The 115,343-nt window shown below is 72.1% G+C and carries 93 protein-coding genes, 2 tRNA genes and 1 riboswitch (2 of these 96 running past the window's edge); of the genes, 40 read left to right on the forward strand and 55 right to left on the reverse strand.

From position 1 onward, the window contains the following. A protein-coding gene (locus tag OHB09_RS12805; RefSeq protein WP_040896971.1) for a 5-(carboxyamino)imidazole ribonucleotide synthase crosses the window boundary here: on the reverse strand, positions 1-692 show its 5' portion. Its footprint begins 469 nt before the window's first position; the window shows 692 of its 1,161 coding nt (coding positions 1-692); its start codon is at positions 690-692; its stop codon lies beyond the left edge, outside the window. Between the two features lie 182 nt (positions 693-874). On the opposite strand from OHB09_RS12805, the gene OHB09_RS12810 reads away from it, so the two are divergent. After that, positions 875-1,405 (forward strand): GtrA family protein, encoded by a 531-nt coding sequence (locus OHB09_RS12810; protein ID WP_040897087.1) that lies wholly within the window; start codon positions 875-877, stop codon positions 1,403-1,405. 15 nt (positions 1,406-1,420) lie between these two features. Here the strand turns inward: OHB09_RS12810 and OHB09_RS12815 are convergent, their stop codons facing one another. Both OHB09_RS12815 and OHB09_RS12820 read right to left on the reverse strand, forming a co-directional pair. Beyond that, complete coding sequence (locus OHB09_RS12815) at positions 1,421-2,710, reverse strand: ATP-binding protein (protein WP_006143733.1); 1,290 nt, start codon at positions 2,708-2,710, stop codon at positions 1,421-1,423. 15 nt (positions 2,711-2,725) lie between these two features. Next, on the reverse strand, positions 2,726-3,403 hold the full coding sequence (locus OHB09_RS12820) for a response regulator transcription factor (RefSeq protein WP_006143734.1): 678 nt from the start codon (positions 3,401-3,403) through the stop codon (positions 2,726-2,728). A 608-nt stretch (positions 3,404-4,011) separates the two neighbouring features. Here OHB09_RS12820 and OHB09_RS12825 point away from each other — a divergent pair. Continuing rightward, complete coding sequence (locus OHB09_RS12825; RefSeq protein ID WP_006143736.1) at positions 4,012-5,508, forward strand: oligopeptide:H+ symporter; 1,497 nt, start codon at positions 4,012-4,014, stop codon at positions 5,506-5,508. Between the two features lie 224 nt (positions 5,509-5,732). Here the strand turns inward: OHB09_RS12825 and OHB09_RS12830 are convergent, their stop codons facing one another. Continuing rightward, entirely contained in the window at positions 5,733-6,341 is a 609-nt protein-coding gene (locus OHB09_RS12830) for an ATP-binding protein (protein ID WP_191890624.1), read from the reverse strand. A gap of 390 nt (positions 6,342-6,731) precedes the next feature. Continuing rightward, positions 6,732-7,103, reverse strand: coding sequence for an STAS domain-containing protein (locus OHB09_RS12835; protein ID WP_040896974.1), 372 nt, complete (start codon positions 7,101-7,103; stop codon positions 6,732-6,734). A 238-nt stretch (positions 7,104-7,341) separates the two neighbouring features. Between OHB09_RS12835 and OHB09_RS12840 the strand changes: the two genes are divergently transcribed. Beyond that, positions 7,342-8,301, forward strand: coding sequence for an RNA polymerase sigma factor SigF (locus OHB09_RS12840; protein WP_006143739.1), 960 nt, complete (start codon positions 7,342-7,344; stop codon positions 8,299-8,301). A gap of 109 nt (positions 8,302-8,410) precedes the next feature. On the opposite strand, the gene hutI is transcribed toward OHB09_RS12840, so the two are convergent. The 4 genes from hutI to hutU all read right to left on the reverse strand — a co-directional run bounded on the left by hutI (position 8,411) and on the right by hutU (position 13,999). Beyond that, positions 8,411-9,586, reverse strand: coding sequence for an imidazolonepropionase (gene hutI / locus OHB09_RS12845; RefSeq protein ID WP_328922001.1), 1,176 nt, complete (start codon positions 9,584-9,586; stop codon positions 8,411-8,413). A gap of 98 nt (positions 9,587-9,684) precedes the next feature. Continuing rightward, positions 9,685-11,052 (reverse strand): formimidoylglutamate deiminase, encoded by a 1,368-nt coding sequence (locus OHB09_RS12850; RefSeq protein WP_167794115.1) that lies wholly within the window; start codon positions 11,050-11,052, stop codon positions 9,685-9,687. Next, on the reverse strand, positions 11,049-12,266 hold the full coding sequence (locus OHB09_RS12855; protein ID WP_006143742.1) for an allantoate amidohydrolase: 1,218 nt from the start codon (positions 12,264-12,266) through the stop codon (positions 11,049-11,051). Before OHB09_RS12855 ends, OHB09_RS12850 begins: the two co-directional genes overlap by 4 nt. After that, positions 12,263-13,999 (reverse strand): urocanate hydratase, encoded by a 1,737-nt coding sequence (gene hutU, locus OHB09_RS12860; protein ID WP_319351042.1) that lies wholly within the window; start codon positions 13,997-13,999, stop codon positions 12,263-12,265. The genes OHB09_RS12855 and hutU overlap by 4 nt, the downstream gene beginning before the upstream one ends. 174 nt (positions 14,000-14,173) lie before the next feature. Between hutU and OHB09_RS12865 the strand changes: the two genes are divergently transcribed. The 5 genes from OHB09_RS12865 (at position 14,174) to OHB09_RS12885 (ending at position 18,475) form a co-directional block, all read left to right on the forward strand. Then, a complete protein-coding gene (locus OHB09_RS12865) occupies positions 14,174-15,721 on the forward strand; it encodes a type III PLP-dependent enzyme domain-containing protein (protein ID WP_407077325.1) in 1,548 nt (515 codons plus the stop codon). Between the two features lie 157 nt (positions 15,722-15,878). Next, a complete protein-coding gene (locus OHB09_RS12870; RefSeq protein ID WP_006143746.1) occupies positions 15,879-16,277 on the forward strand; it encodes a hypothetical protein in 399 nt (132 codons plus the stop codon). Next, positions 16,274-17,335, forward strand: coding sequence for a hypothetical protein (locus OHB09_RS12875; RefSeq protein ID WP_328922002.1), 1,062 nt, complete (start codon positions 16,274-16,276; stop codon positions 17,333-17,335). Before OHB09_RS12870 ends, OHB09_RS12875 begins: the two co-directional genes overlap by 4 nt. Before the next feature lie 38 nt (positions 17,336-17,373). After that, a complete protein-coding gene (locus OHB09_RS12880; RefSeq protein WP_006143748.1) occupies positions 17,374-17,913 on the forward strand; it encodes a roadblock/LC7 domain-containing protein in 540 nt (179 codons plus the stop codon). Positions 17,914-18,100: 187 nt separating this feature from the next. Next, positions 18,101-18,475 (forward strand): roadblock/LC7 domain-containing protein, encoded by a 375-nt coding sequence (locus OHB09_RS12885; RefSeq protein ID WP_006143749.1) that lies wholly within the window; start codon positions 18,101-18,103, stop codon positions 18,473-18,475. 46 nt (positions 18,476-18,521) lie between these two features. Here OHB09_RS12885 and OHB09_RS12890 read toward each other — a convergent pair whose 3' ends face one another. The 9 genes from OHB09_RS12890 to OHB09_RS12930 all read right to left on the reverse strand — a co-directional run bounded on the left by OHB09_RS12890 (position 18,522) and on the right by OHB09_RS12930 (position 28,481). Next, positions 18,522-19,043: a hypothetical protein gene (locus tag OHB09_RS12890; RefSeq protein WP_234525695.1), complete on the reverse strand. Its 522-nt coding sequence runs from the start codon at positions 19,041-19,043 to the stop codon at positions 18,522-18,524. Positions 19,044-19,305: 262 nt separating this feature from the next. Next, positions 19,306-20,148, reverse strand: a complete 843-nt coding sequence (locus tag OHB09_RS12895; protein WP_319118681.1) for a MurR/RpiR family transcriptional regulator — start codon at positions 20,146-20,148, stop codon at positions 19,306-19,308. A 173-nt stretch (positions 20,149-20,321) separates the two neighbouring features. Further along, positions 20,322-21,380 (reverse strand): methyltransferase, encoded by a 1,059-nt coding sequence (locus OHB09_RS12900; RefSeq protein ID WP_328922003.1) that lies wholly within the window; start codon positions 21,378-21,380, stop codon positions 20,322-20,324. Between the two features lie 13 nt (positions 21,381-21,393). Then, complete coding sequence (locus OHB09_RS12905) at positions 21,394-22,317, reverse strand: TauD/TfdA dioxygenase family protein (protein WP_328922004.1); 924 nt, start codon at positions 22,315-22,317, stop codon at positions 21,394-21,396. A 50-nt stretch (positions 22,318-22,367) separates the two neighbouring features. After that, a complete protein-coding gene (locus tag OHB09_RS12910) occupies positions 22,368-23,645 on the reverse strand; it encodes an ATP-grasp domain-containing protein (protein ID WP_328922005.1) in 1,278 nt (425 codons plus the stop codon). Between the two features lie 115 nt (positions 23,646-23,760). Beyond that, a complete protein-coding gene (locus tag OHB09_RS12915; protein ID WP_328922006.1) occupies positions 23,761-24,942 on the reverse strand; it encodes a GNAT family N-acetyltransferase in 1,182 nt (393 codons plus the stop codon). Next, positions 24,939-26,057, reverse strand: a complete 1,119-nt coding sequence (locus tag OHB09_RS12920; RefSeq protein WP_328922007.1) for a hypothetical protein — start codon at positions 26,055-26,057, stop codon at positions 24,939-24,941. The genes OHB09_RS12915 and OHB09_RS12920 overlap by 4 nt, the downstream gene beginning before the upstream one ends. Beyond that, a complete protein-coding gene (locus tag OHB09_RS12925) occupies positions 26,058-27,440 on the reverse strand; it encodes a DUF6002 family protein (RefSeq protein WP_328922008.1) in 1,383 nt (460 codons plus the stop codon). Positions 27,441-27,569: 129 nt separating this feature from the next. Next, positions 27,570-28,481, reverse strand: coding sequence for a 2-oxoglutarate and iron-dependent oxygenase domain-containing protein (locus OHB09_RS12930; protein WP_006143760.1), 912 nt, complete (start codon positions 28,479-28,481; stop codon positions 27,570-27,572). A gap of 632 nt (positions 28,482-29,113) precedes the next feature. Between OHB09_RS12930 and OHB09_RS12935 the strand changes: the two genes are divergently transcribed. From OHB09_RS12935 to OHB09_RS12960, 6 genes are all read left to right on the forward strand, one after another. Continuing rightward, a complete protein-coding gene (locus tag OHB09_RS12935; protein ID WP_040896982.1) occupies positions 29,114-30,274 on the forward strand; it encodes a glycine amidinotransferase in 1,161 nt (386 codons plus the stop codon). After that, positions 30,271-31,359, forward strand: coding sequence for a 3,5-dihydroxyphenylacetyl-CoA synthase DpgA (gene dpgA / locus OHB09_RS12940; RefSeq protein ID WP_328922009.1), 1,089 nt, complete (start codon positions 30,271-30,273; stop codon positions 31,357-31,359). Before OHB09_RS12935 ends, dpgA begins: the two co-directional genes overlap by 4 nt. 23 nt (positions 31,360-31,382) lie before the next feature. Further along, positions 31,383-32,096 (forward strand): enoyl-CoA-hydratase DpgB, encoded by a 714-nt coding sequence (dpgB, locus tag OHB09_RS12945; protein WP_006143764.1) that lies wholly within the window; start codon positions 31,383-31,385, stop codon positions 32,094-32,096. Next, positions 32,093-33,433, forward strand: a complete 1,341-nt coding sequence (gene dpgC / locus OHB09_RS12950; protein WP_328922010.1) for a (3,5-dihydroxyphenyl)acetyl-CoA 1,2-dioxygenase DpgC — start codon at positions 32,093-32,095, stop codon at positions 33,431-33,433. Before dpgB ends, dpgC begins: the two co-directional genes overlap by 4 nt. Positions 33,434-33,513: 80 nt before the next feature. Continuing rightward, positions 33,514-34,749 (forward strand): aminotransferase-like domain-containing protein, encoded by a 1,236-nt coding sequence (locus OHB09_RS12955; protein WP_407077360.1) that lies wholly within the window; start codon positions 33,514-33,516, stop codon positions 34,747-34,749. Next, complete coding sequence (locus tag OHB09_RS12960) at positions 34,746-35,945, forward strand: cytochrome P450 (protein WP_093598670.1); 1,200 nt, start codon at positions 34,746-34,748, stop codon at positions 35,943-35,945. The genes OHB09_RS12955 and OHB09_RS12960 overlap by 4 nt, the downstream gene beginning before the upstream one ends. 37 nt (positions 35,946-35,982) lie before the next feature. On the opposite strand, the gene OHB09_RS12965 is transcribed toward OHB09_RS12960, so the two are convergent. From OHB09_RS12965 to OHB09_RS12975, 3 genes are all read right to left on the reverse strand, one after another. After that, entirely contained in the window at positions 35,983-37,293 is a 1,311-nt protein-coding gene (locus OHB09_RS12965) for a preATP grasp domain-containing protein (protein ID WP_328729217.1), read from the reverse strand. Between the two features lie 115 nt (positions 37,294-37,408). After that, positions 37,409-38,704 (reverse strand): MFS transporter, encoded by a 1,296-nt coding sequence (locus OHB09_RS12970; protein WP_328922012.1) that lies wholly within the window; start codon positions 38,702-38,704, stop codon positions 37,409-37,411. After that, on the reverse strand, positions 38,701-41,085 hold the full coding sequence (locus OHB09_RS12975; RefSeq protein ID WP_328922013.1) for a lantibiotic dehydratase: 2,385 nt from the start codon (positions 41,083-41,085) through the stop codon (positions 38,701-38,703). The genes OHB09_RS12970 and OHB09_RS12975 overlap by 4 nt, the downstream gene beginning before the upstream one ends. Before the next feature lie 480 nt (positions 41,086-41,565). Here OHB09_RS12975 and OHB09_RS12980 point away from each other — a divergent pair, with 480 nt between their 5' ends. Continuing rightward, positions 41,566-41,985, forward strand: a complete 420-nt coding sequence (locus OHB09_RS12980; RefSeq protein ID WP_107405915.1) for a hypothetical protein — start codon at positions 41,566-41,568, stop codon at positions 41,983-41,985. A 475-nt stretch (positions 41,986-42,460) separates the two neighbouring features. Here the strand turns inward: OHB09_RS12980 and OHB09_RS12985 are convergent, their stop codons facing one another. Further along, positions 42,461-43,849, reverse strand: a complete 1,389-nt coding sequence (locus OHB09_RS12985; protein WP_006143773.1) for a cystathionine beta-synthase — start codon at positions 43,847-43,849, stop codon at positions 42,461-42,463. A gap of 182 nt (positions 43,850-44,031) precedes the next feature. Here OHB09_RS12985 and OHB09_RS12990 point away from each other — a divergent pair, with 182 nt between their 5' ends. From OHB09_RS12990 to OHB09_RS13000, 3 genes are all read left to right on the forward strand, one after another. After that, a complete protein-coding gene (locus OHB09_RS12990) occupies positions 44,032-45,060 on the forward strand; it encodes an SGNH/GDSL hydrolase family protein (RefSeq protein WP_191855010.1) in 1,029 nt (342 codons plus the stop codon). A gap of 367 nt (positions 45,061-45,427) precedes the next feature. Beyond that, positions 45,428-46,648, forward strand: coding sequence for an acetyl-CoA C-acetyltransferase (locus tag OHB09_RS12995; protein WP_006143776.1), 1,221 nt, complete (start codon positions 45,428-45,430; stop codon positions 46,646-46,648). A gap of 339 nt (positions 46,649-46,987) precedes the next feature. Beyond that, positions 46,988-47,776: a hypothetical protein gene (locus OHB09_RS13000; RefSeq protein ID WP_040896996.1), complete on the forward strand. Its 789-nt coding sequence runs from the start codon at positions 46,988-46,990 to the stop codon at positions 47,774-47,776. Between the two features lie 190 nt (positions 47,777-47,966). Here the strand turns inward: OHB09_RS13000 and OHB09_RS13005 are convergent, their stop codons facing one another. Continuing rightward, positions 47,967-48,278 carry a hypothetical protein gene (locus OHB09_RS13005; protein ID WP_078631263.1) on the reverse strand — a complete coding sequence of 104 codons (312 nt, stop codon included), beginning with the start codon at positions 48,276-48,278 and terminating at the stop codon, positions 47,967-47,969. A gap of 101 nt (positions 48,279-48,379) precedes the next feature. Between OHB09_RS13005 and OHB09_RS13010 the strand changes: the two genes are divergently transcribed. Continuing rightward, the gene (locus tag OHB09_RS13010; protein WP_006143779.1) at positions 48,380-48,610 is read left to right on the forward strand and encodes a DUF4287 domain-containing protein; all 231 of its coding nucleotides are present in this window, start codon (positions 48,380-48,382) and stop codon (positions 48,608-48,610) included. A 129-nt stretch (positions 48,611-48,739) separates the two neighbouring features. On the opposite strand, the gene OHB09_RS13015 is transcribed toward OHB09_RS13010, so the two are convergent. Together OHB09_RS13015 and OHB09_RS13020 are read right to left on the reverse strand one after the other, a co-directional pair. Next, complete coding sequence (locus OHB09_RS13015) at positions 48,740-49,636, reverse strand: Bax inhibitor-1/YccA family protein (protein ID WP_191855008.1); 897 nt, start codon at positions 49,634-49,636, stop codon at positions 48,740-48,742. Between the two features lie 190 nt (positions 49,637-49,826). Then, positions 49,827-51,002: a 4-hydroxybenzoate 3-monooxygenase gene (locus OHB09_RS13020; RefSeq protein WP_167795540.1), complete on the reverse strand. Its 1,176-nt coding sequence runs from the start codon at positions 51,000-51,002 to the stop codon at positions 49,827-49,829. 266 nt (positions 51,003-51,268) lie between these two features. Here OHB09_RS13020 and OHB09_RS13025 point away from each other — a divergent pair, with 266 nt between their 5' ends. Continuing rightward, the gene (locus OHB09_RS13025) at positions 51,269-52,561 is read left to right on the forward strand and encodes a class I SAM-dependent methyltransferase (protein ID WP_006143783.1); all 1,293 of its coding nucleotides are present in this window, start codon (positions 51,269-51,271) and stop codon (positions 52,559-52,561) included. Positions 52,562-52,649: 88 nt separating this feature from the next. Here OHB09_RS13025 and OHB09_RS13030 read toward each other — a convergent pair whose 3' ends face one another. Together OHB09_RS13030 and OHB09_RS13035 are read right to left on the reverse strand one after the other, a co-directional pair. Continuing rightward, positions 52,650-55,178 (reverse strand): ABC transporter permease, encoded by a 2,529-nt coding sequence (locus tag OHB09_RS13030; protein WP_328922014.1) that lies wholly within the window; start codon positions 55,176-55,178, stop codon positions 52,650-52,652. 152 nt (positions 55,179-55,330) lie between these two features. Next, positions 55,331-56,101, reverse strand: coding sequence for an ABC transporter ATP-binding protein (locus OHB09_RS13035; RefSeq protein WP_006143785.1), 771 nt, complete (start codon positions 56,099-56,101; stop codon positions 55,331-55,333). Positions 56,102-56,508: 407 nt separating this feature from the next. On the opposite strand from OHB09_RS13035, the gene OHB09_RS13040 reads away from it, so the two are divergent. Further along, positions 56,509-56,595 (forward strand) — tRNA-Leu (locus tag OHB09_RS13040). An 89-nt stretch (positions 56,596-56,684) separates the two neighbouring features. On the opposite strand, the gene OHB09_RS13045 is transcribed toward OHB09_RS13040, so the two are convergent. Beyond that, positions 56,685-57,554 carry a helix-turn-helix transcriptional regulator gene (locus tag OHB09_RS13045; protein ID WP_328922015.1) on the reverse strand — a complete coding sequence of 290 codons (870 nt, stop codon included), beginning with the start codon at positions 57,552-57,554 and terminating at the stop codon, positions 56,685-56,687. 101 nt (positions 57,555-57,655) lie between these two features. On the opposite strand from OHB09_RS13045, the gene OHB09_RS13050 reads away from it, so the two are divergent. Further along, positions 57,656-58,447 carry an SDR family NAD(P)-dependent oxidoreductase gene (locus OHB09_RS13050; protein ID WP_191890607.1) on the forward strand — a complete coding sequence of 264 codons (792 nt, stop codon included), beginning with the start codon at positions 57,656-57,658 and terminating at the stop codon, positions 58,445-58,447. A gap of 142 nt (positions 58,448-58,589) precedes the next feature. On the opposite strand, the gene OHB09_RS13055 is transcribed toward OHB09_RS13050, so the two are convergent. The 14 genes from OHB09_RS13055 to OHB09_RS13120 form a co-directional block, all read right to left on the reverse strand. Then, positions 58,590-59,975 (reverse strand): NAD(P)/FAD-dependent oxidoreductase, encoded by a 1,386-nt coding sequence (locus tag OHB09_RS13055; RefSeq protein ID WP_093598640.1) that lies wholly within the window; start codon positions 59,973-59,975, stop codon positions 58,590-58,592. Between the two features lie 507 nt (positions 59,976-60,482). Next, positions 60,483-61,535 (reverse strand): PRC and DUF2382 domain-containing protein, encoded by a 1,053-nt coding sequence (locus OHB09_RS13060; RefSeq protein ID WP_328922016.1) that lies wholly within the window; start codon positions 61,533-61,535, stop codon positions 60,483-60,485. A 162-nt stretch (positions 61,536-61,697) separates the two neighbouring features. After that, on the reverse strand, positions 61,698-62,651 hold the full coding sequence (locus tag OHB09_RS13065; protein WP_191892321.1) for a Ppx/GppA phosphatase family protein: 954 nt from the start codon (positions 62,649-62,651) through the stop codon (positions 61,698-61,700). Next, a complete protein-coding gene (locus OHB09_RS13070) occupies positions 62,648-63,232 on the reverse strand; it encodes a DUF501 domain-containing protein (protein WP_319351015.1) in 585 nt (194 codons plus the stop codon). Before OHB09_RS13070 ends, OHB09_RS13065 begins: the two co-directional genes overlap by 4 nt. 85 nt (positions 63,233-63,317) lie before the next feature. After that, positions 63,318-63,797 (reverse strand): FtsB family cell division protein, encoded by a 480-nt coding sequence (locus tag OHB09_RS13075; RefSeq protein ID WP_006143794.1) that lies wholly within the window; start codon positions 63,795-63,797, stop codon positions 63,318-63,320. A 137-nt stretch (positions 63,798-63,934) separates the two neighbouring features. Next, positions 63,935-65,224, reverse strand: coding sequence for a phosphopyruvate hydratase (gene eno / locus OHB09_RS13080; protein ID WP_006143795.1), 1,290 nt, complete (start codon positions 65,222-65,224; stop codon positions 63,935-63,937). A 340-nt stretch (positions 65,225-65,564) separates the two neighbouring features. After that, entirely contained in the window at positions 65,565-66,278 is a 714-nt protein-coding gene (locus tag OHB09_RS13085) for a LysM peptidoglycan-binding domain-containing protein (protein WP_191855001.1), read from the reverse strand. 4 nt (positions 66,279-66,282) lie between these two features. Next, positions 66,283-66,472: riboswitch (cyclic di-AMP (ydaO/yuaA leader) on the reverse strand. Positions 66,473-66,740: 268 nt separating this feature from the next. After that, a complete protein-coding gene (locus tag OHB09_RS13090) occupies positions 66,741-67,745 on the reverse strand; it encodes a LysM peptidoglycan-binding domain-containing protein (RefSeq protein WP_093598625.1) in 1,005 nt (334 codons plus the stop codon). A 188-nt stretch (positions 67,746-67,933) separates the two neighbouring features. Beyond that, positions 67,934-69,208: a cytochrome P450 family protein gene (locus OHB09_RS13095; protein WP_191855000.1), complete on the reverse strand. Its 1,275-nt coding sequence runs from the start codon at positions 69,206-69,208 to the stop codon at positions 67,934-67,936. 120 nt (positions 69,209-69,328) lie between these two features. Beyond that, on the reverse strand, positions 69,329-70,348 hold the full coding sequence (locus tag OHB09_RS13100; RefSeq protein ID WP_167794095.1) for a nucleoside triphosphate pyrophosphohydrolase: 1,020 nt from the start codon (positions 70,346-70,348) through the stop codon (positions 69,329-69,331). Between the two features lie 17 nt (positions 70,349-70,365). Then, entirely contained in the window at positions 70,366-71,007 is a 642-nt protein-coding gene (locus OHB09_RS13105; RefSeq protein ID WP_093598616.1) for a SurA N-terminal domain-containing protein, read from the reverse strand. Positions 71,008-71,252: 245 nt separating this feature from the next. After that, entirely contained in the window at positions 71,253-72,743 is a 1,491-nt protein-coding gene (locus OHB09_RS13110; RefSeq protein ID WP_206315652.1) for a serine/threonine-protein kinase, read from the reverse strand. 47 nt (positions 72,744-72,790) lie between these two features. After that, positions 72,791-73,438, reverse strand: a complete 648-nt coding sequence (locus OHB09_RS13115; protein WP_093598613.1) for a hypothetical protein — start codon at positions 73,436-73,438, stop codon at positions 72,791-72,793. A gap of 204 nt (positions 73,439-73,642) precedes the next feature. Then, positions 73,643-75,685: an N-6 DNA methylase gene (locus OHB09_RS13120; RefSeq protein ID WP_191854998.1), complete on the reverse strand. Its 2,043-nt coding sequence runs from the start codon at positions 75,683-75,685 to the stop codon at positions 73,643-73,645. A gap of 563 nt (positions 75,686-76,248) precedes the next feature. Here OHB09_RS13120 and OHB09_RS13125 point away from each other — a divergent pair. Continuing rightward, positions 76,249-76,371 carry a hypothetical protein gene (locus OHB09_RS13125; protein ID WP_006143805.1) on the forward strand — a complete coding sequence of 41 codons (123 nt, stop codon included), beginning with the start codon at positions 76,249-76,251 and terminating at the stop codon, positions 76,369-76,371. Between the two features lie 406 nt (positions 76,372-76,777). Here the strand turns inward: OHB09_RS13125 and OHB09_RS13130 are convergent, their stop codons facing one another. Then, positions 76,778-77,506 carry an HNH endonuclease family protein gene (locus OHB09_RS13130; protein WP_328729205.1) on the reverse strand — a complete coding sequence of 243 codons (729 nt, stop codon included), beginning with the start codon at positions 77,504-77,506 and terminating at the stop codon, positions 76,778-76,780. Between the two features lie 164 nt (positions 77,507-77,670). On the opposite strand from OHB09_RS13130, the gene OHB09_RS13135 reads away from it, so the two are divergent. After that, a complete protein-coding gene (locus OHB09_RS13135) occupies positions 77,671-77,856 on the forward strand; it encodes an Rv0909 family putative TA system antitoxin (protein ID WP_006143807.1) in 186 nt (61 codons plus the stop codon). Positions 77,857-78,059: 203 nt separating this feature from the next. Here OHB09_RS13135 and mfd read toward each other — a convergent pair whose 3' ends face one another. Beyond that, on the reverse strand, positions 78,060-81,590 hold the full coding sequence (mfd, locus tag OHB09_RS13140; protein WP_093599290.1) for a transcription-repair coupling factor: 3,531 nt from the start codon (positions 81,588-81,590) through the stop codon (positions 78,060-78,062). A gap of 249 nt (positions 81,591-81,839) precedes the next feature. Here mfd and OHB09_RS13145 point away from each other — a divergent pair, with 249 nt between their 5' ends. After that, a complete protein-coding gene (locus OHB09_RS13145) occupies positions 81,840-84,911 on the forward strand; it encodes an NACHT domain-containing protein (RefSeq protein WP_328922017.1) in 3,072 nt (1,023 codons plus the stop codon). Between the two features lie 70 nt (positions 84,912-84,981). Here OHB09_RS13145 and OHB09_RS13150 read toward each other — a convergent pair whose 3' ends face one another. The 5 genes from OHB09_RS13150 to OHB09_RS13170 all read right to left on the reverse strand — a co-directional run bounded on the left by OHB09_RS13150 (position 84,982) and on the right by OHB09_RS13170 (position 94,068). Beyond that, positions 84,982-87,561, reverse strand: a complete 2,580-nt coding sequence (locus OHB09_RS13150; protein ID WP_006143809.1) for an ABC transporter permease — start codon at positions 87,559-87,561, stop codon at positions 84,982-84,984. Further along, a complete protein-coding gene (locus OHB09_RS13155; RefSeq protein WP_006143810.1) occupies positions 87,558-88,346 on the reverse strand; it encodes an ABC transporter ATP-binding protein in 789 nt (262 codons plus the stop codon). The genes OHB09_RS13150 and OHB09_RS13155 overlap by 4 nt, the downstream gene beginning before the upstream one ends. Positions 88,347-88,827: 481 nt before the next feature. Beyond that, positions 88,828-89,709, reverse strand: a complete 882-nt coding sequence (locus tag OHB09_RS13160) for a cellulose-binding protein (RefSeq protein ID WP_234552235.1) — start codon at positions 89,707-89,709, stop codon at positions 88,828-88,830. A gap of 456 nt (positions 89,710-90,165) precedes the next feature. Then, positions 90,166-93,042 carry an SUKH-4 family immunity protein gene (locus tag OHB09_RS13165; RefSeq protein ID WP_328922018.1) on the reverse strand — a complete coding sequence of 959 codons (2,877 nt, stop codon included), beginning with the start codon at positions 93,040-93,042 and terminating at the stop codon, positions 90,166-90,168. A gap of 9 nt (positions 93,043-93,051) precedes the next feature. Beyond that, positions 93,052-94,068, reverse strand: coding sequence for an SMI1/KNR4 family protein (locus OHB09_RS13170; protein ID WP_078631305.1), 1,017 nt, complete (start codon positions 94,066-94,068; stop codon positions 93,052-93,054). A 362-nt stretch (positions 94,069-94,430) separates the two neighbouring features. On the opposite strand from OHB09_RS13170, the gene OHB09_RS13175 reads away from it, so the two are divergent. Next, positions 94,431-94,943 carry a YwqJ-related putative deaminase gene (locus OHB09_RS13175; RefSeq protein ID WP_191892314.1) on the forward strand — a complete coding sequence of 171 codons (513 nt, stop codon included), beginning with the start codon at positions 94,431-94,433 and terminating at the stop codon, positions 94,941-94,943. A gap of 49 nt (positions 94,944-94,992) precedes the next feature. After that, positions 94,993-95,490: an SUKH-3 domain-containing protein gene (locus tag OHB09_RS13180; RefSeq protein ID WP_006143815.1), complete on the forward strand. Its 498-nt coding sequence runs from the start codon at positions 94,993-94,995 to the stop codon at positions 95,488-95,490. A 151-nt stretch (positions 95,491-95,641) separates the two neighbouring features. On the opposite strand, the gene OHB09_RS13185 is transcribed toward OHB09_RS13180, so the two are convergent. Beyond that, positions 95,642-97,021 carry a sensor histidine kinase gene (locus tag OHB09_RS13185; RefSeq protein ID WP_040897011.1) on the reverse strand — a complete coding sequence of 460 codons (1,380 nt, stop codon included), beginning with the start codon at positions 97,019-97,021 and terminating at the stop codon, positions 95,642-95,644. Positions 97,022-97,187: 166 nt separating this feature from the next. Between OHB09_RS13185 and OHB09_RS13190 the strand changes: the two genes are divergently transcribed. From OHB09_RS13190 to OHB09_RS13220, 7 genes are all read left to right on the forward strand, one after another. Next, on the forward strand, positions 97,188-98,060 hold the full coding sequence (locus tag OHB09_RS13190; protein ID WP_319117849.1) for a hypothetical protein: 873 nt from the start codon (positions 97,188-97,190) through the stop codon (positions 98,058-98,060). 14 nt (positions 98,061-98,074) lie between these two features. After that, a tRNA-Gln gene (locus OHB09_RS13195) sits at positions 98,075-98,151 on the forward strand. Positions 98,152-98,261: 110 nt separating this feature from the next. Then, positions 98,262-99,749: a bifunctional UDP-N-acetylglucosamine diphosphorylase/glucosamine-1-phosphate N-acetyltransferase GlmU gene (glmU, locus tag OHB09_RS13200; RefSeq protein ID WP_319117850.1), complete on the forward strand. Its 1,488-nt coding sequence runs from the start codon at positions 98,262-98,264 to the stop codon at positions 99,747-99,749. A 111-nt stretch (positions 99,750-99,860) separates the two neighbouring features. Then, on the forward strand, positions 99,861-100,841 hold the full coding sequence (locus tag OHB09_RS13205; protein ID WP_191854990.1) for a ribose-phosphate diphosphokinase: 981 nt from the start codon (positions 99,861-99,863) through the stop codon (positions 100,839-100,841). 303 nt (positions 100,842-101,144) lie between these two features. Beyond that, on the forward strand, positions 101,145-101,738 hold the full coding sequence (locus OHB09_RS13210; RefSeq protein ID WP_006143820.1) for a 50S ribosomal protein L25/general stress protein Ctc: 594 nt from the start codon (positions 101,145-101,147) through the stop codon (positions 101,736-101,738). A 111-nt stretch (positions 101,739-101,849) separates the two neighbouring features. Then, entirely contained in the window at positions 101,850-102,455 is a 606-nt protein-coding gene (gene pth, locus OHB09_RS13215; RefSeq protein ID WP_093599275.1) for an aminoacyl-tRNA hydrolase, read from the forward strand. Positions 102,456-102,509: 54 nt separating this feature from the next. After that, the gene (locus OHB09_RS13220) at positions 102,510-102,995 is read left to right on the forward strand and encodes a hypothetical protein (protein ID WP_006143822.1); all 486 of its coding nucleotides are present in this window, start codon (positions 102,510-102,512) and stop codon (positions 102,993-102,995) included. A 131-nt stretch (positions 102,996-103,126) separates the two neighbouring features. On the opposite strand, the gene ppc is transcribed toward OHB09_RS13220, so the two are convergent. Then, complete coding sequence (gene ppc / locus OHB09_RS13225; RefSeq protein WP_234527489.1) at positions 103,127-105,862, reverse strand: phosphoenolpyruvate carboxylase; 2,736 nt, start codon at positions 105,860-105,862, stop codon at positions 103,127-103,129. Between the two features lie 285 nt (positions 105,863-106,147). On the opposite strand from ppc, the gene OHB09_RS13230 reads away from it, so the two are divergent. Then, a complete protein-coding gene (locus OHB09_RS13230; protein ID WP_006143824.1) occupies positions 106,148-107,158 on the forward strand; it encodes an acyl-CoA desaturase in 1,011 nt (336 codons plus the stop codon). Beyond that, positions 107,155-107,832: a TetR/AcrR family transcriptional regulator gene (locus OHB09_RS13235; RefSeq protein ID WP_040897015.1), complete on the forward strand. Its 678-nt coding sequence runs from the start codon at positions 107,155-107,157 to the stop codon at positions 107,830-107,832. Before OHB09_RS13230 ends, OHB09_RS13235 begins: the two co-directional genes overlap by 4 nt. A 93-nt stretch (positions 107,833-107,925) precedes the next feature. Here OHB09_RS13235 and OHB09_RS13240 read toward each other — a convergent pair whose 3' ends face one another. From OHB09_RS13240 to OHB09_RS13250, 3 genes are all read right to left on the reverse strand, one after another. Continuing rightward, entirely contained in the window at positions 107,926-109,308 is a 1,383-nt protein-coding gene (locus OHB09_RS13240) for an MFS transporter (RefSeq protein ID WP_328922019.1), read from the reverse strand. Then, positions 109,305-109,949, reverse strand: a complete 645-nt coding sequence (locus OHB09_RS13245) for a winged helix-turn-helix domain-containing protein (RefSeq protein WP_328922020.1) — start codon at positions 109,947-109,949, stop codon at positions 109,305-109,307. The genes OHB09_RS13240 and OHB09_RS13245 overlap by 4 nt, the downstream gene beginning before the upstream one ends. A 210-nt stretch (positions 109,950-110,159) precedes the next feature. Next, a complete protein-coding gene (locus OHB09_RS13250) occupies positions 110,160-110,648 on the reverse strand; it encodes a GNAT family N-acetyltransferase (protein ID WP_252307111.1) in 489 nt (162 codons plus the stop codon). 265 nt (positions 110,649-110,913) lie between these two features. Between OHB09_RS13250 and OHB09_RS13255 the strand changes: the two genes are divergently transcribed. Then, positions 110,914-111,690 carry a response regulator transcription factor gene (locus tag OHB09_RS13255; RefSeq protein ID WP_006143829.1) on the forward strand — a complete coding sequence of 259 codons (777 nt, stop codon included), beginning with the start codon at positions 110,914-110,916 and terminating at the stop codon, positions 111,688-111,690. Here the strand turns inward: OHB09_RS13255 and OHB09_RS13260 are convergent. Then, positions 111,649-112,146: a MarR family winged helix-turn-helix transcriptional regulator gene (locus tag OHB09_RS13260; protein WP_006143830.1), complete on the reverse strand. Its 498-nt coding sequence runs from the start codon at positions 112,144-112,146 to the stop codon at positions 111,649-111,651. The genes OHB09_RS13255 and OHB09_RS13260 overlap by 42 nt on opposite strands. 228 nt (positions 112,147-112,374) lie before the next feature. Here OHB09_RS13260 and OHB09_RS13265 point away from each other — a divergent pair, with 228 nt between their 5' ends. The 3 genes from OHB09_RS13265 to OHB09_RS13275 all read left to right on the forward strand — a co-directional run. Next, positions 112,375-113,199, forward strand: coding sequence for a trans-aconitate 2-methyltransferase (locus OHB09_RS13265; protein WP_328922021.1), 825 nt, complete (start codon positions 112,375-112,377; stop codon positions 113,197-113,199). 43 nt (positions 113,200-113,242) lie between these two features. After that, positions 113,243-113,674, forward strand: a complete 432-nt coding sequence (locus OHB09_RS13270) for a VOC family protein (RefSeq protein WP_328922022.1) — start codon at positions 113,243-113,245, stop codon at positions 113,672-113,674. 181 nt (positions 113,675-113,855) lie between these two features. Continuing rightward, a protein-coding gene (locus OHB09_RS13275; protein ID WP_328922023.1) for a glycosyltransferase family 4 protein crosses the window boundary here: on the forward strand, positions 113,856-115,343 show its 5' portion. It continues 612 nt past the right edge of the window; only the first 1,488 of its 2,100 coding nucleotides appear in the window; it begins with the start codon at positions 113,856-113,858; its stop codon lies beyond the right edge, outside the window.

Raw genomic sequence — 115,343 nt, forward strand, 5'->3', positions numbered from 1 at the left:
TCCAGGTCGGGGGCCGGGGCGATCACCGTGTCGCAGACGCCGCCCACCTGGCGGGACTCGACGACGGGGTAGGCCACCGCCTGGCCGTGCGGGGAGCGCACCACGTTGGCGGCCAGCTCCCGCACGAAGTCGACCTTCTCCTCGGCGAGGACGGGGACCCCGGCGCGGAAGGGCTCGGCGGCCTCGGCGGCGGAGTGCACGACCCACACGCCCTTGCCGTCGTAGCCGCCGCGGACGGTCTTGAGGACGACGGGGAAGCCGTCGCCCTCGCCGCCCTCGGGGACGCCCTCCGCCGCGAAGGCGGCCACGTCCTCGGGACCGGAGACGATGCGGTGCCGGGGGCAGGGCACGCCGAGCGCGTCGAGCTTCTCGCGCATCACCCCCTTGTCCTGGGCGTGCACGAGCGCGTCGGGGCCGGGGCGGACGGGGATGCCGTCGGCCTCCAGGGCCCGCAGGTGCTCGGTGGGCACGTGCTCGTGGTCGAAGGTGATCACGTCGCAGCCGCGCGCGAAGGCGCGCAGCGTGTCCAGGTCGCGGTAGTCGCCGAGGACCACCTCGTTCACGACCTGCGCCGCGGAATCCTGGGGAGTGTCACTGAGGAGCTTGAACCTGATGCCCAACGGGATGCCCGCCTCGTGTGTCATACGAGCGAGCTGGCCTCCGCCGACCATGCCGACTACCGGAAACGTCACGTCCCCCAGGTTAAGCGGCGCGCGGCGCCCGCCGTGCCCCGGGTGCGGCGGGATCCGGTGAGGGCGCGGCGCGGGCGGCCGTCGCTCGCGCCCTCGCGGGGGCGTGCTGGTTAGCATGGGGGAAGCGCGGTCGCTCTCCGGTGGCGGCCGTCGGACGCGACCCGACGGGGGCTGGCGACACGATGGGCAATGGTTCCACGGGGGTGCGGAGCACCTCTCGCAGTGCCCTGCGCCGGCGGCTTCAGCACCTCGGCCGCGAGGTCGCGAAGTTCGGCGCCGTCGGCGGGGCCGGCCTCCTCGTCAACCTGCTCGTCTTCAACCTCGTGCGGCACACCACCGATCTGCAGGTGGTGCGCGCCAGTGTCATCGCCACGATCGTCGCGATCGCGTTCAACTACGTGGGCTTCCGCTACTTCGCCTACCGGGACCGCGACAAGAGCGGCCGCACCAAGGAACTGAGCCTGTTCCTGCTCTTCAGCGCGGCCGGCCTGGTGATCGAGAACGGCGTGCTGTACGTGGCCACGTACGGCTTCGGCTGGGACAGTTCGCTGCAGAGCAACATCTTCAAGTTCCTCGGCATCGGCATCGCGACGCTGTTCCGCTTCTGGTCGTACCGCACCTGGGTGTTCCGCGCGCTGCCCGCAAAGGAGGCGGTGGCGAGCGCGGAATCGTTCCTGGAGGAGACCACACCGCCCGGGCGCCTGCGCCGCTGACCCGCCGGAGACGGCTCAGCGCACCGTCGGCCCCGAGTCCCCGCCCGCCGGGGTCTTCCGCAGCGGCGTCCGCGACAGGAACAGTCCGAAGACCGGCGGCTTCGCCTGGAGCATCTCCAGCCGGCCGCCGTCCGCCTCGGCCAGGTCCCGGGCGACGGCGAGGCCGATGCCCGTGGAGTTCCGGCCGCTGATCGTGCGCTCGAAGATGCGGGCGCCGAGGTCGGAGGGGACGCCGGGGCCCTCGTCGGTGACCTCGATGACCGCCTGGTTGCCGGTGACGCGGGTGCGCAGCGCGACCGTGCCGCCGCCGTGCATCAGCGAGTTCTCGATCAGCGCGGCCAGCACCTGCGCCACCGCCCCCGGGGTGCCGACGGCCTGCAGATGCCGCTTGCCGGAGCTGACGATGGCGCGGCCCTCGCTGCGGTAGGCGGGGCGCCACTCGGCGACCTGCTGCTGGATGACCTCGTCGAGGTCGAAGGAGACGGCGGAGCCGGTGCGCGGGTCCCGGGCGTTGGTGAGCAGCCGCTCCACGACGTCCGTGAGCCGCTCGACCTGGGTCAGCGCGATGGTCGCCTCCTCCTTCACCGTGTCGGGGTCGTCGGTGAGGGTGATCTCCTCCAGCCTCATCGACAGCGCGGTGAGCGGGGTGCGGAGCTGGTGGGAGGCGTCGGCGGCCAGCCGCCGCTCGGCGGTCAGCATCCGGGCGATGCGTTCGGCGGAGGAGTCGAGGACGTCGGCGACCCGGTCCAGCTCGGGCACCCCGTAACGCTTGTGCCGTGGGCGCGGGTCCCCCGAGCCGAGCCGCTCGGCGGTGGAGGCGAGGTCGGTGAGCGGGGAGGCGAGCCGGCTGGCCTGGCGCACGGCGAGCAGGACGGCGGCGACGATCGCGAGGAGCGCGACCAGGCCGATGATCAGCAGCGTGCGGCCGACCTCACGGGTCACCGCGGACCGGGGCTCCTCGACGCGGACCGTCTCGCCCTCCTCGCCCCTGGTGGTGGCGTGGATGACGTCGCCGGTGGGCCGGGAGCCGACCTCGACGGGGTCCTTGCCCGGCATGCTCACGAGGGCGTACCTGTCCTCGGTGACCTGGCCCTTGAGCTGCTCCTTCAGCACCTCGGCGGTGACCTTCTCGTCGTCCATGAGACGGCCGTCGACGATGCTGGCCAGACGCAGTGCCTCGGAGTCGACGCGCTCCTGGGCGCTGTTGCTGATGGTGCGGGTCTCGACGATGACGAGGGAGACGCCGAAGACGGCGATCACCACGAGGACGACGGCGAGGGTGGACTGGATGAGACGGCGGCGCACGTCGGAAGGGCCTCGTCAGCTCTTCTCGAAGCGGAAGCCGACGCCGCGGACCGTCGCGATGTAACGGGGGTTCGCCGCGTCGTCGCCCAGCTTCTTGCGCAGCCAGGAGATGTGCATGTCCAGCGTCTTGGTGGACGACCACCAGGTGGTGTCCCAGACCTCGCGCATGAGCTGGTCGCGGGTGACGACCCGGCCCGCGTCCCGCACCAGCACCCGCAGCAGGTCGAACTCCTTCGCCGTGAGCTGCAGCTCCTCCTCGCCCATCCACGCCCGGTGCGATTCGACGTCGATGCGCACACCGTGCGTGGCGGGCGGCTGCTGCGGCTCGGTGGCCCCGCGGCGCAGCAGGGCACGGACGCGGGCGAGCAGTTCGGCGAGGCGGAACGGCTTGGTGACGTAGTCGTCGGCGCCCGCGTCGAGTCCGACGACGGTGTCCACCTCGTCGGCGCGCGCGGTCAGGATGAGGATCGGGACGGTGTGCCCCTCGGAGCGCAGCCGCCGGGCCACTTCGAGGCCGTCCATACCGGGCAGCCCGAGGTCGAGTACCACCAGGTCGACGCCGCCCTGCATCCCCGCGTCGAGCGCGGTCGGTCCGTCCTCGCGCACCTCGACCTCGTAGCCCTCCCGGCGCAGGGCGCGGGCCAGCGGCTCCGAGATGGACGCGTCGTCCTCTGCGAGCAGTACACGGGTCATGGACTGATGGTAGTCCGCGCAGTGCAAGAGACGAGGGGGTGATCGGCATGGACGGCCTCTTACCTTGACCTGGGAGGGTGGCCGGTCGGCTCTCCCGGGTGTCCGCTCCGCGGCGCCGCCTGCGACCTCGGGGTGGGAGCCGGGGCAGAGCTTCGAAACAGATGTTCGGTTCCGTTCGTACCTGTGATTCGCGTCTCAAGTCCTTCCATATGGGGTGGGACCGTGCCGTATCGTGAGCTTGAACGCCTGTAGTGACAACCCGGACAGCCGGGAGCGGGGCGGCGGCGGGCCCACCCGCCGGGGCCCCTTTTGCGTGCGGGCGACGGACCGGACACCGACCGGTCCGGACGGACCGGTTCCCCGCCGACCGTCTCTCGGCCGGTTCCCCGCCGGCCGGCAGTGACATGACCTGTGGCCGGGCCCCCGAGCCGGTGCGCGAGGACGCGCACGGGACGCGAGGGGCGTGGATCCCGGTGGTCGCCGTCCCCGTTCCGTGATCCGGAGCGGATACCCCGTGAGCGTGGGGTGAACGGCGTCAACCGCCGGTGCCGGCCTCCCCCCACCGGGCGCAACGCTACGCACTGCGTCCCGACCAGCAAGGAACGACCATGGCGTCCAGCCTGACGAAGGACTCGGTCCAGCCGGGCATCCCCGGCTCCGAGAAGTCCTTCTTCGGCCACCCCCGCGGACTGGCCACTCTCTTCATGACCGAGATGTGGGAACGATTCTCCTACTACGGCATGAGGGCTCTGCTCCCGCTGTACCTGGTGGCCCCGGGCGGCCTGCACATGAACGCCACCACGGCCACCGCGATCTACTCGGTCTACCTCTCGCTCGTCTACCTGCTCGCCATGCCGGGCGGCTGGGTCGCCGACCGGATCCTCGGCCCCCGCAAGACCGTCGCCGTCGCCGGCGCGGTCATCATGCTGGGCCACCTGACGCTGGCGCTCCCCTCGGCCGGCACCTTCTTCGCCGGCCTCGGACTGGTCGCGATCGGCTCGGGCCTGCTGAAGGCCAACATCTCGACGATGGTCGGCCACCTGTACAACGGCCCGGACGACCCGCGCCGGGACGGCGGCTTCACCCTCTTCTACGTGGGCATCAACGTGGGCGCCTTCGCCGCGCCGCTCGCCATCGGCACCGTCGGCGAGAACGTCAACTGGCACCTCGGCTTCGCGCTCGCGGCGGTCGGCATGGGCCTGGGCCTCGCCCAGTTCCTGCTCGGCACCCGCCACCTGAGCCCGCGCTCCGACGTCGTCCCCATGCCGCTGTCGGCCCCCGAGAAGTCCTCCACGCTGCGCAAGACCGGCGCCTGGGCGGCCGCGGCCGTGATCTTCTACGCGATCATCGGTCTGACCGGTGTCTACACGCTGAACTGGTTGATGGTGCCGATCACCGTGGCCGGCCTGGTCATTCCGGTCTTCGTGATCGCGCGCATCAAGCGGGACCGCTCCCTGAACCGCGCCGAGCAGTCCCGGATGACCGCGTACATCTGGTTCTTCGTGGCCGCGGCCGTGTTCTGGATGATCTACGACCAGGGCGGCTCGACGCTGTCGCTGTTCGCGGACAGCTCGGCGAAGAACACCGTGGGCGGCTGGGGCTTCCCGGTCTCCTGGTACCAGTCGGTCAACCCCGTGCTGATCATGGCGTTCGCCCCGGTGTTCGCCGCGATCTGGCTGGCGCTGAACCGGCGCGGCAAGGAGCCGAGCACGGTCGTGAAGTTCGCCTCCGGCCTGATGCTGGTCGGCGTCTCCTTCTTCGTCTTCCTGGCGCCGCTGGGGATCGCCGACGGCGGGCACAAGGCGGCCGCGCTGTGGCTGGTGGCGATCTACTTCGTCCAGACGATGGGCGAGCTGCTGCTCTCGCCGGTGGGCCTGTCGGTGACGACGAAGATGGCTCCGGCGAAGTACGCCTCGCAGCTCATGGGTGTCTGGTTCCTGGCGGTCACCGCGGGCGACGCGACCACGGGCCTGCTCTCCATCGCGGGCGTCGACCTCAACACGACGGGCATCGTCGCCCTGGAGGCCACGCTGGCCGTCGTCGCGGGCGCGGCGGTCTGGCTCTACCGCGGCAAGGTCAAGCAGTTGATGGGCGACGTGCGCTGACGCACGGCGACTGACCCGCCCAGGGGCGGCGGCATCCGGCGGACGGATGCCGCCGCCCTTCGCGTGCCCGCCTCGCGGGGGGGGGCTGTGGCAGGAGCGGCCCGGACGGCACGGAGACGCACGAACGCCCGGGGCGCGAGGCTCCGGGCGTGAGAGTGCGGGGCGGGAAGGCGCGGCCGCCCGAGGCGACCGAAGGGAAGGCGGGTGAGGGGTGGAGCCCGGCGCTAGGGTGCGCCCAGCTCCGCCCAGACCGTCTTGCCCGCGGGACCGCCGGCGTCCTTGGACCGTACGACTCCCCAGTCCAGGCACAGCCGCTCGACGATGAACATGCCGTGGCCGCCCGGACGTCCCGCCCGGTGCGGAGTGCGCGGCGCCGGCTGGCCCTCGCCCCGGTCCGAGACCTCGATCCGCAGCACCTTGTTGTCGCAGGTGATCCACAGTTCCTCGGGGCCCTCGGCGTGCAGGCACGCGTTGGTGACGAGTTCCGAGACGACCAGCAGCACGTCCTCCGCCGCCGCCCGCTGGTCCGCGGAATCGGCCGGCAGCCACCCCCAGGCGTAGAGCGCCTGCCGGGTGAAGTCGCGGGCGAGCGGCACGACACCGCTCGCTCCGTCGAAGTTCAGCCGCCGCACCTGCCGCCCGCCGGACGGCGGGGAGCCCGAGGGGGCCGCGGCGGGTGACGCACCGCCCCCTGGTGGATCGGCGGACGCGGAAGACGCAGACGGCACGGACGACGGACCCTCCGAGGAGGCCGTCGCGTCCGCGGCCGCCCCGGAAGCGCCGCTGGGCTCGGGGCCGCGGTCGCCCGGCGAATAAGGCCGGGTGGTGCTCATCAGCGCTTCACCTCACCGATTCACCAGTTCACGATTCATTCACGATGGAAGACTCTGTACCCGTACGAAAGGGTGTACCCGCCACCGTTCCGGACGATGTGCGGGTCCCCGTTCCGGGCGGCGAGCAGGTCACCGTCCCGTACGGGAAGGACGCGGCTCGCACCGTCGGGGATGCCGGCCCTTCCGTGCCACCGGCACGTTCAGCATGTCTCCTGCCCGGGCCGACCGGCGGAACACCCACGGATTCGGACGGAACCCGTGACGATCGCGACGCGCTCGTCACATACGTCATGGAAGACACCGGACAGGCACCCGCCCGCCCCGCGGACCGCGTGTGCGGTCCGCGCGTGTGTGCCCCCCTCGTCCGCGCGCGCTCCACTCCGCTCCCGCCTACTCGGAGGCGAGAGCCTGGTCGAGCGTGTCGTGGAGGACGAACACCGAATCGGCGCCGGTGATCTCGAAGACCCGGGCCACCACCGGCTGCATCCCCACGAGATGCACGCCGCCGCCCGCGGCCTCGGCCTTCAGCCGGGCACCGAGCAGCACGTTCAGCCCGGTGGAGTCGCAGAACTCCAACCGGGAGCAGTCCACCACCAGGCGCGAGAAACCCTTCTCGAGGCAATCCTCGAGCGGCTCGCGCAACAGATCGGCGGTGTGGTGATCCAGCTCACCCGCCGGTGTCACGACAGCGCTCGTACCTTCTTCGCGCACCTCGACCAGAAGCCGGCCCGACTGTGCGCTGCCGACCGTCCCGCGGTCCATGCCGTCCCTCTCCCGACCGTCGTGGCTCTTGCTTGATGTCCTCGAACACTACGCCCTCCCCACTGCCCCCGACACCCGAACAAACACACAAACCCGGACAAGCCGCAGGTAAGCGCACTTGCAACCGGCTTGTGGAACCGGGTAGGGCTAGTAGGGACACCCGATCGACCACGGCCGGCTTTGGAGGCGCCGCACACCGCAGTGCACGTATGGCTTCGGCTGCCACATGCCGAGAACGATGGAGGACATCATGTCACCCCGGCTCGACGAATCGCATACCCAGAGGGCGACGTCGACACGCTCCCCGGAACGACCCGAGTTCGAACCCGCTGTCGAGTCCCTCGAAGGACTCGAGGCGCTGGAGGACTTCGAGAGCCTCACCGAGCCCGACGGACTGGTCGGACTCCCCGAGATCCCCCCGTACGCCGAGGTGGGACCGGTGGACGCGCGGGCGCTGTCCAAGACCCTGTTCCAGCGCCTGGAGTCCCTCGAAGAGGGCACCTACGAGCACGCCTACGTGCGCCACACGCTCGTCGAGCTGAACCTCGCCCTGGTGAAGTTCGCCGCCGCCCGGTTCCGCACCCGCAGCGAACCGATGGAGGACATCATCCAGGTCGGCACGATCGGCCTGATCAAGGCGATCGACCGCTTCGAGCTGAGCCGCGGTGTGGAGTTCCCCACGTTCGCGATGCCGACCATCATCGGCGAGATCAAGCGCTTCTTCCGCGACACCTCGTGGTCCGTGCGCGTACCGCGCCGGCTGCAGGAACTCCGCCTGGACCTGGCCAAGGCCGGCGACGAACTGGCCCAGCAGCTCGACCGGGCGCCCACCGTGACCGAACTGGCGGACCGCCTCGGGCTGTCCAACGAAGAGGTCGTCGAGGGCATGGTCGCCTCCAACGCGTACACCGCGTCCTCGCTGGACGCGCAGCCGGAGGAGGACGACTCCGAGGGCGCGCTCGCGGACCGCATCGGTTACGAGGACCACGAGCTCGAGGGCGTCGAGTACGTCGAGTCCCTGAAGCCGCTGATCGCCGGTCTGCCGCAGCGCGACCGGAAGATCCTCTCCCTGCGGTTCGTGGCCAACATGACCCAGTCCGAGATCGGCGAGGAGCTCGGCATTTCCCAGATGCACGTCTCCCGGCTGCTGTCCCGCACGCTGGTCCGGCTGCGCAAGGGCCTGACGCTCGAGGAGTAGCGGCCCACCGCTGCCTGTCCTCGCCCTTCCTCTTCTTCTCCTTCTCCTTCTCTCTTCTGTTGTCCGCCCTGTCGTCCCGTCTCCCCCTGTCCTGTCTCCCCCGTTCCGGTCAGTTCACGCGTACGCCGCGGTGCCAGACCTCGGTGACCAGGGGGACGCCGGGGCGGTAGGCCAGGTGGACATGGCTGGGCGCGTCCAGGACGGCGAGGTCGGCGTACGCCCCCGGGGCGAGCCGGCCGACGTCGTCCCGGCGCAGGGCGCGGGCGCCTCCGGCGGTGGCCGACCAGAGCGCCTCGCCGGGGGTCATGCCCATGTCCCGTACGGCGAGGGCCAGGCAGAACGGCATGGAGCTGGTGAAGGAGGAGCCGGGGTTGCAGTCCGTGGACAGCGCGACCGTGGCACCGGCGTCCAGCAGCCTGCGGGCGTCGGGCCACCGGGCGCGGGTGGAGAACTCGGCGCCGGGCAGCAGGGTGGCGACGGTGCCGCCCTGGGCGAGGGCGTCGACGTCCGCGTCCGTGAGGTGGGTGCAGTGGTCGGCGCTGGCCGCGTCCAGCTCCACCGCGAGCTGCACGCCGGGACCGTACGTGAGCTGGTTGGCGTGCACGCGCGGACGCAGCCCCCTGGCCCGTCCCGCGGTGAGGATCGCGCGGGCCTGGTCGCCGTCGAAGGCCCCCTTCTCGCAGAACACGTCGATCCAGCGGGCGTGCGGGGCGCAGGCGTCGAGCATCTCGCCGGTGACCAGGGCGACGTAGGCGGCGGGGTCCTCGGCGAACTCCGGCGGCACGACGTGCGCGCCGAGGAACGTGACCTCGTCGGTGTGCGCGGCGGCGATCCGCAGGGCGCGGGCCTCGTCCTCGACGGTCAGTCCGTAGCCCGACTTGGTCTCGAACGTCGTCGTGCCCTGGCGCAGCGCCTCGCGCAGATAACGGGTGAGGTTCGCCTCCAGTTCCGCGTCGGTGGCGGCGCGGGTGGCCGCGACGGTGGTGCGGATGCCGCCCGCGCCGTAGGGGCGGCCGGACATGCGGGCGTGGAACTCCTCGGTGCGGTCGCCCGCGAAGACCAGGTGGGAATGGGAGTCCACGAAGCCGGGGATCACCGCCCGGCCGCCGGCGTCGACCCGATTGTCAGTGGCGGGTGCTTTGCTTGCCTCACCCGTCCACGCGACGCGGTCGCCCTCGAGGACGACGGCCGCGTTCCGGACGGTGCCGAGGGGGTCCGTGTCGCTGAGGGAGGGGTCGTTGGTGATCAGCGTGGCGATGTTCGTGATGACCGTGCTGCTGCTCATGGTGTCCTCGGTCGGGGCGATGGCGTGGCTCGTGACGGGGGCACGGGCGGGGCGGGTGCCGGTGTCGCCGCCGGTGGCGGGGCGGGCGGCGGGTGGTCTCAGTCGCGCAGGGCGGCGAGGGCGGCCGACAGCGCCGCGGGCACGTCGGGGACCAGGGCGTGGGCCCCGTCCCGTACGACGTGCCGACCGCCGACGACGGTGTGACGGACGTCCGCTGCCGTCGCGGCGAATACCGCGGTCTCCGCGCCCAGCCGGGGCAGTGCTCCCGCCGTTCTGACGGAGTCGAGGGCGAGGGTCGTGAGGTCGGCGAGCGCGCCGGGCTCGATGCGGCCGGCCTCGTCCCAGCCGAGGGCGGCGTGGCCGTCGGCGGAGGCGGCGCGCAGCAGGGCGGCCGCCGTCCAGTGACCGCGGGTGCGGGTGCGCAGGCGCTCGTCGAGCTCCATCGCGCGGGCCTCCTCCAGCAGGTCGATGACGGCGTGGCTGTCGGAGCCGAGGCTGAGCGGGGAGCCGGCCCGCTGGAGGGCGGCGGCGGGCCCGATGCCGTCGGCGAGGTCCCGTTCCGTGGTCGGGCACATGCAGGTGCCGGTGCCCGAGCCGCCGAGGAGCGCGATGTCCTCCTGGGTGAGGTGGGTGTTGTGCACCCCGGTGGTGCGCGGGCCCAGCACGCCGTGGTCGGCGAGGAGCCGGGCGGGGGTGCGGCCGTGGGCCTGGCGGCAGTCCTCGTTCTCCGCGGTCTGCTCCGACAGGTGCACGTGCAGCGGGGCCCGCCGTTCCTCGGCCCAGCGGGCCACGGTGGCCAACTGCTCGGCGGGCACGGCCCGTACGGAGTGCACGGCGGCGCCGATCCGCGCGTGATCCCGTTCCTTGAGAAGTGAAGAGCGTGCGGCCCAGGCGTCCGCGGTGCCGTCGGAGAAGCGGAGCTGGTGGCTGGTGGGCGGCCGGCCGAAGCCGGCGGAGAGGTAGCAGGTGTCGAGGAGGGTGATGCGGATGCCGGCCTCGGCGGCCGCCGCGAGGAGCGCCTCCCCCATCGCGTTGGGCTCGGCGTAGGGGGTGCCGCCGGGGGCGTGGTGCAGATAGTGGAATTCGCCGACCGCCGTGATGCCGGCCAGTGCCATCTCGGCGTACACCGCGCGGGCGAGCGCGTGGTAGGTGTCCGGGGTGAGCCGGTCGGCGGTGGCGTACATGACCTCGCGCCAGGTCCAGAAGGTGCCGGAGCCGACCTGCACGGTGCCGCGCAGGGCGCGGTGGAAGGCGTGCGAGTGCGCGTTGGCCAGTCCCGGGACGGTGAGCCCGCGCAGCACCTCGGCGCCGGGCGGCGGGGCGGGGGTGTCCGTGCGGACGGCGGTGATCCGCCCGTCCGCGGTCTCGACGGCGACGCCCGGCTCGGTGCGGTCGCCGAGCCAGGCGTGCTCCAGCCAGTACGTCCGCCCGGCCGGGGCGGGCGGCGTGCGGTGCGGCTGCGTCACGTGCGGATCAGCCCTTCCAGTACGTCGGCGAGCGCGGTCACGCCGGCCGTGCAGTCGTCCTCGGTGGCGTACTCGGCCGGGGAGTGCGAGACACCGGTGGGATTGCGCACGAACAGCATGGCGGTCGGGACGGCGGCGGAGAGGATGCCGGCGTCGTGTCCCGCTCCGGTGCCGAGGACGGGCACGGTGAGGTCGGTCCCGCTGCCGAGGATGCGGGCGAGCGCGTCGCGCAGGCCGTGGTCGAACTCGACGACGGGGGTGAACGACTCGCGGACGACGTCCAGTTCGACGCCGTGGGCGTCGGCGTACTCCCGGGCGGCCTTCTCCAGGGCGCCGGTGACGGTGTCCAGGGTGGGCTGGTCGGCGGCGCGGGAGTCGAGCCAGCCGCGGACCAGGGAGGGGATGGCGTTGACCCCGTTGGGTTCGACGGCGACCTTCCCGAAGGTGGCGACGGCGCCGGCCCGCTGGGCCTCGCGGCGGGCGGCGAGGACTGTCTCGGCGTAGGCCGGCATGGGGTCGCGGCGGTCGGCGAGGCGGGTGGTGCCGGCGTGGTTGGCCTCGCCGCGGAAGTCGTAGCGCCAGCGGCCGTGCGGCCAGATGGCGCTCGCCACGCCGACGGCGTCCCCGGTGAGGTCGAGGGCGCGGCCCTGCTCCACGTGGAGTTCGACGAAGGCGCCGATGCGGCCGAGCCGTTCGGGGTCGGGGCCGAGGGCGTCCGGGTCGTGCCCGGCGGCCTCCATGGCCCGGGGCAGCGTGATGCCCTCGGCGTCGGTGAGGCGGTGGGCGGCCTCGACGGTGAGGGCGCCGGTCGCGAGCCGGGAGCCGACGCAGGCGAGACCGAAGCGGGCGCCCTCCTCGTCGCCGAAGTTGACGATGCCGAAGGGCCGGGTGAACGGCACCCCGCGGGACCGGAGTTCGTCGAGGGCTGCGAAGGCGGAGACGACGCCGAGGGGGCCGTCGAAGGCGCCGCCGTCGGGCACGGAGTCGAGGTGGGAGCCGGTGACGAGGGCGTTCCCGGCGGCGGGGTCGCCGAGCCAGGCCCACTGGTTGCCGTTGCGGTCGGTCTCGTGGGTGAGGCCGCGGGCGAGGGCCTGTGCGCGGAACCAGGCGCGGCAGTCGGTGTCGGCGGGGGTCCAGGCGTAGCGGCGGTAGCCGCCGGAGGCGGAGTCGCGGCCGAGGGGCAGCAACTCCGTCCACATGCTGTGGAAGCTCACGCGGCGCCACCCTCGCAGGCCCCGTCGCTCTCGGAGGCCACGTCGCCCTCGCCCGCCCCGGCGCCCCCGGGCGTCTCCTCGCCCTCGCGCATCGGGACCCGTACGCCCCGCTCCTCGGCGACGTCCTCGGCGATGTCGTATCCGGCGTCCACGTGCCGGATGACGCCCATGCCGGGGTCGTTGGTGAGGACGCGGCGGATCTTCTCGCCGGCCAGCGGGGTGCCGTCGGCGACGGTGACCTGCCCGGCGTGGATCGAGCGGCCCATGCCGACGCCGCCGCCGTGGTGGAGGGAGACCCAGGAGGCGCCGGAGGCCACGTTGACCATGGCGTTGAGCAGGGGCCAGTCGGCGATGGCGTCGGAGCCGTCGCGCATCGCCTCGGTCTCGCGGTAGGGGGAGGCGACGGAGCCGCAGTCGAGGTGGTCGCGGCCGATGACGACGGGGGCGCTCAGCTCGCCGCTCGCGACCATGTCGTTGAACCGCTCGCCCGCCTTGTCCCGCTCGCCGTAGCCGAGCCAGCAGATGCGGGCGGGCAGGCCCTGGAAGTGGACGCGCTCGCCGGCCATCTTGATCCAGCGGGCCAGCGACTCGTTCTCCGGGAAGAGGTCGAGGATCGCCCGGTCGGTCCTCGCGATGTCGGCGGGGTCGCCGGACAGGGCGGCCCAGCGGAAGGGGCCCTTGCCCTCGCAGAACAGGGGGCGGATGTAGGCGGGGACGAAACCGGGGAAGGCGAAGGCCCGCTCGTATCCGGCGAGTCGTGCCTCGCCGCGGATCGAGTTGCCGTAGTCGAAGACCTCGGCGCCGGCGTCCTGGAAGCCGACCATGGCCTCGACGTGCCGGGCCATGGACTCGCGGGCCCGGGTGGTGAAGCCGGCCGGGTCCTTGGCGGCGGCGTCCGCCATGTCCTCGAAGGCGATCCCGGTGGGCAGGTAGGCCAGCGGGTCGTGGGCGGAGGTCTGGTCGGTGACGATGTCGATGGGGGCGCCCATCGCGAGGAGCCGGGGGACGACCTCGGCGGCGTTGCCGAGGACGCCGATGGACAGCGGGCGGCGGGCGTCGCGGGCCTCGGTGGCCAGGCGGAGGGCGTGTTCGAGGCTGTCGGCGCGCACGTCGAGGTAGCGGTGCTCGATGCGGCGGTCGATGGCCCGCGGGTCGCAGTCGACGCAGAGCACGACGCCGTCGTTCATGGTCACGGCGAGCGGCTGGGCGCCGCCCATGCCGCCGAGCCCGGCGGTCAGCGTGATCGTCCCGGCGAGGGTGCCGCCGAAGCGCTTGGCGGCGACGGCCGCGAAGGTCTCGTAGGTGCCCTGGAGGATGCCCTGGGTGCCGATGTAGATCCAGGAGCCGGCGGTCATCTGCCCGTACATGGTCAGGCCGAGGGCCTCCAGGCGGCGGAACTCCTCCCAGTTGGCCCAGTCGCCGACGAGGTTGGAGTTGGCGAGGAGGACGCGCGGCGCCCACTCGTGGGTCTGCATGACGCCGACCGGGCGGCCCGACTGCACGAGCATCGTCTCGTCCTGCTTGAGGGTGCGCAGGGTGCGGACCATGGCGTCGAAGGAGCGCCAGTCGCGGGCCGCCTTGCCCGTGCCGCCGTAGACGACGAGCTTGTCGGGGTGCTCCGCCACCTCGGGGTCGAGGTTGTTCTGCAGCATCCGCAGGGCGGCCTCCTGCTGCCACCCGAGGGCACTCAACTCCGTGCCGCGCGGGGCTCGGACTGGACGGGGTCCTGACATGGGTGCCTCCCGGGCCTGGGGTGTGGCTGGGCCTGTGCTGCGGATATTCACATCGTTGCGTGCTGAATAGGGCTAGTCAATACGGTCTTCTCGCTCCGGTCCGCCCGGGACACGCCGGGCCTTCCGGGTACCCGGCCGGGAACCGGGCGGCGACACGGACGCGTGGCCGCCTGTATGGACGACACGGGTACGGACGACGACACAGGTGCGGACACGGCCAGAGGCGCAGACACGGAGGCAGCCACGGACACAGACGCAGGCACGGGCGCAGGAACAGACACGGGCACAGGCACAGGCACGGGTGTGCACACAGGAGCGGGCGTGGACCTCTCGGCGGTGGCGGGGGACGCGTGGGGCGCGGTGGCGGCCGGCCCCCTGGCCCCGGCCGACCGGGAGCGGGTGGCGCGGCGGGACCGGGCGGTGCGGGCCGCCGTCGCGCAGGGGCTGCTCGGGCCCGGCACGCCCGTGGCCGGACTGCTCGACGTGACCGGCATCCGAGACGCGGCGGCCGAGCTGCGGGCGGCGTTCGAGGCGGTCCTCCCGCCCGGCACTCCCGTGCTGCACGCCTTCGCGGTGAAGGCGAGCCCCCTGGTGCCGGTGGTACGGCTGCTGCGGGCGGCCGGGATCGGGGCGGAGGTGGCGAGTGCCGGCGAGCTGGCCCTGGCGCGCGCGGCCGGGGTGCCGCCGGAACGGACGGTGCTGGACTCGCCCGCGAAGACCCCGGCGGAGCTGCGCGAGGCGCTGGCGCTGGGCATCGCCGTCAACGCCGACAATCCACAGGAGCTGGCCAGGATCGACGCGCTGGTCCGCTCCGCGCCCACCCGCTCCCCTCTCGGCGTCCGGGTCAATCCGCAGGTCGGGGGCGGTTCCATCGGTGCGCTGTCGACCGCGACCACGACCTCGAAGTTCGGGGTGGCGCTGCGGGACGCGGGGGCACGGGAGTGGCTGCTGCGCGCGTACGCCGAGCGGCCGTGGCTGACCCGGCTGCACGCGCACGTGGGTTCGCAGGGCATCCCGCCGGCGCTGATGGTGCGGGGCCTGGGCGAGGTGTACGCGCTGGCCGAGGAGATCAACCGGAGGGCGGGCCGGCGGCAGGTCGACACGCTCGACATCGGCGGCGGACTGCCGGTCGACTTCGGCTCGGACGCGTCGGCGCCGACGTACGCGCGGTACGCCCGGCTGCTCGCCGAGGCCGTGCCGGGGCTGATGGACGGGCGGTACGGGCTGGTCACCGAGTTCGGGCGCTCGCTGCTGGCCAAGCACGGGACGCTGGTGGCACGCGTGGAGTACACCAAGGCGGCGGGCGGCCGCGCGGTGGCGGTCACCCACGCGGGTGTGCAGGTCGCGACCCGGACGGTGTACGCGCCGCACGCCTGGCCGCTGCGGATCGCGGCGTACGACGCCGAAGGGCGCCCGAAGGAGGGTCCGCCGGTGGTGCAGGACGTGGCGGGACCGGCCTGCTTCGCGGGCGACCTGCTGGCCGAGGGGCGGCCGCTGCCGGAGCTGGCGCCGGGTGACGTGGTGGCGGCGCCGGACACCGGCGCGTACTCCTTCGCCCACCACTACGCCTACAACTCGCTGCCCAGGGTGGGGGTGTACGGGTATGTCGCCGAGGACGGGGCGGACGGGGTGCGGTTCGCGACGGTCCGGGAGCCGCAGACGGTCCGGGAGATCGTCGCGGAGTCGGGCGGCGCCCACGCCTCGGCGCTGACGCACCTGTAGCTCCCGGCCAGCCCCGGCCACTCCGGGTGCACAGCCGACCCACCTTAGTCACCGCCGCGCATGTTCCACCGGAAAATGCCGGAACACTCACCCCTCGCGCACACGTTGCGTAGCGTCCACGTCACTCATCCGAACCCGAGGCGGGAGGGGAGCCAGGGTGCCCGGAATCGACGAGTGCCTGCTGGAAGCCATGCGGCTGCCCGGCGCGAGAGGTGCCGCGGTGGTCGACTGGACCAGCGGTCTGACATTGGGTGTCGTCGGGGAATCCCCCGGCGGCGACCCCGAGACGACCGCCGCGGAGGCCGCCGAACTCGCCCGGCTCGCCGCCGAGCACCGCTGCTTCGCCCCGGAGGACGGCTCCGACTGGTCGGGCCCCGACATTCCCGTCGAGGACCTGATCCTGAGCAACAGCGACAGCTACCACCTGCTGCGCTTCGTCCCGACGACCTTCGACAGCAGCGTCTTCCTGCATCTGTGGCTGTCCCGCGCCGAGGGCAACCTCGCGCTGGCACGAATTCGCCTCGGTGAGATGGCGGGCCGGCTGGTGCTGGGATGACGATGGTCACCACTCCGCCGACGGCGCCGACACCCCCGCCGCCCGCCCTGCCGGTGCGGGACCGCACCCGCATACCCGCCGGCGCCCTCTCCCCGATGCTGGTCCGGCTCGCCGCCGAGCGGGCCACGGGCGTACTCATCCGGGAGCGCGGCGCGCTCTATCTGGCCGACGGCCAGGTGGTGCACGCCGAGAGCCCCGACACCCCCGGCCTCGACCTCCTGCTCGGCGCGCACGGCGTGCTCGACGCGGAGGGCTGGCACGAGGCGTTCGCCCAGGCCGGGGAGCGCGGACGGGTGGGCCGGTACCTGGTGGACCGGGGACGGCTGACCACGGGCGCGCTGGAACTGTGCCACCTCGGGGCGCTGTACGACGCCGCGTACTTCGTCCTCGAACCGAGCAGCGCCCCGGCCCGCTTCCGCTACGGGGCCGCGCACTGGCTCGGCCCCGTGCACCCGGTGTCCGTGGCGGCCGTGGAGCGCGAGACGCTGCGCCGCCGGGCGCTGCTGCACCGCATCTGGCCCGACCCGGCGGCGGACGAGGCCCCGCTGGCACGGACCTCGCGGCCGGCCGGCCCCTCGGTCCCGCCCCGGCAGGCCGCGGTGCTGCACCTGGTCGACGGCCGGCGCACGGCCTCGGACATCTCCCGCGCGCTGGGCAGGCCCGCCTTCCACACCCTGGTCGACGTGCACCGGCTGGCCGCCGCCGGCCTGCTCACCCCGGACGTCCCACCGCCGCCGGTCCTGCCGCCGGCTCACCCCGCGCCACCCTCGCTCCCCGAGCACCCCGGCGGCCTCGGCGACCCCGATCACCCCGGCGGCCTCGGTGCCCCCGGCGGCCTCGGTGGCCCAGGTGGGCTGGGTGGTCCGGGCGGACCCGGTGACCCCGGTGACCCCGGCGGCACCGTCCCCGCCGCCCCCGACGCCCCTCCCGCCCCGCCCCCTTCCGCTCCCCGCGAGTGGTCCCCGGCGCATGCCGGGGAGCCGCCGCGGGATCCGGCCGAGGCCGACCCGCACATCACCCTGCTGCGCCGGCTGCGCGCCGCCCTGGAGGCACTGTGATCCGCGCGCTCCGCCAGCGTGCCGAGAGGAGACTGCTCATGGCCGCCGAGGCCGAGGTCCTCGACGAACTGCGCCGCTTGAGGGCCCGCGTGCCCCAGGTGACCGGCGCGCTCGCGGCGAGCGTCGACGGGCTGGTGCTCGCCCACGACACCCCGGGCGTCGAACCCGAGGGGGTGGCCGCGCTGACGGCGGCCTCGCTCGGCGTCGCCGTGCGCATGACGGACGCCACCGCGCAGGGCGACTTCCGCGAGCTGCTGGTGCGCGGGGTGTACGGCTACGTCGCCACCTACGCGGCGGGGCGCTCCGCCGTGGTGACGCTGCTCGCCCAGGACCGGGTCAACGTCGGCCGGCTGCACCTGGAGGGCCGTAGGGCGAGTACCCGCATCGGCGAGCTGGTCGACGCCGCCGCGGTCCGCGCCGAGACGGTGCCGCCGCCCCCGGCCGAGCCGCCGGAAGCCCTTCCCGCCAAGCCCCCCGTCCGGACCCCCGGCAAGTCCACCGCCGCCCGCGCCCGCACGCCCCGCACCCCGGCGGACGCGCCACGCCCCGCGGCGAACGCGCGCACCACGGAGAACTGACCCGAGACCCGGACACCACCTCCGCCCGGGCCGCCCGGACCACCCGACCACTCGCATCACACAAGTCACCCAAAACCACACGAGCCACCCGACACCACAAGCGTCCCGACACCACCACCGACTCGACACCACACAAGCCACTCGCATCACACGCAACGACACCATCACCGAAAGGGAACACCCCGTCATGGCGAACACCGAAACCGCGCTGAAGGAAATCCTGGCCTCGATCGAGGGCTCCACCGGGGCGGCACTCGTCGACTACACCAGCGGCATGGCTCTCGGCACGATCGGCGGCAGCAAGTCCTTCGACCTCACCGTGGCCGCCGCCGGCAACACCGACGTCGTGCGGGCCAAGCTGCGCACCATGGAGCACCTCGGCCTCAAGGGCGAGATCGAGGACATCCTGATCACCCTGTCCGACCAGTACCACCTGATCCGGCTGATGAGCGGGCGCGGGGGCAACGGGCTCTTCCTCTACCTGGTCCTCGACTCCAAGCGCTCCAACCTGGCGATGGCCCGGCACCAGCTCAAGCGGATCGAGGAGACCCTGGAGGTCTGAGCCGCCACCGGGCGCCCCGGCCCCCCGGGGCGCCCGGCGCACTGCGTCAGACCAGCGCGGCGGTGCGGCGGCGCGCCCCGCCGGGGGCGGCGTCGCCCGCCGCGATCCCGGTGCGGCGGTAGCCCTTGACGGTCCGTCCGGCCGGTGCGCCCGCGCCCCGCCCGAGCCAGTCGACGCGCACCCACAGCAGCCCCTCGCCCTCGCGTTCCAGACGGCCGAGCCAGGCCGCCCTCAGCCGCAGCCCGGTACCGAGTCCGGCGAGCAGCATGCCGCCGGCGGCGGGCACGGCGAAGGACGCGCCGAGCGCGAGGAGGAAGCCGAGCAGCAGCCACCAGCGGTGCCCGCGACGCCAGTTGCGCACGGTGACCGCACGGTCCTGGAGCACGTCGTACTTGCCGGCCCGGGCGGCGGCGCCGGCCAGGGAGCGGTACCGCTTGCGGCCGCGCACGGCGACCGCGGCGAGGCTCAGGAGATACAGCGCGGCCCCGGCCAGTACGCCGATCCGGCGCCCGGTCAGTCCCGGCACGAGCACGCCGATGCCGGCCGCGCACACCCCGAGCCACCACATCGGCGCGGCTCCGGCCCGCACGAGGACGGCCACCCGGGCCAGCCCGTGCCCTCCGCGCCCGCTTCGGTTCTCCCGGCCCGCGTCGCCCTCCCGGACCTTCCTGCCGTCCCGGTTCTCCCGTCGTGTCCGCCCTGCGCGCGCCACTGTGTCCTCCCGTCCCGTCTGCGAACCGTCCACGAACCCTCCCGCGACGCGGGGAATCGTCGGCCTCGCAGAGTAGTGCGGCAACGTGAGAACGATCTGAAAATGCCGCGCCGCCGCGCTACTCGACGAACAGACCCCGCCGGGCGGCCCGTACGTCGAACTCCTCCAGGCGTGCCTGGGCCTCCGGCAGCCCGTCGCACATCGCCTCCAGCAGCACCCGGCCGAGCAGCATCGGCGCGCACGCCGTGTCGAAGGCGAGCCCGGTGCCGACGGCGGCGGGCAGCAGCAGGTCGGACACCTTGGCGACGGGCGCGAACGCGGAGTCGGCGACGGTGACGACGGCCAGCCCCGCCTCCTTGGCGTACCTGAGGGTGTCCACGACCTCGCGCGGATGCCGGGGCAGCGCGAAGCAGAGCAGGGTGGTGGCGCCGGCGCGCACGGCGGCGTCGACACGGTCCTGGACCATCGTGCCGCCCTCGTCGAGCAGCCGTACGTCCGGATGGACCTTGGCGGCGAAGTAGGCGAAGCCGTACGCCTGCGCCGCCGCCGCGCGCAGTCCGAGCACCGGCAGCGGCCGGCTCGCGGCGAGCAGCCGGCCCGCCTCGCGCACCGGCGCGGGATCGGCGAGGACCTCGGCGAGGTGGCGCAGGTTCTCGATCTCGGCCTCGACGGCCTGCTGGTACTCGTTGTACGGGGCGGTCCCCGCGGGCGCCTCGGCCGGGGCGACCTCGCGCAGGTGGCGGCGGAGCGCCGGGTAGCCGTCGAAGCCGAGGGCGACGGCGAAGCGGGTGACGGAGGGCTGGCTGACCCCGGCCAGCTCGGCCAGTTCGACGCTGGACAGGAAGGGCACGTCGGCGGCGCGGCGGACCATGCTGTGGGCGATGCGCCGCTGGGTCGGCGTCAGCCGGTGCCCTTCGAAGAGCGTCTGCAGCCGCGCGGCGGGGCTGTCGGTCGCGCTCATGCCGTGGTCCCCTCGCCGTGGGCAGCCCTGCGCGGTCATGCCCTATTCAACGCTCTGGAATTCTGCATGAACGTATGCAAGGGCGGCAAGGCGGGACGGGCCGCGCGGTCGTGCCTCCGCCCCGGGCAGGCGGCGGACCTGCCCGGTCCCCTACGTGTTCCGGCTCGGCCGCGTCAGGGCTTCACCCCGATGTGCAGACCGTGTTCGTACGGCAAGCCCTTCAGGGTCCGGACCTGGCCGTAGCCGGCCTGCCGCAGCCACCTCTCGTAGTCGCACGCCGGGTAGGCCATGCCCTGGCCACTGGCCAGCGCGTTGAGGTAGAGCGAGAGGCGGGCGGAGTACCAGCCCTCCGTCTCGTCGTCCGAGACGTTGTACCCGTACACCAGGACCCGGCCTCCGGAGGGCAGGACGTCGTAGGCCTTCGCCAGCAGCGTCACGATCTGCTCGCCGGAGAAGATCTCCAGTACGTGGCTGAACAGGACGGTGTCGTGACCCTCCGGGAAGGAATCGGTGAACAGGTCCCCGGGATGCACCGTGACCCGGTCCCCGAGGTCCGGCGCGGTCGTCCGCCGGGCGAGACGCGACACGGTCGGGATGTCGAAAACGGTGGAGACGAGTGCGGGATGGCGTGCCACGAGCCGGGCACTGGTGGCGCCGTCACCGCCGCCCACGTCGAGCAGTCGACGCGTGGTCAGGAACTGTCCGCTGTTCACCAGGGCGTCGACGCTCCGCAAGGTGAAGGCCGTCATGGCGCGGTGGAACACGGCCTCCAGTTCCGGCCGGTGGGCCAGCCTCCGGTAGAGGGTCGCCTCGTGGCCCGGAAAAGCGGACAGCGCGGTGTTCGTACCGGCCTTGAGCGCCTCGGTGAGGCGGGCGAAGGCAGGGTAGTACACCTCCCGCCAGCCGATCAGGATGTCCCGCCAGCTGTCGGGGCCGTCGCCGGTGAGGAGTTCCTCGGCGACACCGGAGTTCTCGTACCTGCCGTCGCGCCGTACCAGCAGTCCGGTCGAGCACACGGCATGCAGCAGCACCCGCAGTGAGTGGGGCGGCAGGCCGGTGGTGCCGAGGAGCTCGTCGAAGGATGCCGGGCGCCCCGACAGGGCGGTGAACAGGTCCAGCTCCAGGGCCGTGGTCAGGGCGTTGAACAGGGCGGGGGCGTTCACCAGGAGATGGAAGCGCTCCAGCACGGGGTCGACCGGTTCCCCGCTCCCGTTCGTCACAGTGAGGTCCATTGCGGCGCGCTCCTCATCGGTCGGAGGACAGGGCGAGGGAGGGGGACGTCTCACGCGTCGCGCTCCGCACGGGTTGCAGGGCCGTGGAGCCCGCCATCGCCCGGTGGATCAGCCGCGGGGCGGCACCGTGGTCCAGCGCGTAGTTGTGCAGAAGCCGTACGTTGTCCCACACGGCGATGTCGCCCTCGCTCCAGCGCCATCGGACCGTGCGTTCGGGCACGAGGGTGTACTGCAGGAACAGTTCGAGAAGGCTGTGACTCTCCAGACCGGACAGTCCCTCGATCGCCCTGACGCAGTTGGGGTTCAGGACCAGGGACCTGCGTCCCCCGGCCTCCTCGTCGACGGCCACGAGCGGTTGGCTCACCACAGGCATCTCCAGCAGCTTCTCGCGCAGGTGCGGATCCGCGTCCGGGGCCAGCCAGTCGGCGTAGAGGAGTTGTACCTCGTGCGGGCAGCTCAGGCCGTCGGCCAGGGCGCGCAGGGGCGCGGACAACGCCGCGTAGGCGCCCGCCAGGTCGGCGAACAGCGTGTCTCCGCCCACGGGCGGCACCTGTGCCGCCTGGAGCAGGGAGTACGTCGGGACCTCACGGACGAAGGTGCAGTCCACGTGCCAGTTGGTGCCGTGCCGGTTGTGGGCGTCCCGGCAGCGGACGTCCTGCGGCCGTACCCCTCCCGTCTGGTTGGCGAGTACCTCGGGGTGGTCCGGCAGTCCCGGCTTGAGCGGGTGGGCGGGCAGCACGTCGCCGAAGACTCCGGCGAAGTCGACGAGGGCCGCCGGATCGGTCGGCTGACCACGCAGGAACAGCACGCCGTGCTCCCTGACCAGGTCGCGCAGCACGTCCGCGTCGGCCGGCCCCACTCGGCGGACATCGAGCTCCGACACCTGTGCGCCGATGCTTCCGGTGAGTCGGTCCACCTTCCACGGAGTGTTCCTCATCTGGATTCGCCACCTCCTGTGTGCGCCGTCACGGTTCTCCGCACGGATGCTCAGCCGCTCTCCGGGAGCACGACGTTCTCCATCGCCCCGCCCTGGGCCACCCCGATCACCCCGCTGCGGCCGTCCGGGTAGTAGCGCGCGTAGATGCCGCCCGCCCGGCCCCCGAAGAGGAGCGGACTGAGCACGGGGGCGACCGGGGCGCGGTACGGCTCCGTGCCCGGGTCCGCGGCCATCTCCAACGCGTAGCGGGTCGGTTCCACGTACTGCTGCACGATGGCGTCGCGGGCGTCCAGCGCCCGGGCGACCTCCGCCTCCCACCGGTCCGGGGCGCACGAACGGCCGATGACCACACCGCGGCCCATCATGCCCACCGCCGGCTTGAGCACGAACGACTCCCGCCGCGCGAGCAGCAACCGGCGCAGGTCCTCCGGCTCTCCCTGCCAGTCGGCCTTGCCGTCCTGGGCGAGTCGTGTCCACGGCAGGTACCTGTGGACGAGTCGCCGGTCGCCCTCGGACATCCAGCTCCGGCCCTCCGACAGCCAGGCCAGCAGGCGTTTGTTGGCCACCAGGTAGCTGCTCTCCGGCGGGTAGAGGACGCAGCCCGCGGCGATCAGGGCATGCACCGTGTCGAGGGACTCGCCGCGCGAGACCCAGTCGGCGGGCGCGAAGTACCGCAGCGCCAGGGCGAATCGCAGACGGCCCGGACGGCCGATCGCCCCGGGGAGGTCGCCGGGCTCGACCACCTCCGCACGGAAGCCACGCTCGCGCAGGTGGGCGGCCTCGCCGTCGAAGTAACGTGTGGTCTCGCCCCTGCGGTCCACCCGATTGCCCACCAGCGCCACTGTCCTGGGCAGTCCCAGCTCGGCGCAGACCTCCTCGAGCAGATCGGCCCGTGCGGCGAACGGGTCGTCCACGGTGAAGGGCGGCGTGGAGACCGATCCGCCGTACAGACGGGTCCACGCCTGCCCAAAACCGTGCGCCTCGGTGGGACCGCCGAAGGCCCCACTGACGTTGAACTCCAGGAACCGGGGACCATCGGGCCCGATCACCACGTCGGGGCGCGCCATGGTGGCGCAGTGCCGGAGCTCGAACTCGTCGTCGTCGACGAAGAACGGGAAGGAGTGCGCGGTGGGCCTGACCTCCAGGGCGTCCAGCCTGCCCTGTCGAGTGGGTGCTGCCTCCAGCAGGGCCCGGCGCAGCAGACCCAGCAGGTCGTGCGAGGCCGCGAACAGCTCGTCGTAGGACCGGCGGGAGACCGCGAACGGCTCCAGGGGCATCGGCTGGACGTGCACCCATGTCCCGCAGTCACGCAGCTCGTGGCGAAGCACCTGGATGATCTCGTCTGCGTGACTCCGGCGGGTCGCCGGGAACGGACGGGCCGCGAACCACGGATGGGCTCCCAATTCCTCTTGCACCGACCTTTCGTGGCGTGAAGGGGTACGGCTACTGCTGTGCGAACCGGGTCGCGGGAGGTGTGACGCCCCCGGGCAGAAGGGGTGAGGGCCCGTCGGGGTGGAGGAACGTGTCGAGGTCGAGGTGCACGGCACTCGCCAGGCCCGCGGTCCGCCACGGCAGGTCCGTGCGGGCCGGCCGCCTGCCGTCGTGGAAGTAGACCGGCCTCAACCGGTTCCGTGCGTCCAGTGCGATCACCGGGTTCTCGACGAGGAAGCGGCGTACCGGCTCACTGTCACGGACGACCGTGAGGCGCAGACGTTTGTGGTGGAAGTGGTTGCCGGGCAGCACGACCTCGGGGTGGAACTTGCGTTTGAACTGGAAGGTCCCCTTGCTGAGGAATGGTTCGCAGCCGCCGAGGTCGACTCGTGACATGCCGTGCCGCGCGGCCCATCGCAGGACGTGGAGGAACATGGCGGTGTAGGTGCCTCCCCGGTAGCGGGCGGGGTCGCCGTCCGCCACACCGACCAGGCGCAGCACCAGTGTCCTGTCGGCCGGCTCGATCCGGCACAGGGCGCCCACGATCCGCTCGCCCGACTGACGCAGGAAGAGCAGCACCCCCTTGCGGAAGATCTCGGCGTGGGCCACCGCGCGGTCCTCCGAGCGGGCGCCGTCCCCGTGCCGAGTCCGCATCGTCGGCAGGTGCATCCGGTCGTAGAAGTACGCGAAGTCCGCCTCCGCGGTCGCCTCTTGGAGGCTCCAGCGGCCGTCGCGCTGCTGCCGGGCGAATTGCTGACGGTCCTTGCGGGAGACGTGCTGCAGAAAGTCCGTCCCCTCCCGCAGCGTCACCACGAGCGACACCCGGAAGGGCAGGGTGAGGGAGCGGGACCGCGGAAGGTGACGGGTGCGTCGGGTGTCGTAACCGGCGACCACCAGATCGGCGTCGGTCCCTGCCGCCTCCGCGGAGAGGCGGTTCCAGGGACGGCTGGACGACGTCCGTGTCACGTCCGGAGGCGATCCACGCCGCTGCTCGAGGAACGGGAGGGTCAGGTGGACGCCTTCGCGCAGACCCGCGTAGACGAGACCGGGCGTGCCGTCGCCTCCGTGCGACTCCACCCACACCGCACGGCGCGAGGCCACGGCGTCGACGTACCGGTGGGCGCCGCGGATCAGGGCACCCTCTCCGTTGCGCCACAGATAACCACCGGTGGTCCGGAGCCGCTCCGCCCTCATGAGTGCCCCCCGTGGCCCGCGCCGCGCCCGCGGCCGGCCGTCACCGGTTCGCCGGCGGGCAGCGCGCGCAGCCGGGTGCGCAGCGCGTCCAGCCGGGTGCGGGCGGTGTCCAGTTCCCGGACGGGGAAACCGTCCACCAACGCGTGGGCACCCGCCCGGCGCAGTGACTCCCGGACCCGCTCGGTGAAGCGCACGGCACCGTCGACGACATCGACGCCGTCCCGCGCTCCCACCTTCCGGTTCCACGAGGTCGCGGCCGCTCGGTCCAGGTCCGCGGGCAGGGCGAGTTCCAGCTTCCCGTCCCGCACCCGTGCCGGGTAGCCGCCCGGCAGGCCTCTCGGGCCCGGCACGCTGGTGTCCAGGTCGACGCCGTGCAGCAGGGCCGTGACCAGGCGGGCAGCGGTCTGCCCGGTCACCAGGTTCAGCCGCTCGCGCGGAGTCGCGCGCATCGGGGCCAGGTGCCGGGCCGGATCCGGCACCCGTGCCCCGTCCAGCCAGACACGTGCCTCCTCCTCGGCGCCACGGGGACGAGCGAGATGGACGTGGTGCGCCAGCACCCGCAGCCGCCCGGTGTCGCGCACGTCCAGGGCGTGCGCGAGGGAGGCTGCCACGAGCCCCGCGTTGCCGACCCCGCACAGCACCGGCAGGCCCAACGCGTGCAGCACCGGGTTGACGGCGTCGGGGAAGCAGGCATTGACCAGGCGGGCGCCGGACCCGGTGGCGGCCACCGCGCCCGCGGCGCGCACGGCGAGGTCCGCCTGAAAGGGGAGGGTGAGGCCGAAGCCCGCCGCCGTCACCAGATCCGTCCACGCGCTGGGCGTACGCTCGCGCTCCCAGGGAGAGTGCGCGGAAGCACACACCAGCACCAGGTCCGGTCGCTCCTCGGTGACCAGTTGCCGCAGCTCCCGGGGCCGCAGGCCGGTCCGCGCGGCAGCGAAGGCGGCGGTGCCCCCCGCGCTGTGCGCCCGCACACAGGCGACATGGGCCAGCTCGGCGGCGGCCCGTCCCCCGCGACCCGCGACGGTGACGTGGAGATCCCCGGTGCGCACATGCGCCAGGGCACAGCACACCGCGGTGGCCAGGGAACCCGTACCCAGCAGGAGAAGACGCGGCATTCAGGCGACTCCGACGGCAGCGGCCACGTCGGCCTCGTCATGCACCCACTGGTAGTCGCCCTCCCGCAGGGGCTCGTACTCTCCGTGGGCGTACGTACCCGAGGCATGGACCACGATCGTCCGGTCGGGGCCGATGAGTCCGCGCCGGACGCCCTCCCGGACTCCCGTCATCGCCATCAGCAGCGACCACTCCGCGAGCCGTCGCGGATCGTCGGGGAGCGGGATCCCCGCCTCGGACAGGTCACGGGCAATGGCCTCGTAGTGCTCCAGGCACTCGCGCCGGGACACCACGATGCCGCCGCCGCCGAACTTGCCGATGATCTCGTTCATGCGCTCGGAGGTACCGGGCCGGTGCGTGTAGAAGGTGGGGTCGAGTATCTCGTTGGGGGTGTCCGTCACGTAGGGGAAGCAGGGTTCCCGGTCCTGGCGGTACAGCTCCGCCCGCTCGTCCCATTCGTAGGCGGGCGCGTTGCGGCGGTCGAAACTGCCGAACCGCTGGCTGAGCACCATGTCGGGGATGTGCAGGTGCTGCACGAGGAAGGACTCCGGGCGCGGCCCGCCGGCCGCCTCGCCGGTGGCCTCCAGGATCTCCCGGCCCGTGTGGTAGCCGAGCAGACCGAAGGCGCTGGAGACGGCATGCGCGTGCACGCGCACCTCGCCGGGGGGTATCGGGTCGACGTCGTGCTCGAAAAGGGCCCGGGTGGTGTCGGCCACCATGTAGTTGGCCAGGTCCAGCGAGAACCACAGCCGGCCGCCGGTGCGCCGTGCCCACTCCGCCGCGTGCGCGTGCACGAACGCACGGGTCAGCGGCTTGACGTCCTCGGCCTGCTGGCCCGTGTGGACGAGGACGGGATTCAGCGCGCGCAGTTCGGGGTCGGTGGCCAGCCTGCTGCGCCGCAGCTTGTCCCGGCACACCGCCGGGCAGACCGTCACCACCCGCAGTTGGTGCGGCTCGGCGAGCCCGAGGTCCAGGGCACGCAGCACGGCGTCGCGCAGTGCGGTGCCCTTGTTGGCGGAGGTGGGGGTGACCAGGACGACCGGGACTCCGGTGCGGCGTACGTGCGCGACGGCCCGGGCCACGATCAGCAGCGAGGCCAGGGTCTTCGTGGTTCTCGTGCCGGGGTTGCCGGTGAGGTCCAGCAGCCGCGTACGCCGCCCGTCCAGGTCCGGGAGCGGACGCCAGGAAAGGGCCGCGGGGGCCAGGAACTCCCGCATCCGCGCGTCCAGCGGGGGGAAGTCGAAGTCCGGCCGGAACGCCTCCGGGTCCGGACGTCCCGCGCGTTCCTGAGCACATGCGCTCACGATGTCGGGAAGCCGGTGGTAGTGGTCGAGAACCGGATTTCGCGATATCGCCCCGGTGCCGGGACCGGTCGCTATTGTCATGCCCCAGACACCCTTCCGTCGTGCGGTTCGAGAGCGCTCATTGCGGCCCCGTACTCTCTCTCGTCGAGACGCCCCCGGCGCGGTCCGCGGGCAGAAGTCGCGATCTGCGCGCGTGCCGGAGAGCCCGCGTCACCTGCCGAGAATCGACCTCAGCACCGCCACGTAGTCGGAACCGGTGTCGAGCGGCGCGTATTTGGCGGGTTCGTCCGGGCCCGTGAGCGCCTCCAGCGGAGCGATGACGACGCCGTAGTCGGGCCGGTGCTTGTACTGGACGGACATCCGGTCGCGGCGTACGGCACTCACCCGGTGCGGCGCCGCCCTGTGCCGACCGTTCGACCAGCGCTGCACGTAGTCGGCCAGGAAGACGAACAGCGCGGAGTCCACGCTCGGCACCTCCAGCCACGTCCCGTCGGTGTCCCGTACGTCCAGGCCCGGTTCGTCCTGGTCGAGGATGGTCAGCAGGGACAGGTCGACGTGGGGGGACATCGCGTAGTCGACCTTCGAGCCGACACGGGACAGGTGGCTCGCCCCGTAGTAGTTCAGGCCGAGGCGGTGCAGGGGGGCGCCCAGATGCGCGCTGAAGAAGTCCTCCTCCAGCCCGAGGTCCAGCGCGCACGCGGCGAGCAGTCCGTCACCCAGCCGTGTGAGGTGGCCGAAGAGTTCCAGGGACTTCGGGAAATGCTCGTGATAGAAGTCCACCGATTCCGGCAGTGCCAGGTCGGGCGTGGTGTTCCCGATCCGGTACTGCTCACAGGCCTCCGTCCCGGCATGCGTCCGGCTTTTCTCCCTGCCGAGCCCGCGATAACCCAGGAACTGGGACTTCTCCGTGGCGTCGTACTTGCTCTTCTCCTCCGGCGGCAGCCGATAGAAGCGCTGCATCTCCGCGTAGACCTCTTTGAGGAGTTCGGCGGGAACACCGTGATTGTGGACGAAGAAGTAACCCTCCTTCCGGCAGATTCCGCCGATCCTCTCGGCAACGGACTGCCGGTCCTTCGAAGTCCATTCGCCCGCCGGCCCCGGCAGTTGTACGTGCGGTATCACTGCGGTCCTCCCGAGTCGTACCGATCGAGGGTGTTGAGTCGCGCACGCCGAGCGTCCGGCCCGGGAACCGGGTGTCCGCAACGGCCGCCATGGCACCACGGACCCCTTGCGAGCCCGCGTCTCCGTACAAGGAACCGATACCGACCACGGCGCACCGACCTGGTGCGCGCACCTCGTGGCCACGGAGCAGTCGACTGTCGAACGCGTCCGCCACGAACCGTCCGCCAGACGGACGGAGGGCAGTCATTTCTCACAGCGCCCGGTCATCCTGCGAGGCTCCGGGGACACCGCACAACCCCTGGGGGACGGGTTTCGGACAGCCTCGGAAGAGACCCGGGCGCGGGGTAATACGAGTGCGACAGGACCAGTTGGCCCACTCATCTTTCGGTCGCCTCTTCCCGTGATGCGCGTGAGGCCCGTGAGCAGGAAGACCGCCGAAGCAACGAAATGAGATGGCCGAAACCGCCGGGGGCGGCTCCGCCGTGGTCTTCCCCTTGTCGGGCGCATGTCCAACACTGGCAGCGCTCAGCACGTGTGATGCCCAAAGGTGTGCGGCTGTCTCACGCGATTGTCCGGCGCTTTTCCCGGCCGGCGTCCCCGCGAGACTCGTGAGGAAATCGATGGAGCTTCCTATGACGACGCTCAACAGCTTCGACGAATGGTCGCCCCTCAGGGAGGTGGTGGTCGGTTCCGCCACCAACTACACGTCGCACCAGCGTGAACTCTCGTTCGACCTCTTCTTCCACGACAACATCGCGGGCGACAACTCCACCCGCTCCGAGTGGTACTACCCCCGGCTCACGGCCCGAGGCCGGTCCGCCTCGCCCCCCACGGGCACGGTCGCCATCAAGCAGCGGTACGTCGAGGAACTGGCGGAGGACCTGAACGGCATCGAGGAAGCCCTCACCGCCCTCGGTGTGACCGTGCTCCGCCCGATGGACGTGGACGCGAGCACCGCCGAGGTCCGCACCCCCGCCTGGAGCGCTTCGGTCGTTCCCCCGCTGAACGTCCGGGACAACACTCTCATCGCCGGCGACGAGATCATCGAGACGCCGCCCATGATCCGTTCCCGCTACTTCGAGACGCAGTTCCTCAAGCCGGTCTTCCAGCGCTACTTCGAGCGGGGCGCACGGTGGACGGTCATGCCGCGCCCCCTGATGACCGACTCCTCCTTCGACCTGTCGTACGCACGTGTCAGCACGGTCGGCGGCCCGACGGAACCCATCGCCGATCCCCAGCCCTCGTGCTACGACGTCGGCACCGAGATGATGATCGACGCCGCGCAGATCCTCAGGCTCGGCCGGGACATGGTGGTCAACGTGTCCACCGCCCACCACTCCCTCGGCTGCGACTGGCTGGAGCGGCACCTGGCGGGACGTTTCCGCATCCACCGGGTGCACCGGCTCAGCGACAGCCACATCGACAGCATGGTCCTCGCGCTGCGTCCCGGCACGCTGCTCGTCCGCTCGCCCGCCGTACGCGACAAACTGCCCGAGGCACTGCGCTCGTGGGACCTGATCACTCCGCCGGCCCCGGAGGGTGATCACTTCCCGTCGTACGACGACAGCGACCTCGTCCTGGCGAGCCCCTTCATCGACCTGAACGTCCTGTCCGTCTCCCCGGACACCGTGCTGGTCAACGACGCCTGCCCGGAACTGATGCGCACCCTGGAGAAACACGCCTTCACCGTGGTACCCGTACGGCACCGGCACCGCCGTCTCTTCGGCGGCGGCTTCCACTGCTTCACCCTCGACACGGTGCGCGAAGGCGGGGCCGAGGACTACCTCTCGTGACGGCGGAGCACCCGGAGCAGGAGGACACGCCCACGTCCGCGCGACTCGTCGGCGTCGGAACCGCTGTGCCCCCCGTCTCGTACAGCCAGCCGGAGCTGCTGGAGCTGTTCGGGGTCTCCGATCCGGTCATCCGCTCCGTCTTCCTCAACAGCGCCATCGAACGGCGTGGCCTGACCCTTCCGACGCCCTTGCCCGGAGGTCCCGGCGATGCCGAGACGCAGGGCGAACTGCTGGCCAAGCACACGAGGGAGGGGCTGCGGATGGGCCGGGAGGCGGTACTCGCCTGCCTGGCCGACGCCGGCCGCGAGGTGACGGACGTGCGCCATCTGTGCTGCGTCACCTCCACCGGCTTCCTGACACCGGGGTTCTCCGCCCTGCTGCTCAAGGACATGGGCGTGAGCACCACGTGTTCCCGCCTCGACGTCGTCGGCATGGGCTGCAACGCCGGACTCAACGCGCTGTCCGCCGTGGCGGCATGGTCCCGGTGTCATCCCGGTGAGCTGGCGGTCATGGTGTGCATCGAGGTGTGCTCGGCCGCCTACGTCTTCGACGGCACCCTGCGCACCTCCGTCGTCAACAGCCTCTTCGGCGACGGCGCCGCCGCGGTCGCGGTGATCTCCGGCGCCCCGGATCCGGTGTCTTCCGGACCGCGGCTGCTGCGCTTCGCCAGCCGGACCATCCCCGAGGCGGTGGACGCCATGCGCTACGACTGGGACGACGACCGGCACAGATTCAGCTTCGGCCTCGACCCCCAGGTGCCCTATGTGGTCGGAGCCCACGCGGAGGAGAGCCTCGGACGGCTCCTGGACGGCACCGGTGTGACCCGGTCGGAGGTGTCCCACTGGGTGGTGCACGCCGGGGGGAAGAAGGTCGTGGACTCCGTACGCGTCAATCTCGGCCTCAGCCGCCACGACGTCCGGCACACCATCGGGGTGCTGCGCGACCACGGCAACCTGTCCAGCGGCTCCTTCCTCTTCTCCTACCAACGGCTCGCGCGCGAAGGAGGGGTGACGGAAGGGGACGTCGGAGTCCTCATGACCATGGGCCCGGGATCGACCGTCGAGATGGCCCTCGCACGATGGTGACACGTCGTAAGGAGGCTGCAGCGGTGCGACCGGGCAGCGATCAGGAACACACCTCGGACGAGCTGGGGCTCCACGTCGGCATCGACGCCACACTGCCCCTGCCGGAACTCACGGCACGGCTGAACGCGGCGTGCGACCAGGTGGAGGAACCCGGACGGCACACCGTGTTGCGGCTGCTGCTGCACCCGGTACCGGCTCATCGCCGGCCCTGGCCGGCCCGGGTCGACGTGCGGGACGTCAACCGCTGGGAGCGCGCCGTCCGCCGCCTGGAGAAGCTGCCGGCCATGATCGTGAGCACCGCCGAGGGCATCTGCGGGGGCCCGGCGCTGGACCTTCTGCTCGCCAGCGACTTCCGCATCGGCGATCCCGGTCTGCTGCTGATGCTGCCGGTGAACGACGGGCACTTCTGGCCCGGCATGGCGGTGTACCGGCTCGCCCAGCAACTCGGTACCGCCCGGGCCCGGCAGATCGTGCTGTGGGGAGACGATCTGGACGCCCGCCGGGCCCACGAGGTGGGCCTCATCGATCAGCTCAGCGAGGACCTGACCGAGGCCGCTCACACCGCCGTCGTGCTGATGGGGCGCATCTCGGACCGGGAGCTGGCCGTACGCCGCCAACTCCTCCTCGAGGCGCCGGCCACGGAGTTCCAGGACGCGCTGGGCGCCCATCTGGCCGCCTGCGACCGCGAACTGCGCCGGCTCGCGGAGAGCGGGCACGACGGGCGGGAGCGGTCATGACCTTCGTCCCCGCCGTCTCGCCGACCGGCTCCGTACCCGCCCTGCCGGCGCCCACCGGTCGGTTCGACGCGGACCACACCGCCCTGCGCCTGTACATCGCGCACACCGACCGGCTCCTGGGCCTGCTGCCGCCCCGTCCGGCCCGCGACCGCGCACAGGCCGAGCGGGCGGCGGCGCTCCACGAGGCGCGCCGTACCGGCCGCCACGACTTCCTGGCGCGGCACGCACCCCAGGCCTACGAGGTGCTCACCGACGGCCGCACCGTCCGACGCCGGCTGCCGGACCTGGTGCGGCAGGCCCAGACCCGGCTCCCGGGCCTGGTGCCGACCGCCGCACAGCTCGCCGACGACCACAGCCGCATCCAGGCGCACAAGGAGGGGCACGAGGTCGATCTCGGCGTCTTCTTCGGCGCCCTGCTGCGCTCCTCACCGGCCGGCAACCATCTGATCGACACCATGCTGCATCCGGCACCGGGCTCCAGGGACCGTCTCGGCGACTTCCGCCGCCACGACGTGGTGGAACTGGACACGGTCACGGTGCGCCGACACGGCCCCGCCGCGCACGTCACCTTCCGCAACGGCCACTGTCTCAACGCCGAGGACAACAGGCTCATCGCCGACATGGAGACCGCTGTGGACCTGGCCCTGCTCGACGAGCGGGTCCGGGTGGGGGTGCTGCGGGGCGGCCCCGTGGACCACCCGCGCTACTCCGGGCGCCGTGTCTTCAGCGCCGGAATCAATCTGAAGGACCTGCGCAACGGTGCGATCTCCTACACGGACTTCCTGCTCGGCCGGGAACTCGGATACGTCAACAAACTGGCACACGGGCTGCTGACCCCGGACACCGGATGGTCCGCACCGGCTGCCGTGCACAAGCCGTGGGTCGCGGCCGTCGACTCCTTCGCCATCGGCGGCGGCATGCAGTTGCTGCTCGTCGTGGACCGGGTACTGGCGGCGGAAGGCGCCTTCTTCAGCCTGCCCGCGGCGGACGAGGGCATCGTGCCCGGTCTCGGCAACCTCCGTCTCACCAGGCTCACCGGCGCCCGCCTCGCACGGCAGGTGCTGCTGTCCGGGCGCCGTCTGAGGGCGGGCGAGGCGGGCGCCGAGCTGGTGTGCGACGAGGTGGTGCCCGCCGACCGTCTGTCGGACGCCGTCGACCGGGCCGTGGCCGAACTGGCCGCCCCCGCGGTGGTGGCCAACCGCGCCATGCTCACCCTGGCCGAGGAGCCCCGGGAGACGCTCCGTTCCTATCTCGCCGAGTTCGCCGTGGTGCAGGCGGAGCGCATCTACAGCCCGGACGTGCTGGACCGGATCGAACGCCGCTGGGCCCGACCGTGAACGGACGGGCCCCGCACGCGCCGCCCGCGCTCGAGGTGTCACGGCTCCACTCCTGCCTCGCCGACCCGGTGCTGCGTTCCGTGGAGTTCCTCAACGAGGTGATGCGCCGCTACCCGGACGCGATCTCCTTCGCGCCCGGCGCCCCTCACCCGGACACCTATGCCGACCTGGACGTCGAGCGGTGTCTGAGCCGCTTCCTCGACCACGCGGTCACGGAGTGGGGGCATTCCCCGTCGACCGCGCGCCGCCTGCTCTACGAGTACGGCCCCAGCCGGGGATTGATCAACGCCCTGGTCGCCGACCTGCTCCGGCGCGACCACGGAGTGGAGGCCGCGGAACAGTCGGTCGTCGTCACGGTGGGGGCGCAGGAGGCGATGCTCCTGGTGCTACGGGTCCTGATCCGGTCCACGGACGATCTGCTGGCCGTGGCGGACCCCTGCTACGTGGGCATCACGGGTGCGGCCCGGATGCTCGGCGTCGAGACCGTGCCCGTGCCCGAGGGGGACGGCGGCCTGCGGGTGGAGGCGCTGCGCGCGGCCTGCCACGCGGCCCGGCGCGAGGGCCGCCGGCTCCGGATCTGTTACGTGGCACCGGACTTCTCCAATCCCGGCGGCAACCGCATGGGCAGAAGGGACCGCGAGCGGCTGCTGGAGCTGGCCGAGGCGGAGGACTTCCTCGTCCTGGAGGACAACGTCTACGGTTTCACCGCCGCCCCGGGGGACGAACTGCCGTCGCTGAAGGCCCTGGACCGCAATCGCCGGGTCGTCCACCTCGGCACTTTCTCCAAGGTGTGCTTCCCCGGTGTCCGCGTCGGCTACGTCGTGGCCGACCAGGAGGTGGTCACCCCCGAGGGTGACCACGCACTGCTGGCCGATCACCTGGCCCGGCTCAAGACCATGGTGACCGTCAACACTCCCCCGCTGTCACAGGCCGTGGTCGCCGGAATGCTGCTGGAGCACGGCGGCTCCCTCGCCCGTCGCTGCCGTGCGCGTTCCGCGCTCTACCGCCGCAATCTCGCACTCCTGCTGGGCGGCCTGGACCGGTTGACGGAGCAGGGGCTTCCCCCCGGCATCCGCTGGAACCGGCCGGCGGGCGGCTTCTTCGTGCGCATGCGGTTGCCCGTACCTGCCGACGACGCGCTGCTCGCCCGCTCGGCCGACGCCTACGGGGTGCTGTGGACACCCATGGCCCACTTCCACCAGGGCCCGGGGGGCACCGACGTACTGCGGCTGTCGTGCAGTTACCTCACCCCTGAACAGATCACCACGGGCGTGCGACGACTCGGAGCCTTCCTGAAGGGGGAGATGGGCGCATGACCACGCACGATGCCGTTTCGCTGCCCACCCTGAGAGCCACCCCGTTCGACCCGCCACCCGCCCTGGCCGAACTGCGGGCGCGCTCCCCGCTCAGCAGGCTGCGCTATCCCGACGGCCACCTCGGCTGGTTGGTCACCGGTCACGACCTGGCGAGGAAGGTCCTGGCGGACCCGCGGTTCAGCGCGCGCTCCGAGTGGAAACGGAACCCCGTGGCACGCCGGAGCCTGGAACCGTTCTACGGGGCGAAGGCGCTTCCCGGCTGGCTCGTCGACATGGACCCGCCCCAGCACACCCGCATCCGTCGGAGGCTGGCGCGCGCGTTCACCGCGCACCGCATGAGAACGCTGCGGCCGCGGATCGAGCAGATCGTGTCCCGGCAGCTGACCGCCATGGCCGAGGCCGGGGACCCCCTCGACCTCGTGGCCGCCTTCGCGCTGCCCGTTCCGTCCCTGGTGATCTGCGAACTGCTGGGCGTGCCCTACTCCCGGCGCGCCGACTTCCAGCGCGACAGCGCCACCCTGTTCAGCCTCGACGCGACGGCGGAACAGGCCGCGCGTGCCATGGACGACCTGCAGACGTTCCTGACCGAACTGGCGGCGCACAAGTCACGCCGCCCCGGCGAGGACCTGCTCGGCACACTGGCCTCGGACGGCGAACTCTCCGTCGCGGAGATCGCCGGCGCGGGAGCGCTGCTGCTGTCGGCGGGCCACGAGACGACGGCGGGTTCGCTGGGCCTCGGGGTACTCGCACTGCTCAGCCACCCGGATCAGCTCGCCCGGCTGGTGGAGGACCCGGGCCTGGCGGACACGGCGGTCGAGGAACTGCTCCGCTACCTCACGATCTTCCAGTTCGGCGTGCCACGATCCGCGCTGGAGGACGTGCCGCTGGCGGGGGAGACCGTGCGGGCGGGCGAGTCCGTCACCGTCTCGCTGCCCGCGGCCAACCGGGACCCGCTGCGGTTCCCCGACCCCGACCGTCTCGATGTCGGCCGCAACGCGTCGGGCCATCTCGCCTTCGGACACGGGATGCACCAGTGCATCGGCCAGAACCTCGCCCGGACGGAGATGCGTATCGCCTTCCCGGCCCTCTTCGGCCGCTTTCCCCGGCTGCGCCTCGCGGTGCCGGCGCAGCGGCTCTCCTTCGGCGGGGACACCGGGTTCTACTGCGTGCACCGGCTCCCCGTCTCCTGGTCGTGAGCAGGGGACGGGGAGCCGGGTGCCCCGGTGACTCGCGTCAGCGGGCCGCGAAGAGTCCTGCCAGGCGCTCCTCCACCGTCCGGGCTTCCGACAGGCTCTCCGCGACGACGCAGTGCAGCAGCGTGTCGTCGCGCCGGTCGAAGGCGCTGCTGATGATGACGCCGGTACGGCTGCCGCGGTCGTAGACGAGCCCCGCCTCGGTCAGCCGCCGTACCGCCTCGTCGAACGAGGGGACCGACCAGCCCTTGGGCCAGAAGCCCTCGAACAGCACCCGGTCCTTCATGAAGTCACCGCCCACGATCTTCTCCCCGAAGACGCTGTAGACGTGGGTGGACCCCGTGATGCGTCCGTTGTACTCGGTGAAGAGCAGTTCGCCGTCCGGGGTGACGATCGCGTCCGCGCTGAGCCGGCCCCGGTATCCCATCGCCCGCAGCGGTTCGCACAGTCGGCGTCCCTGGTCCGTCAGGTCGTCCAGGACCTGGCCGGAGAACGCGGGAGGCGGGATGATCTGCTTCGTCGTCACCGGCTCGGACAGCATCTCACCGTGAGCCCCGAACTCGATGCCGTCGTCCGTGATCAGGAATTCGGCGAAGCAGGCCACGCTGCCGGGGTGGTAGCGCTCCACGACGAACTGGTGCCGTCCGCCGTCGGTGAGCCAGTCCCAGCGGTCTTCGACGTACCGGACGACGGCGGCCTCGTCGGCGGCCACGACGACGTTCTTCGCGCCCACCGGGGACACGCCCGGCACGGGGCTGACGATCTCGTTGCCGGCACCGCCGGACATGTAGTCCTTCTTCAACATGGCGATGTGCCCGGCCCCCACCAGTTCCAGGACCGCGTCGACGGTGCCGTCCCGGTCCGCGCACACCCGCCCGCAGGGCAGTCCGACACCCACGCCGGCCGCGATCGCCCGGAACGCCGTCTTGCTGTTCAGCAGCGCCCCGCCGCCCTGCTCGGCGAACTCCCGGCCGGCCAGCGCCTCGGGTACCCCCAGGGCCCGGGCCAGCCGGGCGATCGAGGCGCTGGGCCACAGGGGGACGATGCCGGTGACGGGCCGGCCGGCCAGCGCCGACCGTATCTGGCCGAGGAATTCCTCGTCCACCAGGCACGAACCCGAGAGGGTGTCGGGCCGCCCCTCCTCGGCGGGCGGCACCAGGACGCGCAGCGAGGAACGCCGCGTGCCGGTCATCCCGGTGACATAGCGGAGGAAGGACTCCTCGGGCCGCGCCGGCAGGATGACGAGGTCGCCGTCCTCCGCGAACCACGTCACGCGCTGGTTCCACCAACCCGACGCCGGGCGGGTGCGCAGCACTTCGTCGAAGTCGTTGCCGACGAGTATCTTCACCATGCCGCTCGCCCTGTCATGCCGGGGCGCGGGGCGTACGTGCGTGCATCCATCATGGACGAGAACCTCCATTGACTGGTCCGGCTCGTTCACGGTTGGTGCGGCAGGCGGCCGGCGGTCATGTCTGATCGCCGACCGGCACACTCTCCTCGCCACTGTGCCGACCGGGCGTCGTTGCCTCGGCCGGCGGTCCGAAACGGCGCAGGGCGGGAAAACAGAGTGCGACGAGTGCGATGGCCACGACGCACGACAGACCGCCGGTGAGCGCGCTGACCGACGGTGTGGCGGCGGAGGCCACGACACCGCCGCGGAAGTTGCCCAGGTGCGGGCCGCCCGCGCCGACGACGAAGTCGATCGACGTGGTGCGTCCGCGGAATTCGTCGGGGATGCTCGACTGCACGATGGCCCCCCGCAGCACCACCGCCGTCGCGTCGGCCGCCCCCGCCACCGCCAGTACGGCCAGAGCGACCCACAGACGGCCCGTCAGCCCGAGACACGTCAGCGCCGCGCCCCACAGAGCCCCGGCGACCAGCAGCCAGACGCCCTTGCGGACACTGCGGCCCACCGGGCCCGACAGGGACATGGCAAGCACGCCACCGACTGCCGGAGCGGCGTTCAGCAGGCCCAGCGTGCTCGGGGAACCGCCGAAACGCAGGCTGTTGAGGGCCGGAAGGATCGCGAACGGCATGGCCAGCACCGTGGCGCTCAGGTCGGAGAGCATGGCGCCGGCCACGATGCGGTTGCGGCCGACATACGTGAGCCCGTCCCAGATCGACCTGATGCCGGGCTTGCTCCGTACGCCCTCCACCCGCATCGGGGGGAGGCGGAAGGCGGCGTAGAGGGCCACCAGGAAGGTCAGTGAGTCGATGAGGTAGCAGAGCTTCACGCCGCCCGCCGCCGCGAGCACACCGCCCAGACTCGGCCCCACCATGACGCTGACGTGGAAGGCCAGCATCTGCAGGGTCAGCCCGGCGGGCAGGAGTTCCTTCGACAGCAGCCGGGGGACGAACGTGCGGCGAGCCGGGGAGTCCACGGCGAACAGCAGCGACTGCAGACCGGTCAGCACGTAGAGGGGCCACACCCGCTCGGTGCCCGCGAAGGCCTGCGCCGCGAAGAGGAGGGAGACCACGGCCATGCTGCTGCCGGTCACCAGCACCAGTTTGCGGCGGTCCAGCGCATCCGCCAGCGAACCGCCGATCAGCCCGACGACGAGGGTCGGTATCAACGTGGCGAGACCGACCACGCCCACCGCCGCCGAGGAACCGGTGGTCTGGTAGACCTGCAGGACCACCGCGAAGGTCGTCATCCTGCTGCCCACCGAGGACAGGGCACCGCCGATCCACAGTCTGCGGAACGAGGCGTCGGCCCTCAGCGGTTCGACGTCGATCACCAGCCGGCGCACGGACGGCTTCACCGTTCCCCCCACCCGGTGTCACCCGCACGCGCGCGCGTCCCCGCGGCGCCCTCGCCGCCGAACACGGCGTAGCGCAGCTCCGAGGTGACCCTCCCCCGGGAGCCGGTGAGCCAGAGGCTGCCCGGCTCGGGCAGCATCTCCGAGAACACCACCCTCCCGTCGTCGGCCGCCCGGGCCATGTGGGAGACCTGGCGCACCAGGAGCGGGCTGTCGAGATCGCAGTACAACGGCTTCACTTCCTGTGGAAACTTCACGAACACATGCCGGGGCATACCGTGCGCCGCCCGCAGACGCTGCACCGCGCGGAACCCCTCGTACCAGTCCTTGCCCTTGTGGCACGAAGCCGCCGGCACCCCCCACATCGCCCGCTGGAGGACCACCCTGCCGTACACCAGGCGCGGCAGGGACCGCCGTCCGCCCAGGGGGACGGGCAGGCCGTCGACGCGTTGCGGGAACGAGAAGACGGCGAACGGATTGCGGGTCCGCACCCCCTGCCAGTACAGGGGCGGGGAGGTCAGCCGCAGGCCGCGGTCGCTGCCGGGGCGGTGCAGCCGAAGCCCCCGCGGGGTGTCGCCGACCATCAGCTCGTGCAGCCGTACCCGTCGGTGTGCGGGCAGGGGCGAGCGGTCGCCCGCCTCGATGTCCAGGCAGGGCAGGTCGACACGCGCGTAGTGCTTGCTGCGGTGCCGGTGTGTCACGTCGGCGAGGTCCTCGTCGGGCGCGAGGAGAGAGCGGTACGCCTCCGCGACGCACTCCCCCAGCCTGCCGTCCCCGCCCATCGCCGCGTCCGCCCAGGGCGCGAACAGGCTGTGCGACAGCCCTTCCTCGGCCGCGTGCAGGTCACCCACCACCGCCAGAAACTCCCCGCGCGCCAACGCCTCCGGCCCTTCCGCCGCGAGCATCAGATCGGGGTTGCACACGGCGGGCACGGAACTGTCGGACAATGCGCGGGCCGCGGCAATTTGTTCATCGGTGCAGCGATGGACCGAGCAGCCGCAATCGACCGGCACCAGGATTTCCCGCAGCTTCCCCGTCATTTCAGCGATGCTCGAATCGATCGCGTCATAACCGGCGGACAACTCCGGATCGTCCCGCAGACAGGCGGCGACAAATTCCGCGACGGTGACGCTCGCCCCCGCACCGAACACACGGCGGAACCACTCCCGCATCATTCCCCGCACCGCCTGCAACCGGGCGCGCGGCAACACCAGGAAGAGGTCGTAGACGAATGCGAGTTCGCGCTCGACCAGTTCACCCACCGGTCGTCCCAGGACCATGGCGCCGTACTCGCTGTCGCAGTCCTCGTTGAAGACGGTACGGTCTCCGTAGGTCACCCCCGCCGCACGGTACGGTGCCGCTCCCGTCGCCGCGGTGAACGCCGTCTCGACCGCGGCCGCGGCCGCCGCCCGGCCCTCCTCGTCGGTGGCCACGGCCAGAGCGGCGAGCGAGGACTCCACCGCCTCCACATGGCGCTCCGCCTCCCTGTCCCCCACCGCGGCGGCACGCTCCCGCAGCAGGGGAAGCGAGTCGTGCACCCCGTAGGGCAGCTCGGGCCCGGTGACGACCGCCCCGAGGCTCTCGAGCGCGCGCAGCACACCCACGGCATCGGCCTCGCTCAACGGCGTGCCGTACGCGGACTCGTGCTCCCGGCAGATGTCCGCCACGGACCGGGTGCCGTCGCAGGACCTCAGCACCCGCGCCTCGACCTCGGACAAGCGGTGCCGGGCCACGGCGGTGACCGCGTCGGCGAAACGTGCGTGACGCGCGCCGAAGTCGTACCGCACCACGTGGAGTTCGGTGCCGGAGAGGTGGCAGCCCGCCGCCGTGCGCGGCCGCCACCACCGGTGCGCGGCGGTGTCGCCACCGGAGACGAACGCGGCCTGCAAGCGCTCGGCCGCCCAGTGCGACAGACGCACGTGCCTCCGGGGCCGGGCGGAGCCGATGGTGAGCCCCACCCGGTCGGAGCGCAGCAGGGCGGTCGTGATCGGCCCGACGTGGCTGGTCGTCTCGTTCTTCGCGCAGTAGCGCTGGAGCATGCGCGTGAGCGTGTCGGTGCGTTGCCGGTCCGTGGTGTTCCAGCGTTCCGTCGTCGAGGCACGACGGTCCACCCAGGGCGCGAGGATCCGCCACAGGCCCGGATTGGCGAATTGCACCGCGTCCCTCAGTCCCGGTTCCGCGCGGAACCGGCGTATGACCGCGCCCGAGCCCAGCGCCACCTCGTCCTCGTACGCGGCGCGGACGACGGTGTCGTCCCCCGAGTCCCGCAGAGCGGCCGTGGTCAGCCCGCGGGACAGTTCACCGAGCCAGGAGGCCGGAAAACCGGCCGTGCGTACGACAACGACCGGAAGGGACCGCCACGGCGGTGACATGGAATCGGTCACGCAATCCTCCACACCTGGCGCGATGATTCGCCATGCGACTGGCGGCTGGGAGATCTCCGCCGTTTTCGTGACCGGCGGATCGGACACCGAGAATGCTGCCCCTTGGCACGGGGAGAGCGGGGGGAGCGTACTGAGTGGCGGGACCAATTGACCTTGCCGCCGGAAAGATCGAGTGTCAACGGGACGTCAGCCGTGGGGGACGGGCGGGGAATGATTCAGGTCATCAGCCTTCGCGGCGGGGCCGGAGCCCGCGGGGACTCCACCTGCATAATTCACTTCTCCGCAGGAGGGTTCCGGCCAGAAGATCGGTCTCAATCACACCTGGTTCCCGCCGGCCTTCCTCGTCGCGCGTATTTCCCCCGGGATTACCGGCACCGTTCGGTAATTGCGGCGCCGGCGTCGGCCCTGCGGTCCCCCACCCCCCGCACTGGGGGGTTCTCCCCAGTGCCACGGCGGTCCGCGCTCCCTACCGTTGTCCCCATGAGCGGTATGGACGCGGGCGAGACGGAACTGAAGAAGGAACTCGACGCCACCCTGCGCGCGCGCAGGGAGCTGGGCGAGGAGTACGACTCCGCGCTGGTCGAATCGTTCCTGGAGAAGGTCGACCAGCGCATCGACAGCACGGTCGACCGCCGGGTGCGGCGCCATCTGGGCGAGCAGCAGCTCGTGGTGGCGCGCGGATCGCAGCGGCCGCGCCCCACGGACTCCTGGGGGGAGCGGTTCGGCTTCGGGGTGGTCTCGCTGGTGCTGGCGATCCCGCTGTCGGCGATCGGCGGCGGTGTCGGCCACCTGCCGGGGCTGATCACGACCTGGCTGGGCATCGTGGGCGTCAACGTGGCGCAGGTGCTGCGCACCCAGCCGGGCCTCTTCGGCCGTCGCGGGTCCTCGCGGGACGACTAGCGCGACGGGCACGACCAGGACGACCGGCACGACCAGGCGACCGGCACGACCGGCACGACCGGCACGACCAGGCGACCGGGCGACCGAGGCGGCCCCCGGGCACCCGGTGGCGGCCCGGGCCGGGGACGGCCGACCCCGGCCCCGGCGCCGGACGACCCGGCGGGGAAGCTTGCGCGGGGACCGCCAACACCCCCGGGTGCACCGGGGGGCGGGACGACGGCGGTCCCCGCGAGGGACGACGGGCCGGTCAGAACGGGCTCCGCGCGTCCGTGGCGTCGTGGAGGTCCGGGAGCCGCTCCGGAAGCTCGGGACGCCGTACGGTGCCGGCCCGGGCGGGGAGCCGCTCCCGCCCCTTGCCGACATCCACCACTGTGCCGCTCGCGTGTTAACCGGGTGCTGCGCGGACGTGTCGCCCTCGTACCACTTCCGCGACTTGTGTGAAGGGAGCGGCGCCCGTCCCCGTCCGCGAGACCGCCTACTTGCCCGACGTGGCCAGGAAGGCCAGCAGGTCCTGCCTGCTGACGACGCCGGTGGGCTTGCCCTCGACCAGCACGATCGCCGCGTCCGCCGAGCCGAGCACGGTCATCAGGTCGGCCACCGGCTCACCGGAGCCGACCTGCGGCAGCGGCGCGGACATGTGCTTCTCCAGCGGGTCCTCCAGCGAGGCACGCTTGGTGAACAGCGCGTCGAGCAGTTCGCGCTCGACCACCGATCCGACGACCTCGGCGGCCATGACGTCGGGGTGCCCCGCGCCCGGCTTCACGATCGGCATCTGCGAGACGCCGTACTCGCGCAGCACGTCGATGGCCTCGCCCACGGTCTCGTCCGGGTGCATGTGGACGAGGGAGGGGATGTGGTCGCCCTCCTTGTAGTTCAGCACGTCGCCGACGCGGGCGCTGGGGCCGGAGTCGTCGAGGAAGCCGTAGTCCGCCATCCACTCGTCGTTGAAGATCTTGCTGAGGTAGCCGCGGCCGCCGTCGGGCAGCAGCACGACCACCACGTCCTCGGGGCCGAGCCGCTCGGCGACCTTCAGGGCCGCCGCGACCGCCATGCCGCAGGAGCCGCCGACCAGCAGACCCTCCTCCTTGGCGAGCCGGCGGGTCATCTGGAAGGAGTCCTTGTCGGAGACGGCGACGATCTCGTCGGCGATGCCGCGGTCGTACGCCTCCGGCCAGAAGTCCTCACCGACGCCCTCGACGAGGTAGGGCCGCCCGGAGCCGCCGGAGTAGACCGAGCCCTCGGGGTCGGCGCCGATCACCTTGACCCCGCCCTCGCTGGCCTCCTTGAGGTAGCGGCCGGTGCCGGAGATGGTGCCGCCGGTGCCGACGCCGGCCACGAAGTGGGTGATCCGGCCCTCCGTCTGCTCCCACAGCTCGGGGCCGGTCGAGTGATAGTGCGAGAGCGGGTTGTGGGGGTTGGAGTACTGGTCCGGCTTCCAGGCGCCCGGGGTCTCACGCACCAGCCGGTCGGAGACGTTGTAGTACGAGTCCGGGTGCTCGGGGTCGACGGCGGTCGGGCAGACCACGACCTCGGCGCCGTACGCGCGCAGCACGTTGATCTTGTCGGTGCTCACCTTGTCGGGGCACACGAAGATGCACTTGTACCCCTTCTGCTGCGCCACGATGGCGAGCCCGACGCCGGTGTTGCCGCTGGTCGGCTCGACGATCGTGCCGCCGGGCCGCAGCTCGCCGCTCTTCTCGGCCGCCTCGATCATGCGCAGCGCGATGCGGTCCTTCACGGATCCGCCCGGGTTGAAGTACTCGACCTTGGCGAGCACGGTCGCCTCGATGCCGGCGGTGACGCTGTTGAGCCTCACCAGGGGGGTGTTGCCGACGAGGCTGATCATCGAGTCGTGGAATCGCACCGTTGTCTCCGGTCGCAGCGATGGGGAAATGGTCGTGGTGGTCCCGCCAGCGTAAGCGCTCCGCTGGTCAGACGGTTGCCCGCGCCCGTCACCGGCCGGACGGCCGCCCTCCGTGGAGATTGGCCGACCCGCTGTACGGGGCAAGCAGTGGGTGTACGGCTATGAGGAGGTGGCGGCGGAGCATGACGAGCATGTCGAGGGCGAGGGTGGCCCGGCGGATCGCGGCCGGCGCGGCGTACGGCGGTGGCGGCGTCGGGCTGGTCGGCGCGGCCGCGGTGGGGCTGGTGGTGGCGGAGATGCAGCTCGCCAAGCGTCATGTCGGCAACGGGCAGAGCCCGCGTCCGCCGAGCGCGGACGGGCTCTACGGGCGGGGCTACGGGGCACCGGGCGAGCCCGCGCTGCGACTGACCATGCTCGGCGACTCCACCGCGGCGGGGCAGGGTGTGCACCGGGCGGGGCAGACCCCGGGCTCGCTGCTCGCCGCGGGGCTCGCGGCGGTGGCGGAGCGCCCGGTGGAGCTGCGCAACGTGGCCCTGACGGGGGCCCGCTCGGACGACCTGGAGCGGCAGGTGGGGCTCGCGCTGGACGATCCGGGGCGGGTTCCCGACGTGTGCGTGATCATGATCGGCGCCAACGACGTCACCCACCGGATGCCCCCGACCCGCTCGGTGCGGTACCTGGCGGCGGCGGTGCGGAGGCTGCGGACGGCGGGCGCCGAGGTCGTCGTCGGCACCTGTCCCGACCTCGGGACGATCGAGCCGGTGCAGCAGCCGCTGCGGTGGCTGGCGCGGCGGACCTCGCGGCAGCTCGCGGCGGCGCAGACGATCGGGGCGGTGGAGCAGGGCGGCCGCACGGTGTCGCTGGGCGATCTGCTGGGCCCCGAGTTCGAGGCGAACCCGCGGGAGCTGTTCGGCCCGGACAACTACCACCCCTCGGTGGAGGGTTACGCGACGGCGGCGATGGCGGTGCTGCCGACGGTGTGCGCGGCGCTGGGCCTGTGGCCGGAGGAGGAGCGCCCGGACGCGTCCCGCCGGGAGGGTTTCCTGCCGGTGGCGCGGGCGGCGGCGGAGGCGGCCGCGGAGGGCGGCACGGAGGTCGCGGCGGCGATGCCGACGGGGCCGCGGGGCCCGTGGGCCCTGCTCAAGCGCCGGCGCCGGCGGCGGGTCACCGAGCCGGAGGCGGGCCCGGCCCCGGCGGAGGCACCCCACTAGCCCGGCGGAGGCACCCCACCAGAGGGTGTTGTCCTCGATTGCCGACTCCCCCACGCCCGGCTTCGCCCGCGGGGGGGGACCCACCGCCCTGGCGCCCTCCGCCGCCTTGCGGCCGCACACACCGGACCCGGCTCGGGCCGGCCGATCCGGGGCGGCCGATGACGCACCGCGCCCCCAGCCGGCCTGATTCGAAGGAACGAAAGGAACGAGGAGAGGAGCCAAGCAAGCGCTTGGAAAGTGCGGTCGGAGTCACACCGCGCCGACCGTGACCTGAGCGCTACGGACGGGTAGCTTCCCAGTCAGCCCCTGCCCGCCCGCCGCCGCCTCACCGAGGCGCCACGCGCCGCCCCCTCCGACTGGAGCCGTGATGCCCGAAGCCGTCATCGTCTCGACCGCCCGCTCCCCCATCGGCCGCGCCTTCAAGGGCTCCCTCAAGGACCTCCGTCCCGACGACCTCACCGCCACGATCATCCAGACCGCCCTCGCCAAGGTCCCGGGGCTCGACCCCAAGGACATCGACGACCTGATGCTCGGCTGCGGACTTCCCGGCGGCGAGCAGGGCAACAACCTCGCCCGGATCGTGGCCGTGCAGATGGGCATGGACCACCTGCCCGGCTGCACCGTGACCCGTTACTGCTCGTCCTCCCTGCAGACCTCCCGCATGGCGCTGCACGCCATCAAGGCCGGCGAGGGCGACGTGTTCATCTCGGCCGGCGTCGAGATGGTCTCCCGCTTCACCAAGGGCAATTCCGACAGCCTCCCGGACACGCACAACCCGCTGTTCGCCGAGGCCGAGGCCCGCACCGCCGCGACCGCCGAGAAGGAGGGCGCCGACTGGCACGACCCGCGCGAGGACGGCGTGCTCCCCGACCCGTACATCGCGATGGGCCAGACCGCCGAGAACCTCGCCCGCCTCAAGGGCGTCACCCGCGCGGAGATGGACGAGTTCGGCGTCCGCTCGCAGAACCTCGCCGAGCAGGCCATCGCCAACGGCTTCTGGGAGCGGGAGATCACCCCGGTGACGCTCCCGGACGGCACGGTCGTCGGCAAGGACGACGGTCCCCGCCCCGGCGTCACGATGGAGGGCGTCTCCGGCCTCAAGCCGGTCTTCCGCCCCGACGGCCTGGTCACCGCGGGCAACTGCTGTCCGCTCAACGACGGCGCCGCCGCGGTCGTCATCATGAGCGACACCAAGGCCCGCGAGCTGGGCCTGACCCCGCTGGCCCGGATCGTGTCGACCGGCGTCTCCGGCCTCTCCCCCGAGATCATGGGCTACGGCCCCGTGGAGGCCAGCAACCAGGCGCTCAAGCGGGCGGGCCTGGGCATCGACGACATCGACCTGGTCGAGATCAACGAGGCCTTCGCCGCCCAGGTGATCCCCTCCTACCGCGACCTCGGCATCGACCTGGACAAGCTGAACGTCAACGGCGGCGCCATCGCCGTCGGCCACCCCTTCGGCATGACGGGCGCCCGCATCACCGGCACGCTGATCAACTCGCTCCAGTTCCACGACAAGCAGTTCGGCCTGGAGACGATGTGCGTCGGCGGCGGCCAGGGCATGGCCATGGTCATCGAACGCCTGAGCTGAGCACCCGGCGCCGCGCGGGCCGCGTCGCCGAGGTCGCGCTCCCGCGGCCTTCGCGACCCCCGCGCACGCCGGGACGCGCCCGCGCACGTACGGCCCGGAAATCCGCTTCCACACGGCTCCGGGCCGTTTTGTGATCCAATCGCCCCCATGATGTGACCTATCTCGCTCCCGGTGGGGATTTCCCCAGGTCACGGCGATCGGCACACCGCCACAGGGCCCTCTCGCGCCCCACGAGTCGTCCGGTTCGTGACGTTACGCACTGACAGCTCGATAGTCCGCCCTTCAAGCTGATGTAGGAAGTCGGGGGTCGACCGAACCGGGAGTACGTCCGTGAGCGCCATGCCGATTGCTCTGCTGCTCACCACGGCCACCACCGCGGCCGTGGGTGTCGCCGCCCTGCGCAGCCTCAAGGCTCTGCGCCGGCAGGTCGCGGCCCTGCACTCCGAACTCGCCGAGAGCCGCGCGGCGCGGACCGGGGCCGCCGTGCCGCCCGCCCGTGCCGCCGGTGACACCGAGGGCATACGCGCGGCCGTGGCCGAGGCCCTCGCCGAGGAGCGGGAGCGGGAGCTGGCCGAGGCCCGCGCCTTCTGGGCCGCCCAGGAGATCCGCGATCTCGACACCCCCTCCGTGCTGGGCGGACTGCCCGGCGGCGAGCTGTTCCTGCCCCGTCAGGCGGACTTCGCCGGCCTGGAGCGCGAGGCGCTGGAGCCGGTGACGGAACCCACGCTCGAGGAGGGCGAACCGGGCGTGGACCCGGCCGAGCTGGCCGCCGCCCGGCGCCGCCACCCCTCGCACCCGGACTTCGTGCCGGGCCCCTCGCCCGTCGTCGGCGACCACGAGCGCACCGTCGCCTGCCTGGAGGAGCTCGCCGCCTCCCGCACCGCGCTGGCCGACGTGCGTCCGGGCCCGCTGGGCACCCTCGACGTCTACGTCTTCGCCGACGGGACGACGCTCTGCATGACCCCGGGCCACCGCGAGACCGCGGAACGCCTGGCCGCCGCCCTGCAGGCGGGCGGGGCCCCGGTGCTGCTCGGCGGTTCGGGCGTCTCCGGCGCCTACAGCCTGACCTTCGAGTGCGGCGAGGAGAACGTGTACATCCTGGCCGACCGGGTCATCGCCTCGCTCTGACCTCTGGCCTCTGATCTCCGGTCTCTGACCTCTGATCTCCGGTCTCTGACCTCTGGCCTCTGGCCTCTGATCCCTGGCCTCTGGCCTCTGATCCCTGGCCTCTGGCCTCCGGCCTCTGGCCTCTGACGTCCGCCCCGGACGTCCGGCCCTCGGCCCGCGCATCCGAACGTGCCGGCCCCCGCCGGGAGGCTCACACCCCCGCGCGCTGCTGGGCCTCCGCCACGAGGGCCACCGCCTCGGCCAGCGCCCCCTCGGTCTCCAGGACCAGGGCGAGATCGCGCGCGGCGACGGTGATCTGGTCGGCCGCCGCGAACATGCCCGCGTCCGGCATCTCCCGGGGCGTCCCGGAGGGCTCCTCCAGGAGCTGGGCACGTCGTGCCAGTTCCCTTGCCAGCCCCAGTGCCTCGGCCGCGCCCCCGCGCTGCAGCCGGCTCTGCGGGGCGGCCCGCAGCCGGTCGGCGAAGTGGTCCACGGCCCGCGTCAAAGGCGTCGTATCAAGCACGGCGCGAGCGTACGCGTCCGGACGGGACTGTTGCCAACGGGCGCACGCTCGGGCACGGTGACCTGAAGGACCGGATTCATCGCTCGCGTCCGGAGGCGCCGATGTCCCAAGTCTTCTCCGCGGAGACCCATCGCAATCTGCTCGCCCGTATCCCCCACTGCACCGGTCGTGAGGTCGCCGACTGGTTGCGCACCGTCGAAGAAGGCCCCGCCCTCGTGCGTTTCGAGGAGAAGGTCAGCTGGCTCCGCAGTGAGCACGATCTCGCCTACGGCCACGCCAAGGCGATCGTCCACGAGTACGACCTGCGCCGGGCCGCGCGCAGACTGCTCTGACCCCGTCGTTCCGCCGTCGGCTCCCCTCCACCGCCGAAGGCCGAAAGGGCCCCGTACGGTCGTTCCTCGTGACCGTACGGGGCCCTTCGGCGCGGGCGCGGCGGTGTGCGCCGCGCCTCGCGGTGTGCCTCAGTCGCTGCTGCTGAAGATCGCCACCAGCCGCAGCATCTCGATGTAGATCCACACCAGGGTCATGGTCAGGCCGAACGCGGCCAGCCAGGACTCCTCGCGCGGGGCGCCGTAGGCGATGCCGTCCTCGATCTGCTTGAAGTCCAGCGTCAGGAAGAACGCGCCGAGCAGGATCGCGAGGATGCCGACGATCGCGCCGAGCGGCCCGAAGCTGCGCAGCCCGCCGTCCTCGGCGACACCGAAGACGACCAGCAGCAGGTTGACCGCGAGCACCGCCATGAAGGCGAGGGCGATGGCCATGCCGATCCGGGCGTAGCGCGCGGTCACCCGGATCCAGCCCGCCCGGTAGACGAGCAGGGTGGCGCCGGAGACCGCCATGGTGCCGAGCACCGCCTGGAACGGGGCACCGCTCCAGCGCGAGTTGAACATCTCGCTGAAGACCCCGAGGAAGACGCCCTCGAAGGCGGCGTACCCGAGGATCAGCGCGGGCGAGGCCTTGCGCTTGAAGGACTGCACCATCGCCAGGACGAAGGCGATGAGCGCGGCGCCGATCGCCAGGCCGTAGCTGGTGGTGGAGACCGGCAGCAGGGCCCAGGCGAGGGCGGCGCCGACGGCGACCGTGCCCAGCGTCAGGGCGGAGCGCGAGACGACGTCGTCCATCGTCATCCGGCCGGGGGCGGCCGGGGCCTGCGGCGGCGCGGCCTGGCCGTACTGCTGCGCGTAGGGGTTCTGGGCGTACGGGTTGCCGCCCTGCGGGGCGTACTGGTTTCCCTGCGCGTAGGGGTTGGCCTGCGTGCCGACTGCGGGGCCCCCGGCCTGCGGCGCGGTGTTGAAGCCGGCGTAGCCGTTGTCGCGGCTGAACCCCCGTCGCGAGAAGACCGGGTTGCTGCTCCTCATTTCACTCCTCCATGGCCACCCTGCGTGGCCTTGGCTCAAGAGTAATGGCTTCGCAAAAGATTGACTCTACTGCTTGGGGAGGATCTTTCCCCCGCGCTGCCACCGTACGCGCCGGACGGGGCCTCCCGCGCGGACCGGTGCACGACCGTGACAGGACCGTGGGGCCGCCCCGGCCGCCACTGCCGTCACCTCAGTCCAGCGGGAAGCCCGTGTACGCCTCCGCGAGGTCGGTCCGGGCGGCGCGGGAGGTGGCGATCCGGTCCAGCCGGGCGACCTGGAGGCGGTCCTCGAAGGGGGTGGCGCCGGGGGCCGGGTGGAGCAGCGTCGTCATGTCGTAGCTGAACCGCTCGGCCTGCCAGACGCGGCGCAGGCAGGTCTCGGAGTAGGAGTCGAGCAGTTCCTCGGAACCGGTGTCCCGCCGGTGGACGAGGGCGCGGGCGAGGGTGACGACGTCGCCGACGGCGAGGTTGAGTCCCTTGGCGCCGGTCGGCGGCACGATGTGGGCGGCGTCACCGGCGAGGAAGAGGCGGCCGTGGCGCATGGGCTCGTGGACGAAGCTGCGCATGGGGGTGACGGACTTCTGCGTGACGGGCCCGCGCTCCAGCCGCCAGTCGTCCTCGGTGGCGAGGCGGCGCTCCAGCTCGTCCCAGATCGCCTCGTCGCTCCAGTCGGCCGCGTCGGTCTCGGTGGGGACCTGGAGGTAGAGCCGGGAGACGGTGGGCGAGCGCATGCTCAGCAGGGCGAAGCCGCGGTCGTGGCGGGCGTAGACCAGCTCGTCGTGGGAGGGGGCGACGTCGGCGAGGATGCCGAGCCAGCCGAAGGGGTACGTCCGCTCGAAGACGCGGGACAGGGCGGCGGGCACCGCCTTGCGGGCCACTCCCCAGAAGCCGTCGCAGCCGGCGACGTAGTCGCACTCCAGGACGTCCTCGCGGCCCTCGTGCCGGAACCGGACGCGGGGCGTGCCGGTCTCGGCGCCCTCGACGGCCAGCGCCTCCGCCTCGAACAGCAGCGGGCCGCCCTCCTCGAGCTGGAGGGCGACGAGGTCCTTGCAGACCTCCGTCTGCGCGTAGACCGTCACCGCCCGGCCGCCGGTCAGGCCGGGGAAGTCCACGCGGTGGCGACGGCCGTCGAAGCGGAGTTCGATGCCGTCGTGGCGCAGGCCCTCGCGGTCCATCCGCTCGCCGGCGCCCGCGGCGCGCAGGACGTCGACGGTGCCCTGTTCGAGGATGCCGGCGCGCTGGCGCTGCTCGACGTAGGCGCGGTCGCGGCTCTCCAGGACGACCGAGGCGATGCCGGCGCGATGCAGCAGGCGGGCGAGGAGCAGGCCGGCGGGGCCGGCTCCGATGATGCCGACGGTGGTGCGCATCGGGCGTTCCCTCCGGGGGGTGCGGGGCGATGTTCGCCGACGTCATTTGTTCGCGTGGTGAAAATCTCTTCACTGGCACCCTGAGTGTCCGGCGCGGCACGCGCCCATGTCAATGCCCCGGACACGCGTGCGCCACCGAGGAACCGGAATCATGGCCGCTACACGTATTTTGCCGAGACGTAACCCCGAAGCGGGAGTGTGCTCGGGCCCCGCCGGTGTTTACGTTGTGTCGTCAATCCGGGACCGGATGCACGGAGGTGCACGCCATGGCAGACGCCGCGTCGCGGCTGAAGGGCCTCATCGAACAACTGCTCGCCGCCCCGCTCCCCATCCGCATCCGCGCCTGGGACGGCTCCGAGGCGGGCCCGCCCGGCGCCCCCGCCCTCGTCGTCCGCAACCGCCGCGCCCTGCGCCGGCTGCTGTGGAAGCCCGGCGAACTGGGCCTCGCCCGCGCCTGGGTCTCCGGCGACCTCGGCATCGACGGCGACCTCTACACCGCGCTCGGCCTGCTCTCCGGCCTCATCTGGGAACGCGGCGAGGACGCCCGTACGCTCGCACAGGCGCTGCGCGACCCCGAGTTCCGCGCCGCCGCCCGGGGCCTGTTCGCGCTCGCCGGGCCGCTGCCGCCGCCCGCGCCGCCCCGCGAGGAGGTCCGCAGAGCCCGCGGGCACCTGCACACCCGGCGCGCCGACCGCCGCGCCATCAGCCACCACTACGACGTCGGGAACGACTTCTACGCACTCGTCCTCGGCCCGTCCATGGTCTACTCCTGTGCCTACTGGGAGTCCCCCGACTCCACCCTCGAACTCGCCCAGCGCGACAAGCTGGAACTGGTCTCCCGCAAGCTCGCCCTGAAGCCCGGTGAACGGCTGCTCGACGTCGGCTGCGGCTGGGGCTCGATGGCCATCCACGCCGCCCGCGAGCACGGCGTGCGCGTCGTCGGCATCACCCTCTCCCAGGAGCAGGCCGCCTACGCCCGCAAGCGCGTCGCCGACGAGGGCCTCACCGACCGCGTCGAGATCCGCGTCCAGGACTACCGGGACGTCGACGACGGCCCCTACGACGCCATTTCCTCCATCGGCATGGCCGAACACGTGGGCACCCAGCAGTACCTGAGGTACGCCCAGGAACTGCACTCCCTGCTCAAGCCGGGCGGACGGCTGCTGAACCACCAGATCGCCCGGCGGCCGCTGCGGGACGAGTCGGCGTACGACATCGACGAGTTCATCGACGCCTACGTCTTCCCCGACGGCGAACTCGCCCCGATCGGCACCACCGTGACCCAGCTCGAACGGGCCGGCTTCGAAGTCCGCGACGTGGAGTCGCTGCGGGAGCACTACGCCCTCACGCTGCGCCGCTGGGTGGCCAACCTGGAGGCCCAGTGGGTGCGGGCCAAGGGGCTCACCAGCCCCGGCCGGGCCCGTGTCTGGCGGCTGTACATGGCCGCCTCCGCGCTGGCCTTCGAGCGCAACCGCATCGGCGTCAACCAGGTCCTCGCCGTGCGCACCCCCGAGTCCGGCGACGCGGGCGTGCCCCTGCGGGCCCGCACCTGGAACTGAGCGGAGCGGCACGACGGCACGACGGCGAAGGCCGCCCCGGGGGTGCCGGGGCGGCCTTCGCCGTGGACGGGGGGGGGCTCCCCCGCTCTCACTCCGACTTGATCGCCGTCAGCATGTTCAGACGGGCCGCCCGGCGGGCCGGCCACAGCGCGGCCAGGACGCCGACCAGTCCCGCCAGCAGCAGGAAGAGCGCCATCCGCGCCCAGGGCAGGGCCAGTTCGTACGTCGGCAGACTGGAGCTGAACAGCTCGCCGGCCGCCCAGCCGAAGAACACGCCGAGCCCGATGCCGAGCACCCCGCCGAAGAGCGCGATGACCAGCGACTCCAGCCGGACCATGCGCTTGATGCCCCGGCGGTCGAGACCGATGGCGCGCAGCATGCCGATCTCCTGCGCCCGTTCGAAGACGGACATGGCCAGGGTGTTGACGACGCCGAGGACGGCGACGATCACGGCCATCGCGAGCAGCCCGTAGAGCATGTTCAGCATCAGCGTGAAGATCTGCGCGATGCTGTCGGAGATGTCCTGCTTGTCCTGCACGGAGATGCCGGGGTTGTTGCCGAGCGCCTTCTCCAGCCGGTCCTTGGTCTTCTCCGAGGCGCCGCCCGAGGTGCTCACCATGACCTGCATGTCGGACACGTCGTCCAGGTGCGGGGTCAGGGTGGCGTTGTCGACCATGATGCCGCGGACCATCTCGTTGCCCTGGTAGACACCGGCCACCGTCAGCGTCTTCCTGGCCCCGTCCTCGAAGGCGGCGGTGAAGCGGGAGCCGACCTTCCAGCCCTGGTCCTTCGCCATGTCGTCGTCGACGACGATCCGGGTGCCCTCCACCCGGAAGCTGCCGCCGTCCATCGTGGGGGCGGTGAGCCTGCCGATGTCGGCGCCGTCGACGCCGGTGACGTTCTCGGTCTCGCCGTTGATGCGGGCGGGGGCGTTGCGCAGCGGGCTGAGGGCGGTGACGCCGTCCGTCGCCGCGAGCTGCTCGGCGACCTTCGGGGAGAGCGGGCCGCCGTTGGCCATGGAGACGACGTAGTCCGCGCGGATCGAGGAGGCGGCCATCCGGTCGATCGCGCCCTGCAGGCTGCCCGCGATCACCGTCAGACCGGTGATGAGGGTCAGTCCGATCATCAGCGCGGAGGCGGTGGCGGCGGTGCGGCGCGGGTTGCGCACCGAGTTCTGGCGGGCCAGCTTCCCGGACATCCCGAAGATCCGCAGCACCGGGGCCGAGGCGGCGATCAGCGGGCGGGACAGCAGCGGGGTGAGCACGAAGACGCCGATCACCAGCAGGACCGCGCCGAAGCCCATGGGGGCCCTGCCCTCGGAGCCGCTCAGGGTGGTCGCGTAGAGCACGGCCGCGACACCCGCCCCGGCGAGCAGCGAGCCGAGGGTGTTGCGGACCACGAGGGACTTGGTGGTGGCCTTGGCGTGCAGGCTGTTCATCGCGGCCACCGGCGGGATCTTCGCGGCGCGGCGGCCCGGCAGCCAGGCGGCGAGCATCGTGACGACGACGCCGACGGCGAGCGCCGCCCCGACCGTGCCGGCGGTGACCACCAGCGGGCCGTCGGGCACGGACGCACCGAACGTGCCGATCAGGGCGCGCAGCCCGGCGCCGATGCCGATCCCGAGGAGCAGCCCGCTGAGGGCGGCGGCCAGTCCGACGACGAACGCCTCGATCAGCACCGAGCGGGTGACCTGCCGGCGGGAGGCGCCGACCGCGCGCAGCAGCGCCAGTTCCTTGGTGCGCTGGGCGACCAGCATGGTGAAGGTGTTGGCGATGATGAACGTGCCGACGAACAACGCGATCCCGGCGAAGACCAGCAGGCCCTGCTTGAGTCCGCTCATGGAGGCGGCGATCGCCTCGGCCTGGTCGTCGGCGAGCTGCCGGCCGGTGGTGGTCTCGACGGCGTCGGCGGGCAGCGCCTTGCCGAGGGCGGCGCGCAGCTCCCGCTGGCTGGTGCCGGCCGCGGCCTCGACGTCGATCTCGTCGTAGGTGCCGGGCTTGCCGAGGAGGTGCTGGGCGGTGGGCGTGTCGAACAGGACGAGGCTGCCGCCCGCGGCGACGTTGCCGTCGTCGGTGGTGAAGATGCCGGTGACGCGGGGGCTGAGGACGGGACCGTCGACCGACATCCGCACGGTGTCGCCGACGTGGTAGCCGGTCCTGCGGGCGGTCTCGGAGTCGAGGAGGACCTCGTTCTCCCCGTGCGGGGCGCGCCCCTCGGTCACCGGGTAGCGGGGGTCGTGGGTGCCCCAGTAGTTGCCGCCCTGGGACTGGAAGCCGTTGCCGACGAGGTCGCCGTCCTTGTCGGCGAGGGCGGTGAACCCGCTGACGACGCCGATCGCGGAACGCGCGCCGCTCACGCCCTCGGCCTTCTTCAGCAGCGCCTGGGTCAGCTCGGGCTGCTCGGCGAGGGTGTCGCCGGTGTCCTCGCGCCCCTCGGCCCGGACGGCGACGTCGACGTGGTCGAAGCCCTTGGCGGAGCTCTTCTGATAGGCGTCCGTGATGGTGTTGGTGAAGACGAGGGTGCCGGAGACGAAGGCGACGCCGAGCATCACGGCGAGCACGGTCATCAGCAACCGGGCCTTGTGCGCGAACACGTTGCGCAGGGCGGTACGGAACATGGGGCTACTCAGTCCAGTAAGAGGGGCGAGGCGAGGGCGGGGCGGTGGGAGACCACCGCGGGGCGGCGGGATGTCACCGCGGGGCGGTGGGGCGTCACCGCGGGCGGCGGGGTGTCACCGCGCGGGATGGGCGCGGGGGCCCGGCTCGGGGCTCAGCTCGTGCGGCCCTTGACGTCGAACCGCTTCATGCGGTCCAGCACCGCGTCGGCGCTCGGCTCCCGCATCTCGTCGACGATGCGGCCGTCCGCCAGGAAGACCACCCGGTCCGCGTAGGCGGCCGCCACCGGGTCGTGCGTGACCATGACGACCGTCTGGCCCATCTCGCGCACGGAGTTGCGCAGGAAGCCCAGCACCTCGGCGCCCGAGCGGGAGTCGAGGTTGCCGGTGGGCTCGTCGCCGAAGATGATCTCCGGCTGGGAGGCCAGCGCCCGGGCCACCGCGACGCGCTGCTGCTGGCCGCCGGAGAGCTGGCTGGGGCGGTGCGAGAGCCGGCCGGACAGGCCGACCATGTCGATGACCCGGTTCAGCCACTCCTTGTCGGGCTTGCGGCCCGCGATGTCCATCGGCAGCGTGATGTTCTCCAGCGCGCTGAGCGTGGGGAGCAGGTTGAACGCCTGGAAGATGAACCCGATCTTGTCCCGGCGCAGCCTGGTGAGCTGCTTGTCCTTGAGGGCGCCCAGTTCGGTGTCGCCGATGCGCACGGAACCGCTGCTGAAGGAGTCCAGTCCGGCGACGCAGTGCATGAGCGTCGACTTGCCGGACCCGGAGGGGCCCATGATGGCGGTGAACCGCGCCTGTTCGAAGTCGACGGTCACCCGGTCCAGGGCGACCACCTGGGTCTCTCCCTGCCCGTAGACCTTCGACAGTTCGGTGGCGCGGGCGGCCACCTCGGTGGCACGGGCGGCGAGGGGGAAGGTGGTCACGGGAGGGTGCTCCTGTCGGAAGGCTGCAGGGGTACGTACTCCATGCTCCGTGCCGCCCGGCTCCCTGTAGTCCCCCGCCCGTCCGGTTCTCGTGGCCCTCTGTGGTTTGACCCGGGGCGCCGGTCTCCTACCTCAGAATGACCCCGCCCCTGAGAAAGCGGTTGGCCACCCTGTCGACGAAGGGTGACGCGGCTCGATGCGCCTGTCCCTCGCGGCGGTGAAATTACGTCATTCCGTATACGTCGCCGGCGCCCGCCGACAAGGCTGGTGGCAAGTGCGGATGGCCTGTACCGGGTGCTGATGCACCCTCAGGCGCCAATAAAATAAGACAACATGGCCTTGCCCGGCCGCTGTTCGAGTGACGCGTCCCGATAGGCTCGGAGTGCTCGATGCGGAGCCCATGGCCTGCCCGGATGGTGGAATGCAGACACGGCGAGCTTAAACCTCGCTGCCCCTACGCGGGCGTGCCGGTTCAAGTCCGGCTCCGGGCACCACTCATGCCGTGCCGCGGACTCCGGAGGACGGTTCCTCGCGGACATCGCGACACATGCCGTCGACGTAACCCCCGCAGTCAGTCCCGCAGTCAGTCCCGTGGTCGGTCCCGCGGTCCCGTCGGGGTGTCCGCCGGGGCGGCCCAGCTGGCCAGGAGCGGGAGCATCCGGGCCGTGGAGGAGCCGGGCTCGGCGGTGTACACGACGAGGTGCTGGTCGGGGGCGTGGGGTGCGGTGACGATCTCGATGTGGAAGTCGAGGAGGCCGGCCTCGGGATGGGCGATGCGCTTGGCCACCGAGGCGTAGTCCCGCACGGTGTGGTCGTCCCACCAGCGGGCGACGTCCGGGTCGGTGCGCCGCAGGTCGTCCACCTCGGCCAGGAGCCGCCGGTCCTCCGGTCGTCTGCCGGCCTCCCTGCGCATCGCGGCGACCGACCGGGCGCCGAACTCGGCCCAGTTGACGATGCGCTCCCGGGCCAGCGGGTCGCGGAACAGGTAGTGCGTGAAGGAGGAGCCAAGCGCCGGAGCGCGCCCGAGAACCGCCCGCAGCAACGCGTTGTGCGCGAGGACCTCGGCACGCCGGCCGAGGAGCAGCACCGGGACGTGGTCCAGGGTCGCGGCCAGGCGCAGCAGTCCCGGGTCGGGGTGCTGCACCTCCGGGGCCGTCCGGCGGGCCCGGGACGCGGGCGCCGCGAGGTCGCGCAGGTGCGCGGCCTCCACCTCGTTCAGCCGCAGGGCCCGCGTCAGCGCGGCGAGCACGGACTCCGAGACCGTCGCCTGCCGGCCCTGTTCCAGCCGGCTGTAGTGGTCGGTGCTCAGGCCCGCCAGCATGGCCAGTTCCTCCCGGCGCAGGCCGGGCACGCGCCGTGGACCGGGGAACGCCTCGATGCCGGCCTGGCCGGGAGTGAGCCGGTCCCGGCGGGCCCGCAGGAACGCGCCGAAGGCGGAGCGGTCAGCACCCATGCCCCCACGGTACGGCCGCCCGTCGCCGTCCTGCCTGGTCATGGCGTGCCCAGGCAGCGCTCGCGCTGGCAGGCGCACCGCGGCGCCTGTGCAATGACGCCATGACTTCCTCAGAGACCGGCACTCCGGCCCCCTCCGCCCCCTTCCACGGCCGCAGCGCGGTCGTGACCGGTTCCACCAGCGGCATCGGCGCCGCCATCGCCGAGCTGCTCGCCGGCCGCGGCGCGCACGTCATCGTCAGCGGACGCGACGCGCGGCGGGGCGAGCGGACGGTGGGCCGCATCCGGGAGGCCGGCGGCAGGGCCGAGTTCGTCCCCGCCGACCTCTCCGGTGACAGCGAGTCGGTGCGCGCCTTCGCCGCCCGGGCGACGGCCGCCGCGGGAGGACGGGTGGACATCCTCGTCAACAACGCCGGCATCTACCCGGCCACCACCACGCCGGACCTCCCCGACGCCGCCCTCGACGCGATGCTCGCCCTCAACATCCGCGCGCCCCATGTGCTGGTCGGGCGGATGGCCCCGGCCATGGCCGAGCGGGGAGGCGGCGTGATCGTGAACATCGGCTCCTGGATGGCCTCCGTGGGGAGCCCCTACGCCGCTGCCTACACCGCGACGAAGGCCGCCGACGAGCAGATGACACGGGCCTGGGCCGCCGAGTTCGGGCCGCGCGGCGTGCGCGTCAACGCCGTCGCGCCCGGGGTGACGCGGACCCCGGGGAACGAGGCCGCGCGCCAGGTGATCGAGCGGATGGCCGCCGGGACTCCGGCCGGGACACCGGTCGCCCCCGAGGACATCGCCCACGCCGTGGCCTTCCTCGCCTCCGGCGAGGCCCGCATGATCCACGGGACCACCCTTCACGTCGACGGCGGCATCACCACCACCCGCCTCTCCTGACCGCCACCCGGCCCCCACCCCCACCGGACTGCCGCACCGCGTCGTGCGGGCGACGGGCTCCGGACACGGCGAAGGGGCCGTCCGCACCACGGATGGCGGACGGCCCCTTCGCGGGAGTGACCCTTCGGGGAGTGACCCGGCGTCAGGACGCCTTGGCCTTCTCCTCCGTCTTCGCGGCGGCGGCCACCGGGGCCGGCTTGGCGGCCTCGTAGAACTCCTCGCGCGGCGTCTCCATGGCGCCCAGGGACACGACCTCGCGCTTGAGGAACATGCCGAGGGTCCAGTCGGAGAAGACGCGGATCTTGCGGTTGAAGGTGGGCATCGCCATGCCGTGGTAGCCGCGGTGCATGTACCAGGCCAGGCGGCCGCGCAGCTTGATCTTCACCTTGCCCACGACGATCATCGCGACGCCCTTGTGGAGGCCCAGGCCCGCGACCGCGCCCTTGTTGGCGTGCTCGTAGTCCTTCTGCGGGAAGCCCCGCATGCCGGAGATCACGTTGTCGCCGAGGACCTTGGCCTGCCGCAGCGCGTGCTGCGCGTTCGGCGGGCACCAGGCGTTCTCGTTGCCCGCCTTGCGGCCGACGAGGTCCGGCACCTGGGCGTTGTCGCCCGCGGCCCAGATGTAGTCCGTGCCCTTGACCTGCAGGGTGGTCTCGCAGTCGACGTGACCGCGCGGGCCGAGGGGCAGACCGAAGCGGGACAGCGCCGGGTTGGGCTTGACGCCCGCGGTCCACACGATGGTGTTCGAGTCGACCTCCAGCCCGTTCTTCAGCACCACGTGGCCGTCGACGCAGGAGTCCATCGACGTGGAGAGGTAGACCTCGACCCCGCGGCCCTCCAGGTGCTCCTTGCCGTACTGGCCGAGCTTGGGGCCCACCTCGGGGAGGATCTTGTCCGCGGCGTCGACGAGGATGAACCGCATGTCCTCGCGGGAGACGTTGCGGTAGTACTTGGCCGCGTCCCGGGCCATGTCCTCGACCTCACCGATGGTCTCGGCGCCGGCGAAGCCACCGCCGACGAAGACGAAGGTGAGCGCCTTGCGGCGGACCTCCTCGTCGGTGGTCGAGTCGGCCTTGTCGAGCTGCTCGAGGACGTGGTTGCGCAGGCCGATGGCCTCCTCGACGCCCTTCATGCCGATGCCCTGCTCGGCGAGGCCGGGGATCGGGAAGGTGCGGGAGACCGCGCCGAGCGCGATGACCAGGTAGTCGAACGGCAGCTCGTACGCCTCGCCCACGAGCGGGGAGATCGAGGCGACCTTGCGGTCCTGGTCGATGTTGGTGACCCGACCGGTGAGCACCTCCGCTTCCTTCGGCAGTTCGCGCCGCAACGGGACGACGACGTGCCGGGGGGAGATGCTGCCGGCGGCGGCTTCGGGGAGGAAGGGCTGGTAGGTCATGTACGACCGGGGGTCGACGACCGTGACGGTCGCCTCGCCGTAGCGCATCTTCTTGAGAATGCGCCGAGCTGCGTACAGGCCTACGTACCCACCGCCTACTACGAGGATCCTGGGACGCTCCGTGGTGCTCATGCCATCGAGTATCCACCCGCCCATGGGGGGTCGCTCGTGCGCCCCTTCACAAGCTTGCCCGGGGTCTCTGCTACACTGCGCCGCCCACGTGACCCATACCATGATCCGGATCGGGAACCACCGAGTACCGGCGGTCGTTGTCAAGGGCCCGTGAGCAGCCACTTGATCCTCCGCACGGGGTGAACCGGGGTGCTGCGACATGCCGGTGGGCCCCCTTCGACGTGCTCGCCCGAGCGGGACCTTCGGCCGGGTGAGCCACCCGAACGGCCCTTGCGCACTCCGGTATCCCCCACCCGGGCCGAATTCCTTGTGAAGAACTTCACGAACTTTGTCGGCGGCACTCCGCCGACACGCCCCGCGAGGGCCCCGCGAAGGCCGCGGGAGGGCCCTGGTAGCCACCTCACCAGCCACGGCACCGCCCCTCGGGGGCGGCGCCCCGGCCCCCGACCGGACCCTCCCCGCGCACCCCTCGCCGGGGTGCGCGGGGACGTCCGTGGACCCGGACGGTCAGCGGATCCCGCCCTCGTCCCCGCGGTCCCGGTCGGACTCGATCCGCTCCGTCTCGCCCTCGATGCGCTCCTTGCGGACGCGCCCGTGGACGGTCTCCTGCTCGGTGTGCTCCTCGGTGGTCAGCCGGACCCGTTCGACGGGCACGGCCTCGGTCTCCACCACCGGGCGTTCCGCGTGGAGTGTCAGCTCGTACTCGGCCTCGCTGATCTCCGGGCCCCTGACCGCGTCACCGCGGTTGGCGTCCGTGATCGGCTCCCGCTCGATCCGCACCTCCTCGTGGCGCAGCGGCACGGTCTGCTCCACGTCCTCGGTGACCACGTACTTGCGCAGCCGTGCCCTGCCTGTCTCGCGGCGCTCGACGCCGACGTGCATGCGCTCCTCGGAGCGCGTCATGGCGTCGTCCCCGTGCCGGAACCGGTCGTCGGCCCCGGCCCGCCGCCCGGCCGTCGGGGTGCGCCCCGGGGACTCGGCGCGCCCGGGTGTCCCCGCGCGTCCCGGCGTCGCGGAACGCCCGGCCGCGGCGCCTCCGGCGGCTCCGCCGGCCGCCGCGCCCGCGGCACCCTGCGTTCCCGCCGTTCCCGCCGTTCCCGCCGTTCCCGCCGTGCCCGCTGTGCCCGCTGTGCCCGCTGTACCGGCCGCGCCCGCCGCACCGGCGGTTCCCGCTCCGCCGGCGGTACCGGTGGTGCCCGCCGCGTCGCCCGGCGCCCGGCCGGTGCGGGACGTGGGCTCGTCCCACGGGACCCCGTAGTAGTCGTACAGCCGGTGTTCCTCGTCCACGGACAGATGACCACCGGCGTCCACATCGACGTGCGGCGCGCCCTTGACCTTGCCCTTGGCGAACGGGACCTCGATGTGGTCGGCGACCATCGAGGCGTCACGGATGGGCACGAAGGACTCGCTGCTGCCGAACCAGCCCGTCTTCACGGTCACCCACTCCGGGCGCCCGGTGGCGTCGTCGAGGAAGACGTGCGCGGCCTCGCCGATTTTGTTACCACCGTCGTCGAAGACCGGGTGGTCCAGGACGGTCGGGATCTGTTCTCTGGTGATCATGTTGGGTCACCCTCCTTTCGGAGCGATTCCCCTGCCGAGTTCACCACCCTGGAGCACGCCAAACGACACAAAAGGGAAAAGCGCCGCATTTTGCCACACCCCGACCGGCCGCCCGACCACTCCACCGACCCGCGCCGGCCCCCGTCCGCACCTGATCGCGTCTCAGCCGGCGATCGACCAGGCGATCCCGTCGAGGATGTCGTGCTCGCTGACGACGACCTCCTGGGCGTCGACGCGTTCCATGATCGCCAGGAGGACGAGGGCGCCGGCGCCGATGACGTCCACGCGGCCGGGGTGCAGGGAGCCGATGGCCGCCCGCTCGGCGTGGGTGGAGCGCAGGAGGCGCTCGGTGACCTCACGCACCCGGTCCCGGGTGACGCGGGAGTGGTGGATGGCCTCCGAGTCGTAGGCGGGCAGGTCCTGGGCGATCGCGGAGACGGTCGTGACGGAGCCCGCGAGGCCCACCAGCGTGCGCGCCTCGCGCAGCGGGACCGCCTGCTCGGCGAGGTCCAGCGCGGCCTCGATGTCGGCCCGCATGGCCCGGATCCGCTCCTCGGTGGGCGGGTCGGTGACGGCGCCGTCGACCACGAGGTGCCGTTCGGTCATCCGCACGCAGCCGATGTCCACCGAGCGCGCGGCGCTCACCCGGTCCCCGCCGACGACGAACTCGGTGGAGCCGCCGCCGATGTCCACCACGAGGTAGGGCTTCGCGAAGCCGGCGCCGCCCGTGCCGCCGGTGAGCTCCTTGGTGGCCCCGGTGAACGAGAACTCGGCCTCCTGGTCGCCGGAGATGACCTCCGGCTCGACGCCGAGGATGTCCACCACCCCGCGCACGAACTCCTCGCGGTTCTCGGCGTCACGCGAGGCGGAGGTGGCCACGAAGCGCACCCGCTCGGCGCCGTGCTTCTCGATCACCGCCGCGTACTCGCGGCAGGCGGCGAAGGTCCGCTCCAGTGCCTCCGGGGCGAGCCGGCCGGTGCGGTCGACGCCCTGGCCGAGCCGCACGATCGTCATGCGCCGTTCCAGGTCGGTGAGTTCACCGGTGGCCGGGTCCACGTCGGCGACGAGGAGGCGGATCGAGTTGGTACCGCAGTCGACGGCGGCGACCCTGGTCATTCGGCGTGCTCCTCGTGCGCTGCGTTCTTCGCGTGCCCTGCGTTCTTCTCGTCCTTCTCGCACGCGTCCGGGACCGTCACGCACGCTCCCTTGCGCCACCACTGCGGCAGCATCGCGAGCGCCTCGTCGCCCAGCGGGTTGACGCCGGGACCGGCGGCCAGCGCGTGCGCCACGAGGACGTGCAGGCACTTCACCCGGTCGGGCATGCCGCCCGCGCTCGGGAAGCCCTTCAGCTCCTCGATCTCGTCCCGGCGCCGCAGGTAGTCCTCGTGGGCGGCGCGGTAGGCCGCGGCCAGCTCCGGATCCTCGGCGAGGCGTTCGGTCATCTCCTTCATGACACCGTTCGCCTCCAGCGTGCCGATCGCGGAGTTCGCCCGCGGGCACGTCAGGTAGTACAGCGTCGGGAACGGCGTGCCGTCGGGCAGCCGCGGTGCCGTCTCGACCACGTCGGGCTGCCCGCACGGGCACCGGTGCGCGATCGCGCGCAGCCCGCGCGGCGGCCGGCCGAGCTGCTGCCGGAAGGCCTCGACGTCGGCATCGGTGGGCCCGGTGCGCGGGGTGGTCGGCGGAGGGGTTTCCATGCGCGTACGAGAGTCTCTCTGTCCGTGGCGGCGCGGGCCCGAGGGGCCCGGCGCCGGTTTCTTGCCGTACGAGAACCGTACTGTCTCACCGGCGTACGGCCGCGTCCGCCCGGTCGACGCCGTCCCACAGGTTGGCGTACCAGGGGCGCGCCGCCGTTCCGCCCTCGGAGCGGGTACGGGTGGCGGCGCCGGGCTCGGCGACGACGTAGCCGGTCTCCCCCGGCATCACGTAGTGCAGCCGCAGCCGGATCTGCTGTTCCGCGTAGGCGTCGTCCTGCCAGCGGGCCTTGAGGTCGCGCAGTTGCTCCACCCGCTCGCGGGCCTGCCGCTGCTCGCGTTCCTCGTCGGCGATCCGGGCCCGCTGGGAGACGTACTGCCGCATCGGGTAGGCGAGCGCCACGATCATCGTGCACAGCACCAGGGCGAGCAGGGCCGCGCGGCCGGTGAGCCGGGAGCGGCGGGCCTGGCGCCGGGTCTGCGAACGGTAGACCCGGGCGGCCGTCTGCTCACCGAGCAGCCGCAGCCTGGTCGCGGTCGAGAACCGGTCCCGGTCCTTCGCGGCCATGTCCTCCGCCTCCCGTCGCGCTCACGCCTGCCGTCTCATGCGTACGTCCCCGCACACGGTACGGGACCGGGTACGGGGACGTACGTACGACGCCGCCCACGGGCGCCGCTCGCTCACGAGGGCGCCCGCGGTGGGGCTCACTGTCCGGCGGAGCGGAACCGGGGGAACGCCGAGCGGCCGGCGTACACCGCGGCGTCGTCGAGGATCTCCTCGATGCGCAGGAGCTGGTTGTACTTGGCGACGCGCTCGGAGCGGGCCGGGGCGCCGGTCTTGATCTGGCCGCAGTTGGTGGCGACGGCCAGGTCGGCGATGGTGACGTCCTCGGTCTCGCCGGAACGGTGGGACATCATGCACTTGAAGCCGTTGCGCTGGGCGAGCTCCACGGCGTCCAGGGTCTCGGTCAGCGAGCCGATCTGGTTGACCTTGACCAGCAGGGCGTTGGCGGTGCCCTCCTCGATGCCGCGGGCCAGGCGCTCGGGGTTGGTGACGAACAGGTCGTCACCGACGAGCTGGACCTTGTCGCCGAGGCGGTCGGTGATGGTCTTCCAGCCGGCCCAGTCGTCCTCGAACAGCGGGTCCTCGATGGAGACGAGCGGGTACGCGTCGACGAGCTCCGCGTAGTAGTCGGTCATCTCGGCCGCCGTGCGGTCCTTGCCCTCGAAGGAGTAGACGCCGTCCTTGTAGAACTCGGAGGCGGCGACGTCGAGGGCGAGGGCGATCTGGTCGCCGGGGGTGTAGCCGGCCTCCTTGATGGCCTCGAGGATGAGGTCGAGGGCCTCGCGGTTGGAGCCGAGGTTCGGGGCGAAGCCGCCCTCGTCGCCGAGGCCGGTGGCCAGGCCCTTGTTCTTCAGGACCTTCTTCAGCGTGTGGTAGACCTCGGCGCCCCAGCGCAGGGCCTCGGAGAAGGACTCCGCGCCGATCGGGGCGATCATGAACTCCTGGATGTCCACGTTGGAGTCGGCGTGCGAGCCGCCGTTCAGGATGTTCATCATCGGCACCGGCAGCAGGTGCGCGTTGGGGCCGCCCAGGTAGCGGAAGAGCGGCAGGTCGCTGGCCTCGGAGGCGGCGTGGGCGACGGCGAGCGAGACGCCGAGGATGGCGTTGGCGCCGAGGGAGCCCTTGTTGTCGGTGGCGTCCAGGTCGAACATGGCCTGGTCGATCAGACGCTGCTCGGTGGCGTCGTAGCCGACCAGCTCCGGGCCGATCTGCTCGATCACGGCGAGGACGGCCTTCTCGACACCCTTGCCCAGGTAGCGGCTCGGGTCGCCGTCACGGAGTTCGATGGCCTCGAAGGCACCGGTGCTGGCACCGGAGGGAACGGCGGCACGACCCGTGCTGCCGTCGTCGAGGCCGACCTCGACCTCGACCGTGGGGTTGCCTCGGGAGTCCAGGATTTCCCGGGCTACGACGACGTCGATGGACGGCACGAGCATCTCCTTCTGGGATGTGACGCGGGTACGCCGGGCCCTCGGGGCCCGACGCGGGGCGCGGAGCCGGGGTGGCTCGCGCTCCCGAGCCTAGCCGTCTCAGGCGGCGGCACCGGTGTGTGGCCCACTTGCCGGGCAGAAGTGTGGGTGAATTGTTTCCTGACGGAACAAAATGAGCGGGGGTGGGTATCAGGAGAGCGCGCGCACCCGGCGGTCCGTCCGGGGCTCCGCGGCCCCCCGGGTCCGGACATGCCCCACCCCCGGCGCGTACGGGGGAGAGGCGCCGGGGGTGGGGGACCCGTGGGGACGGGGGCCGGCCCCGCGAGGGGGCCGGGGAGGGTCAGCTCAGGTGGAGCTGCTGGCCCGGGAAGATGACGTCCGCGTCGTCCACGATGTCCTTGTTCAGCGTGAACAGCTTCTGCCAGCCGCCCTTGACGTGGTGCTCGGCGGCGATGCCGCTCAGCGTGTCGCCCTTGACGACCTTGTACTCGCCGTCGCCCTTCTCGACCTTCTTGCCGGTGGGCGTGGTGACGGTCTTCTTCGCGGCCGGACGCTCCTGGGAACGGGAGGCGTGCTGCTCGGTGGACGAGGAGCTGCTCGACGAGCCCGCGCTGCTGGAGCTGCCGGAGTTGCTCGACCCGTTGGAGGACGAGCCGCTGGAGGCGGCGGCGCCGTCGTAGGCGGCACCGGTCAGACCCTTGCCGCACACCGGCCAGGCGCCCTTGCCCTGGCCCGCGAGGACCTTCTCGGCGACGGCTATCTGCTGCGACTTGGAGGCCAGGTCGGCACGCGCGGCGTACGCGGTGCCGCCGTACGCGGCCCAGGTGGAGCTGGTGAACTGCAGCCCGCCGAAGAAGCCGTTGCCGGTGTTGATGGACCAGTTGCCGCCGGACTCGCACTGGGCGACGGCGTCCCACTGGGAGGCCGTGGCGGCGGAGGCGTTGCCGGCCGCCATCAGCGGGGCGGCGACGGCGGCACCGGTGACGCCGGCGAGCGCGACGACACGGGTGGCCTTGGACGGACGGCGGTGCTTGCCCTTGCTGGAAAACAGCATGGAGAGATCCCCTCACCGACGCCTGCGAGGTGAGCTGTCGGGTTCGGGCCGGTTGAGTTGCCCGGTCGCGCGCCGCTTGTGGCGCACGACTTCACCCCAAGCCGTGTCCGGCCGTCCGGGACCACGTGGTGGTCCGGCCGCCGGGCCCGGCACTTACCTGGGTCCCCCGCTCCTGCCTACGGCGCTTGACGCGACGACTGTTCCCGTACGGCCGCTGGCAGGATTCGGCGTTGCGACCGTCGGGGCCCGCGATGGCGAGCGGTGACGACCGTAGACATGAGATCCGCCGGATTTCAAAGACGATCAAGGCTTATGAGACTCATCCCACACTTTCGCCGAATCGGACATCAGGGCTGATCCAGGGACCAAACTCCCCTGATTTCGGGTGCACTTCAACCCCGTACGTCCGATTCTTCCCCTGGCGTCCCCGGCGTCCCCCGACGCCCCCGGAACGGGGCGCGCCTACTCGACGACGAGGCTCTGACCGGGCCGGATGACGCTCGGGTCGCTGCCGATGGCGTCCTCGTTGGCCTGGTAGAGGGCCTGCCAGCCGCCGTCCACGTCAAGGGAGTCGGCGATGGAGCCGAGGGTGTCGCCGTGGCGGACCGTGTAGGTGGAGCCGTCCTCGGCACTGCTGCCGCGGTGCCGGCCGGTTCCGTCGGCGATGAGGGTGTTGGCCCCCTTCGTCCCGTCGACGGCGCCCGTGTCGACGAGGGCCGAGGAGCCCGGGCTCTGCCGGTAGTGCTCCGAGGCGCTCCCCGAGGACCGTCCGGCCGAGGAATCGCCGGACTTGTCGCTGGTTTCCGGGGATGTGGTGGATTTGCCGCCGGAGCGGGAATCGCCGGACGCGCGGGAGGAGTCCTCGCCCTTCTTGCTCGGACTCGCGCTCGCCTTTCCGGACGCCTCGTCGGACGTGCTGCCGGATTTCCCGGAGGACTTGCCGGAGGATTCGGAGGACCCCGAGGAACCCGAAGAGGCGGACGAATCGGAGTTTCCGGACGAGTTGTCCAGGCCGAGGTCCAGCCCGGAGCCGGACTTCCCGGACTCGCCCGAGCCGCTGCCGAGGCCCGTGTCGACGTCCGCGGAACCGGAGTCCTTGGAGAGCCCGGACAGCGGGCCGCAGGTGGGCCAGGCGGCGACGCCCTCGGCGGCGAGGATCTTCTCGGCGACGGCGATCTGCTGCGAACGGCTGGCCTTGTCGGGGCTCGGCGCGTAGTCGAGGCCGCCGTAGTGGTTCCAGTCGTCCTGCGACAACTGCAGGCCGCCGTACAGGTCGTTGCCCGTGTCCGCGCTCCAGGAGCCGCCGCTCTCGCACTCCGCGACGTGGTCCCAGGTGGAACCGCTGGCCGCGCTCGCGCCCGTGGCGCCGAGCAGGGGGATGGCGATGGCGGAGCCGGTCACGCCGGCCGCGACGAGGAGGGCCGGAGCCTGACGGGGGCGACGGTGACGACCGTTCCCGGAGAGCATGCGGTTGCCTTTCACACGACAGCGGTGACCCAACGCGGCGATCCGGGGGACCGCCTTGTTGATGCGTGAACGTATAGCCAGTACAACACCGGTTACAAGTTAATGCAGCGCAGATCACGTGAAGATCACAGAGTTGAGGAACTGTCACTTTTCGTGTCCGGGCGGGTTTATGCGCAACCGATGCCCACTCAATTCGGGACGGGTGCGAACTCCACGGGCAGCGTGCGCAATCCGCGCATGATGAGGCCTCCACGCCACCGCAATTCGGTGGAATCCACCGCGAGCCGGAGGTCCGGAAGGCGGGTCAGGAGCGTCGCGAGCGCGGTCCGGCCCTCCAGCCGGGCGAGCGGCGCACCGAGACAGTAGTGGATGCCGTGCCCGTAGCCGAGGTGTTGATTGTCACGCCGCGTGAGATCGAGCACGTCGGGTTCGGCGAACCGCTCCGGGTCGCGGTCGGCGGCCGCCAGGACGACGAGGACGGCCTCCCCCGGCGCGATGTCCTGACCGCCGAGGGTCAGCGGCCGGGTGGCGAACCGCCAGGTGGCCAGCTCCACGGGGCCGTCGAAGCGCAGGAGTTCCTCGACCCCGGTCTCCAGCAGGCCCATGTCGCCCGCGGCGAGCGAGTCCTGCAGCCGGGCCCGCTGCTCCGGGTGGGTCAGCAGCGCGTGCGTGCCGTTGCCGATGAGGTTGACGGTGGTCTCGAAGCCGGCGAACAGAAGGATGAACGCCATCGCGGCGACCTCGTTCTCCGTGAGGTGCTCGCCCTCGTCGGAGGCGCGGATGAGACCGGAGACGAGGTCCTCGCCGGGGGCCGCCTCCGCGGGCAGCGCCTCCCGCTTGCGGTGGATGAGTTCGGCGAGGTAGCCACGCATCTTCTTCACGGAGCGGGCGACCCCGCCGCGCGGGCCCTTGCCGTGACGGATCATCATGCCCGCCCAGTCCCGGAAGTCGTCCTGGTCCTCGCGGGGTACGCCGAGGAGGTCGCAGATGGCGTAGATGGGGAGCGGGAAGGCGAACTCGTGGATCAGGTCGGCCTCGCCGCGGGCGGCGAAGCCGTCGATGAGCCGGTCCGTCAGCTCCTGCACGCGCGGGGCGAACTCGGCGACGCGGCGGGGGGTGAACGCGGTGCTGACCAGACGCCGCAGACGGGTGTGGTCCGGCGGGTCGATGTTGAGCAGGTGCGTCATCAGCTCGGCCTTGCGCTCGCCGGGGATGCCGGTCCTGCCGCGGGCGTGGGCGGGCTCGTCGTGGTGCGCGGGGTTCTTGGAGAGCCGGGGGTCGGCCAGGGCGCGGCGGGCGTCGGCGTAGCGGGTCACGAGCCAGGCCTCCACACCGCTGGGGAGGCGGGTGCGGTGGACGGGGCTGTGGGTGCGGAGCCAGGCGTAGGCGGGGTACGGGTTCGCCGCGAACTCCCAGTCGAACAGGGTGGGGGCCGCCGGGGGCGGCGAGGGCTCGCCATGCATACGGCGACCCTAACGGCCGGGGACGGCCCGCCGGTCTCCCGCCCCCGCGCCCCCTGGCGGGGGGGGGCGGGGGCGCGAAGTCGTGCGGTCCGCTCGGCGTCCGCGTTGCGGCGTCCGGGTTCAGCGCGGAGTGTCCGACTCGGGTGTGTCCGACTCCGTTGTGTCCGACTCCCGGGCGCGGATCGCGTCGCGGTAGGCGCGGGCCGCCGCGCGCAGGGCGGCCTCGGGGTCCACCCCCTCCGCCTCCGCCCGCGCCGCCAGCGCGAGCAGTTCGTAGCCGACGCCCTCCCCCGCCGGCAGCGGCACGTCGAGCCCCGCCGTCCGCGCCCGCGAGGCGAGCTTGGCCGCGAGGGCGAGACCGGGCTGGCCCAGCGGGACGCCCTCCGTCACCGAGTCGCGCCGCTTCTCCTCCGCCTTCGTCCGCAGCCAGTGCGCCTTGACCTCCTCCGGCGTGCTCGCGCTCTCCTCGCCGAAGACGTGCGGGTGCCGGTGGATCAGCTTGGCCACGATGCCGCCCGCGACGTCGTCGACGGAGAACGGCTCCTCGGCGTCCTCCTCGGCGATCCGCGCGTGGAAGACGACCTGGAGGAGCACGTCCCCGAGTTCCTCCCGCAGCTCCTCCCGGTCCCCGTCCTCGATCGCCTCGACGAGTTCGTAGGCCTCCTCGATGGCGTACTTGGCGAGCCCCTCGTGGGTCTGTCCGGAGGACCAGGGGCACTCCCGGCGGATGCGGTCCATGACCTGGACGAGGTCGAGGAGGCGGGCGCCGGGGAGGTCGTAGGAGGCGGGCAGGAGTTCGAGGTCCGGCATCCGGAAGCGGCCGGAGCCGGCCATGCGGGCCAGCCCGTCGGTGAGCCGCGGCTCGCCCTCGCCGGTGGCGAGGACGACCACGGTCCGCCCGCCGGCGCACGCGTCGACCAGCTCACCGGCTTCCGGCGCGGCCTCGTCCACCTCCACGCCGGCCTCCCGCAGATACGGGAGCTGCGGATGGGCGCCGTCCGCGCACAGCACCCGGTCGGCCGTGCGCAGGAGCTGCCAGGCGGGCCAGGACAGCAGCCCGGGGGCGACCCGGTGGCTGGTGGTGAGCAGGACTATGCGCCCGGGGGCGTCGGCGGAGGCTTCGGTACCGGTGGCGTTCACCCCACGAACGTAACCCCTCAGGCGCCGGCCCGGCTCACGTCCTTCAGCCAGGGCGCCGTGGTGTCCACCCGGCTGCTCTTCTGCACGTCCCAGCTCCCGTAGCGCGGGTTGACGTCGATGTGCAGCGCCTTGGAGGCGTCGGACAGCGACTTCCAGAAGACGGCCTTGCCGGTGCTGGTGTTCATGTCGGCGCCGAGGGCCGCGGCCAGCTTCTGCGCCCGGACCTCCGTGCGCAGGCTCTCGTCGAGCCGCGCGGGCGCCACTCCGTACTGCCGCAGCCAGGCCGTGCGCAGGCCCCGGGCGCCGCCGGCCTGCTGTTCCAGGGAGGTGCGCATCGCCTGCACGTCCCGCTCGGTGACCGTGACGCCCGCGTCCTTCGCGGCGCGGTCCAGGACCCGGTCCAGGACCAGGGTGTGCAGGGTGTCGCGGGTGAGGCTGCCGGTGCGGGCGATCTCCTGGGCGTACTGGGCCTCGTCGGCGGTGGCGTCCCGCTGGGCGCTGCGCACCTCCTCCACCCTGTTCTCCAGCTGCGCGACCGTGATCCGCTGTCCGCCGACGACGGCCGCGGCCCCGGGGTGGGAGTCGCTGCCGCAGGCGGTGAGGGCGGGAGCCGCGAGGAGGGCGGCGCTGAGGGCGATCACAGTGCGACGGCGGTGCAAGGTGGGCCTCCTGGAGGTTGTGCAGACAGGGTGCGGCCGCGCCGTCGCGTGGGCGGTGGGGGTCGGGTGACGGGCGGGCGCACGGGGTCTTGCGATGATCGATGGTAGGCAGTGGCCGGGCTGCGGCCAAGGCATTGGACCAACGATTCGCCGCGGCTTCGGGCACCGGTGCGGCCCGCACGGTCACCCCCGGCCGGGTACGGGACCCGGATCGGGTTCGGGTTCGGTCCCGGCCCCCGCGGGTCTCAGCCGCGGACCTGCCCCAGCCACTGCAGCGTCCGTCGGACCTCCGCGACCAGCGGGTGACCCGGCCCGTGCAGTGCCTGCACGTCGGCCAGGAGGCGGGCCAGGATGTCGTGCGCGGCGCCGCGGTCGCCGAGCGCGAGGAGCAGGTGGCCTATGCGGCGGCGCAGTTCGAGCGCGGTCGCGGGGTCGCCGCCGACGTACCTGTTCTCGTAGTACGGCAGCAGCGCACGGTACTCGGCGAGCGCGGCGGCCGGTTCGCCGAGCTGTTCGAGGCACTGGGCGGCCTCGTAGCGGAAGCGCAGCGACTGGGTGTCGGCCTGGCCCGCCTCGGCGGCCCGCTCGTCGGCGAGGCGGCGCAGCTCGGGCAGGGCGCGCCGGTACTGCCCGTCGTCCATGAGGGTGGCCGCGTACTGCTTGCGCAGGGTGCGCACGACGGGCGAGTGCTCGCCGTGCTCGGAGGCGGCGGCCGGGAGGATGGAGCCGAGGATGTCGACGGCCTGGGTGATGCGTCCCTCGCCGAGCAGCCGCTTGACCTCGTCGACGGCGCCCGCGACATCGGGCTTCTCGACGTTCTCCGCGGCCGGTGTGGCCTGCGGCTGGGGCGCGGGGGTGCGCGCCCGGTCCGGCCAGGGAGCGTGCGGACGCAGGAAGGGGCGCGTGGGGTCGAGCGGGGCGCCGGTGGGCATGCCGCGCGCCGGAAGCAGGGGCAGCAGCGCCTCGTAGGTCTCCTGCGCGGAGTCCGGCCGGTGCTGCGGATCCTTGGCGAGCAGGCGCAGCACCAGCGCCTCCATCGCCTCGGGCACCTCCGGCCGCACCCGGCGCACCGGCAGCGGCGGCTCGTACAGATGGCGGTGGAGCACACCGAGGGCGGTGGTGCCGGTGAACGGCACGTTGCCGCTGAGGAGTTCGTGCATCAGCACGCCGAGCGCGTACAGGTCGGTGTACGGGCCGACGGCGCCGCCCATCGCCTGCTCGGGCGCCATGTAGGCGGGGCTGCCGATGGGCGAGCCGGTGTGGGTGAGGCGGGTGGTGTCGGTGTCCATGACGTGCGCGACGCCGAGGTCGAGCACGGTGACCGTGCCGTCCTGCTTGACCATCACGTTCCGCGGCTTGAGGTCGCGGTGGACGATCGGCACGGCGTGCACCGCGGACAGCACGGCGCACAACTGGGCGGCCACGGCCGCCACCCACTGCCAGGGGTAGGGCTCGTGCTCGGCGAGATGGTCGGCGAGGTCCGCGCCGTCGACGTACTGCATGACGAGGAACAGCTCCTCGCCCTCGCTGCCCGCGTCGTGCACCGTGACCAGGCCGGGGTGGTCGACCTGCGCGGTGACCCGGCACTCGCGCACGAAGCGGCGGCGCAGTTCGTCCGCCTCCTGGCCCGCGACCTTGTCGGGCCGCAGCAGCTTGACCGCCACACGCCGGTCCAGACGGCGGTCGTAGGCCGTCCAGACCTGGCCCATGCCGCCCTGCCCGATGAGCGTGGACAGCTCGTACCGGCCGGCGACGATCCGTCCGGTGCCGGCGGTCGCCACACTCACCTGTCACCCTCCCGCTTGCGCAGGTAGTCGCTGAGCTCGTCCAGTTCGGCACGGACCTGGTCGATCCGGGCGGGGGCGGGCCGGCTTCCGGTGCTCTCGCCGGAGTCGGGGACCGGCGCCGGGGAGGGGCCCGGCCGGTACGCGTGCGGCGGCACGGGCGCCGGGGTGGGCGTCGGCGCGGGGCCGGCCTGGGCGGCGGCGTAGGGCTGCGGCGGCATCGGGGCCTGCCGGTTCGGGTACGGCTGCTGCGGCGGGGCCGGGTAGCCGTAGCCCTGCTGGGGGCGGGGCGGGTAGCCGCCCATCGGCGGGGCCTGCGCGTACAGCGGGGACCGGCGCTGCATGTCGAAGAGCACGTAGTAGGTGCCCGCGCCCGCGCCGAGGAGCAGGAGGACGACCATCGCGACGTCGGTGCGGTGGTCCGACTCGGGGAGCGAGCCGATGACGGCGAAGGAGATGATGATCAGCGGCAGGCTCACCACCGCGAACACCCAGTCCCGCGCCCGGCGGGTGAGCACGGCGATGCGGAACAGCGGCAGGAAGGAGAGCAGGCCGATGGAGAAGAAACTGCCGAGGACCACCAGCACGCGCATGGCGATGACCGAGCCCCGGGTGCGGGCGGGCGGCTGCGTGCCGTGGCCGTACATGACGTCTCCTGGGACCGGTGCGGATACGGGCGGACGGTACAAGTTCCGGAACCAGAGCGTATAACCCGGGTCGGACAAGCGGTCATGGGTTGGCCGTAACCGTTGTGCTACCGATGACCTTCGCGCCCGCGACGCGCCCGTGACGCGCCCCCGCGCGCTGTCCGACGGGACGTCGCCGGGGCCGCCGTCCCGGGGCCCGGACCGTCACTCCGGGAGGAGGCTGCCCTCGGTCAGTCCGTCGTGGATCCCGCGCACGAGCTGGGCGCCCAGGCGGCCTGCGAGCCGCAACTCCTCCTCGAACCGGGCCAGTTCACGAAACCGCCGGCCGTAGCCGCGCTGCTGCTCCAGCGGCAGCCGGGGCAGTTGCAGACGGCGCACGTCGAGCCGGGCCGAGGTGGAGGCGTAGCTGCTGGCCCGGCGGTGGTTGGCGCTGCCGCGCAGGAACCCGGCGAGGAACCAGGGGTCGAGGGAGGCGGGGTCGGGCCGCAGCAGGGTCAGGTTGCGGCCGAGGGCGGCCCCGGTGGTCGCCTCGTCCACGACGCGCGCCGCCGGGCCGCCGCCGAGCACGGGGACGACGACGTCCCCTGCCTCCAGCAGCACCGGCTCCTCACCGGCCTCCGGCAGGGTGCCCGAGGGGGCCTCGCCGGACAGCACGTCGTGGTCGGTGAGCACGCGCGGGTGGGGGCCTCCGGTGCCTCCGGTGCGCAGCATCAGGGCGCCGCCGCGCGCGAGTTCGCCGATGGTGGTGAGCGGGCGGCGCGCGTGGTCGGCGGCGGGGAGCGGGGCGAGGTCGGCGGCGGGCGGGGCGAGTTCGGCGGTGAGCCGCAGGGTCTCGTCGAGGCGCTCGCGGACCCGGGCGAGGCGTGCGGTGCCGCCGGCCGGGGCGGGCGGCGGGAGGTGGCGGGCGGGCGCCAGGTCGACGTCGTCGTCGAGGAGGTCGACGACGGGCAGCGCGCGGCTGACGCCGGGCCGTTCCTCCACGCCGCCGGTGCGGTCGAACTCGTGCCAGGCGTCCAGGACGGCCTCGCGCACCGCCTGCCAGTCGGGCCCGCCGCGCCCCTCGGCGGCGGCCGCCCCGGTGTCCACGAGCAGCACCCGTGGCTGGGCGGGCGCCCGGTCGGGGCGGCGCAGCACCCACAGGTGCAGCGGGACGCCGTGCGGCGGCGCCGCCCCGGCGGGCAGCGCGACCACGGCGCGCAGGGCGCCGCGGCGCAGCAGATCGGCGCGGATGCGGCGGCCGGAGCGGCGGGAGGCGGCGGCGGGCGGCATCAGCAGCACGGCGCTGCCGCCGTCCTTGAGACGGGCCAACGCGTGCTGCACCCAGGCGAGTTCGGACTCGGTGCGGGCCGGGAGGCCGTACTCCCAGCGGGGGTCGTAGGCGAGTTCCTCGTGTCCCCAGTTGCGCTCGTTGAACGGGGGGTGGCACAGCACGACGTCGGCCCGCAGGCTCTCGTGGGCGTCCGCGCGGAGGCTGTCCCCGGCGGCGGCGCGGACGAGGGCGCGGGTGTGCAGGGCGAGGCGGAGCGCGGCGAGGGCCGCGAGTTCGGGGGCGGCGTCCTGCCCGTACAGGCTCTGCTCGGGGGCGCGGCCGAGAGCGCGCAGCAGGGCGCCGGTGCCGCAGGCGGGGTCGAGGACGGTGCGGGCGGGGCCGGCCAGCTCGGCCATCAGGTCGGCGAGGCCGGCCGGGGTGAGCGTGTACTGGCGCGGGTTGGCGTCCAGGTGCCGGCCGAGCAGGAACTCGAACGTCTGCCGCGCGCCCAGTTCGGCCGCGAGGTCGACGGTGCCGCGCAGCAGCGGGGCGGAGGCGCGCAGGGCGGCGGGTTCGGGGACGCGCACGGCGGGGGCGCGCAGCGCGCCGAAGCGGGCGCCGAGCACCTGTTCGAGGTGGGCGGGCAGGAGGCGGGCGAGCCGCTCGTCGGAGCCGGCGGAGACCTCCAGCCAGACGGTGGGCCGGGCGTGGAGGAGGAGCAGGACGCAGCCGGCGTGCAGCAGGCCGGTGACCGGGCCCTCCGGATGTCCCGCGAGCTGCTGCCGGACCCGCTCGCGCAGCGGAACCTCGGCGAGTTTGCCCTGCTTGCGCAGCCATTCCTCGACCTCGGTGAGCGCGAAGGCGGGGCTGGTCCCGGTGCCGCCGACGGGCTTGGGGAAGTCCGCGTGGCGGCGGCGCCAGTTGCTGACGGCGGCACGGCCCACGCCCGCGAGCCGGGCGATTCCGGCGGCGGTCACCTCTGTGGCGTTGTCCTGCACGAGATCCCACTCTCCTCGGCCTGAGGGCCGTCCGTGGCGGCCGATGATACCGACGCACCGACCCATGAGGCATTCACGGACGTGTACACAGTGCTTGACGTGACTCTGGTTGACTCGGTTCACAAGCTTCTGCTCTGATTACCCCGCCACGGGCGACCGCCGGAGGGGGGTGGTCGCCCGTGTCCGCGCACATCAGAGGGGGAGAGGCCACATGGGGATCAAGGGCAGACTCGCGCTGAACACGGTCGTCACGATCGCCGTCATCGGAGCCGCCTCGGCCCACGCGGGAAGCGGCCGGGGCACGCCGCCCCCGGCGTCCACCGCGCGCCCGGCGATACCCGCGACACCGACACCGGCACCGGCGGCGGGCGGCGCCACCGGGAGCGCGAGGAGTACGCCCCCCACGGCGGCACAACCGCCCTCGCTCTCGGCGACGCCCCCGGCACCGCGACGGTGACCCCCGCCCCGAGCGACACGTTCCACACCCGAGAAGACCCGCAAAGACCTGAGAAGGCCTGAGAAGGTCCGAGAAGGCCTGAGAAGAGCAAGAAGGAAGAACGACCGTGATCGGCCTGACCCTCACCTGTGTACGCCTGATGATCCGGGCGAGCCTCGCCTGCCTCGACCTGATGTTCCTGCTGGCCACGCTGGGCAAGGTCGACCCGCGTACGCGCCACGTCCTCTGACCCGTTCCCTGACGACGAGTCCGGGGTCGACGGCCCGCAGCGCGTCGATCAACCGCCGGGTCCGGGCCGCGTCGGGCGAGGGATACGAAGAGGAGAGCCGGGCCGTCAACAGGGCGCGGAACACCTGCCGGAACATCGAGGACGGCCAGGACGGCGAGGAAGCGACCGAGGTCCGCACCATGGCCGAACCCCGCCTCGAGGGCGGCAGCGTCCCCGGCCTGGGCCCCGGCCAGGCCGCACGGATCGTCGCCGCCGTCGAGGAGACCTTCTGCCACCAGGGACTTTCGTTCGGATCAGGCCGGCTGGAAGGCCCGGTGCCTCCTCGGCCGGCCCGAGCGGCCCCCGCGACACCGGGACGATCCGAACGGGAGACCCCGGGGCGCCGGGGCCCGGCGCCGTGCCTCCGTCAGTCGGCGTGGAAGCGGGACGGGGCCTTGGTGGGGTTGCCGCCGGTGGGGAGCTTCTGGTCGGGGCAGGTCGTCAGGACCTTCCTCATCGCCGACTTCTCCGCCGAGGTCACCCACAGCCCGTACTTCTTCTTCACCGCGACCTGCGCGGCGACGTACGCGCAGCGGTACTTCTTGTTCGGGGGCAGCCAGGTCGCGGTGTCGCCGTCTCCCTTGCTGCGGTTGGGTGTGGCGCCCACCGCGAGCAGGTTCAGCGGGTCGTTGGCCAGCGCTATGCGCTTGGCGGGGTCCCAGTACTTGGCGCCCTTCTGCCAGGCGTCGGACAGGGCCACGAGGTGGTCGATGTCGACCTGGCTGCGACCCCGCGCGAACGTCACCGCCTTCCCGCTGTAGGGATCGGGGTCCAGTTCGCCCGAGGCGACCTTGCAGTGCCCGTCGGTGTACTTCACGTGCTCCAGGTCGCGGCGCAGGATGTCGTCCCGGGTGTCGCAGCTGTTGGAGTCGGTGTCGGCCCAGGCGCTGCCGAAACGTTCCCTGCTGTAGCCGGTCTTGGGCGCCCGGCCCTTGACGGCCAGCGCGTCGGCCGCGGCGAGGGCGCTGCCGCGGGAGGCCGTCGTCTCCTGCGGTCCGCGTCCCGCGGAGCCTTTCCCCACGTCGTCCGTCTTGCAGCCGCTCACGGTGACCAGTGCCACGGCGGCGACCGCGACCCCACCCCTCCATCGCCTCACGCGAGGTCCTCCCTGCCTTGATGTGCGCACGTTCAGTGGTGCGTCTCCACCGTAGCGAGCGGAGTGTCATGCGCATACCACCACTCAACGGGCAACAGGTGCACGCCGGGCGTATCGTCGGTAGTGAGGCACCTGTACGTCCCTCCTCCGGAAGGAGCCTCTGGATGGGTATCTTCGACCGACTCAAGAGCGCGGCGCAGAGCGGCAAGGGCCGGAAGATGTCCGAGAAGATGTCGGACCAGGCCGAGCGTCGTGTCAACGACAAGACCGGCGGCAAGCACGCCGACCAGGTCGATCAGGCCCAGCAGCAGATGGAGGACCGGCTGGGCATGAAGCGGGACGAGCCGTAGCCGGCGGGCCGCGACAGGTTCCGGACGGCAGGGGCCCGTCCACCGAGGGGTGATCCCCGGTGGACGGGCCCCTTCCCGCGTCCAGGGGCCGGCCGCCCCCACCGGCCCCGCCGCCCCCGCGCGCGGAGAGCGCCCTGGGAGCGCCCTGAGAGCGCCCAGCGGATACCCCACGAACGCCCTAGGAGCCCTAGGAGGCGAGTGCCCTAGGAGTCGAGCACCGACGTCAGGAACTCGCCGACCCAGGACAGCAGCTCGCGGCCCACCAGGGGCTTGCCGCCGATCTTCGCCGTCTTCGGGCGGGGGATCAGCACCTGGTGGGTGGCCGGCTTGAGGACGGCACCCGGGTAGAGGCGCTTGACGCGCAGTTCCTGCGATTCGCGCAGGTCCACCGGCGCGAAGCGGATGTTGTTGCCCTGCAGCACGACCTCGCCGACCCCGCACGCGCGGGCGAGCATCCGCAGGCCCGCGACCAGCAGCAGGTTCTCGACCGGCTCCGGCAGCTTGCCGTACCGGTCCACCAGCTCCTCGCGCACGGCCGCGACGTCCTCCTCCGTGGTGGCGGAGGCGATCGCCCGGTACGCCTGGAGGCGCAGCCGCTCGCCGGGCGCGTAGTCGTGCGGGACGTGCGCGTCGACCGGCAGCTCGATCTTGACCTCGAGCGGCGGCTCCTCCTGGGCCCCGCCGTCCAGCGCGGCCCGGTAGTCAGCGACCGCCTCGCCGACCATGCGGACGTACAGGTCGAAGCCGACGCCCGCGATGTGCCCGGACTGCTCACCGCCCAGCAGGTTGCCGGCGCCCCGGATCTCCAGGTCCTTCATCGCCACGTACATGCCCGCGCCCATCTCGGTGTGCTGGGCGATGGTGGCGAGCCGCTCGTGCGCGGTCTCCGTGAGCGGCTTCTCCGGCGGGTACAGGAAGTAGGCGTACCCGCGCTCGCGGCCCCGGCCGACGCGACCGCGGAGCTGGTGGAGCTGGCTGAGGCCGAAGTTGTCGCCGCGCTCCACGATGAGGGTGTTGGCGTTGGAGATGTCGATGCCGGACTCGACGATCGTCGTCGAGACGAGGACGTCGAACCGCTTCTCCCAGAAGTCGACGACCACCTGCTCCAGCGCCTGCTCCGACATCTGCCCGTGCGCGGTGGCGATGCGCGCCTCGGGCACGATCTCCCGCAGCCGGGCCGCCGCGCGGTCGATGGACTCCACCCGGTTGTGGATGTAGAAGACCTGGCCCTCGCGCAGCAGTTCACGGCGTACGGCCGCGCCGATCTGCTTCTCCTCGTACGGCCCGACGAAGGTGAGCACCGGGTGGCGCTCCTCCGGCGGCGTGGTGATCGTGGACATCTCGCGGATGCCGGTGACCGCCATCTCCAGGGTCCTGGGGATCGGCGTCGCCGACATCGTCAGCACGTCGACATTGGCCCGCAGCTTCTTCAGCTGCTCCTTGTGCTCGACGCCGAAGCGCTGCTCCTCGTCGACGATGACCAGGCCGAGGTCCTTGAACTTGGTCTCGGAGGAGAACAGGCGGTGGGTGCCGATGACGACGTCCACCGAGCCCTCCCGCAGCCCCTCCAGGACCGCCTTCGCCTCCGTGTCGGTCTGGAAGCGGGAGAGGGCCCTGACGTTGACCGGGAACTGGGCGTAGCGCTCGGAGAACGTGCCGAAGTGCTGCTGCACCAGCAGCGTCGTGGGCACGAGGACGGCGACCTGCTTGCCGTCCTGGACCGCCTTGAACGCGGCGCGGACGGCGATCTCCGTCTTGCCGTAGCCGACGTCGCCGCAGATCAGCCGGTCCATCGGGACCGACTTCTCCATGTCGTCCTTGACCTCGGCGATCGTGGTGAGCTGGTCGGGGGTCTCCGCGTACGGGAAGGCGTCCTCCAGCTCGCGCTGCCAGGGCGTGTCGCCGCCGAAGGCGTGTCCGGGCGCCGCCATGCGCGCGCTGTACAGCTTGATCAGGTCCGCGGCGATCTCCTTGACCGCCTTCTTCGCCCGCGCCTTGGTCTTCGTCCAGTCGGCGCCGCCGAGCCGGTGGAGGGTGGGCGCCTCGCCGCCGACGTACTTGGTGATCTGTTCGAGCTGGTCGGTGGGGATGTACAGCCGGTCGCCCGGCTGGCCGCGCTTGGCGGGGGCGTACTCGACGACCAGGTACTCGCGGGTCGCGCCCTGCACGGTGCGCTGCACCATCTCGATGTAGCGGCCCACGCCGTGCTGCTCGTGGACGATGTAGTCGCCCGTCTCCAGGGTGAGCGGGTCGATCGTCTTGCGGCGGCGGGCGGGCATCCGGGCGCCCTCGCGGCCGGCCGCCTTCTGCCCGGACAGGTCGGTCTCGGTGAGCACCGCGAGCTTCAGCGCGGGGTCGACGAAGCCGTGGTCGATGCAGCCGCAGGCGACGTGCACCACGGACGGGGAGATCTCGCCGAGGTCGACGTCGAGCCGGGCCGCGACGCCCTCGCCGCCGAGCACCTCAACGGTGCGCGAGGCGGGGCCCTGGCCCTCGGTGACGAACACCGTGCGCCAGCCCTCGGCGAGCCAGCCCTTGGTGTCGGCGAGCGCCTTCGCGGTGTCGCCGCGGTAGCTCTCGGGGGCGTGCATGCCGAGCTTGAGGGTGTCGGCGTCCAGCTCGAGGTCGGCGGCGAACGGGGAGACCGACCACCACATCATGTCCAGCTCGCGCGCCCGGTCCCGCACGTCGGCCAGCGGCCACAGGGAGGCGGCGTCCACGTCGATCGGCGCCTCGCCACCGCCGGCGGTGGCGGCCCAGGAGGCCTGCAGGAACTCCTGCGAGGTCGCCACCAGGTCCGCCGAGCGGGTGCGCACCCGCTCCGGGTCGCAGACGACGGCCATCGCGCCCTTGGGCAGCACGTCGAGCAGCAGTTCCATGTCGTCGACGAGGACGGGCGCGAGGGACTCCATGCCCTCCACGGCGATGCCCTCGGCGATCTTGCCGAGCAGTTCGCCCAGCTCCGGGTGGTCCTCGGCCAGCGCGGCGGCCCGCTCGCGCACCTCCTCGGTCAGCAGCAGCTCACGGCACGGGGGCGCCCACAGGCCGTGCTCGGCCACCTCCAGGGAGCGCTGGTCGGCGACCTTGAAGTACCGGATCTCCTCGACGTCGTCGCCCCAGAACTCCACGCGCAGCGGGTGCTCCTCGGTGGGCGGGAAGACGTCCAGGATGCCGCCGCGCACGGCGAACTCGCCGCGCTTCTCCACCAGCTCCACGCGCGCGTACGCGGCGGCCGACAGGGCGGCGACGACCGCGCCCAGGTCGGCGGTCTCACCGCTCCTCAGCGCCACGGGGACGAGGTCGCCCAGGCCCTTGACCTGCGGTTGCAGCACGGAACGCACGGGGGCGACGACGACGGAGACCGGGCCGGTCTCCGGGTCGTCGGCGCGGGGGTGGGCGAGCCGGCGCAGCACGGCCAGGCGGCGGCCGACGGTGTCGCTGCGGGGGCTCAGACGCTCGTGCGGGAGGGTCTCCCACGAGGGGTACTCCACGACCCCCTGCGGCGGCAGCAGGGTGCGCAGCGCGGCGGCGAGGTCCTCGGCCTCGCGACCGGTGGCGGTGACGGCGAGGACGGGGCGGCCGGTACCACGGGCGAGCGCGGCGACGGCGAAGGGGCGCGCGGCGGGCGGGCCGACGAGGTCGACGTGCATGCGGTTGCCGTCCGCGGCGGCGGTGACCGCCTCCGCGAGGGCGGGGTCCTTGACGACGGCGTCGAGCAGACCGTGCAGGCTCATGAAGGGCTTTCCATCCATCCCGGCCGAGAGGGGCCGCCGTGGGGCGGCGTGCAACGCGAGCACCCGACACGCGAGGCGGGCCGGGGGTTCCTCCCAGGGTACGTCTCCCCCGCCCCGGCCACCGTCCGGTTTCCCCGGCCACCGCCCCCACATCAGCCTTATGCAGAGGGCGGGGCAAGGCCGCCGTTCGATCGATAAGGTGCGGCGCACTGGCAAAAGACATCGGAAGCGGGGGGCACAGTGCAGAACATGCAGGAATGGGCGGCCGAGGAAGCGATTCCGGACACCCCCGCCGGAGTGTTCAGGTTCATGGAGTCCTCGTACACATCCGCGCCGGAGAACAACCCGCGCAGCATCCACGAGGGGTTCTCCGTACTCGACTTCGAGCTGCGGTTCCTGAGTCTGCTGGCTGCGGCGACGGTCCGGGCGGCCGGGCGGGCCGCCGTCCAGGTCGGCCGTTCTCCCGGCCTTGGCGAGTGGACCGGCTACCTGCGGCATGTCCACAAAAAACTGGCCGAGTGCCCGACCGTGTCGGCTGGCAGTGTGGGCCGGGCCGTTGGCGAGGTTCTGGACCTTTACGACCAGGGTGTTCCAGGCGCGCCGAGGGAGCTGCGCGACCTCAAACGGCTACGCGACCACATCAGCCACGGTGGGCCACTGCCAGCCGGGGCAACTGAGCTGGCCACGCTAGACGAGTTGGTCCATTCCATCGCGCGCGCGGTCACCGCGTCACTCGCCCATGCCGAACTGGCGCTCCGAGACGGCGCCTCGGGAGAACTACGGCCGTCGTTCATCTGGGACGGAGACGAAGTATCGCTGTGGCCATTCGTCCACATGAAGCCCGACGGGGTCTGGCACCTTTTTTCCAAATACACCCGCGCGCATCCCACCTTCCTCTGCTTCGGGGGCGGCTCTGTGAACAGCTCACCCCTTGACGAGGCGGTCCAGGCAGCGCTGCACCCTCTTCTCAAACCGAAGAGGACGGGGAACGGCACACTAGAGTACTTCATCAGGGATGTCGAACAGGATCTAGGCGGCTTCGCAGACTACGACTCCGAGCCTGTGTACGCCGACCACGACCAAGGTTTCGAATTCTATTGGGACAAGGCGACCGGCGAGGGCACCGGGACTCAGTCTCGTCGAGACTACTTCCGGCTCGGCCCGAATAACGCGCGTCAGTGGCGCACGGAGTCCAATTGGGTCCCATACACCGAATATCTGCGTTCTTTGGCCAACTGGCCGGTGGTCGCGACTCGTCTGCGGCAGAACCTGGAACAGTTGGAGCGCCAGCTGGCGGCCGAGGAGCAGGACACACTGGGCTGGATCTCCCGGGAGCGTGTCACCCCTCGAATGGCCAAAGTCGTCATCTCCGACATGGACGGCAGCCACGAGGAACTGCCCCAGACCTTCGCCGCACTCATCGACGGTGTCGACCAAGACCTGCAGGCCAACCGTGGTCAGACGCAGGTGGTCTTCATCAACGGCGAGGCGGGCATCGGCAAGACACGGGCGATGCTGACCGCAGCCAAGACTCGCACCATGGAGGTCGAACAGTCACTACAGGCAGGCGAGGCCTCCGACCAGGCCCTGTTCCTTTACGTCCGTTCCACCGGGCAGGTACTCGACAGCCTTCGCACCGTGGTAGATAGCGCCGTCGCGTCAACTCGGAACCTTACTGATAAGGGCGTCAAGGCGCTGTGTCGCAACGGATTGATGACCCTACTCATCGACGGGTTCGACGAGTTGCTGGGCGGCGTGGGCTACAGCGACGCGATCGGCTCGCTACGGCCCTGGTTGGACGAACTCGGTGGCAGGGGCGTAGTGGTCGTATCAGCCCGATCCTCTTATTACATGGGCCAATATCGCTCCAGCGTCGAGCGTGCCAACGAGCAGGGGATGCCGTTCGTACGCCATCGTGTCGCGACGGTGCAACGCTGGTCGCCTCAAGACGTCACATCTTTCCTAGACGAGTATGGAGTCCCGCGCGAAAGTTTGGACCGACTGCCGGAGCACGACCGGAATCTGCTGGGGCTGCCATTCTTTGCACACGCATTCGCGGAGATGACTCTGCAAACCGGCGAAGCGGAGATCGGAAACAACACGCTCGCCGAGCGGCTACTCGACAAGTATGTGGCGCGCGAGGAGCGCAAATTGACCGGGCAGGGGGACGCCGTCCTCCTCACCATTTCCGAACTACGGCGCATGTTCCAATACGTCGCGGAGTTCATGGCCACCAATGAAGAGCGTGAGGCGGACATCGGCGAGCTACAGGAGGCGGCCCAGTACGCCATCGAGGATGAACTGTCATCCCGACGCCATCTCAAACAGCGGCTGCCCGTACTGTGCGGACTTACTGCAGCTACGGATGACACGTCCGTTTCACGGTTCCGATTCCAACACGAGCTGTTTTTCGACCAATTTCTAGCGGGTGCCGCAAGCAGCTACCTTTTGGAGGGGCACCCCACGCTTTTTCAAGGGATGCTCAAGCAGTCCCCCTGGCGTTCCGCTACCGTCATGGGAATCGTCGCTGCAGCCGGAGAGGAGCGGGTCGTCCAGGTACTCACCGACTTCGCACCCCGCCTCCAGCGCGCGGAGCAGGAGATCGCATCCACGGTCGCCGCCACTAACCTCGGTGCCCTATGGGAGGCCGTTATCAAGAAGACGGGGCACATGCCGAGTGCAGACATACATAACGCCGTCTTCGCAGACGAACTCGACCTGTCACAGATCCAACACATGAATACTCGTCTCGTCGGATGCGAGCTCGCCGGGCTGGTTCTTCCCGCAACAGGAGGCTGGAACCTGCGGCTGGACAACACCAGCATTAAGAAGATTAAGGTAAGCGGCTCACCGTCCGACCTCGCCGGACTGCACGGCGTGCGCCACGCTGACATGGCAGAATTGCTACTACCCAACAAATTTCTGTATCGACGAGAGCACATTTTGGATGCCCTTCGGCGCTACGGGGCAAAGGTTGTCGATGCCGAGGACAGAGACGCCAGTCTTCCGTCCATCGAGGTGCTAGCCGCGCGCCACTATCTGACAACGATGATCCGCAAGTTGGAGAATTCCGTTATTCTCCGCAGCGACTACCAGCCGGAGGACAGTCGATTGAAGTGGACCCAGGAATACGGCACGGACCTATGGAAAAGGTTCGTCAACGAGCTCTTGGACTCGAAGTTGGCTCACGACGAGACTTTCTCTGCCAGCGGGGAGCGCAAGGTCCGACTCCGGCTGAAGTGCAGCGCCGCTGCAATTCTGGCCGACGACGGCACGCGCCCCGGAACGAGCGAGTTCTGGAGTCGGCTGAAGGGGAGCTGACCCCCATACGGGCTGGCGCCGAGAAGCCTATGTGGGCTTCTCAGCGCCGGTCGCTTTCCGCGGCTGTTGGTCACTCCGTCGCGATGGCGGTCAGCACGTTCATCCGCCCCGCCCGGAACGCCGGCACCAGCGCCGCGAAGAGGCCCACGAACGCCGAGCCCACGAACACCCCGATGATCGTCGGCCACGGGATGTCGAGCACCTTCAGCCCCTCGAGTGCCAGCAGCTTCTGCGCGCTCGCGCCCCAGCCCATGCCGAGCCCGAGGCCGAGCAGCGCGCCGAAGAGGGCGATGACCACCGACTCCAGGCGGATCATCCGCCGCAGCTGCCGCCGCGAGAGACCGATGGCCCGCATGAGGCCGATCTCCCGCGTGCGCTCGACCACCGACAGCGCGAGCGTGTTCACCACGCCCAGCACCGCCACGATGATCGCCAGCGCCAGCAGCCCGTAGATCAGGTTGAGCAGCTGCCCGATCTGGTCCTTGAGCTCCTGCTTGTAGTCGGTCTGGTCGCGCACCGTGTACTGCGGGTAGTCGTGCAGCTCGGCCTTGAGCGCCTTGTACGCGGCGTCCTGCTGCCCCTCCTCGGACGAGCCGAAGAGCACCACGTCCAGCGGCATCCGGTCGGCGGGGACGTACTTCGCCAGGGTGGCGGTGGACGTGTACATCGCACCCTTGTCGATGACCACGTCGTCGCTGGTGATCGCCCGCACGGTCAGCCGCGCCGCGGAGCCGTCCTTGAAGTCGACCTTGATCTTCGAGCCGAGCCGGACGCCGTGGTCCTCGGCGAACTTCTCGTTGACGGACATGGAGTCCGGCTTGTACGCGTCGGCGATGTCACCGGCGACCGTCTTGGTGCGCACGTCCTCGGCGTACGTGGGGTCGGCCGCCGTGATGTCGGTGTCCTTGAGCGTCTTGCCGTCGGGCGTGGTGTAGTCCGCCTCGGTCACCCGGTACTCGGTGACCCGCTCCATCCCCGGCACCGACTTGACGGCCTTGACGGCCTCGGGCGTGATGAGCTGCCCGCTGTCGGACTGGATGATGAAGTCGGTGCCGACGGTCTTGTCGAGCTGGTCCGTGGCCGAGGCGACCATGGAGGAGCCGACCACGGACAGGCAGGCCACCAGGGCGAGGCCGATCATCAGGGCGGCGCCGGTGGCACCGGTGCGGCGCGGGTTGCGCAGGGCGTTGCGCTCGGCCATCCGGCCGACGGACCCGAGGGGCCGCAGCAGCACCGTGCCCAGTACCCGCACGACGCCGCTCGCCAGCAGCGGTCCGACGACGACGAAGCCGATGAGGGTGAGGACCACGCCGAGCCCGAGCCACGCGGACCCCTCGGTCGCCCCGCCGGCCTGGGATGTGGCGTAGAGCGAGACCGCTCCGGCGCCCGTGAGGAGGATGCCGAGGACGGCGCGGACGCGTCCGGCGCGGGCGTCCGCCGGGGCGCCGGCGTCGCGCAGCGCGGCCATCGGCGAGACCTTGCCGGCCCGCCGGGCGGGCAGGTACGCGGCGAGGACGGTGACGATGACGCCGAGGGCGATGCCGGCCACCGGGGTGGTCCAGGCGACGGTCAGGTCGTCGGTGGACAGCTTCATGCCCACCGAGCCCATGACCTTCATCAGCCCGACCGCGATGCCGACCCCCGCCGCGACACCGAGCACGGAGCCGACCACGCCGAGCAGCAGCGCCTCGACCAGCACCGAGCGGTTGACCTGCCGGCGCGAGGAGCCGATGGCCCGCATCAGGCCGATCTCCCGGGTGCGCTGGGCGACCAGCATGGAGAAGGTGTTGATGATCAGGAAGATCCCGACGAGGAAGGCGACTCCGGCGAAGCCGAGCATCGCGTACTTCATGACGTCGAGGAAGCCGCTGAGCTCCTTCTGGTTGGCGTCGGAGACCTCCTTGGCGGTCTGCACCTTGTAGCCGGTGCCGAGCGCGCCCAGGACGTTCTTCTTCAGCGCCGGGTCCGTGACGCCGGCGGCGGCCGTCACGTTGATGCTGGTGAACACGCCCGTCCTGCCGACCAGGGTCTTCTGCGCGGTCGCGGTGTCGAGGTAGAAGATCGCGGCACCGGGGTTGGTGACGGTGAACGCGGCGAAGCCGGAGATCCTCGCCGAGTGCGTGCCGGTCGCGCTGATCACGGAGATCTCGTCGCCGAGCTTCAGGTGGTGCTTGTCGGCGGTGTCGGCGTCCACCATGATCTGGTCCGCGCCCTTGGGTGCCGCTCCGCCGGTGATCTTCATGGTGCGGGCGTCGTTGCCGTTCCAGCTTCCGACGATGGTCGGCGCGCCGCTGGTGGGCGACAGGCTGTCCTTGTCGGCGTCGACGACGGTCACGGAGGAGGAGAACATCGTGCCCTCCGCCGACTTCACGCCCTCGGCGCCGCGCACCTTGCCGACCACGGAGGCCGGGAGCACCGGCGGCCTGCCGGTGTCGGAGGTGGTCTCGCCGCTGTCGGAGGCGTCCTTCGGGGACACGGTCACGTCGGAGGAGGTCGCGGCGAACAGCTTGTCGAACGTCGTGTTCATCGTGTCGGTGAACACGAGCGTGCCGCACACGAACGCCACCGACAGCAGGACCGCCACGGCCGACAGCGCCATGCGTCCCTTGTGCGCGAAGAAGTTGCGCATCGAGGTCTTCAGGACGGTCATGACGTGCGCCCCCGGGCGTCGAAGTCCTTCATGCGGTCCAGGACCTGCTCGGCGGTGGGGTGCCGCATCTCGTCGACGATCCTGCCGTCGGCCAGGTACAGCACCCGGTCCGCGTACGAGGCCGCGACCGGGTCGTGGGTGACCATCACGATGGTCTGGCCCAGCTCGTCGACGGAGGTGCGCAGGAAGCCGAGGACCTCGGCGCCGGCCCGGGAGTCCAGGTTCCCGGTCGGCTCGTCCCCGAAGATGATCTCGGGCCGGGCGGCCAGGGCCCGGGCCACGGCGACGCGCTGCTGCTGGCCGCCGGAGAGCTGGGTGGGCCGGTGCTTGAGCCGCTCGGCGAGACCGACGGTCGCCACCACCCGGTCCAGCCACTCCTTGTCGGGCTTGCGGCCCGCGATGTCCATGGGCAGCGTGATGTTCTCCAGCGCGTTCAGCGTGGGCAGCAGGTTGAACGCCTGGAAGATGAACCCGATCCGGTCCCGTCGCAGCTGCGTGAGCTTCTTGTCCTTCAGGCCGGTTATCTCGGTCTCGTCCAGGTGGATCTGGCCCTCGGTCACGGTGTCGAGCCCGGCGAGGCAGTGCATCAGGGTGGACTTGCCGGACCCCGAGGGACCCATGATCGCGGTGAACTGACCGCGGGCGATGTCCACGTCGACGTGGTCGAGCGCGACGACACGGGTCTCCCCGGAGCCGTACGCCTTCACGACCTGCCGCGCTCGCGCGGCAACGGCCGTACGCCCTCCAGTACCCCCGTGCCTGGGAGTGGTCACAGCCGATGTCACGGTATGTCTCCTATGTAGGTGTGTACTGCGGAAATGCTGTAGATGTGCTTCAGGCGCTCTGGATGCGCGTACGCGCGCCGTCCGGCGCGCGAGTGAGGAGGGACGGTCCGCTCCGCGAGAAGGTGCGGTGCGGGGCCCGAAGCGGTACGTCGACGAGTCTGGCGCCGGCGCCCCCTCGGGCGCGCTGGTGCCGAGCCCCCTCTTCCGCTGGGGAAAACCCCACCCCTTCACCTGCGGTCCGTACGACCCCCGTGCGTCCCGACCGCTCCCCAGCGGCGTAAAGCCAGCCTAAGGAGTTCCCCTCCCGTTTCTCGTCCTCCGGCGGGACGACTGCACCCCCGGCCCTACTACGGAGAATCCCCTAGGGGCCGTCCACCCGTCGGTGGACAACCCTCTCCACCCACTCTCCACCCCCCTCTCCATCCCCCTCCGCGTCCCCTTCTCGCGCCGCCCCTCACGCACCCTCGCGCCGCGGGCGCGTTCACCCTCCCCTGAGGGCGAGCAGGCTGGCCCGCACCTGGTCGATGCGCGCCCGCACGTCGTCCCAGCGCTCCCCGTGCTCCCGCAGCACCCGTTCCGTGTCACGGGCGATGCTCTCCTCGCGGGCCCTGGCCCCGGCCACCAGTTCCTCCGCCCGCGTCCGCGCCTCCGCCTCCGCGCGCTCGGCCTCCTCCACCGCCCGGGCCAGCGCCCGCTCCGCCTCCGCCAGACCGGCCTCCGCCGCGGCCGTGCGCTCCGCGAACCGCGCGTCCAGCTCCGCCGCCCGCCCGGCCGCCTCCCGGTCCACCTCGGCGTACCGCTCCGCCCGCTCGCGCTCATGCTCCTCCAGCAGCCGCCGGCCCCGCTCCCGGGCGTCCCGCACCGCCGCCAGGCTCTCGCCGCGTGCCGCCTTCACCTCGCGCCGGGCGCCGATCCGCACCTCGTCGGCCTCCTCCCGCGCCGCCCGCAGCCGCTCCCCGGCCCGCTCCTCGGCCTCCGCCAGCACCTCCTCGGCATACGCGCGCGCGGCCTCCGCGAGGCGCCGGGCCTCCGCCTCGGCCCCGGCGGCCAGCCGCTCCGCCTCCTCGCGCCCGCGCTCCCGTACGGCCTCCGCCTCCTCGCGCACCGAGGCGAACAGCCGCCGCGCGCCCTCGCCGAGGCTCTCGTACGCCTGCGGGGCGAGGGCCGCCACCGCCTCCCGCAGCGGTCCCAGCTCCTCGTCCATCTCACGGGCCAGCACGGTCAGCCGCGCCGCCCGCTCCCAGGCGGCGTCACGGTCCCGCGAGAGGGCCTCGACGAAGGCGTCGACCCGGTCGGGACGGTAGCCGCGCCGCGCGAGGTCGAACTCGTACCGCGCCGCCGACGGGCCGCTCAGGCTGCTCACCGGGAACTCCTCTCCGCCCGACCCACTGACAAGATGACGAACGGTAAATCAGAAATGATTCCGCACGTATCTGGCGCATATCTTGGTGGATCGGACGGAGCGGCGGACAACGCGACACTCCGGGGAGAAGGGTCGCAAAGGGGCACACGACGGCACGACGAGGGCCCTTCGTTCGGATCAGACCGGCCCGGGAGGCGCGGTGCGTCCTCGGTCGACCTGAGCGGGGTCTGGTGCGTGCGGCTGCAAGGCGGAGGAGGGCGCCAGGGCGGAGCCCTGGCAACCGACGACAACGCCGCAGACGGGCGTGCCGGACCCCGCGACGCCGGGATGATCCGAACGAAGGGCCCTGAGGGCCGGGTGGGGGCGTACGACCCGTACACCCCCACCCGGCCCCGAACGCGATGTCGACACGAGGTCGACACCACGTCAAACGCGTGGTGACGAACCAGCGTCAGCTCACAGCAGTCCGTCCCACATCTGCTCGAGCAGCACCGACCACCAGCTCTCCGGCGAGTTCAGCGCCGCCGGATCCAGCGCGGCGAGCTGCGCCTGGAAGTCGACGGTCCAACGGCCCGCCTGCTCCTGGTTCAGGCCGTAGCGCAGCCGCCACATCCGCCCCAACAGCGCCAGACAACGCGCGAACTCGGGCAGCCCGGTGTTGACGAACTGCGGCGGCGCGGACGCCCCGTCCGGCCCCGCCTCCACCGGCACCGCGACGATGTTCGCCGTCCCGTACTGCACACACAGCGCCTTGCCGAAGTCGCTGCCCATCACCAGGTACGAGCCCGCGTCCGCGGCCGGCCGCACCCCGCGCTCCTGCGCCAGCTCCGCCAGCGTCGGCACCGGACGCCCCGGCTGGGCCTGCGCCCAGAAGAAGGGGCCCATGTCCACCGGCAGCCCGGCCACGACCAGCGTGTGCGCCACGACCGGCGGCACGCCCTGCCGGGAGACCGCCGCCTGGTCGAAGCGGAAGACGCCGGGACCGAAGGCCGCGGCCAGCTCGTGCGCGATCCCCTCCGGGGGGACCGGCGGCGCGGGCGGCACCGGCGGAATCGGCGTTCGCACCGGAGCGGGACGCGCCGGACCGTCCGCCACCTGATGCAACTCCCCCTGATGCGCGAGGAGTTGCTGCATGCCCTGCTGACGGGAGGCGTGGTCCGTGCCGTACGGGGCGATGGAGGTGATCCGGGCGTTGGGCCACTGCTCACCGATCATCCGCGCGCAGTACGCGCCCGGCAGATGGCAGGACTCCAGCTCCGTGTGCAGCTCCAGCACCTGGTCCGACGGCACGTTCAGGCCCCGCAGCTCATGGAAGATCTGCCACTCCGGGTGCGGCGTACCGGGCGCCGACCGGCGGATGAGCTGCTGCTCGGACCCGTCCTGAGCGCGGTAGCGCAGCACCGCCTGGTAGCCGGGGCCGACGGTGGGCTGCCCGGCCGGCGGATAGCCGTACGCTCCACCGGGCGCGCCGGGACCGCCCGGCATGCCCGGAACGGGCGGCGGAGGCGGCGGAGGCGGAACGGCGCCCGGAGGCATCCCGGGGGCGCCCGGCGGGGGCGGCACACCGGGGCCACCCATCGCCGGACCCGCCAGCACGGTCTCGGCATGGTGCACCCCACCGGAACCGGCCGGCGCACCGGGAGCGCCGGGGGCCTGCGGGGCACCCGGGCCGCCCACCGCGGGACCGGCGAGCATCGTCGCCGCATGGTGCACCCCACCCGGAGGCGTACCACCCGGCGCCTGCGGCGGGTTGGCACCGGGAACGCCGGGAGCACCCGGCGGCGGAACCTGAGCACCACCCGGGGAGCCCGGAGCACCCGGCGGGGGCGGCGGGGGCGGAGCTCCCGGACCGCCCACGGACGGACCCGCGAGCATCGTCGCCGCATGGTGCACCCCACCCGGAGGCGTACCCGGCGCCTGCGGAGCACCACCGGCCGGAGCACCAGGAGCACCCGGCGCCTGCGGAGCCCCCGGACCGGCCGGAGCACCAGGGGCACCCGGCGGCGGAACCTGAGCACCACCCGGGGCGCCCGGGGCGCCGGGCGGGGGAGGAACCCCCGGGCCGCCCACGGACGGACCCGCGAGCATCGTCGCCGCGTGATGCACCCCACCCGGAGGCGTACCCGGCGCCTGCAGAGCACCACCGGCCGGAGCACCAGGAGCACCAGGGGCGCTCGGCGACGGCGGCGCGGCAGGGGCGGCATACGGCGCGCCCGGGGCGCCAGGGGCACCCGGCGGCGGCGGAACACTGCCGGAGCCCGTGCCACCCGGCGGCGGGGCCTTGCGGGTCTCGGCCCCGGCGAGACCCGCCGCACCACCGGCCGCGGGCTGCCCGCCCTGCGGCGGATACCCGTACTGCGGAGCGCCCGGACCACCGGGCGCGTTCCCGGCCGGCGGCGCGCCCGGCGCCGGATACCCGTACGAGGACGGGGCCGCCGGACCACCAGGGGTGTCCACGGCCGGGGCGACCGTCGTCGGCGGAAGAGCGCTGCCGCCCGACATCAGCGCCGTCTTGGCCTCCGTCCCCGCAGCCGGGGCGGACTCCTCGTCCGGCGCGCTCAGCGGCGGCGCGAACACCGTCGCCGGCAACGCCACCGAGCGGTCCTCGTCGTCCGCGTCCACGGTGATGTCCGTACCGGTCCAGGGCGTCGCCCCGGGAGGCGCCCCCGGCAGCCGGTCCTGCGGCCCGGCCCCGGCGTCCCGCGCCTCCCCGGCCGTGGGAGCGGGCCACCGCGCGCCCCCCTCGGGAGCCCCCGGCGCATCCGCACCCGCGGACGCCCCCGAAGCCACCGCACGCCCGGCATCCGCACCGGCGCCCACCGTGCCCGCACCACCCGGCTCACCCGCGTCACCCCGCGCGCTCTCCGCGCCCGGCACACCGGCCCCGGCCGTCTCCGGCGCCCCGGCCGCCACACCCGCGGCCCCGCCCGACGTCCGGTCCCGCCGCTGATCCGGAATACCGAGCCGGTCCGCGGCCTCCTGCAACCACTCCGGCGGAGTCAGCAGGAACGACGTCTGATTCAGATCCATCCGCGCCGGCGCCGGCGGCGGCGCGTCCTGCGGAACCGCGTCCGGACGCCCGTACTCCTCCTCGTACCGGCGAATCACCTCGCCCACCGGCAACGAGGGCCACAGCGTCACCTCCCCGCTGTCCCGCGCCAGCACCAGCCGCTGCGCGCCACCGTCCGACCGCGGACCCTCCGCCCGGTCCTCCGCCCACACCACGAACCCGAGCTCGAACTCCCGCACCCGCACCTCACGGTGCTGGTACGCCGGCACATCGCCGTTGATCCACTCCTCGGCGCGCTCCTGCGCCTGCGCGTAGGTCACCATCGTCCGACCTCACTCCCCCGCGCCAGAAACCGCAACGGCACGCGCGAACCCGCCGTCCACCATCAGATTCGCCACCGTCTCCAGCTCCGGCGGAGAACCCGCCAACCGCCCCAGGAACGCGTCGAAGTCATCCCCGCACGGCAGCAGCAACCGCTCCACCCGCTCCGCCGGCGACCACGACGGATCCACGTCCCGCACATCGTCGTACGCGCAGAACCACACCGAGCCGATCCGCTCGCCCTTCACCTTCACCGCCAGCAGACCCCCCTGCACGAACGCCACCCCCAGGTAGTCCTTCGTCAGATGGTCACGCAAGCACTTGTTGACGTACACGAGATCGTTCACCGCCGCCTCGTCCCGCACCGTGAAGAACGGCTGATCCACCAGCAGCCCCAGCTCCGCGTCCAGCGCGGTCCCCACCGGAGCACACCCGCCCGCGGCCTTCAAGAACGACCGATAGGCGCCCGGCAGCCGGTACCCCAGGTCCTCCTCGACCCCCAGCACCTGCTGCTCCGTCACCGCCACCGCCGACTTCGGCAGCCCGAAATGCGCCGGCCGCGTCTCCTGCAGGGGCCGCGTGCCGCGCTTGTCCTGCTCCACCCGCGCCGTCGCGATCCCCCCGTGATGCCGCAACAACGCCTTCACCTCGACCGGCACCAGCTCGAGCCGACGGCCACCGGCCACGTGATGCCACGTCCAGCCGTGCGGCGTCGCCACATTCGGCACCGTGTCCCACAACTCGTGCCCCGAAGCCGCCAACGCCGCGTTCGCCGACACGTAGTCCGTCAACCGCAACTCGTCGACGCCGAAACCCTCCGGCGGCTCCGCGATCTCCGCCGCCGCCCGCGCGTACGGCGAGAAATCCGGATAACCCCGCTCGTCCACCCGCACCCCACCGGGATGCCGCGCGGCCCGGACCGGATCCGGAAAACGCACGACCTGACCGGCATAGGCCACGTTCGGCGGCACGGGTCCCCGGTCCTGGGGGCCGGGTGGAACCCCCAGCCCGAGCCGACCTGTCGTCATGGCGATAGCCCCCTGCGGCGATCCGTAGGACACGTACAGCGTGTTCTGACGTGTTCCGACACCTTCCGACGCCCCGCGCTTCCGCGTCCCGACATCTTCTGGCGTGCACTGACATTGCGGCGACAGCCTATGCGGTACGACGACACCGGTCACCGGCGCTCCGCCCCCGCCCCCCTCCGGCACCCACCCCACACACCGCCCGCACCACCCCACCGACCTCAGGCCCGAACCGTGACCAGCCGTCACCCCACCGTGACGCTACGACGAGACACGGGCGTGTCACACCGCCCCAGCTTCCACAGCGGCCCCACCGTTTGGCAATCTGTCCACACCGGGGGGATGCAAGGGAGGGGTACACCACCATGAACGCGACACAGACGGAAAACCGGACCAACCCGTCCGGAGACCCCCGCATCGGCTGGAGCGCCACCGAGGCCCCACAGGCCCCCACCCTCCACCACCGCCGCGACGGCATCCTCCCCACCATCGCCGCCGCCCTCTCCGTACGCGGCACCACCCTCACCGGCACCGCCGCCCGCGGCGACCAGCCCCCCGCCCTCCACCCCCTCGTCCAGGACTTCCTCGACACCCTCACCAGCACACAACGCGACCGCGCCACCGGACGCTGCGCCGAGACCCTCCTCATCTCCCGGCACCTCACCACCGCCGACGAAGCCCGCAGCAAACGCGCCGCCCGCAAACCCATGACCAACGGCGAAGCCCGCAAAGCACTCAAACACGCCAAACTCACCGCCCGCCGCATCCGCGAGGACGGCGACCCCCTCCACGGCAGCTTCGCCACCCCCTGTCACACCTGCACCGCACTCAGCGCCCACTTCGGCGTCCGCATCGTCGACTCCACCCAACGGAACTGACGACACCCCCCACCCGCCGAAGCCCCGGCCCGCGACGAACGAGAAGCAGATGCACACCGACCGCACCTCCACCACCCGCTTCGCCGTCCCCGTCGACGCCGCACTACGCACCGCCGGCTGGACCCCCGGACGCTGGGACATAAAACAGGCGGAGATCTGGGCCGACACCCTGCGCGAACACACCACACCCGGCGGACACCGACACGCCGTCTTCCCCGCCGCCGTCGAAGCCTGGGCCGAATTCGGCGGCCTCCGCCTCACCGCGCAGGAACCCGGCCGCCAACTCACCCCCCCACCCCTCCACCTCGACCCCCTGCACGGCCTCCACCTCGCCCGCACCCTCGGCGACCTCGGCCGCGCCCTCGACACCCAGCTCTCCCCCCTCGGCGAGGAGACCGACAGCCGCGCCCTCCTGGCCATCGACGCCGAAGGCCGCACCTACGCCCTCGACCACACCGGCGACTGGTACCTCGGCGCCACCATCGACCAGGGACTCACCACCCTGCTCACCGGCATGACCCCGGTCCGCCTCACCACAGCCGCCTGACCCCGCACCACAGCCCGCACACACCCCCCGGTGGGCCCCGGAAACCCGGCCCCCGCGCACCCCTGCGGACCTCGGAAACCGGCCCCCCCCCCCCGCAGGCCCCGAAAACCCCGCCCGGCGACCGCCCCCCGGGCAGCAGAACCGCCCTCCCCTACACCGCCCCCGCCGGAATCACCGCCGACACCCGGAAACCCCCCGCATCCGTCGGCCCCGACACGAACACGCCCCCCAGCGCGGACACCCGCTCCTTCATCCCCACCAGACCGTTCCCCCCACTCGGCAGCCGCGCCCCCTCCGCACCCGGCTCCGACACCGGCGCCGGCTCGTTCTCCACCTGCATCGCGATCTCTGCCGCCCGATGCGCCAGCCGCACATACGTCTTCGCACCCGCCGCATGCTTGTGCACGTTCGTCAACGCCTCCTGCACCACCCGGTACGCCGTCGACTCCACCTCCGGCGCATACCCCCGCGCCTCCCCCTCCACCGACAGATCGACCACCATCCCCGCCGCCGCCGACTGCCCCACCAACTCCTCCAACTCCTCCAGCGTCGGCCCCTCCGGCACCCCCTCACCCCCGCAGGACGACACCTCCTCCACCCGCGAAGCAGCGGCAGCCGCCGCCACCCCCACCGCCGCCAACGGCACCGGCTCCGCCACCCCGTCCGACCCGCCCAGCACCCCACGCCCCCGCGCCGGAAAGCCGTCCCCACTGCGCAGCACCCCGAGCATCTCCCGCAACTCGGTCAACGCCTGCCGCCCCATGTCCCCCACCAGCGCCGCGTTCCGCACCGCCTTCTCCGGATCCTTCCGCGCCACCGCCTGCAACGCCGCCGCGTGCACCACCATCAGACTCACCCGGTGCGCCACCACGTCGTGCATCTCCCGCGCGATCCGCGTCCGCTCCTCATTGCGCGCCCACTCCGCACGCTCCTCCGCACGCTCCGCGAGCAGCACCAACTCACGCTCCAGCGAATCCGCCCGCTCCCGCAGACTCTCCATCAACCGACGCCGCGCCCCCACGTACAGCCCCAGCAGCACCGGCGGAGTCGTCATTCCCAGCGCCGTCGACAACGACAGGAACGGCACGAACCAGTCACTGATCGCCAGATCCCCGTGCGCCACCCCCTGATGCGCCCGCACATACGTCACGATCAGCATCGCGAGGAACGACATCCCCGACAGCGCCCCGATGATCCGCCGGGGCAGCTCGGCGGCCGCCAGCGTGTACAGCCCCACCACACCCAGCAGGAACCCCATCTGCGCCGGCGTGATCGCGATCGCCACCAGCACCACCGCGATCGGCCACTTCCGCCGCAGCACCAGGGACAACCCGGCCAGAAAACCGAACACCATCCCCACGGACTCGGGCAGCCCCGCGTCCTGCGCGAACGGCCACCCCTCCGCCGCGCACTCCACCGCGGACACCGCCGCGAGGCCGACGTCCAGCACCGCCGAACGCCACCGGTCCCACCACCAGGGCCCGCCCCCCGGCGGTGGCGGCCCGGTGTGCTCTTCCCCCGTCGTGGTCATACCCCCAGCCTACGGGCGCCCGCACCGGGTTTTCCGGCGAGTTTCCCGGACTCGCGCCCACCACGCACGGTCACCGAACGAAAGCGAAACGTCCGCATATCCCTCGAACTGCTGAATCACCCCCGTTCGAGCCCGGAATTCACCATTCCGTCCGGACGGTATGCCCATGGCACTTTCCCGCACGAGCACGACAGGCAAGTACGCGGACTTCGAGGCACTGCGAGAACAAGCGGTGGCGCTGCGTCGCTCGGGTCTCAGCCGGCGTCAGATCCGCGACGAGCTGAAGATCCACAACAACGACATCCTCAACCGCCTCCTCCAGGGCGAACCGCCACCGGAGTGGACCAAGCGCCCCAACGCCAAGGACGACCTCCGCGCCAGGGCCAGGGAACTCCGCCTCCAGGGCTGGACCTACGACCGCATCGAGGCGGAGCTGGGCTGCTCACGCAGCTCGGTCTCCCTATGGGTACGCGACCTGCCGAGGCCCCAGCCTCGTGCGTCCTCCGAGCAGGCCAGGTTGGCCGCACAGAAGCGCTGGGAACACGAACTCGCGGTCCGCGAGACGGAACGCTCTCAGGTCAAGGAGACAGCGAGGCAGCAAATCGGCTCTGTGACCGATCGGGAGCTGTTCCTCATCGGGGTCGGGCTCTACTGGGCCGAGGGAGCCAAGGACAAGACGTATGCACGCCGGGAGTACGTCCTGTTCGTCAACAGCGACCCCGGCATGATCGGACTCTTCCTCGCCTGGCTCAGGCTGCTCGGAGTCGAGGAGGAACGCCTGCGCTTCCGCGTGATGATTCACGAGTCGGCCGATGTGGAGGGGGCCGAGAGGTACTGGGCCGACCTCGTGGGCACCGACCCCTCTCGCTTCGACAAGACGACACTCAAGAGGCACAACCCGAAGACGGTGCGCAAGAACGTCGGCGAGAACTACCGCGGCTGCTTGGTGATCAGTGTCGTCAAGAGCGCTGACCTGTACCGCCGCATCGAAGGGTGGTGGTCCGGGATGGTGGTAGCAGCGAACAGGCGAACCACGTAGGCTGACCCCGGCATTCCCGGGTTGCTCTGTCGGTAGGGGCGACTGGACTTTGAATCCAGGTACGACGCAGGTTCGACTCCTGCCCCGGGAGCCGCAGGTTCGGGCCCCGGCTGTCAAGCCGGGGCCCGCTTTTCTGCCCGGCTCATTTCCCCCCGGTATCCTGCGGATGTCCATCTCACCCCATAAGCCGAAGGGCATTCCGTGAGCGCCAACCTTCCCCAGGCTCTCGGCTCGGCTCGAGCAGGGCAGACCCCCCTCGCAGCCGTCGTCGTTCTCGCAGCGGGTGAGGGCACCCGTATGAAGTCGGCCACCCCCAAGGTGCTGCACGACCTCTGCGGCCGTTCCCTCGTCGGCCACGTACTCGCCGCCGCGCGGGAGTTGGAGCCGGAGAACCTGGTCGTCGTCGTGGGCCACGCCCGCGAGCAGGTCACCGCGCACCTCGCCGGCGTGGACGCGGAGGCCCGTACCGCCGTGCAGGCGGAGCAGAACGGCACCGGGCACGCCGTCCGGATGGCGCTGGAGGAGCTCGGCGGTGCCGTGGACGGCACGGTCGTGGTGGTCTGCGGGGACACCCCGCTGCTGACCGGCGGGACGCTGCGCGAGCTGTCCGCCACGCACGCCGCCGACGGCAACGCGGTGACCGTGCTGACTGCGCAGGTGCCGGACGCCACGGGGTACGGCCGGATCGTGCGGGACGGTGCCTCGGGCGCGGTGACGGCGATCGTGGAGCACAAGGACGCCTCGGACTCGCAGCGGGCGATCCGGGAGATCAACTCCGGGGTGTTCGCCTTCGACGGGCAGTTGCTGGCGGACGCGCTGAAGCAGGTGCGGACGGACAACAGCCAGGGCGAGGAGTACCTGACGGACGTGCTGGGGATCCTGCGGGGGGCGGGGCACCGGGTGGGTGCGTGCGTGGCGGGTGATCACCGGGAGATCGCGGGGATCAACAACCGGGTGCAGCTCGCCGAGGCGCGGCGGATCCTGAACGACCGGCTGCTGGAGCGGGCGATGCTGGCGGGTGTGACGGTGGTGGATCCGGCGTCGACGTGGGTGGATGTGACGGTGACGTTCGAGCGGGACGCGGTGGTGCTGCCGGGTACGCAGTTGCTGGGCGCGACGCATGTGGGTGAGGGCGCGGAGGTGGGTCCGAACTCGCGGTTGAGTGACACCCGGGTGGGTGCGGGTGCGCGGGTGGACAACACGGTGGCGGTGGAGGCCGAGGTGGGGCCGGGGGCGTCGGTGGGTCCGTTCGCGTATTTGCGTCCGGGGTCGCGGCTCGGGGTGAAGTCGAAGGTCGGTACGTTCGTGGAGACGAAGAACTCCTCGATCGGTGAGGGGACGAAGGTGCCGCACCTGTCGTATGTGGGGGATGCGACGATCGGCGAGTATTCGAACATCGGTGCGGCGAGTGTGTTCGTGAACTATGACGGTGAGCACAAGCACCACACGGTGGTCGGTTCGCACTGCAAGACGGGTTCGGACAACATGTTTGTGGCGCCTGTCACGGTCGGGGACGGGGCCTACACGGCCGCGGGTTCGGTGATCACGAAGGATGTGCCGCCCGGTTCGCTGGCCGTGGCGCGGGGCCAGCAGCGGAACATCGAGGGCTGGGTGGCCCGCAAGCGTCCCGGGAGTGCGGCCGCGAAGGCGGCGGAGGCGGCGTCCCGGGAGCCGGGTGGCGAAGGCTGACCGGAAACAGGTGCGTCTGCGTGGGCGTACCGTGATAAGTGCACATCCGCACCCCACCCAGCTGTGGCGTTTCGCTGTGCCCAGCTGTGACACCTCTGAGGAGACTGTGCTGTGACCGGGATCAAGACGACCGGCGAGAAGAAGATGATGTTCTTCTCCGGCCGCGCCCACCCCGAGCTTGCCGAGGAGATCGCCCAGCAGCTGGGTGTCGGGGTCGTCCCGACGAAGGCCTTCGACTTCGCCAATGGCGAGATCTATGTGCGGTATCAGGAGTCGGCGCGTGGCGCGGACTGTTTCCTGATCCAGAGCCACACGGCGCCGATCAACAAGTGGATCATGGAGCAGTTGATCATGATCGACGCGTTGAAGCGTGCGTCGGCGCGTTCGATCACGGTGATCGTGCCGTTCTACGGTTATGCGCGGCAGGACAAGAAGCACCGTGGGCGTGAGCCGATCTCGGCGCGTCTGATCGCGGATCTGATGAAGACGGCGGGTGCGGACCGGATCCTGACCGTGGATCTGCACACGGATCAGATCCAGGGTTTCTTCGACGGTCCGGTGGATCATCTGTTCGCGCTGCCGCTGCTGGCGGACTATGTGAAGCGCAAGGTGGACCGTTCGAAGCTGACGGTGGTGTCGCCGGACGCGGGCCGGGTGCGGGTGGCGGACCGGTGGTGCGACCGGCTGGGGGCGCCGCTGGCGATCGTGCACAAGCGGCGGGACAAGGACGTGGCGAACCAGGTCACGGTGCACGAGGTGGTCGGTGATGTGAAGGGCCGCATCTGTGTCCTGGTGGACGACATGATCGACACGGGTGGGACGATCTGTGCCGCGGCGGACGCGTTGTTCGCGCACGGTGCGGAGGACGTGATCGTGACGGCGACGCACGGTGTGCTCTCGGGTCCGGCGGCGGACCGGTTGAAGAACTCGCGGGTGAGTGAGTTCGTGTTCACGAACACGCTGCCGACTCCGGGTGAGCTGCACGAGGAGCTGGACAAGATCACGGTGTTGTCGATCGCGCCGACGATCGCGAGTGCGGCGCGTGAGGTGTTCGAGGACGGTTCGGTGACGAGCCTCTTCGACGAGCAGTGACGCGCGGTGGCAGGTGAGCGCGCGAGCAGTCGCGTGCGGTGAGGTGCGGGTGCCGACGCATCTGCAGTGAGGTTTCTGCGGCTCCGGCCGGTCTCCGTCGAGGGGGCCGGCCGGAGATCGTTTTGGGTGCGGCCTCCCGCGCCGAGTAGACTGCCCGCGTTGCTCGGCGAGGGAGGCCGTACGCGTGTGCATCGCACGTGTGTGCGGCGGTCCGTTATCGACGCGCTCTTCGTAGCAGGCCGTTCGTTGGCCGGGTGACCGACTTCTTTCCGTCACCGTCTTCTTCTACGAGGAGTGATCGTCATGTCCGAGGTGAAGCTCGCCGCCGCCAAGCGCACCGAGTTCGGCAAGGGTGCCGCCCGCCGCATCCGCCGCGAGGACAAGGTTCCGGGTGTGCTCTACGGGCACGGTTCCGACCCGATCCACCTGACCCTTCCGGGCCACGAGCTGCTGCTGGCGCTGCGTACGCCGAACGTCCTGATCGCGCTGGACATCGAGGGCGAGGGCCAGGAGCTGGCCATCCCGAAGTCGGTGCAGCGTGACCCGATCAAGGGCTTCCTGGAGCACGTCGACCTGCAGCTCGTGCAGCGCGGCGAGAAGGTCAACGTCGAGATCTACGTGAACACCGAGGGTGAACTGGCTCCGGGCGGCAACCTGCTCGAGCACGTGCTGAACACGCTGCCGGTCGAGGCCGAGGCCACGCACATCCCCGAGTCGGTCACCGTGTCCGTGGAGGGTCTGGCGGCCGGAGACTCCGTCCTGGCCAAGGACATCCCGCTTCCGTCCGGCACCAAGCTGGGCGTCGACGGGGACACCGTGGTGCTGCAGGTCCTGGCCGCGCAGGCCGAGGAGGCCGCGGAGGGCGAGGGCGAGGGCGACGAGGCCGCCGAGGCCTGAGCCACGGCTCCAGCCTGACGTCCGTGTGCGCCGGCCGCTGTTCCCGTCGGGGGCAGCGGCCGGCGTGTGTTCGTATCCGTACGCGTGTGGGCACGCGCGGCGCTGAGGAGGATGGACGTGACGACCGACGAGGCCGCGGCTCCGTGGCTGGTCGTGGGCCTGGGCAATCCGGGTCCCGAGTACGCCATGAACCGGCACAACGTGGGGTTCATGGTGGCGGATCTGCTGGCCGGGCGGACGGGGGGCCGGTTCAAGCGGGCCGCGCGGGCGCAGGCGCAGGTGGTGGAGGGGCGGATGGGTCCGCCGGGTCCGGGGAGCCGGCGGGTGGTGCTGGTGAAGCCGATGTCGTACATGAACCTCTCGGGCGGTCCGGTGAACGCGCTGCGGGAGTTCTACAAGGTGCCGTTGTCGCACGTGGTGGCGGTGCACGACGAGTTGGACATCGACTACGGGGTGCTGCGGCTGAAGCGGGGCGGCGGGGACAACGGGCACAACGGGCTGAAGTCGATGACGAAGGCGATGGGGGCGGAGTACCACCGGGTGCGGTGCGGGATCGGGCGGCCGCCGGGGCGGATGCAGGTGGCGGACTTCGTGCTGAAGGACTTCTCCTCGGCGGAGCGCAAGGAGCTGGACTGGTTCGTGGACCGGGCGGCGGACGCGGTGGAGTGTCTGGTGGCGGAGGGGCTGGAGAGGGCGCAGAACACGTACAACTCGTGACTTGTCTCCTTCGCGAGTTGACCGGGTGTGCGGGCATGGCCAAGGATCACGGCCATGCCTTCTGCCGTCTCCTCCCGGGGCACTCTCGCGTTGTTGTTCGGACAGCGTGCGCTGATGGCGGTGGTGACCGGGTTGATCCTGGTCGGCGGGGTGTGGGGGTCGTGGGGGACCGCGCAGTACGTGATGCTCACCAAGGGGCGTGAGCGGGGCACGGTCGTGGTGGCGGACTGTTCGCAGGATGCGTGCACGGGACCGTACCGGCCGGTGTCGGCGGGTTCGGTGGCGCGCCCGAGGGTGCGGCTGGACACGTCGGTGGGGGTGCGCACGGGTGAGGTCCTGACCGTGGTGGTGAAGCCGGGGACGGACGAGGTGGTGCGCTCGGGTCCGGCCGGGGTGCTGTACGCGTGGCTTCCGCTGGGGGGTGCGCTGGTGCTGGCCGGTGTGGTGGTGGCGGGCGGGTTGCGGCTGCGGCGTACGGCGTGGGTGATGGGCGGCTCGGGGCTGGCGCTGGTGACGGCGGCGTTCGTGGCGCTGCACTAAGGGCTGTCCCGTGATCCCTGGCCGGCGGGGAGGCGCGGTACGTCTTCGGCCGGCCCGAGCGGGGGTGAACGCGGCGGTGCCCCGGCATGACGTGCATGCCGGGGCACCGCCGTGTCGTGCGTGGGTGCGGGTCAGCCGGTGTTGCGCAGGCCGGCGGCGACTCCGTTGACGGTGAGCAGCAGGGCGCGGCCGAGCAGCGGGTCGGCTTCCTCGCCGGCCTCGGCGGCGTCGCGCTGGCGCTTGAGGAGGGCGACCTGGAGGTAGGAGATCGGGTCGAGGTAGGCGTCGCGGATGGCGAAGGTCTGCTTGAGGACGGGTTGTGCGTCGAGGAGTTCGGGTTCGCCGGTGATCTTGAGGACTTCGGCGACGGTGAGTTCGTGTTCGGTCTTGATGGTGTCGAAGACGTGCTTGAGGTTCTCGGGCACGAGGGTGTCGACGTAGTGCTGGGCGATGCGCAGGTCGGTCTTGGCGAGGGTCATCTCGACGTTGGAGATGAAGTTGCGGAAGAAGTGCCACTGTTCGTGCATCTCGCTGAGCACGGTGTCGAGGCCGGCCTCGCGCAGGGCCTTGAGTCCGGAGCCGACGCCGAACCAGCCGGGGACGATCTGGCGGGACTGGGTCCAGCCGAACACCCAGGGGATGGCGCGCAGTCCGTCGAGGGAGACGCCGGAGCCGGGGCGGCGGGAGGGCCGGGAGCCGAGGTGGAGATCGGCGAGCTGGTCGACGGGGGTGGAGGCGAGGAAGTACGTCGGCAGGTCGGGGTCTTCGACGAAGGCGCGGTAGGAGGCGTGGGCGGCGTCGGAGACGACGTCCATGGCGGCGTCCCAGCGGGCGAGGGCCTCGACGGACTGGCGGGGTGCGGTGTGCAGGGCGGAGGCCTGCAGGGTGGCGGCCACGGTGAGTTCGAGGTTCTCCCTGGCCAGGGAGGGGATGAGGTACTTGTCGGAGATGACCTCGCCCTGTTCGGTGACCTTGATCTCGCCTTCGAGGGTGCCCCAGGGCTGGGCGAGGATGGCGTCGTGGGTGGGGCCGCCGCCGCGGCCGACGGTGCCGCCGCGGCCGTGGAAGAGGCGCAGGCGTACGCCGTAGCGGTGGGCGACGTCGCGCAGTCGGCGCTGGGCGCGGTGGATCTCCCACTGGCTGGTGGTGATGCCGCCGAACTTGGAGGAGTCGGAGTAGCCGAGCATGACTTCCTGAACGTCGCCCCGGAGCGCGACGAGGCGCCGGTAGGACGGGTCGGAGAGCATGTCCTCGAGGATGGTGTCGGCGGCCTTGAGTTCGTCGGTGGTCTCCAGGAGGGGGACGATGCCGATCCTGGCCCAGCCGGCGTGGAGGTCCATGAGGCCGGCCTCGCGGGCGAGGACGGCGGCGGCGAAGACGTCGTCGGCGCCCTGGCACATGGAGATGATGTAGGACTCGATGACCTCGGGGCCGAAGACCTCCAGGGCGCGCTTGACGGTGAGGAAGACGCCGAGGGTCTTCTCGCCGGCGGCGTCGAGGGGGGCGGGGGTGGGGCCGAGGGGGCGGCGGGAGCGGAGTTCCTTGGCGAGGAGCTTGGCGCGGTAGTCGCGGGGCATGTCGGCGTAGCGCCAGGATTCCTCGCCGAGCCGGTCGAACATCTGGCCGAGGGCGTGGTGGTGGGCGTCGGCGTGTTCGCGGACGTCCATGGTGGCGAGCTGGAGGCCGAAGGCGGCGAGGGTGCGGATGGTGCGGTTCATCCGGCCGTCGGCGAAGAGGGCGCCGCGGTGGGCGCGCAGGGATTCCTGGACGACGGTGAGGTCGTGGAGGAGTTCGGTGGTGCCGAGGTAGTCGCGGCCCTCTTCGTGGGGGGTGCCCTTGGCGAGGCGCTGCTTGGTGTTCTCCAGCTTCTGCCGGATGCAGGTGGCCTTGAGGCGGTAGGGCTCTTCGGCGTTGAGGCGCTTGTAGCGGGGGCTGATCTCGGGGAGGCGGTCGAGGTCGGCCTTGAGGGAGTCGAGGAGTTCCTCGGTGGCGCCGGTGTAGCGGATGGAGTTGGAGAGGAAGCCGCGGAGTTCGTCGATGGTCTCCAGGGCGTCGTTGATGCCGTGTTCGTGCTGGAGGATCAGGACGTCCCAGGTGACGGCGGGGGTGACGTTGGGGTTGCCGTCGCGGTCGCCGCCGATCCAGGTGCCGAAGGTGAGGGGGCGGCTGCCTTCGGGGAGCTTGAAGCCGACGCGTTCGAGTTCGGCGGTGAGGTCCTCGAGGACGTCGCCGACGGCGCCGGCGTGGAGTTCGTCGAGGTAGTAGATGGCGTTGCGGGCCTCGTCGGTGGGTTCGGGGTGGACGACGCGGAGTTCGTCGGTCTGCCAGACGAGGTCGATGTTCTCGGCCAGTCGGGTGTCGTGGCGGCGGCGGTCGGACTCGATGACGGGGGTTTCGAGGAGGGCCGCGATGCGCCGGAGCTTGTTGAGGACGGAGCGGCGGGCGGCCTCGGTGGGGTGTGCGGTGAAGACGGGGCGCACGTTGAGGTGGCGCACGGTCTCGCGCACGTGTTCGGGGTCGACGTCCTTGAGCCTGTCGGCGGTGCGGGAGAGCAGTCCGCCCTCGGCGGCGCGGCGGGCGCGCAGTTCGCGGCCGCGGTGGACCTGCTCGGTGACGTTGGCGAGGTGGAAGTAGGTGGAGAAGGCGCGGACCAGCTTGGCGGCGGTCTCCAGTTCGGTGCCGCGCAGCAGCTCGGCCGCGGCCTCGCCGTCCTCGCGGGTGAGTCTGCGGACCCGTTCGACCAGTTCCAGCAGCTCGGGGCCCTCCTGGCGGACGAGGGTCTCGCCCAGGAGGTCGCCCAGTCGCCGGATGTCGGCGCGGAGTTCGTTGTTCGTGGTCGTGGTCGTCTGGTCGTCGGCACTGCTCACAGGTGCGGCTCCTTGCAGTGTTGAAGCTCGTCTGGGAGGGAACCCGGATGCGGCCGGGCGGCTGGACCGCTTCGGCGGCCGGGCATCCGGGCAGGAATCAGAGCGGACCACGCTGTCCGACCGAGTCCAAGGATAGGTGGCCATGCGGACGCGCAGTCGGTTGGGCTCTTGCCGCGAGGTGACGCGCTGCCATACTTACGTTGCCGTAGGTTACGGAACCGTAGGGAAGCCTGCGTCCCCGGGCCCGGCACCTGACAGGATCCTCGACCCCCCAGGGGACGCTTCATGACCACAAGTTCCGACGTGATCGGCGACGCGCAGGGCGCGTCACCGGACTCCCCCCTCCCGTCCGCCACTCTCGGTGGCGAGCAGAAGCGTTCGATCGAGCAGATCACGCTGCTTCTCTTCATCACGGTTCCGTTCCTGGCGCTCGTGGCGGCCGTGCCGCTGGCCTGGGGCTGGGGCGTGAGCTGGCTCGACATCGGTCTGCTGGTCTTCTTCTACTACCTCGGGTGCCACGGCATCACCATCGGTTTCCACCGGCACTTCACGCACGGCTCGTTCAAGGCGAAGCGACCGCTGAAGATCGCGCTGGCGATCGCCGGGTCGATGGCGGTGGAGGGGCCGCTGGTGCGGTGGGTGGCGGACCACCGCCGGCACCACAAGTTCTCCGACGCGGAGGGCGACCCGCACTCGCCGTGGCGGTACGGGGAGACGGTCCCGGCGCTGATGAAGGGCCTGGTCTGGGCGCACATCGGCTGGATGTTCGACGAGGAGCAGACCCCGCAGGAGAAGTACGCGCCGGACCTGGTCAAGGACCCGGCGATGCGGGCGATCTCCCGGCAGTTCGTGCTGTGGACGGTCCTGTCGCTGGCGCTGCCGGCGCTGATCGGCGGTCTGGTGACGATGTCCTGGTGGGGTGCGGCGACCGCGTTCTTCTGGGGTTCACTCGTCCGGGTGGCGCTGCTGCACCATGTGACCTGGTCGATCAACTCGATCTGCCACGCGGTGGGCAAGCGGCCCTTCAGGTCCCGGGACCGTTCGGGCAACGTGTGGTGGCTGGCGGTGCTGTCCTGCGGGGAGTCCTGGCACAACCTGCACCACGCCGACCCGACCTCCGCGCGGCACGGTGTGATGCGCGGGCAGCTCGACTCCTCGGCGCGGATCATCCGCTGGTGCGAGCAGCTCGGCTGGGCCTATGACGTGCGCTGGCCGTCACGCTCGCGTATCGATTCCAAGCGGAACGCCGGTGGGGGCAGCGCCCGGCGCAAGGAGGAGACGGCGCAGGCGGCATGATGGTCGCTGTGGCGACCGACTCGAGCAGCACCCCCAGCAATGACAAGCCGCGGCGGCCGCGCCGCACCCGGATGACCGGAGCGGAGCGCCGTCAGCAGTTGCTCGAGATCGGCCGCACGCTGTTCGCCACCAAGGGGTTCGAGGGCACGTCGGTGGAGGAGATCGCCGCCAAGGCCGGGGTGTCCAAACCGGTGGTGTACGAGCATTTCGGCGGCAAGGAGGGTCTGTACGCGGTGGTCGTCGATCGCGAGATGCGGCGGCTGCTCGACATGGTCACCGGTTCGCTGACCGCCGGGCATCCGCGCGAGCTGCTCGAACAGGCCGCGTTCGCCCTGCTGGACTACATCGAGGAGTCCACGGACGGTTTCCGCATCCTCGTCCGGGACTCCCCCATCCCCCAGTCGACGGGTTCGTTCGCCTCGCTGATCTCGGACATCGCCACCAAGGTGGAGGACATCCTGGGCCGCGAGTTCAAGAGCCGGGGCTTCGAACCGAAGCTGGCGCCGCTGTACGCGCAGGCCCTGGTCGGCATGGTCGCTCTGACCGGCCAGTGGTGGCTGGACGTCCGCCGTCCGAAGAAGGCCGAGGTCGCCGCGCATCTGGTCAATCTGGCCTGGCACGGGCTGGACGGTCTTGAGCCGAAGCCGCGGCTGATAGGCCACCGCAAGAACTGACCCGGGCGGGAGGGGACGGAAGGGCCGGCGCCCCCGCGTCCGCTCACGTCCCGGCGCCCCCGCGTCCGCTCACGTCCCGGCGCTCCTCCCGCCTCACCCCGTCCGGGGGCGGGGCGGGGCCGTCGGCGCGGTCTCCGGTTCCGTCGCCTGCCGCGGCACCGCGGGAACGTCGTCCTCCTCCCCGCCGCCGCGCGCCGGCGGCCCCTCGTCCATCTCCCGCCATTCCGGGCGCAGTCCGGCGAGGCTGGTGGTGAGGCAGTACACGATTCCCCCGGCGAGCAGGACCGGGAAGAGCCCCGTGGCGGCCACCGCCGCTCCGGCGAGCAGCCCGCCGAGGGGGATTCCGGCCCAGGCCAGGGAGTCGCCGAGGGCGCGGACCCGGCCCAGCATGTGGCGCGGTACCCGCTCGAAGAGGACGGCGCCGAGCACCGGGTTGACGAATCCCACCCCGAAGCCGCCGACGGCGAAGACGGCCAGGGCCGCTCCCAGCGGGAGGTCCCAGGCGAGGATCAGGAACCTGGGGGCCCCGCCCAGCAGGAAGCCCGCGAAGAAGACCAGCCGACGCCGCAGCCGGTGCGCGGCCATCGCGGCGATCAGGCTGCCGGCGACCGCGGTGGCGCCCATCGTGCTGCCGAGCAGTCCGAGGGCGGCGGGCCCGTTGCCGGAGGTCTTGGCCCAGACCGGGAGGAGGACCGTCGCGAACGCCGCGTCCAGCAGGTTGGTGATGCCGATGGTGACGATGACGGTGAGCAGCAGGGGTTCGCTGCGCAGGAAGGCGAGGCCCTCGCCGAACCGCTTCCAGTAGCCCGGTTCCGGTGTCCCCGTTCGCGGTGCGGCCTCCTGTGCGGGGCGGCCCGTGCCGCGGGGCAGCGCGAGCGCGATGATCACCGAACCGAGGGCGAAGCAGGCCGCGTTGACGACGAGTCCGGCCAGCGGGCCGAGCAGTGCGACGAGTCCGCCGCCGGCGGCGGGGCCGAGGGTGGAGGCGAGCCGCTCGGTCACGCCGGACAGTCCGGTCGCCCGCACGAGTGGTGTCCCGGCGCGCTCGGCCGCCTCGGGGACCATGACCTCCTTGGCGAGGTCGCCGGGGCCGCGGACGGCCCCGATCACCGCGACCAGCGCCAGCAGGAGCGGGAAGGACAGCACGTCCGCGGCGTGGCAGACGGGGACCGCGAGGGCGGCGCTCGCGCTGGCGAGGTCGGTGGTCCAGGAGACGGTGCGCGGTCCGGTGCGGTCGACGAGTGGGCCGGTGAGGGCCTTGACCAGCACGTAGGGGGCCATCTCGCAGAAGGCCACGAGTCCGGTGCGGGTGGCGCTGCCGGTGGTGACGAGGACGAACCAGGGCAGTGCCACGGCGGAGATCCGGGTGCCGGTCAGCGAGACGGCCATGGCGGCGAGCACGCCGGCCAGCGCGCGCGGGGAGCGTGTGCCGGGCAGGGGGCCGGTGGCCGGGATGCCCGGGGCGTGCCCCGTCATGAGGGCTGCGGCCCGGTGGTCTCCCCCGGCTCGGCGGGGCCGTCCGCCGGGGCGGGTGCGTCGAGTTCGGGCAGCAGGTGCGTGACGACGGTGACCCGCTCGGCGTCCTCGGGGGCGTTCGCCGCCGCCTCGGGGCCGTCCTTGCGGTAGCGGTCGACGACGGCCCGCAGCTCCCCGCGCAGTGCGAGGGCCTCTTCGGGGGTGAGCCGCAGCACCCAGTCGCTCATGTCGAAGGTGTCGCGCCAGGCGCGGGGCATCGTCTGCAGTTCGTTGAGGGTCTGCTGGGTGCGCAGGGTGTAGGCGGAGGCCACGGACTGCAGGTAGGTCAGGGTCGCCTCGGGCTCGCGGTCGGCGAGGTCGGCGTCGTTGAGTTCCGTCATCCGGTGCACCGCGCGCCACCAGCGGTCCCGCGCGTTGCCGCGGTCGGTGTCCTCCTCGACGAAGCCGGCTGCGCCGAGCCGGCGCAGGTGGTAGCTGGCCGTGCCGGAGTTGACGCCGAGGCGTTCGGCGAGGCGGGTGGCCGTCGAGGGCCCGTACTTGCGCAGCGTTCCGACCAGTTGCACGCGCAGGGGGTGCGCGAGGACCCGCAGCCCCCGGGCGTCCAGGACGACGGAGTCCGGTCGGTCGTTGGTGTCAGCCATGGCGGCACTGTAGACCGCAAAGAGTCCTTCGCAAAAGAGTCTTTGCGAAGAAGTCTTTGCGGTTCGCCGGGTTGGTGCCGGGCCGGGGGCCGATCAGTGCCGGGGGCCGGTGCCGGTCCGTGCCGGGGGCCGGTGCCGATCAGTGCCGGGGGCCGGGGGCCGATCGGCGCCGGGGGCCGGTGCCGGTCCGTGCCGGGGGCCGGTCCTATCTCACGCCCACCGCTTCACCAGCGTGTACTCGGTGATCCCGGGCGGGTAGTCCGGGAGGGCGCAGAGGATCTCGTAGCCCTGTTTCACGTAGAACCTCGGGGCCTGGAAGTCCCAGGTCTCCAGGCGGGAGGCGGTGCAGGCGCGCTCCGTGCGGGCGAGGTGTTCGGCGCGGGCCAGGAGGTGGCCGCCGAGACCGGCGCCGCGGGCGGCCTCGTCGACCCAGAGGTAGGTGACGTGCAGCCAGGTCGCCCAGGTGTGGCCGACCAGGCCGCCCACGAGCCGGCCGGCCGCACCGTCGGCACCGTCGGCACCGTCGGCACCGTCGGCACCGTCGTCGGCGAGCGCCCATACGTGCAGCGGGGACTCGCGCTCACCGGGGGTGCCGCGCAGGGCGCGCAGGACGGGGGAGGCCGCCGTGTTCGTCTCGCGAAGTCGCCTCCGCAGCAGATCGCGCCGCTCCTTGTCGACTTCTGTCTCGATACGAAACATACGGCTCACCATAAACGCGCCGGACGGGCAGTTCCGCGAATTTCGCTTCCGCTCCGCGCACGCGGCCCTACTCTGAGGGCAGTGCCGGTGGGGGCCGGTGCCGATCAGGGGGCGAAACAGCCGGGTACGACGCCCGGAGTGGGGGTAGCAGTGTCATCACGGCGGCGGCCGTGCGGCTGCGACGCCCCGTGTCCCGAGCCGGCCGCTCGGGAACTCCGGGCGCCGCACCCGCTCCGGCCGTCCCCCGACCAGTGGGGGTATTTCAGTGGTGCGCATCCGAGTTCTGGTCGTCGACGACCACCGCATCTTCGCCGAGTCGTTGGCCGCGGCCCTGGCCGCCGAGCCGGACGTCGAGGTCTCCGCCGCGGGCAGCGGCCCGGCAGCCCTGCGCTGCCTGGAACGGGCGGCGGCCGAGGGGCGCAGATTCGACGTCATGCTCGTGGACGCCGATCTGGGCTGCGCGGCGCCCGCCGCCCGGCCCACCGCCGTGCCCGTGCAGCCGGTGGGTGAGGACGGCGTGGTCGACGGGATCTCCCTGGTCACGGGCGTCCGCGGCGTCCAGCCCGGGGTGCGGACCGTCGTGCTCGCCGAGAAGGACGACCCGCGCCGGGCCGCGCTCGCGCTGCAGGCGGGGGCCTGCGGCTGGGTCGCCAAGGACTGCTCCCTGGTCCGGCTGCTCACCGTCATCCGGGGGGTGCTGCGGGACGAGACGCATCTGCCGCCCGCCCTGCTCACCGGCGTACTGCGCGAGCTGACCGCCGCGCGCAAGCACCGCACGGAGAGCGAGCGGCTGGTGGAGTCGCTGACCCCGCGCGAGCGCGAGGTGCTGCGCTGCATGGTCGCCGGGCTGGGCCGCAAGGCCGTCGCGGAGCGGCTGTTCCTGTCCCCGCACACCGTCCGCACGCACATGCAGAACGTGCTGGGCAAGCTCGGCGTGCACTCCACGCTTGCCGCCGTCGCGCTGGCGCGGCGGGCCGGGGTGGGGCCCGTGGATCTGAAGCTAACCGGGGATGTTGTCGAACGGGGCGGTCAACTGGCGTAGCAGTCCGGCCAGTTCGGCGCGCTGGGCGCTGCTCAGTTCGGCGAGGAGCGCCCGTTCCTGGTCGAGCAGTCCGGCCAGCGCGCGGTCGGCCTGGTCCCGGCCGACCTCGGTGAGCCGGACCAGTACGCCACGCCGGTCGGTGGGGTCGGGCAGCCGCTCCACCAGGCCCTTCTTGGCCAGGCGGTCGATGCGGTTGGTCATCGTGCCGGAGGTGACCAGGGTCTGGGTCAGGAGTTGCCCCGGGGAGAGCTGGTAGGGGGCGCCGGCCCGGCGCAGCGCGGTGAGTACGTCGAACTCCCACGGCTCCAGGCTGTGTTCCGCGAACGCCAGCCGACGGGCGCGGTCCAGGTGCCGTGCGAGCCTGCTCACCCGGCTGAGTACCTCCAGCGGCTCCACGTCGAGGTCCGGGCGTTCCCGACGCCACGCAGCGACCAGCCGATCGACCTCGTCCTCCATGCGATCAGTGTAGTGGTTCTGTCGATGTGAAGTCTCTTGATGTGCATTATCTTGACGTCAAGAGACTTGGCGGGATACAACGCCGGGGAGGAACCCGGCAGGGCGGGAACCCCTCGTCCACGGGAGCCGCCCGCCGGGGGCCGCTGCCCGCCGGCCGAGGGTTGCTGCCCACCCGCCGAGACCCCTGCCCGCCGCCGACCGAACGACCGAGACCGGAGGAACCCCGTCATGGCCGCCACCACTCCCACCTGGGACCCGGACCAGTACCTGCGGCACGCCGGGCACCGCGCCCGCCCCTTCGCCGACCTCCTCGCCCGCGTCCCCCGCCTCCCCGGCAGCCCGCCGCGCATCGCCGACCTCGGCTGCGGCCCCGGCAACGTCACCGTGCTGCTCGCCGAGCGCTGGCCCACCGCGCGCATCACCGGCTACGACAACTCCGCCGAGATGCTGGACGCGGCCGCCGTCGCCCACTCCGGGCCCACCCCCGGCGGCGGCCTGCTCGACTTCGCCCACGCCGACGCCCGGACCTGGACGCCCCCGGACCCCTGCGACCTGCTGCTGAGCAACGCCACCCTGCAGTGGGTGCCGGGCCACCTGAACGCCTTCCCGCGCTGGATCGGGGCCCTCGCCCCCGGCGGCACCCTCGCCTTCCAGGTCCCGGGCAACTTCGACGCCCCCAGCCACCGGCTGATGCGCGAACTCGCCGCCTCCCCGCGCTGGCGCGGTCGCCTCGACGGCGTCCTGCGGCACGCCGACGCGGTGCACACCCCCGCCGCCTATCTGGAGGCGCTGACGGGCCTCGGCTGCGCGGCCGACGTGTGGGAGACGACGTACCAGCACCTGCTGACCGGCGAGGACCCGGTCCTCGACTGGGTCAGGGGCACCGGTCTGCGCCCGGTCCTCACCGCCCTCGGCGACGACCCCGAGGCCCGCGAGGCCTTCGTCGAGGAGTACCGCGCCGCCCTGCGCACGGCCTACCCCGCCACCGCGCACGGCACCGTCTTCCCCTTCCGCCGGATCTTCGCGGTGGCGCGCAGGCCGGAGGGGCACTGATGCCGGCGCGCACCGCGGTGGGCCACAGGCCGGGAGGGCGCTGATGCTCGCCGCCCTCGACCACGTCCAGCTCGCCGCGCCGCCCGGCTCCGAGGACCGGCTGCGCGCCTACTACTCCGGCGTGCTCGGCATGACGGAGGTACCCAAGCCGCCGGTGCTCGCCGCCCGCGGCGGTTGCTGGTTCGAGGCCGGCACCGTCCGCCTCCACCTGGGTATCGAGGAGGACTTCCGCCCCGCCCGCAAGGCCCACCCCGGGCTGCGCGTCACCGGCATCGCGGCGTACGCGGCCCGGCTCGCCGCCCGCGGCGCCCCGGTCACCTGGGACGACACCCTCCCCGGCCATCGCCGCTTCTACAGCGAGGACCCGGTCGGCAACCGGCTGGAGTTCCTGGAACCGACGGCGCCGGGCCCCTCACCGCTCGCGGCAGACGCACCCCACCCCTCCGTCGGCACCACCACAGGCAATCAGCCATAGATCGTTCTCATCTGGTCGAATCAGGCGACACAAAGGCCGCCAATCGCCGCTTCGTGATCGTTCGACTCATAGGCTCCTCCCGACCCGTTCACTGCTCATCCATCGCTTCCGCACGGTTTCCGCCACGTTCGAGCGTGTACGCGGGGTGCGACCGGACGTGGCGGACGGTCCCGGGGGACCCATGAAGATCGCCTTCCTGATCAACAACGCGTACGGCATCGGCGGCACCATCCGTGCCACGGCCAATCTGTCCGGCGCCTTCGCCGAGCGGGGCCACGAGGTCGAGGTCGTCAGCGTCAACCGCCCCCAGGACGCGCCGCGGTTCGCGTTCGACCCGCGGGTGACGCTCACCCCGCTCGTCGACACCCGCGCCGGCTCCCCCGGTCACGAGGGCGGGCACGAGCTCACCCGCCGGCCGACCACGATGTTCGGGTACTCCCTCAGCGAGCCGCACACCGCGCTGCAGGACCACCGCATCGCCGAGCACCTCACCGGCACCGACGCCGACGTGGTCATCGCCACCCGCCCCGACCTCAACGGCTACCTCGCCCGCGACGGCCGGCACGGCCGCTTCCTCCGCCTCGGCCAGGAGCACCTCAGCCTCGCCGCCCACCGCGATCAGGTGCGCACCGACCAGAACGCGGCCGTACTCGGGCTCGACGCCTTCCTCACCGTCTCCGAGGCCGACGCCGCCGCCTACCGCGCCGCCCTCCCCCGGGCCCGTACGCGGATCCTGTGCATCCCCAACAGCGTGCCCACGCCCGACGTGGCCCCCGCCGGCCTCGACTCCCGGACGATCGTCGCCGCCGGGCGCCTCATCCCCGTCAAGCGCTACGACCGGCTCGTCACCGCCTTCGCCAAGGTCGCCGCCGAGCACCCCGACTGGACGCTGCGGCTGTACGGGCGGGGCGCCCAGAAGACCGCGTTACGCGAGCGGATCGACGAACTCGGCCTGTACGACCGGGCGTTCCTGATGGGGGCGGTCTCCCCGATCGAGACCGAGTGGGCCAAGGGCGCCGTCGCCGCCGTCTCCTCCGACATGGAGTCCTTCGGCATGACCATCGTCGAGGCCATGCACTGCGGGGTCCCCGTCGTCGCCACCGACTGCCCGCACGGCCCCGCCGAGATCATCACCCACGAGCGGGACGGCCTGCTCACCCCGCTCTCCGGCGACGCCGACGCCCTCGCCGACGCCCTGAAACGCCTCATCGCCGACGAGCCGCTGCGCCGCCGGCTCGGCGCGGCGGCCCGGGAGAAGGCCCGCGCGTACGCGCCCGACGCCATCGCCGCGCGGTACGAGACGCTGTTCGAGGAGCTGACGCGGGCGCGCCGCAGGACGCTCTCGGGAGCCGCCTCGCGAGTACGGGAGCGGCTGGCGCGGGAGCGACGGGCCAGGGGACCGCGGGCCGGAGGCCGAGGTGCCTCGGCTCCCACGGCCCTCGCGCCCTCCTCCCCGCCGGGGCCCCTCGCCCTGTGTGCCACGGCGACCGCCGACGGCGGGCTGCTGGTACGGCCGGGGCCGGGCGGCCGGCTGCCCGGCGGCCCCCGCGAACTGCTGCTGCGGCTGCGCCACGACCCGGAGGGCCGCGAGCTCCGCGTGCCGGTGCCGGAGGGCGGGGCCGACCGGCGGGTCCCGTTGTCCCGAGCCGAGCACGTCCTGCCGGAGGGC

Origin of the sequence: Streptomyces griseoaurantiacus, from assembly GCF_036189845.1 — a bacterium.
GTDB lineage: Bacteria > Actinomycetota > Actinomycetes > Streptomycetales > Streptomycetaceae > Streptomyces > Streptomyces griseoaurantiacus.

Bases quoted from the DNA above. Each gene is read 5' to 3' on its own strand.
- OHB09_RS12810 (WP_040897087.1), top strand. From the start codon at position 875: ATGGGCAATGGTTCCACGGGGGTGCGGAGCACCTCTCGCAGTGCCCTG.
- OHB09_RS12820 (WP_006143734.1), bottom strand. From the start codon at position 3,403: ATGACCCGTGTACTGCTCGCAGAGGACGACGCGTCCATCTCGGAGCCG.
- OHB09_RS12825 (WP_006143736.1), top strand. From the start codon at position 4,012: ATGGCGTCCAGCCTGACGAAGGACTCGGTCCAGCCGGGCATCCCCGGC.
- OHB09_RS12830 (WP_191890624.1), bottom strand. From the start codon at position 6,341: ATGAGCACCACCCGGCCTTATTCGCCGGGCGACCGCGGCCCCGAGCCC.
- OHB09_RS12835 (WP_040896974.1), bottom strand. From the start codon at position 7,103: ATGGACCGCGGGACGGTCGGCAGCGCACAGTCGGGCCGGCTTCTGGTC.
- OHB09_RS12840 (WP_006143739.1), top strand. From the start codon at position 7,342: ATGGAGGACATCATGTCACCCCGGCTCGACGAATCGCATACCCAGAGG.
- hutI (WP_328922001.1), bottom strand. From the start codon at position 9,586: ATGAGCAGCAGCACGGTCATCACGAACATCGCCACGCTGATCACCAAC.
- hutU (WP_319351042.1), bottom strand. From the start codon at position 13,999: ATGTCAGGACCCCGTCCAGTCCGAGCCCCGCGCGGCACGGAGTTGAGT.
- OHB09_RS12865 (WP_407077325.1), top strand. From the start codon at position 14,174: ATGGACGACACGGGTACGGACGACGACACAGGTGCGGACACGGCCAGA.
- OHB09_RS12875 (WP_328922002.1), top strand. From the start codon at position 16,274: ATGACGATGGTCACCACTCCGCCGACGGCGCCGACACCCCCGCCGCCC.
- OHB09_RS12880 (WP_006143748.1), top strand. From the start codon at position 17,374: ATGGCCGCCGAGGCCGAGGTCCTCGACGAACTGCGCCGCTTGAGGGCC.
- OHB09_RS12885 (WP_006143749.1), top strand. From the start codon at position 18,101: ATGGCGAACACCGAAACCGCGCTGAAGGAAATCCTGGCCTCGATCGAG.
- OHB09_RS12890 (WP_234525695.1), bottom strand. From the start codon at position 19,043: ATGTGGTGGCTCGGGGTGTGCGCGGCCGGCATCGGCGTGCTCGTGCCG.
- OHB09_RS12895 (WP_319118681.1), bottom strand. From the start codon at position 20,148: ATGAGCGCGACCGACAGCCCCGCCGCGCGGCTGCAGACGCTCTTCGAA.
- OHB09_RS12900 (WP_328922003.1), bottom strand. From the start codon at position 21,380: ATGGACCTCACTGTGACGAACGGGAGCGGGGAACCGGTCGACCCCGTG.
- OHB09_RS12905 (WP_328922004.1), bottom strand. From the start codon at position 22,317: ATGAGGAACACTCCGTGGAAGGTGGACCGACTCACCGGAAGCATCGGC.
- OHB09_RS12915 (WP_328922006.1), bottom strand. From the start codon at position 24,942: ATGAGGGCGGAGCGGCTCCGGACCACCGGTGGTTATCTGTGGCGCAAC.
- OHB09_RS12920 (WP_328922007.1), bottom strand. From the start codon at position 26,057: ATGCCGCGTCTTCTCCTGCTGGGTACGGGTTCCCTGGCCACCGCGGTG.
- OHB09_RS12925 (WP_328922008.1), bottom strand. From the start codon at position 27,440: ATGACAATAGCGACCGGTCCCGGCACCGGGGCGATATCGCGAAATCCG.
- OHB09_RS12935 (WP_040896982.1), top strand. From the start codon at position 29,114: ATGACGACGCTCAACAGCTTCGACGAATGGTCGCCCCTCAGGGAGGTG.
- dpgC (WP_328922010.1), top strand. From the start codon at position 32,093: ATGACCTTCGTCCCCGCCGTCTCGCCGACCGGCTCCGTACCCGCCCTG.
- OHB09_RS12960 (WP_093598670.1), top strand. From the start codon at position 34,746: ATGACCACGCACGATGCCGTTTCGCTGCCCACCCTGAGAGCCACCCCG.
- OHB09_RS12965 (WP_328729217.1), bottom strand. From the start codon at position 37,293: ATGGTGAAGATACTCGTCGGCAACGACTTCGACGAAGTGCTGCGCACC.
- OHB09_RS12980 (WP_107405915.1), top strand. From the start codon at position 41,566: ATGAGCGGTATGGACGCGGGCGAGACGGAACTGAAGAAGGAACTCGAC.
- OHB09_RS12990 (WP_191855010.1), top strand. From the start codon at position 44,032: ATGACGAGCATGTCGAGGGCGAGGGTGGCCCGGCGGATCGCGGCCGGC.
- OHB09_RS12995 (WP_006143776.1), top strand. From the start codon at position 45,428: ATGCCCGAAGCCGTCATCGTCTCGACCGCCCGCTCCCCCATCGGCCGC.
- OHB09_RS13000 (WP_040896996.1), top strand. From the start codon at position 46,988: ATGCCGATTGCTCTGCTGCTCACCACGGCCACCACCGCGGCCGTGGGT.
- OHB09_RS13010 (WP_006143779.1), top strand. From the start codon at position 48,380: ATGTCCCAAGTCTTCTCCGCGGAGACCCATCGCAATCTGCTCGCCCGT.
- OHB09_RS13015 (WP_191855008.1), bottom strand. From the start codon at position 49,636: ATGAGGAGCAGCAACCCGGTCTTCTCGCGACGGGGGTTCAGCCGCGAC.
- OHB09_RS13020 (WP_167795540.1), bottom strand. From the start codon at position 51,002: ATGCGCACCACCGTCGGCATCATCGGAGCCGGCCCCGCCGGCCTGCTC.
- OHB09_RS13025 (WP_006143783.1), top strand. From the start codon at position 51,269: ATGGCAGACGCCGCGTCGCGGCTGAAGGGCCTCATCGAACAACTGCTC.
- OHB09_RS13030 (WP_328922014.1), bottom strand. From the start codon at position 55,178: ATGTTCCGTACCGCCCTGCGCAACGTGTTCGCGCACAAGGCCCGGTTG.
- OHB09_RS13045 (WP_328922015.1), bottom strand. From the start codon at position 57,554: ATGGGTGCTGACCGCTCCGCCTTCGGCGCGTTCCTGCGGGCCCGCCGG.
- OHB09_RS13050 (WP_191890607.1), top strand. From the start codon at position 57,656: ATGACTTCCTCAGAGACCGGCACTCCGGCCCCCTCCGCCCCCTTCCAC.
- OHB09_RS13055 (WP_093598640.1), bottom strand. From the start codon at position 59,975: ATGAGCACCACGGAGCGTCCCAGGATCCTCGTAGTAGGCGGTGGGTAC.
- OHB09_RS13060 (WP_328922016.1), bottom strand. From the start codon at position 61,535: ATGATCACCAGAGAACAGATCCCGACCGTCCTGGACCACCCGGTCTTC.
- OHB09_RS13065 (WP_191892321.1), bottom strand. From the start codon at position 62,651: ATGACCAGGGTCGCCGCCGTCGACTGCGGTACCAACTCGATCCGCCTC.
- OHB09_RS13070 (WP_319351015.1), bottom strand. From the start codon at position 63,232: ATGGAAACCCCTCCGCCGACCACCCCGCGCACCGGGCCCACCGATGCC.
- OHB09_RS13075 (WP_006143794.1), bottom strand. From the start codon at position 63,797: ATGGCCGCGAAGGACCGGGACCGGTTCTCGACCGCGACCAGGCTGCGG.
- OHB09_RS13085 (WP_191855001.1), bottom strand. From the start codon at position 66,278: ATGCTGTTTTCCAGCAAGGGCAAGCACCGCCGTCCGTCCAAGGCCACC.
- OHB09_RS13090 (WP_093598625.1), bottom strand. From the start codon at position 67,745: ATGCTCTCCGGGAACGGTCGTCACCGTCGCCCCCGTCAGGCTCCGGCC.
- OHB09_RS13095 (WP_191855000.1), bottom strand. From the start codon at position 69,208: ATGCATGGCGAGCCCTCGCCGCCCCCGGCGGCCCCCACCCTGTTCGAC.
- OHB09_RS13115 (WP_093598613.1), bottom strand. From the start codon at position 73,438: ATGTACGGCCACGGCACGCAGCCGCCCGCCCGCACCCGGGGCTCGGTC.
- OHB09_RS13135 (WP_006143807.1), top strand. From the start codon at position 77,671: ATGGGTATCTTCGACCGACTCAAGAGCGCGGCGCAGAGCGGCAAGGGC.
- mfd (WP_093599290.1), bottom strand. From the start codon at position 81,590: ATGAGCCTGCACGGTCTGCTCGACGCCGTCGTCAAGGACCCCGCCCTC.
- OHB09_RS13145 (WP_328922017.1), top strand. From the start codon at position 81,840: ATGCAGGAATGGGCGGCCGAGGAAGCGATTCCGGACACCCCCGCCGGA.
- OHB09_RS13150 (WP_006143809.1), bottom strand. From the start codon at position 87,561: ATGACCGTCCTGAAGACCTCGATGCGCAACTTCTTCGCGCACAAGGGA.
- OHB09_RS13165 (WP_328922018.1), bottom strand. From the start codon at position 93,042: ATGGTGACCTACGCGCAGGCGCAGGAGCGCGCCGAGGAGTGGATCAAC.
- OHB09_RS13170 (WP_078631305.1), bottom strand. From the start codon at position 94,068: ATGACGACAGGTCGGCTCGGGCTGGGGGTTCCACCCGGCCCCCAGGAC.
- OHB09_RS13175 (WP_191892314.1), top strand. From the start codon at position 94,431: ATGAACGCGACACAGACGGAAAACCGGACCAACCCGTCCGGAGACCCC.
- OHB09_RS13180 (WP_006143815.1), top strand. From the start codon at position 94,993: ATGCACACCGACCGCACCTCCACCACCCGCTTCGCCGTCCCCGTCGAC.
- OHB09_RS13185 (WP_040897011.1), bottom strand. From the start codon at position 97,021: ATGACCACGACGGGGGAAGAGCACACCGGGCCGCCACCGCCGGGGGGC.
- OHB09_RS13190 (WP_319117849.1), top strand. From the start codon at position 97,188: ATGGCACTTTCCCGCACGAGCACGACAGGCAAGTACGCGGACTTCGAG.
- OHB09_RS13210 (WP_006143820.1), top strand. From the start codon at position 101,145: ATGTCCGAGGTGAAGCTCGCCGCCGCCAAGCGCACCGAGTTCGGCAAG.
- pth (WP_093599275.1), top strand. From the start codon at position 101,850: ATGGACGTGACGACCGACGAGGCCGCGGCTCCGTGGCTGGTCGTGGGC.
- OHB09_RS13220 (WP_006143822.1), top strand. From the start codon at position 102,510: ATGCCTTCTGCCGTCTCCTCCCGGGGCACTCTCGCGTTGTTGTTCGGA.
- OHB09_RS13230 (WP_006143824.1), top strand. From the start codon at position 106,148: ATGACCACAAGTTCCGACGTGATCGGCGACGCGCAGGGCGCGTCACCG.
- OHB09_RS13235 (WP_040897015.1), top strand. From the start codon at position 107,155: ATGATGGTCGCTGTGGCGACCGACTCGAGCAGCACCCCCAGCAATGAC.
- OHB09_RS13240 (WP_328922019.1), bottom strand. From the start codon at position 109,308: ATGACGGGGCACGCCCCGGGCATCCCGGCCACCGGCCCCCTGCCCGGC.
- OHB09_RS13245 (WP_328922020.1), bottom strand. From the start codon at position 109,949: ATGGCTGACACCAACGACCGACCGGACTCCGTCGTCCTGGACGCCCGG.
- OHB09_RS13250 (WP_252307111.1), bottom strand. From the start codon at position 110,648: ATGTTTCGTATCGAGACAGAAGTCGACAAGGAGCGGCGCGATCTGCTG.
- OHB09_RS13260 (WP_006143830.1), bottom strand. From the start codon at position 112,146: ATGGAGGACGAGGTCGATCGGCTGGTCGCTGCGTGGCGTCGGGAACGC.
- OHB09_RS13265 (WP_328922021.1), top strand. From the start codon at position 112,375: ATGGCCGCCACCACTCCCACCTGGGACCCGGACCAGTACCTGCGGCAC.
- OHB09_RS13270 (WP_328922022.1), top strand. From the start codon at position 113,243: ATGCTCGCCGCCCTCGACCACGTCCAGCTCGCCGCGCCGCCCGGCTCC.